Here is a 115,343-nt window from a genome sequence, read left to right on the forward strand (position 1 = left end):
GCGCCCCCCCCCCCCCCCCCCGCCGAAGGTTTCCAATGCGCAATGCGGGTGTTGGCAGTGCGAGTGGCGCGTCTACAGCGACGCTGATCCTGGACCGGCAGGTTCACTGGCGGGCCGGTGGATATCGATGCAAAGCCCGAGGCCCGGGCTCGACTGCTCCAGCCGGGCACCCAGGAAAAGCACCATCGATCGAATGATCTGCGAACCGAGCCCCGTTCCCGAGGGCGTCATGCTCTTGCCCATCCCCACGCCATCATCCTCCACGCGCAACCGATAGCCGTCGGTCCCTTCGGTGTGGAAGGTGATCCGAACCTGGCCGGGTTCGTCCCTTTCGTAGGCATACTTGCAGGCGTTGCTCACCAGTTCGTTGATCAGCACGCCGAGCGTCACGGCAGTGGCGGCGGGCAGCGTTGCGCTTTCGGCTTCGACAAGGATATCGCGCCGCACGCTGTGGGTCGAATAGGTGCGCGAGAGGTCGCGGGCCATTCCCTCGATGTAGTCCGCCATGTTGACCTCATGAATGCTGGCGCCGGAATAGAGCTGCTGGTGGATGCGGGCGATTGCCTGAATCCGGCTCTGGACATCCTGCAGCATCGCCTTGGCTTCTGCTCCAAGCGCACGGCGGCCCTGGAGATGCACGAGGGTCGCGACCATCTGCAGGCTGTTGGCCACGCGGTGGTTCACTTCGTGGAGCAGGGAGGCGAGCTGCTTGTTGGTCTCGCGCAGTTCCTGTTCGGCGAGGTCCTTCTGCTTTCGCAGGCGCAAGGTATCGAGTGCCTGGTGCAATGTGCTCGTCAGCAGTTCGAAGTAATCTTCGGGAGTCGACTTCACCACATAGTCCACCGCACCTGCCTTGAGCGCGGCAACCGCTATGCTGCTGTCGTCCGACCCGGTGACGTAGATGATTGCAGGCGGCGAGGGCAGGGCCATCAGCTGCTCCAGCGTCTCCATGCCGCCCATGCCGGGCATGACATGATCGAGCACGACAAGATCGAAATGCTGCTGTCGGGCAAGGTGCAGGCCCTCGTGACCGGAGAGCACACAGGTCATCGTGCAGCCCAGGCTTTCGAGATGGCGCTTGGTGAGGCGGCAGAGGCCATCATCATCATCGATGTAGAGAATGCTCGATTCAGAAAGCGGCATCAGCCACCCACGTTCGTCTGGCCCGTTCGTTCATGATGCAACGTCCTCCTGGTCGCCTGTGCGGCGCATGGGAATGGATAGGATGAAAATGGAGCCTGCGCCCGGCTCGGATTCTACGCTGATCGAGCCGTCGGGCCCTGTTCCGCAAGCTGCCGCGGGTCTCGAGCGCAAGCCATTTGCCAGAAACGACCACCTTGCGCCCCGGTTCCGTACGGGTTGGCGGGAATCATACCATGGTCGCCAGAAGGTCTTTCAGCCGCGCCAGGCCGAAGCCGACTGCGATATCGGAAATCCCGTAGGGCAGGAGGAGCTGGTCATCGCCCACCAGCATGCCGCCGCAGCTGTAGACCACATTGGGGACGTAGCCGGCGCGGTCGGCATTCTCCGCCGTGAGGATCGGGCAGGCCGAGCGACCCAGAACGCGGCTGGGATCGTCGCGGTCCAGCAGCGCGCAGCCCAGCGCATACTTGCGCACCGGGCCGACGCCGTGGGTGATCACGAGCCAGCCTTCCGGGATCAGCAGCGGACTGCCGCAGTTGCCGATCTGGATGAACTCCCACGGAAACTTCGGCTCCATCAGCAGAACACCGTCGTCATCCCAGGTATCGAGCCGGTCCGAGCGGAGAAGGTAGAGGTTCTTGCCGTCCTGCCGGCCCAGCATGCAATACTGATCGCCGACCTTGCGGGGGAACAGCGCCATGCCCTTGTTGCGGCCGGCCTTGCCCTTGATCGGAGTGAGATCGAAGCTGCGGAAATCGCGCGTGCGCATCAGTTCGGAGCGGATCGAGCGCCCGGAATAGGCGGTGTAGGTGCCCAGCCACTCGAAATCACCGTCGCCATGATCGAAACGGGTGAGGCGCAGGTCCTCGAGCCCGTTCGCCTGCTGTTCGGTGATCGGGAAGATCACCGTGTTCGAGAGCGAACTTTCGGGATGGCACTGCACCGTGACGGTGGCATCGGGGTCGTTGCGCGGGTTGTTGTCCGTCCGCTGCACGCTGGTGGCAAAGGCGGATTCGGGCCAGAGCATGAAGGAACCGTCGGTCTCCACGATCCCGTCGCGAAAGGCGATCGAGCTGATATGACCTTCGCCCACCGCCCGCAGCGAGAGGACGAAGCGCACCGCGCCGTCGTCCATGCCCTGCTGGTTCGGGGCTGGCACGATGCTGGGGTTCATCAGCGCGGCGGCGGCATAAGTGTATTCGTGGCAGAAATAGGCACCCAGCAGACGGCGGCGCGCATCCGACAAAGTGCTGCCATCGAGGTGAAGGCTTTCGGCCAATTCGAGATAGCGTGCCTCGAACATGTGCTCGGTCTGCCAATGGCGCGCGCCGAAATCGCGCAACACGGCCTGGTACTCGTGCTCGATCTCCTCCTCCGGCAGGTCCATCACCCCTCTCACCAGCGCCAGCACCCGTCCCTCCGGCGCGCTGGTGGCCTGCCAGCCGAGATGGAACGGGCGCAGCACCGTGCGCGAGGGATCGGCGTGCAGGCGCAGGTCAAGAATGCGCAGCGGACTGACCGGCGTGGCGGGCAAGGGCATGTCGGACATGGCGAGCTGCTAGCCGGTTCAGGCCAGCGCCGCCGTGGAATCCAGATGGGCAGGGAGGCACTGATCGGGCGGCAGGCGCTGATCGGCGGACCGCTGGAGCGCCTTCAGGCTGTAGTGCCCGAGATGATAGGCAAGGATCGATTCCGCGCCGCAGTTTTCGTTCCGCCCGCGCGGGGTCACGCCGTCGCAGCAGGAGCCGCTGGCGGGATCGGCAAGCGCGACCCCGCGGTCGTTGCCACCGAGGAACCATTGATAGGCGTGCTCGGCGTGCCGCAACCAGAACGGATCGCGGGTTGCATGCCAGGCGGCGCGCGCGGCTTCGATCGCGGCCTGGGCTTCAAGCGGCTGCTGGTCGAACGGCAGCGCAGTGCCGTTGCTGCCGAAGGTCTCGGAGCCGACCGGGCGGAAATGGCCGGCGGCTGCGGTTTGCACTTCGGCCAGCCAGCGCAGCGTTTCGAGCCCCGTGTCGAGCCAGTCCTGCCGGCCCAGCAGCACGCCGCACTCGATCAAGGCCTGGCTCAGGCGCGGATTGTCGTAAGCGAGCATGGGTTCGAACCATGTCCAGCCCGGACGCTGATGCCGGGACACGAGGCCGGCCAGTGCATCGCAAGTGGCGGCAATGCGGCGTTCGGCAGCCGCGCTGTTTGCTCCGGCGCGCAGCAGGGCGCAGGCGCCCAGGGCTCCGAATGCCATCGAACGCGGCGTGTCCAGCGCCTCCAGCGCCGTGGCCGCGTGGTCGAACAGGTTCTCCGCCCAGCTCCGCAACGCCTTGAACGGGCTGTTCTCGACCGTGTGGCCGAGTGACCAGAACGCGCGGCCGTTGGAATCCTGCGATCCCGTATCTTCGCACCAGCTGCGGTCATAGGCCATGAAGTTGCGAAAGCGGTTCAGATCAGGGTTCCAGGCATACTGGACGAAGGCCGCGTAAGTGACGCTCCAGCGGTGGCGCTCGGCCTCGGTGAGCGCGCCTGCGATGTTCATCAGCATAAGCGCCCGGGCGTTGTCATCGATGCAGTAGCCATGCCTGAAATCGGGAATGGCGCCGATGCCGTGCTGGTGCATGCCGGTCGCTTCGCTCATGTGCCAGACGGCGGTGAGCGCCGGGTCCACCGCGGTGCTGGCAGTCCGGGCGCGGGGGGCCTGGGTCCGGCGGAGCAATTGCATGCTGGCGCGCGCGAAACTCGGCCAGATCGTGCGCCGCCCGCGCTCGTAGGCGCGCTCCTGCATGGCCAGCAGGCGTGATGGGCTGGACAGCAGCGCATTGACCGCCTCGGCGATGGCTTCGGGAGATTCCGGCTCGATCAGGCAGCCGACATCATCGGCGAGCAGTTCGCGGGCATGGACGTAGGGCGTCGAGACGACTGCCTTGCCGAGTGCCACCGCGTAGCTGAGCGTGCCCGATGTGGTCTGGCCGAGGCTGCGATAGGGCGTGAGATAGATGTCGCAGCATTCGAGCTGGCCGAGCAGCTCGTCGATGGCGAGGAAGCGGTTGTCCCACTGGATGCTCTCTGCGACGCCGAGCCGCTGGGCGAGATCCTCCAGCATCGCGCGGTAGCTTTCGCCCTCGCGCGCGGCGGTGACCGGGTGGGTGGCGCCGATGATGCGGTAGATGGCATCGGGGTGCTGCGCGAGGATGGCCGGCATCGCGGCGATGGCCACATCGATGCCCTTGCCGGGGCTAAGCAGGCCGAAGGTGGTGAGCACCTTGCGGCCTTCGAGCCCCATCCGCTGCTTGGCGGCTTCGGCCTTGCCGAAGGGCCGGTCGGGCGCGCCATGCTCGATCACGTCGACGATCTCGCGGCGGGCGCGGTAGACCGAAACGAGGATCTCGCGACTCTGCTGCGACATGACCATGATCCGCGAGCAGCGCTGGACGAGATGCTCCATCACCGCGCGCTGGCCCTCGCTGGGCGAGGCGAGCACGGTGTGGAACGTGACGATCATCGGCGCGGCCACGCGATCGACCAGTTCGGTGATCAGCTGGCCATCCTTGCCGCCGAAAATGCCGAACTCATGCTGGATCCACACGACATCGGTGCCGCTGGCGTTGATGGCCCGCGCGGCCTCTGCGTAACTGCCGGGTGCTTCTGCTGCGATGAGGGCGATGTCATCGGCATAGACGTGCTGACTGCCGGGTGCCTCCAGCGCGTAGACATCAAGGCCAACCTCGGGAAAGTGCGCGGCGAGTTGATCGCACAAGTCGGCGGTGAAAGTGGCGATGCCGCAGCTGCGCGGCGCATAGGTGCCGACCACGGCGACGCGCATCGCGGCGTGGAGCCCGTAGGGCGGGCGCGTGAGGATCGAGTGCAGTTCGGCAGGCCTGTCCGCGCGGGGCACCGACGCGAGCGGCGCGCCGGGCGCCATGGCGGTGTACTGTCTGATGGTCATTGCGGGTCCTTCTTGGGCAAGCGCCTTTACAACGGGCCAGCGCCAATGATGTTCCCCGCCGCCATCACGGCATGGCGCAAGATCGGGCGGTTCAGCGCGTTTGCTTCGAGAAAACGGGCGTTTGCTGAAGACCCCCGGAACCGGGGGCTGCTTGAAGGCTTTCCAGTGCTTGCCTTGGCCAAGGAAAGATAACCATGCCCTTTACTCTGCCGTCACTTCCCTACGCACCGGATGCGCTTGCGCCGCACATGTCTGCTGAGACGCTTGCATACCACCACGGCAAGCACCACCAGGCCTATGTTGACAAGACCAATCAGCTGATGGTGGAGGCCGGGCTGCAGGGCCGCTCCCTCGTCGATGTGATCCGTTCGGCGGAGTCCGATCCCTTGCGCAACAATGCCGGCCAGCTGTGGAACCACAGCTTCTTCTGGCAGTGCCTTTCGCCCGAACCGACCAGCCCGCCGGAGGCGCTGCTGCACCTCATCACGCGTGATTTCGGATCGCTTGAGGCGCTCACCAAGGCGCTCGCCGAGACCGCGATCGCGCATTTCGGCAGCGGCTGGGCCTGGCTGGTGATGGAAGAGGGCGCGCTTCGCATCACCTCGCTGCATGATGGCGATACGCCCATCGCACATGGCGGCATGGCCCCGTTGCTCACGCTCGATCTGTGGGAGCACGCTTACTACATCGATTATCGCAACGCCCGGCCAAAATACGTCGAGGCGCTGCTGAGCGCGCTGATCAACTGGGAGTTCGTCGCGCTCAATCTCGATGGGAACGGCACCTTGCGCGCGAATCAGGACTGACGGGCAAAGACTAACGGGCGCAGCGCCTTCGGCAATGCGGGCCCGTGTAGGCGGGGCGGTCCATCAAGGACCGCCCCGCTCACGCCGTCGTCAGGGATGACGATCACGCAATTTTCCGCCGATCACCGCTGCTACCGAGGCGACGAATGCGCCGGAAAGCATCGCGATTGCGCTGAAGATCGCCCAAGCGGCGGCAGCTTTCTGCAGGAGTTCCGGATCGATCGCCGATCCAGTGTGGGGTTGAACCGTGTGGGGCGCCGCAGCGGTGGCCAGCATGGCGATGCCTGCCACGACCACGGTTGAAGTGGCCCATGTCAGCATTCCGTGCACGGTATCGCGGAAGAACACCTCATCGCCATGCAGGCTTGCCCAACGCACCCGCATCCGCCCGGCAACATAGCCGCCAAGCGCGAAGGACAGCCAATGCGTGGTGATCAGCCAGAGGCCGACAGCGATGCGGAACTCGGTTGTCGCCATCTGCCCGCCCGGCCAGCCGGCGGTCTGCGCCATGCCAAGGCCGGCACCCAATGTGAATAGCGTGAGCCAGGTGGCGATGGCCGTTGCCGCACCGGCGAAGATTGCTGGCCAAGCCACGGCAGAGCTTGCGGATTCCAGCTGCGTTCCAGCGGGATACAGCCCGGGATCGAGCGATGAGCGAGGTTCGGACAGCATGTTCAATGCCAGAACAAGGCGAGGATGATGATGATCGGCAGCGGGATGCCCAGCAGCCAGAGAAGTATGCCCTTGCCCATATTGTTATCCTTGTCGGTTCGAGTGGGAGTGTCCGCACAATCCGCGTGCCTGAGGTTTGTTCCCGTGGCGAAGCATTCCCGGCTTTGGTCCGCTGGACGCTCTGACGGCGTGGAGGGGACCATCTCCATGGTGAGCGCGCCCGACCTTGCGCCCGACTTTTCATCCCAGCCGCAGCTTCCTGATCGGGCTTTGTGCCAGGGCGTGGCGGAACCCTCTGCTTCCCCGCACGTTTGGTGAAGGATCCCGGCCCGCACAGCGTGCCGAACATTTCCGACGACCAAGGACATGAGATGGCCACCTCCGATACTCTTCCACATTCCGCGTTCACGCCCGTCGACGTTCTGCGAGCGCAGGCGCGCCAGCATGTCGAGACGGGCCCGGTCACCGTGTCCTATCCTGAAGACCGCGATGTGATCGTCGAGCATCTTGGCCGCGCGCTGGCCACCGAATGGGTCTGCGTCCTGCGCTATCTGCGCCACGCCTATTGCATCACCGGCGTCGTTGCCGAACCGATCAAGGCGCACTTCCTGCAGCATGCGCGCGAGGAACAGGCCCATGCCCACAAGCTGGCCGAACGCATCGTGCAATTGGGGGCAGAGCCCGACCTCAATCCCGCCACGCTCGCCGCACGTTCCCATGCGGAATATGTCCCCGCCAGCTCGACCGAGCAGATGATCCGCGAAAACCTGATCGCCGAGCGCATCGCGGTGGAGGCCTACCGCGAGTTCATCCAGTTCCTCGGCGATCGTGATCCAACCACCCGCATCATGCTTGAGGCAATCCTCGCGCAGGAGGAGGAGCACGCGGACGATCTGCGCGATCTCCTCACCTGAGCGATCTGCCGCCAAAGCATCACACGCCCATCAGCAATCCCGCATAACCTTCTCAAAGGAAAACAGATTTATGGAACAGACAGCAAATTTCAGCGAAGGCATCCGCAGCGCTCTGGCGACGCCGATTGCGGCGCGGATCACCGAAGCGTTCGAGGACAATCCGCTGCTTGCCTCCGCAGCCGCCTTTGCGACGACGCGCATCGCGCTGCGCTCGCTTACGGGCCTTGTGGCCGTGGGGCTGATCGCCGGCGGATTGATCTATATGCAGCAGAACCGCTCTGCCAGCCTTGACGATGCCCGCAGGCTCGCCCGCAAGACGAAGAAGAAGGCGGCAAAGGAGTTGCGCAAGGTGTCCGAAGCCGTCACGGCCTGAAACGAGGATCGCGCCCGCCCGGCCATAGCAGCCGGCGGGCGCGACCAGCCAGCGGGCGGTATCCGTCGCTCCAGCCACACCTGAAAGATTTATTTGTGATGGCCCGCCCCAAAGCGGAACTTACCGGCTGGCCAAGCATTATGGGATCCGGGAGGCATCGTGAAAAACGATAAGGATAAACGATGGCTGGCGTTCTGGAGTCCGTGTGCGACGTCGTCCCCCCCCGCGGAGTATGTCTTTCGGACAGTGCCTTTCGAGCCGAGTTGACCGGAGCCATCCTGCATTTGCGGGCCTTCGCAAGGTCCCTGTGCGGCAATCGGGATACGGCTGACGATCTCACTCAGGAAACCCTGATGCGCGCGTGGGCTGCGCGCGAGCGATTTGCGGCTGGTACCAGCTTCAAGGCCTGGACCTTCACCATCCTGCGCAACGTCTATTTCGGCCAGATCCGCCGCCTGCGGTTTGTGGGCGAGTACAACGAGATCGAGGCCGAACGGGTGCTCAGCACGCCGGCCAAGCAGGATGTCGGCCTCGAGGCCACCGATGTACTGCGCGCCATGATGCTCCTCCCCGCTGCCCAGCGCGAAGTCCTGATCCTCGCCGCTGTGGGCCATGTCAGCTACCGCGAGATGGCGGAGATCTGCGGCGTGGCCGTCGGCACGATCAAGAGCCGGATCGCCCGTGCCCGGGCCAGCCTTTCCGCAACGATCGAAAGCGGCATCCTGCCCGATCACCGGCACAACTACGTCCTCAAGGGCGAAGTGCTGGACGCATTCGTTGTCGAGCTTGCCAGGATCGCACCGCAGCATGTCATCGATCGGCACCACGCCTGATCTCCGGACGCGGCGTCCCGCGGTGCGGCAATCATCCTTCTGACCAGACCGTGATGGGAGGCGCAGGCCTCCCACCCAGGCTCCATTCTCTATCCCATGCCATCTGTAATTCACCTCATCAGGGTGAATTGCGACAAATATATCACGATCTCACCAATTGCGATCTGAAATAATCCAACGAGGAACCAGATCGTATCTCAAATATTTAAAGCTTCGTTCATCGAGGAAATATTCATGCTCAACAACAACAATGATACGCGCGTCGCCAATGCAGCCAATGCACGGCTGCATTACCGGATCGGCTGCGCCCTTGCCGCCCTGTGCGTGGGCAGCTTCGCCTCGCCGGCCTTCGCTGCCAACGAGTGCGGCGTGCCTTCGGGCGGCACCGTCACCTGCGCCCCGAGCGCGGGCAATTACCCCACCGGCGTTACCTACATCGCGCCGACCGATATCACCGTGAACGCCCCTGCCGCCGTCACGGTCGCCACGACTGCCCCCGCCACCAACGGCTTCACGATCGTCGGTACGCAGGCCGCCACCCTTGACGGCGCTGTGACCGTGTCGACAACCGGAGACGGCAGCAACGGTGTGTACCTCATCACCGGCACGGGCCCCGCAATGGTCAATGTCGGCAATGTCAGCACCTCCGGGGCGCTCGCTGCGGGTGTTATCGCCACCGGCGGGCCGGACCAGTCTGTTTCGGTGCGCACCGGCGACGTCGCGACCACGGGCACGACGCCAAACGCTGTGTTGATGCTGCCTGGCAGCACCGCCGTCACCGCAGCCACGACCGGGGCCGGCAATGTCGCCCTAACCACCGGGATGCTCGGCACGGCAGCCAACGGGGCCTCGGGCGCTGTGGGCTTTACCGATACCGGGAACGTTGCGATCACGACGGACGCCGTCACCACGCTGGGTGACAACACCAATGGTGTGTTTGCGCGCAGCACCACCGGCAATGTCGCTGTCACGGTGAATGGCCCGATTTCCGCCGCCGGTTCCAACGCCTATGGTGTGCAGGCCAATGCGCCCGGCGGCAGTGCCAATGTGCGGGTCCAGGATGTGTCCATGACCGGCGCAGCAGCCACCAACGGCGTGACGGCGATCGCCGGCGCGGGCGGAGCCACTATTGCTGCTCGCGATGTGAGCGTAGCCGGGGCGCTCGGCAACGGCCTTACCGCAACCTCGATCGGGGGACCGGCCACGATTGCGGCTCGCGCAATCCGTGCAACCGGCACCGGCAACACGGCCGCCGCCGCCACTTCGGACACGGGCAATGCCTCGATCGTCACCACCGGTGATGTCGTCTCCTCCGGGCGGGGCAACCTCGGCCTTATCGCCACTTCCCTCACCGGCAACGCTGCAGTCACCGCGACAAACGTCTCGACCGTCGCTGCCGATCCTGCGGATGCGGCGCTGGGCGGCAATGCGGTTTTCGCCAGCGGCGCCAACGCCTCCGCCGTGGTGACTGGAACGGCTGCTACCAGCGGCACCGCCCAACCGGGCGTGCCGATCTATAGCGGCGACGCGGTGAGTGCGATTGCCACCAATGGCAACGCCGTGATCACCGCGCAGAATGCCTCGACCCTTGGTGCCGGCGCCCGCGCGCTGACCGCAACGGCAACTGGCGGCAATGCAACGATCACCGCCAATGGCAATACTGCGACCCAGGGCATCAATGCCGATGGCATCAGCGCGGTCTCCACTACGGGAGCTGCCAGTGTAGCCAATGCCGGCCATGTCACCACCACTGGTGACGGCAGCCGCGGCATCTATGCCAGCGGGGTGACCGGCGCGACCGTAACCGGCGGCGGCACCGTTGATACCACCGGCGCGCTTGCCCACGGCATCTACGTTGTCTCGACCACCGGCCCCGTCAGCGTCACCACCGGCGCGGTCACCACCACCGGCCTTTCGAGCGATGGCATCCGCGCCATGGCCGACACCGGCACCGTGACGGTGAACGGCACCACTGTTCGCACCGCTGGCAACACCGCCAACGGCGTCAACGCCCTCGGCGCCGGGCCGGTCTCCATTACCACGGGTACCGTCACCACGCTGGGCACCGGCTCCAACGGCATCCTCGCCGTCAGCACCGCAGGTCCGGTCACGGTCAATGCCGGTACCACCACGGTCAGCGGCGCAGGCGGCAATGCCATCCAGGCGCGCGGCACCGGTCCTGTCCTCGTCACGAGCGGCAGTGCCAGCGCCACCACCGGAGATGCGATCGTGGCCGCTTCCACCGCCGGTCCGGCAACCGTCACGCTCACCCCGGGTCAGGTCACCTCGACCACCGGCAACGGCGTGATGATCACGAGCGCCACGACCGCCACGCTGAACACGGCAAGTGGCACGACAGTGAACGGCGGGCTTAACGGTGCCGTGCTCGCTGGCGGCACCGGCAGCACGGTGAACAACGCCGGCACGCTGCAGGGCAGGGTCTATGCGGTTTCCGCGAGCGGCGGCCCCGCCACGGTCAACAACTCCGGCATGGTCCGGGGCGCGGTGGCCCTCAATGGCGTAGGCAGCACCTTCAACAACACCGGCACGTTCGATGCTGCAGGGGTCAGCACCTTTGGTGCGGGTTCGGTGCTGAACAACTCAGGCCTACTGCAGGTGCGATCCGCCGGCGCAGTGCCGGGCACTGCCACGCTGACCGGGCTCGGCACCCTTAACAACTCCGGGCTCATCGATCTGCGCAGCGGGGCGATTGGCAACACGCTGACCACCACCGGCAACTACGTCGGCAGTGGGAATGCCCAGCTCGGGGTAAGGATTGCCCCCGGTATGGCCATTCCGGCCGACCAGTTGATCGTCGGCGGTTCGGCCACGGGTTCGACCCGGGTCGCCTTCGATCTCGCTTCGGGTGCGCAGCCGCTGTTCAACATGGGCACGACGATCGTGCAGGCCGGCACCGGCTCGACCGCCGGGGCCTTCGTGATTGATCCGGCCCGGCAGAACGCCGGTCTGGTGCGCTATGATGTGGTCTTCAATCCGACCACCTCCGACTATGCCCTCGTCGCCGGCCCGAGCGATGCGGCCTACCACATGCTCGGCTATCAGAACGCGCTGGGCAGCATGTGGTACAAGTCTGCCGATGCCGTCACCACCGAACTGCGCACCAAGCGTGACACCTTGTGGAACATGGGCGGCACCGCGCCATCGGGTCGCTTCTGGCTCTCGATGGGCGCCTCGGTCGAGAACACGCGCGGCTATCGCAACTTCGGCACGCTCGGCCAGACCAACCTGACCGACACGGCCGCGCATCAGGACTTCTTCGGCGGACAGGTCGGACTTGATCTGACCGGCGGGGTTTCGGATCGCGGCGGGTTCTCGGTCGGGGTTACCGGCGGCTTCATCCACTCGATGACCAGCCTCGGCCACTCCACCGACAACCTCAGGATCAACGGCGCAAACGGCGGCGTCTATGCCAGCTTCACCACCGGCAATGTCTTCGCCACGGTGCTGGGCAAATACGATCACTACTGGGCCCGTGCGGAAAGCCAGACCGCCGGCTTTAGCCAGGACTTCCGCGGCCATGCCTATGGCGCGCGCGGCGAACTGGGCGCCCGCTTCGGCAGCAATAGCTTCTTCATGGAGCCGGTTGCCCAGATCTCGTGGATCCGCAGCACGCTCAATCCCTTCGCTTTTGAAGGCACGCGCGTCGATTTCGACAACCGTGAAGGCGTGCGCGGCAAGCTGGGTGCCCGGATCGGTGGCAACACCGGCATCGGCAACGGTGACAAGATGGCCTTCTACGCTGGCGGAAACTACGTCCATGAATTCAAGGGCCAGGACCGCGTTACCTTCAGCAACCTTGGCGGCACGTTCACCGTCGATGGCCAGAAGCGCCGCGATTACGGCGAAGCTGTCGCCGGCTTCAACATCGCCAATGGCCGCGCGATGACGACCTTCATGGAAGGCACCTACGAGCATTCCTTCGGCAGCAGCGCCAATGGCCAGCTGACACAGGAAGGCTTCGGCGGCCGCGCAGGCATTCGCTTCCGGTTCTGATCCCCGTCCTGCCCCGTAGCACAGAAGCGCCGCGTTCCTTCGGGAGCGCGGCGTCTTTGTTTGGCGCGCCCACGCCACAGGCCAGCGCGGAACAATGCGCGGCGCGCGTCGTTATGGTTCCAGCAGTGATCGGCCGTTTGCGCCCCGGCGTTTCGGCACCGTTTCTGCTGATCAAGGAGCACGCACAATGGATCTCTTCAGCATCATTATCGTTCTGGTCGTGGCCGGGGTACTTCTCTGGCTGATCAACACTTACGTGCCGATGCAGGGCACCATCAAATCGCTGCTCAACGGTGTCGTCGTCATCGTGCTGGTGATCTGGCTGCTGCAGGTCTTCGGCGTACTGAACGGCATCGGATCGCCCCGCATCCACACGTGATCGCATGACACACGGGTGGGCCGCCCCGCGCTGTTGCAATTCGGCAACAATCGGGCGGCCTTACCACAAATCAGACATGCGGCAGCCCGCTCAGGCAACAATCGGCTGATTCAACGCTTTCTTGCACGCGTGAAATACGCCGAAACGAGGAAACCCATATGAGAAAACTGCTCTTAGCTGCTGCCCTTGCGTCAACTGCAATGGCAGGGACGGCCTGGGCTGATGAGTCCGGGCCTTATGTCACCATTGAAGGTGGCGCGGTCAAACAGGAGCGTTCGGATGTCCGTGCGGATGGATCGTCCGTCCGTTCGGACAAGTTCAACACCGGCTGGGAAGCTGGCGGTGCCATCGGCTATGATTTCGGCCATTTCCGGCTCGAGGCGGAAGGGTTCTATGCCCGCTCGAAGCTGAAATCGCAGAGCCGGGATGCGTCTGGCGTGCCGACGTTTCTCACTCGTGATGATGGCACGCTCGGCGGTGATACCTCGACCTGGGCAGCGATGGGCAACGCGCTTATCGGCCTTGGCCATTGGGGCGGCATCAAGGCCTATGTCGGCGGCGGTGCCGGCTATGCACGGACCCGTCTCTACGAAGTGACTGCCTATGGCGATGACGTGCGTGACAGGTCATCGGGCTTTGCCTGGCAGGCGCTTGCTGGAGTCACCGTGCCGCTCGGCCGCAACGTCGATCTTGGCGTGCGCTATCGGTACTTCCGCCCCGACGAGGGCAATTTCCTGACTGTAGCCAACCGCGATGCGCGCGCCTCGCTGCGTTCGCATTCGCTGCTGGCGACGCTGACGTTCAACTTCGGCCGGGCGCAGGAAGCGCCGCCCGAGCCCGCGCCGGCGACCGAACCGCCGCCGCCCCCGCCGCCGCCGCCCCCTCCGCCGCCTCCGCCACCGCCGCCCGCGCCGGTGTGCAACAAGGGCCCCTACATCGTGTTCTTCGATTGGGACCGGGCAGATGTCTCGCCCGAGGCCGCCTCGATCCTCGACAACGCGGTGACCGCCTACGGCAACTGCGCCAACGTGCCGATCCAGCTTGATGGCTATACCGATCTTTCGGGTACGGCCCGGTACAATCTGGATCTCTCGGCCCGCCGCAACAGCGCGGTTCAGGGCTATCTGACCGCGCATGGCGTGCCCGCCACGCAGATCGCGACCAAGGCCTATGGCATGGCCAATCCGCGCGTGCCGACGGCACCGGGCGTGCGCGAACTGCAGAACCGCCGGGTGGAAATCACCTACGGACCGAACGCCGGATTCTGATCCCCCCCCAGGATCCGGAATGGGAAAGGGCTGGAGTTCGCTCCAGCCCTTTTTCTTGCGATGGACGCGGATAACAAAAAGGGGGATTTCCCCCGCCCTGTGCAGGACGGGGGCATTCCCGGGCCTTACTTGCCGAGCGCGGCCTTGCCTTTGCCCACTGCGGTCTGCACCTTGCCCTTGACGTCCTGCGCGGCGCCATCGGCAGCGAGCGAGGCGTCGCCGGTTTCCTTGCCGATGGTTTCCTTGATCTTGCCGGCCACCGAATTGGCCGCGCCGGCGATGCGATCAGATGTCGAACCCATGATGTGTCTCCCAGATGCGCGAAGGCAGGATGACCTTCTGAAGAGAGAACAGCGCAGGATGGCTGTTGTTCCGCGCATCAGCGCTCTCTGGCGGCAACCGGGCGCAGCGGGAACCGATCAGGGCCTCGGCGGTTTCCTCTTTGCCCGGCCACCCCATCACACGCCGGGCAGGAGCAAATCCGATGGCTACTATCCCCGATCCGAACCCCGATCCGCCCGAAGTGCCCCTGCGTGATCCTGATGATCACCCCGAACGGGACGAGCCGATTGAACCGCGGATGGCGTCGCCCGGCGGCGATCCGCTGCCGCCCGAAACCGTGAACCAGTCGCAGGAAGACGAGGACGCGCAAAGCCAGACGCTGGCAGCAGCCTCAAGCGGCCGAGATGCCGCCGATTTCGCGCTGGAAGACAGCGACAAGACGCCTGCGCAAGACGAGGAAGACGATGTTCAGGACCTCGTCGACCACATGCACGACATGGTGCGCTCGGGCCGGATCGACATGGATGCCTATCGCGGCGAGCGCAACGACGACGACGAGGACGGCATGTTCGGACCGGGTGGGGAGGACGATTGAAGCCAGGCGCCGAGCTGGTTCCACACAGCCTGCTTGGCGGCGAGCGGAATCGCGTGCGCTCCGCTGCTTGAGGGCAGGGGGATCAGCGCAACGGGCGGATTTGCGCCCAACTGCCGCTGCCCGATCCTGAAGGCAGTCCCGCCATTGAAGGCCATCGCGCGCAGATGCGGCAGCTGTGCGGCAAGCGTGCGCAGGTCGCGCGCCTCCACTTCGCGCAGCGCCGCATCGAGGCTGCCCTTGCGCCGGGCCGTCTGCGCGACATCCCACAGCCCGATCCCGCGCGCGACAAGGGCCACCAGCCGCTCATCGTATTCGAGCGCAGCCAGATCGACCCCGGCAACCGGCGACATCAGCTTCCAGAACTGGTTGCCCGGGTGCGCATAATAGCGCCGCGCCTGCAGCGAGCGGACACCCGGAAAGCTGCCCAGAACCAGCAGGCGGCAGTTCGCATCGGCAACGAGGTCAAAGGCCTGTTCGCTCATGGTGAGGCATCGAATGATAGCGCAGGGCAGGCGGCCATGGCGAGCGGGAACATTTCCCCGCGCTGCGCGCTTTCTTGTTCTGCAACAGAGGAGAGAGTTGCCATGAAGTTCACCAGTTTGATCCGGGGCACCGCCGCCCTTGCGCTGTGGATGGTTGCGGGGACTGCGGCGGTGGCGCAAGAGCGGCCTGTGGCCAGCGACAGTGCTGCGCCAAATGCTGCGGTCAAGTCGCCCGATACGATCGTCTGGGGCGATCTGGCCAAGGGGCACAACTCCTTCACCGCGAGCCAGGCGAAAGACAGGCTCGAAAAGGCCGGATATCGCAAGATCACGCGCCTGAGGCTCGACGGGGACGGGCTGTGGCAAGCCGACGCGACAATGAACGACCAGCCCGTCCGCGTTGCGCTCGATTTCAAGGGCAACGTCGCGGAACATTAGACCTGCCCACACAAGGACCATGACATGGGAAAGATTGTAACGCGTCTCTACGACAGCTTCGATCACGCCGAAGAAGCCGTGCTCGAACTTGAGCGCGCCGGTGTGGCACATAGCGACATCAGCCTCGTCTCCCATCAATCGGGGGTCAGCAGTGCTCGGGCAGCGGTGCGCGAACCGCAGGACATGACCGCTGCCGAAGCGTCAGGCTCCGGCATGGCGCTCGGCGCAACCTTGGGCGGCCTGCTCGGAGCGGGCGGGGGTGTGCTGGCCGGGCTTGGCCTGATCGCCATTCCGGGTCTTGGGCCGGTCGTGGCGGCCGGCTGGCTGGCAGCGGCTGCGGTCGGTGCCGTAGCCGGGGGTGTCGTCGGTGGAGGCGCGGGCGGCATTGTCGGCGCGCTGACCAATTCGGGGGTCAGTCAGGAGGAAGCGGATGTCTACGCCGAGGGCGTGCGGCGCGGCGGAACGCTGGTGAGCGTCACCGTCGAAGATGAGGAAGCGGCTTCGGTCGAAGCCGTGCTGGACCGTTCAAGACACGTGGAACTGGGCAACCGGCGCGAGGCCTATCGCAGTGCAGGCTGGACGCATTTCGACGACAACGCCCCGGTCTACTCGGACGAGGAAGCTGCGGCAGAGCGCAAGAGCTGGCTGTCTCGGCCCTAATCACGATTGCCTCGGTCGGGTTCAGATCGCCTTTTCCATCGCCGCCCGCGCCAGCGCCGCCAGCCGGGGGAGGGACTCCGCCCGCTCCCGCGCTTGCGCGTTGGAGGCGGTGCCGCGCAGCACCCGCCCCTTGATGCCGTGCATGATCGCTGCCAGCCGGAAGAAGTTGAACGCGAGATAGTAATCCCAATTGGCTATGCCTTCGCGCCCCGTTCGCGCGCAGTAGGCGGCAATGTACTCAGCCTCTGTGGGGAGCCCCAGCGGCACCGGGTCCGCGCCGCCAAGCCCCGCCACGATGTCGCCCGGCATGCGGTACATCATCGCGTGATAGGCGAAGTCGGCAAGGGGATGCCCGAGCGTCGATAGCTCCCAATCGAGCACCGCAACCACTCGCGGTTCGGTGGGGTGGAAGATCATGTTATCGCAGCGGAAATCGCCGTGGACGATGGAGGTCTCGTCGCCCTCGGGGATCGCGGTCGGCAGCCATTCGACCAGCGCGTCCATGTCCGGCAGGCGACCGGCGAGTTCGTCCTCGCGGTATTGCTTGCTCCACCGCCCGATCTGCCGCGCGAAGTAGTTGCCCGGCCGGCCATAATCGCCGAGCCCCACGGCCTCGACGTCAACCGAATGGAGCGCCGCGATCACGCGGTTCATCGCATCGAAGTAGCCCGCGCGTTCGGCCTTGGGCACTGCGGTGAAGGCCGCGTCCCAGAAGATCCGCCCCTCGACCATGTCCATCACATAAAACGCGCTGCCGATCACGCTCTCGTCGTCGCACACGGCGAAGATCCGCGCGACTGGCACGTCGCTCCCCGCCAGCGCCTGCTGCACCCGCGCCTCACGCAGCACATCATGCGCGCCTTTCAGCAGCGGCCCCGGCGGCTTGCGGCGCAGCACATAGCGCTGGCCCGGCGTGGTGAGCTTGTAGGTCGGATTGGACTGCCCGCCATTGAACTGCTCGACTGTCAGCGGCCCGGTGAAGCCCTCGACATGTCCAGCCATCCACGCGGCGAGCGATACCTCGTCAAACGCGGTGCGGACTTTGCCAGCGCCGCTGTTCGCCGCTGCCAGGTCGGTCCCCGAACCGCTCCCCGAACCCGTCATTGCGCGGCCTTCCAGTCACGACGCAGCTTCTTGGCAAGGCTCCACTTGTGGACCTCGGTCGGGCCGTCATAGATGCGGAAGGCGCGCACTTCGCGGAACATCGTCTCGACGATGGTCTTGTCGGTCACGCCCATGCCGCCCATGACCTGCACGCACTTGTCCGCGATGCGCATCAGCGCTTCGGAAACCGCGACCTTGGTCATCGAGCTTTCGACCGTGCCGAGCGAGCCGGTATCGAGGACCGAAGCGCACCAGTCGATCATCAGTTCGCACTGCTTGATGTCGATCATGTTCTCGGCGAGCATGAAGCCGACGCCTTCGTGGTCGATCAGCGTCTTGCCGAAGGCCATGCGGCGGTTGGCATAGTCGGTCGCGATTTCCTGTGCGCGCATGCAGCCGCCCAGCCAGCGCATGCAGTGCGATAGCCGCGCCGGGCTCAGGCGGATCTGCGCATACTTGAAGCCTTCGCCGGCATCGCCCAGCATCTGGTCAGCCGGAATGCGCAAGTTGTCGATGGTGATTTCGGCGTGGCTGCCGGGCATCGAGCTGTCGATGGTGTTGGGCACGCCGGTGATCTGGATGGCGGGGTCGGGCAGATCGACCAGGAACATGCAGGCGCCGCCCTTGCTGTCCGGGTCCTCGGACTTCGCCATGACAATGCCGACTTTCGCGCCTTCCGCCCCGGTGATGAAGCACTTCTTGCCGTTCACCACCCAGTGATTGCCGTCCTTGTGGCAGGTGGTGAGCATCATCGAAGGGTCCGCGCCTGCGCCGTTCAGTTCCGCGGGCTCGGTCATCATGAAGGCCGAACGCGCGCGGCCTTCCACCAGCGGCCTCAGGAACCGTTCCTTCAGTTCCGGGCTGCCGACATGGCCGATGAGGTACATGTTGCCCTCATCCGGCGCCTGCGTGTTGCAGGCCAGCATGCCGAGCGGCGTAAGGCCGGACTTGATGAGGATCACCGCCGTCTCGCGCTGGTTGAAGTGGCTGCCATCCGGGCGGATATGCGGCGTCAGCACGCCCGCCACGCGCGCCAGTTCGCGCATTTCCATGACGAGTTCGTCAGTCGGCGCACCGTGGTGATCGCGGCGCGGATCCTGCTCGTAGGGGAAGATCTTGTCCCGCACGAATGCCTCGACCTTCGCGGCCATTTCCAGCGCTTCGCTGCTGATCGTCATGTCCTCAAACCTTCCTGAAACCTGCGCGTGCTTACTTCGGCGCCATGCGGATCGCGCCATCGAGGCGGATCACTTCGGCGTTGACCATCGGGTTGGTCACGATGGCCTCTACCATCTTCGCGTACTCTTCGGGCCTCCCCAAACGGCTGGGGAAGGGCACCTGCCGCCCCAGCGAATCCTGCGCTTCCTGCGGCAGCGAGCCGAGCAGCGGGGTCCAGAAAATCCCCGGCGCGATGGTGTTCACGCGGATGCCATAGCGGGCAAATTCGCGCGCAATCGGCAGCGCCATGCCGACAACGCCGCCCTTGGATGCGGCATAGGCGGGCTGGCCGATCTGGCCTTCGAACGCGGCGACGCTGGCGGTGTTCACGATCACGCCGCGCTCGCCATCCTCGTTGAGCGGTTCGGCATCGTGGATGCGCGCGGCAAACTTCGAGAGTACGTTGAACGTGCCGATGAGGTTGATCTGGATGATCTTCGCAAAGTCCGCCAGCGGCAGCGGGCTGCCATCGCGGTTCAGCACCTTGGCCGGCGGGCCGATGCCGGCGCAGTTGATCAGGATGCGCGCCTTGCCGTTGACCGCCTCGGCCTCTGCGATGGCATTCGCCACGGCGTCCTCATCGGTCACGTTCACAGCCGCGAAGCGCCCGCCGATTTCCGCCGCCTTGGTCGTGCCGAGGTCTGCATTGAGATCGAACAGCGTCACCTTCGCCCCGCGCGCCGCGAGCAGTTCTGCCGTAGCCGCGCCAAGCCCCGATGCGCCGCCCGTCACGATGGCGGCCAGTCCTGCGATCTCCATGAACCCGATCTCCTTCAGCGCCGCTGCGGCGACTCGCAGTCCGCTCCTACGCGAAAATTTTACGCGTGAGTAGATTGCTTGCTGGCAAGTTTTCAGTCAACGTCGAGCAGACCATGGACGCCGCTCAATCGCCATTCCCCTCCGCGCAGGAGAAGCGCGCCGCGCGCGAGGCAAAGCGCGCCGCAGTGCTGCGCGCGGCGGTCCAGATGTTCAACGAACGCGGCTTTCACCAGACCTCGCTCGATGATGTCGCGGCGCGTCTGGGGATCTCCAAGCCGACGATCTACCACTACCTTGGCAACAAGGATCAGGTCCTGCTCGAATGCGTTTCGATCGGGCTCGGCCAGTTGATCGAGGCGGCCGAGCAATCGCGGGCGCGCGAGGGCACCGGCGCTGACCGGCTGATCGCCTTCCTTGTGCGCTATGCCGAAGTGAACATGGATGATTTCGGTCGATGCGTGATCCGTACCGGTGACGAGGCGCTGGCGCCGGAAAGCCGCAAGCGCTTCCGTGCGCTCAAGCGCCAGATCGATAGCGACATGCGCGGCCTGATTGCCGCCGCAGTCGAGGACGGCTCGATCCCGCCGTGCGACGTGCGCCTGATGGCCTTCACGCTGGCCGGTGCGCTCAATTGGCCCGCGCGCTGGCACGATCATGGCGGTGCGCTTTCGCCTGAGGCTGTCGCCCGCCAGATGGTGGACATTCTCGCACGGGGGTTCCTGCCGCGATGAAGGGCTGCCTGTGCTGGACCAAGGCCAAACCCGCGCCTGTGCAAACGCGCATCGGCACCACTTCGATCGAAAGCCTTCCGCAATGAGCCACAATTCCCTCGGCCCTTCTGCCGAAACAGGCGCAGCGCGGCTGCACCGGATCGCCTCGCACGATGGGCTCGTGCTCGCCGTCGATGATCTGGGGCCGCTCGATGCGCCGGTGGTGATCCTGCTCCACGGCGGCGGGCAGACCCGGCACAGCTGGTCGGGCGCCGCCAAGGCGCTTTCGCAGCGCGGCTACCGGGTGGTCAACGTCGACCTGCGCGGGCATGGCGAGAGCGAATGGTCCGAAGCGGGAGCCTATTCCCTCGATGACCGTGTCGCTGACCTTGAGGCGATTGTCGCGAAGCTCGATCGGCCTTTTGCGCTTGTCGGGGCCTCGCTTGGCGGGGCGACGTCGATCCACGCGGTGGCCCAGGCGATGCGGCCTGCCTCGTTGGTGCTGGTCGATATCGTCCCGCATCCCGAACCGGAGGGGATCAGCCGCATCGTCACTTTCATGCGCGCCCATACGGAGGGGTTTGCCACGCTGGACGAGGCGGTCGATGCCGTTGCGGCCTACAACCCGGAGCGGCCCCGTCCGCGCGATCCGAACGGGCTGATGCGCAATTTGCGCCAGCGCGAGGACGGCAGGCTTTACTGGCACTGGGATCCCCGGATCGTCGCAGCGCGCCCGCAGGACCTTCATGACATGGTGCGCCAATCAGCGGCGAAGCTGCCGCAGATCGGCGTGCCGGTGCTGCTGGTGCGCGGCCTCAAGAGCGATGTGGTGAGCGATGCCGGCGTGGCCGCCTTCCGGGCGCTCGTGCCGGACCTTGAAGTGGCCGATGTCGGGGGCGCCGGGCACATGGTGGCCGGTGATCGCAACGATGCGTTCAATGATGCGGTGACCGCGTTCCTCGAACGGCACCTCCCTGCCGGGTAGCGCCCTGGCTTCAACCGCTCATTGGGCGGTGAAGCCGTTGTCCACCACCAGTTCCGAACCGTTCATGTAGCTTGAATCGTCCGAGAGCAGGAACAGGATCGCGCTGGCGATCTCGTCCGGCTCCGCCAGCCGGCCCGATGGCATCATGTTGCTGAGGGCCTGGCGAACTTCGGCGGCGCCGCCAAGCTGGTCCACGATGGCATCGGCCATGGGGGTGTTGGTGAGCGCGGGGTGGACCGAGTTCACCCGGATGCGGCTGGGGAGCGCAATGGCTTCAAGCGCGGTGGTCTTGGTCAGCAGCCGGACCGCGCCCTTGCTCGCGGTGTAGGCAGCGGCACCGGGCGAGCCGCAGATGCCCGCGGTGGATGAGATGTTGACGATCACACCCGCGCCGCGCGCCTGCATCGCGCGCATGGCGTGCTTGCTGCCAAGGAACGTGCCCTCGACGTTCACGGCCATGACCAGCCGGAAGTCCTCGATCGAGGTTTCGGCGGTGGTGCCCATGCGGATCACCCCGGCAGCATTGACAAGGCCGTCGAGATGGCCGTGCTGCGCCGCGATGCTGCTCATCAGCGCTTCCCAGTCCGCTTCGCTGGTCACGTCGAGCCGGTGTCCGGTCACACCTGCGATGGAGACGGGGGCCAGGTCGGCGCCCTGCACTGCTGCGCCTTCAGCGACGAGCCGCTCCGCCGTGCGGCGCCCGATGCCCGATGCGGCGCCGGTCACCACCATGGTCCTGCCTGCAAATCTGCCGCCCATCTCGCTCTCCCGTGCTGGATTCTTGTGGATTTGGGGAAGGGGCGCTGCGGTCAGCCGCCTTCCTGCTTCTTCTGAATTGCTGCGCGCAGGATCGATTTGGTGTGATCCAGCATGTCGGCGACGACCTCGCTCGAAAGCTGGCCGGCGAGCTGGCCATAGGCCATGCCTTCCAGCAGGTAGTGCGCGATGTTGCCCGCCTTCATCACCTCGCGGTCGCGGTAGCTCCAGCCGAAGGCCCTGCGTGCGGTCTCGTACCATTCGCCGAGGAAATCCTGATAGAGCGGGGCGAAGCCCTCGGTCAGATCGGGATCGCTGCGTGCGAGCAGGACGAGTTCCTGATAGGCGAGGAAGTCCCGCTCGCCGAGGTGCTTCCAGTGGGTATCGACGATCCGCTCGGCGAGGTCTTCGCCGGGGCCGATCTCCGCAAGATCGGCGCGGAACTGCTGGAGGCGGCGGGCGTTGATGTGCGCGATCACGGCGCAGAGCAGCTCGCGCCGCGTCGCGAAATGATACTGCACCGCCCCGCGTGAAATCTGCGCCCGCTCGGCAATCACCGCGATCGAAACCTCGTGCGATTTGCCTTCCTGCAGGCAATCGACGGTGGCTTCGAGCACGCGCAGGCGCATGGCCTCGCTCTTCGCGATCTGGCGCGGGGAGGCCCCGGCGCTGCGCGATGGCCGCCGGCCCCGGGGGATTGCGGTATCGACCGCCGGATCGTCCTGATCCATCGATATCACACGGTCCGAATGCAGGTTCATGGCGCATTGGTCTGGGCATTTGCCGCCCCAAGTCAAGCCTGCAGCAGGTCCCTATCATTAAAACCAGCCAGTCCGCTTGTTTATTGACAGTCCTCGGGTGCTGTGGTGTTTTCAAAAACAAGCTGGTTGGCATGTTTTAAAGCCGCGGCACGTTTGGGAGAGCGCAAGCTAGCGCGTCTGCGGGCTCTGGCCGCAGGATCGCGCTGCGCCGGTCATCACCGGCAATCTCCTCGACGAGCCCGGATGCCGCCAGCGCCGTGAGCGAGGATGGCTGGGTAATGGCAAAGATCGAAGACCGATTGATCGAGGCGCTGGGGCCGGTGCGGAAAGATACGCAGGCACCTGCGTTCGTGCCGCGCAAGCCCATTCCGGCCATCGGCTATCAGCGCATCGACGGGACACGCTTTCATAGCCGCGATTTCATGCAGCGCGAATGGGATCACGTCTGGACCAAGACCTGGAACGTCGGCTGCCATGTTTCCGAACTCGCCGAGCCGGGCGATTTCCGCCTCCATACGCTCGGCAAGGAGTCGCTGCTGTTCGTCCGTTCGAACGATGGCGAGATCCGCGGCTTCTTCAACATCTGCCAGCATCGCGGCAATCTGCTTTGCCAGGTGGATTCCGGCTCGCTCGACACGTTCACCTGCCCCTATCACGGCTGGAAGTGGAACAACGACGGCACGCTGAACCGGATCGCGCGGCCCGAACTCTTCGCACAGTACCGCGATGGCGTGCCAAACGGCGAACTCGATCTCGCGGCGATCCGCACCGAAATCTGGGGCGGCTGGGTCTGGTTCAATCTCGATCGGCACGCAATCGGCCTCAAGGAGTATCTCGGCGAAGCGGGATCGCACCTCGAGACATACGAGCTTGAAGAATTCCAGCTGATCGACAGCGCCACCTTCGAATGGAACGGCAACTGGAAGCACGCGCACGATGCTTTCAACGAAAGCTATCACTTCGAATCGCTGCACGCAGACTTCATGAACATCACCGAGGGCTATGACGTTCCGATCGAACTGATCGGCATGCACAGCCGGATGATCAACTTCAACCTGACGGTGAGCGAACTGCTCGGCAATGCGGAGGAGATGACCCCGCTGCGCGAGAAGTTCCTCGGCATCGGTACGCTCGTCCCTGCGGATTACAAGGGCAGCCTGAAGGACATCCATCTCGAGGTGATCAAGGCCAAGCGGGCGATCGAGAACGATACCTACATGCCCTATCGCCGGATGAACGACGAGCAGCTCGTTCATCAGTATCACTATACGTTCTTCCCGGGCACCACGCTGACCCAGACGCCCGAAGTCTCGATCATGTTCCGCTATCGGCCGCACCCATCCGATCCGGGCATCTGCTATTACGACTTCCTGATCACCGAGCGCCGCGCGCCCGGATCGGAGCCGCCTGTCGTCAATCACCGGACCTATCGCCACGGTGAATTGCAGGACTATGCCGAAGCCTTCGACGGCACGTTCGATCCGTTCCTTGCCAATGTGCTCAAGCAGGATGGTTCGAACATGACCACGATGCAGCATGGAACCGCGTCGCAGGGCTTCAGAGGCATGATCCTGGGCGATCAGGAAGTGCGGATCCGCCATTTCCACCAGCAGATCGATCGCTGCCTGATGGGGGACTACCCGTGGCTTGATCACGGTTGAACCGGCGCCGAACAGCCGCCGGGCACGAACCCTGCGGCAATGAACAAGAAGAGGGGAGAGAACCAATGAAAACGTGCCGATCTGCCGCCTATGCATGGCGCGCCGCCGCCTCGTCCGCCGCACTTGCGGTCCTTCTCGCATCGCAGGCCGCACTGGCCCAGCAAGCGCAGGCCGAAGCCGCCGAGAGCAAGGATGACAGCGAGATCATCGTGACCGCGCAGCGCCGCGAACAGACGCTGACCTCGGTTCCCCAGGCGGTGCAGGGTATCAGCGGGGAAACGCTGCTGCGTTCGGGTGTCACCGATATCGGGCAGGCGATCTCGCTCGTGCCGAGCGCCACGACCGGCGCGACCATCGGTGCGGGCAGCACGACCTACCAGATCCGCGCGATTGCGGCCTCGGAGACCGACGGCGATCCGGCGGTGGGCTATTATCTCGACAACTTTGCCTTCACCATGCCCGGCCGTCCTTATGCGCCGGTCGCCGCGTTCTACGATCTCAAGCGCGTCGAAGTGCTGCGCGGGCCTTCGGGCACGCTCTACGGCCTCGGCTCGATCGGCGGCACGATCAAGGTGCTGACCAACGATCCCGAGCTTGACCGCAACGCCGCCTCGGTGCGCGCTTCGGGCAACCTCGTGACGGGCGGCAAGCCGGGGTATTCGAGCGATGTCATGGTCAACCTGCCACTGGTGACCGACAAGGTCGCGCTGCGCGGGGTGATCACCTACAAGCGGACGGGCGGCTATGCCGATATCATCCCGACCGGCGTGAAGAACGACAACTACGCGACCAGCTTCACCGGCCGCGTCAAGCTGCTGGCCAAGCCCACCGACAACCTCACGATCCGCCTTTCGGCCTGGCGCAACAACACCAAGCAGAACTGGTCCGACCGCATCACCTTTGCCGATCCCGCAAGCATCGACCAGCGCTTCGGCGAGGCGCTCTCGGACTACTGGCTGTTCAGCGGCGATGTTGAATACGATCTGGGCTTTGCCACGCTGCAAAGCTCGACCGGCCACATCAAGAACACCGTCATCTCGAACAATGGCGGCTTTATCCCGGGCATCGGCAATTTCACCTCGCTGTGGCCGCTCACCACGCACAACTTCAACGAGGATGTGCGCCTGACTTCATCGGGCAAGGGGCCGCTGCAGTACATCGTCGGCTTCTTCTACCAGAAGGGCGACACGTTCGGCGGCCAGACCGTGCAGCTGCCGGACTTCGTGGTGGCGCCCGGCGTGCTGGGCTTCAACACCGTCAACGACAGGAACCAGCTCTTCAGCCAGGGCTGGGCGGTCTATGGCGAAGCGACCTATGCGGCGTTCGATCGCAAGCTCGATATCACCGTCGGTGGGCGCTACTACAAGGAAAAGCGCCGGTTTGAGGAGAACAGCCAGCTCGAGATCGCGGGCGGCGTGATCCCCAATCGCAGCACCACCCGTTCCAGCAATAGCACCTTCAACCCGCGCTTCAACCTTGCCTACCATGCACCGGGCGGCGGGCTGCTTTATGTCGAAGCGGCCAAGGGCTTCCGCAGCGGCGCGATTTCCTCGGCCTCGATTGTCGGTGCGTCCAACGCGGTGCTGGGGGTCAACCTCTCCAACATCTCCCCGCCCGATACGCTGTGGAACTACGAAGCAGGGCTCAAGTGGGGCCTCTTCAACAACACGGTGCAAGTTGAACTGGCGGCCTATTACGTCGATTGGCCGCGCGCCCAGATCGAGCTTTCGCCGGCGCTGCAAACCATCGTCGCGCAAGTCGGTGATGTGCGCGGGCACGGCATCGAGCCGTCGATCACCTGGCGCACGCCGGTGCAGGGGCTGACGCTGAACTTCAACGGCAACTTCAACTCGACCACGATCCACAACGTGGCCGCGCCGATCGTCGCCAAGATCCCGCAGCTGCGCGAGGGCAACCAGCTGCCCGGCACCGCCAAGACCACCTTCAACCTTGGCGGAACCTACAGCCGCGAGATCGGGCCCGATGGCCTCGAACTCAAGCTGAACGCGCGCTACAGCTACCGCTCGCGCCAGCAGAGCATCTTCAACGGGGTCTACGCGCCGTTCAACGGGATCGGCTACGTCCGCGCCAGCATCGGCACGGATCGCTGGGAAGCCGGCATCTTCAGCGACAACGTGGGGAATACGGTAGGCCCGCTCAACCGGCCCGGCGGCCAGAACCAGATCGTATATCCGCGCACCATCGGCATCTCGATCGAGGGCAAGTTCTAGCGCGGGGCGCGGCCGAATATCCGGGCGATTTCCACGAACGAGGCGCACATGATCTTCTATGATTTCGACCTGTTTGCACCGAACCCGTGGATCGCCTGGATCTTCGCGCAGGAGAAGGGCATCGCGCTGGAGCGACGCTTCATCGACCTGTTCACCCGCGAGAACCGGCGCGAGCCCTTCATCAGCCGGATCAATCCGATGGGTGAGCTGCCCGCGCTGGAGCTCGACGACGGCACCGCCATCACCGAAGTCACCGCGATCTGCGAATACTTCGAGGATATCCGGCCCGATCCGCCGCTGATCGGCTCCACGCCCGAAGAGCGGGCGGAAACCCGCATGTGGGTACGCCGGATCGACCAGAACATCGCCTGGCCGATGGGCGAGGGCTTCTCCACCGAGGAAGGCCGCGCCTTCTTCGAGGGCGACAAGGACATCGATGGCGCGGTGACCAAGAGCCTTCTGCCGCTGGAAGCCGCCGCCGTCCTCAAGGCCAAGTCGCGCTACCGCATGGTCTGGCTCGACGGCGTGATGCGGGGCCGCGAGTTCATCTGCGGCAGCCGCTACTCGCTGGCGGATATCTACCTCTACTGCTTCCTCCAGTTCGGCGAAAACCATGGCCAGCCGATCCCCGAGGAAGCGACCTGGCTGCAGGACTTCTTCGTCCGGATGAAAGCGCGGCCCTTCGCCTGGCACGGGACGCCATCCTCACTCGATTGAACAGGGAACGCACAATGCACGGCCCGATCATGCAGCTTGGCTACGTTGTCGGGGATCTCGCGACGAGCGTCGACGATTGGGTCCGGCGCACCGGGGCGGGGCCCTTCATCCACATGCCGGGCATGGCCTTCGCGGGCTGGACCTTCCACGGCGAACCGCAGGCGCTGACGCTCGACATCGCCTTCGGTCAGCTGGGCGACAAGATGATCGAACTGATCCAGCCCCATGGGCCCTGGCCCAGCGTTTATGGTGATGGGCCGCTGCCCGCCGGCGCGTGCAAGGCGCACCACCATGCGTTCCTTGTCACCGATCTCGATAGCGCGGGCGCTGCGCTCGACGCGGGACCGCCGGTTTCGACCGGCAAGCTGAACGAGGAGGTCGAGCTGCGCTACTACGATTGCCGCACCGCGCTGGGCCTCCACATCGAACTGATCACCGATTGCGCGGCAACCCGTGCCTTCTTCGATCTCTCCGAGCGCGCCGCCGCGCGGTGGGACGGCGGCGCACCCTTCCTCATTCCCATGGAGAGCGCCGCATGAGCGAGCCCGTCCGCATCCATCTCATTTCGGGGGGCAAGTACCACGATTTCGATCTTGCCCGGCTGGTGCTGCTGAACCTCATGGCCGAGGATGACCGCATCCGGGTCCGCTGCGCTGCGGACTTCCGCGATGTGGGCGATCTTGCGGGCTTTGCCGCCGTGGTGCTCTACACCTGCGATCTCATGCCTTCGGAAAGCGAGGCGCAGGCGCTCGCCGATTTTGTCGCCGCTGGCGGCAGGCTGCTGGCGCTGCACGGAGCAAACGCCGGTCTCGAGTTTACCGACGGGCCGGAAATCGTCGCCAGCGGCGTGCGCATCCCCGGCCTCGTGAAGCCGACCGCGGAAAGTGTGGCACCAGCCTTCATGGAACTCCTCGGGAGCCGCTTCGTCGCGCATCTTTCGGCGCAGACCATGCATATCCATGTCGAAGATCCGGATCACCCGATCACGCGCGGGCTCGATGATTTCACGGTGACCGACGAGCCCTATATCGCGGCGCCCCTGTGCAACTACCGCACCTTGCTGACCGCGCGCTACAAGGGTGAGGCGCCCGGCTACCTGCTGGGGCAGTGGGACGATGATCCGCCGCGCCCGCAGCTCTATGTCCGCAGTTTCGGCAGCGGCGAGGTGGCCTACAGCCCGCTCGGCCATGCCTGCGGCCGCTTTGATGCGCGGCCCCTGATGGACGAAGCGCCGGTCGTGCGCGGCCCTTGGGACGAAGCCGCGTTTCAGGAACTGCTCCGCCGCTGCATCGCCTGGCTGGCGGAAGCGCGCTGATCGCGCCCATCCCCTCCTTCCAAGGAAACCCCGCGATGACCGTGATGACCGCCGAGGCCGGGGACGCCGACACCCTGATGCAGCGCTACCGCGAGGATGGCGTGGTCTACCTGCCCGGGCTGTTCGATGCCGAAATGCTGGAACTGGCGCGCCAGGGCTTCGAATGGAGCCTCGCCAACCCCAGCCCCGCCGCCCAGCAGCTGTTCCCGCAGGACGGCACGGTGTTCTATCAGGACCTGTTCAACACGCTGAGCTGGCCGCACTATGATCCGCTGCTGCGCAAGGCGGGGCTCGGCGAGGTGATGGCGCGGCTCTGGGGCTGCGAGAACGTGTGGTTCTTCTTCGAGCAGGTCTTCCACAAGAAGGGACAGAGCCGCCGCACGCCCTGGCATCAGGATACGTCGTACTTCCCCGTGGATGGGGCGGACATGTCGGTCCTGTGGATCAGCCTCGATCCCGTGCCGCCCTCGCAGGCGCTGGAATTCGTGCGCGGATCGCACCGGGGACGGCTCTACAATGGCTCGGCCTTCACCGGCGATGATGATACCGCCCCGCTCTATGATGTGGGCGAGATGCCCCGGCTGCCGGATATCGAGGCGGACCGGGAGCGGTTCGATATCGTGTCATGGCCGTTCGAACCCGGCGATGCGCTCGTGTTTCACCCCAGCACGCTGCACGGCGGCGGGCATACCGAAGCGCACGGCGAGCGGCGCACGATCTCGCTCCGCTTCTTCGGCGACGATTGCAACTTCGTGGCTCGGCCGGGGGTCAGCAAGGAATCGGCTGTCGGTTTCAACCGGCAGGAAACCGGCTCGCGCGATGTTAGCGAGTTTTACGAGGGGCTGGTTCCGGGCGACCGTTTCCGTCACCCCGATTTCCCCAAGCTCTACCCGCACGGCTGATCCGCCGGTTTCGTGAGATGCCGACTGCCGGCGAAGCGGACCCGGCCCTGTCCATTTGCAGGGCCGGCATCCACGTCGCCGGCAGTTTGAAGCAATGCCTCAGCGGCTGGCCAGCGCCTTGTCCTCGTTGGCCCGCTTGATGATGTACAGGCGGATGGCTTCGGCGTCCGCCGGTTTGAGCGCCGCCTTGAACGAGACCATGCCCATCTGGTGCAGCTGGCCGCCGATGACGATCGCCTTCACCGCTTCAGCCGAACCGATCACGCCGGAATGGCGCAGATCAGGGTTCAGACTGCCCGAAATGGCAGCGTCGCCGTGGCACATGGCGCAATACCGGCCATAGAGTTGCCCGCCATGGGTCGCCTGCGCCTGTGTGCCGGTGAACGGCGGCGGATCGAGCACCATCTGGTTCATCGGCGGCGGCGCGGGCAGCTGGCCCGAAGCGCCGAGCTTGAACACCATCAGGCGGCTGATGTTGCGCCCGGCGCCGCCCTTGTTGGCCAGCACGCCGGTGGCGACATCCCACACGCCGCCCCAGCCGACGAGGATGGCGACATATTGCTCGCCGCCGATGGCATAGGTCATCGGCGCGGCAATGATGCCGCTCTGGGCCGGGAACGACCACAGCTTTTCGCCCTTGTCGGCGGTGTAGGCCACGAATTCGCCGCCCGAAGTGCCCTGGAACACGAGGTTGCCCGCAGTCGAAAGCACGCCGCCGTTCGAAGGACCGGTGAGGTCAACTCGCCATGCGGCCTTCTTGTTCGCCACGTCCCATGCGACCAGCTGGCCTTTGGTTGCTGCCTTGGCGCCTTCCTGCACCTTGAGATCGGCCGGCATCGCCACGGCATAGCCGTCCATTCCGATCGACCACCCGACGGTGCCCGGCTTCCAGTCCTTGGCGGCAAGGTAAGGCCATCCAGCGAGGTTGGTCGGGATGTAGAGATAGCCGGTCTTGGGGCTGTAGCTCTGCGGCTGCCAGCTATGGGCGCCGACCGCGCCGGGCAGGCTGATGAAGGGCTTGCCGGTTTTTTCATATTGCGCATCCGGGTTGATCTTGGGTCGGCCTGTCGCCGGATCGAGGCCGGTTGCCCAGTTTACCGGCACCCACGGCGTCCCAGAGATGAACTTGCCGGTCTTCACATCGAGCACATAGACGTGCCCGTTCTTGGGCGCGTGCATGGCGACATGGCGCTTCTCGCCGCCGATGTTGATATCCGCGATGGTGATCTGCTGATCGGAATCGAAGTCCCAGCGGTCTTCCGGGGTTTCCTGATAGTGCCAGGCATACTGGCCGGTATCCGCATTCACCGCCACGATCGAGGAGGTGTAGAGGCTGTCACCCTCACGCCCGTTCGCTGCCGGGTTCCACGGTTCGGCATTGCCGGTGCCGAAGAGGACGAGGTTGGTTTCCGGATCATAAGTGATCGAATCCCAGACGGTGCCGCCACCGCCCAGCTCCCACCACTTGTTGCCCCAGGTCTTGGCCGCGGCTTCGTGCGCGGCCTTGTTGAGGCCTTCCTTGCCGAAGCCCTTGGCGGGGTTGCCGGGCACGGTGTTGAAGCGCCAGACCTCGCTACCGGTCTCGGTGTCGTAAGCCGCGATATAGCCGCGCGCCTTGTATTCGGAACCCGCAGCACCGATCAGCACACGGCCCTTCACGATGCGCGGCGCGCCGGTGATGGTGTAGTCGGTCTGGTTGGGGACGGTGACCTTCTCCCAAAGCACTTTGCCTGTCTTCTGATCGAGCGCGATCAGCCGGCCATCCAGCGCCGCAACAAACAGCTTGTCGCCATAGAGCGCAACGCCCCGGTTCACCGCATCGCAGCAGGCGCGGTACAGCGTGCTGCGCGGCACCTTGGGATCATAGGCCCACAGCGGCTTGCCGGTCTTCGCGTCGTAAGCTTTCACCATCGACCAGGCGGTGGTCACATAAAGCACGCCATCATGCACCAGCGGCGTCGCTTCCTGCCCGCGTGCGGTGTCCATGTCGGCATACCAGGCAAGGCCCAGTTGATCGACGTTGTATTCGTTGACCAGCTTTAGCGGGGAGAAGCGCTGCTCGGCATAGTCGCCGCCGTAGGTGAGCCATTCGGCGCCCGGCACGGCGCGCAGCATCGCCTCGGTCACCGTGGCCATCGCACCCGGGACCGCGATGGCGCCCACTGCCAGCGCGAGGCTGGATGCCAGGCCAAGCTTTCGCACAAAGGAAATGCGCATATCTTTATCCCTCTCCTCGCGGCCCGGCGTTGCCCGGGTCCATGTTTATCGACTGGTTAGACCGCCATGCCTGATTGCACCATACACAGCGCTTCAGCACGATGATTTATCTGGCCATTTTTCTGGCTTTCCGTGCCATTTTCCGAGGGTGGTCAGGGGCAGTATCAGGCTCCCTTTTGCCGCAGCATGCCGATGAATGCTGCAGCAATGTCACCGGGTGTGTACCGGCCCTTGCGATACCAGGTCTGCGACCAGTTCAGACTGCCGAAAAGCGCGACCTTGAACAGCCAGCGATCCGTCTCGGGAGCAAGCGGCAGTGCGGCGATCAGCTTTTCGAAATGGCGCTCGTAGCGGTCGCGCTCCGCATTCAGCGTTGGAAGCATCGCGGGCGGGAACGAGCGCACGAATTCCGGATTGACGATACGCGCATAGTCGCCGCCATCGAGCAGGATCGAAAGGTGCGCAGCGCAGGCCGCCTCGATCGCCTGCCACGGCTCGCCAACGGTTTTGACCCCAGTTTTGCCTAATGCCTCGTCTATCGCGGCTTCGAAGCGCGCCACGCCCTTGCGGTAGACCGCGATCAGCAAGTCTTCCTTGGACTTGAAGTGATAGTAGAGCGAGCCTGGCAGCATCCCGACCGCGCCGGCGATGTCGCGGATCGACGTGCCGTCATACCCCTTGGCTGCGAACATGGCGGCGGCCGCATCCAGCAGCGCCTCGCGCCGGCTCTCGCCCCCACGCGCTTCGGCCTTGGGCTGGGGGTCCGCCGGGGCCTCGGCGACTCGGTTGGTCACTTGCACAACTCCCCTCGGCATGACCGCCTCAATCCCGCTGCAGGATGGTAACCGAGCAGGCCGCCTCGTCAAAGCCCATGACGCCGCCGCCATTCTCGGCCAGCCCGATGCGCGCACCGCTGACTTGCCGGGGGCCGGCCTCGCCGCGCAGTTGCAGCATGAGTTCGTCGATCATCGAAAGCCCCGTCGCGCCGACGGGGTGCCCCTTGCTGACGAGCCCGCCCGAAAGGTTGATCGGGATCGAGCCGCCGAGCGTGGTCGCACCGCTTTCGACGAGCCGGCCGCCTTCGCCCATGCCGCAGAAGCCGAGCATCTCGGACTGGTAGATCTCGCAGAACGATGTCGCATCATGCACTTCGGCGAGGTCAATGTCGGCCGGTGTCAGCCCCGCTGCCTTGTAGGCCCGTTCGGCGGCGAGCTTGGAAAGCCCCGGCTCGTCCAGCCGGCGATACTTGCCCGCCGTCATCGTGCTCGCCGCAATCCGGACGGCGCGCGCACGAACCGCTGCGGGCTGGCGCGCCAGCCATGCGCCCGAACAGACCAGCGCCGCCGCCGCGCCATCGCCGATCGGCGCACACATCGCGCGGGTGAGCGGCCAACTGACCGGCCTGTCCGCGAGAACATCCTCTGGTGTGAGAGCAAAGCGGTACTGCGCCTTGGGATTGTGCGCGGATGCCGTGTGGTTCTTGGCGCAGGCGATGGCGATCTGGCGCTCGGTCGTGCCGTACGTGCGCATGTGCCACGCGGCCTGCATGGCGTAAGTATCCATGAAGATGGTCCGGCCCGGCCCCGGTTCGAACGGCTTGCCCGATGCCTCTCCGGCCTCGGCATAGTAGGCCATCCACTCTGCGGGATCATACTGGTCGATGCCGCCATCGAACAGCGCCTTGGTCCGCTCCGGCATGGCCGGATTGAAGGTCTTTTCGACCCCGATGGCGATGCTGAGGTCGGTCTGGCCGCTCAGCACATCCTTCCACGCGCCGTGGAGCGCGATGGATGCGGTGGCGCAGCCGCCTTCGACATTGATCACCGGCACGCGTTCGGGAAACAGCCCTTCGCGCACCAGCGGGGTGAGGCAGACCTGCCCTCGAATGCTGCCCTGGCCATCGGTCCACATGCCGCAATTGCCGAACCAGGCCATGCCGATGTCGTTTCCATTGGCCAGCCCCGCATCGGCCAGCACGCCAAGATAGACTTCGCGCGTCAGGTCCTTGAAGCTGCGATCGGGAAACTTGCCGAAGCTGCTCGAATAGCTGCCGACGATGAAGGCGTCCGTCATTTCGCGTTATCCCACCAAGGTGCGCGCAGTTCGCGCTTCAGTACTTTGCCCAGAGCATTGCGCGGAAACTCGGTCCTCAGTTCCAGCCCCGCCAGCCTCTGGTTGCGCGCCAGCCGGGCATTGGCCCATTCCAGCAGCGTCGCCGGATCGGGGTTCCCGCGCGGGATAACCAGCGCGAGCGGCGTTTCCCCCCATTTGGGATGCGGAATGCCGATCACGGTCACGTCCTGAACCTCGGGGTGCTCGCCGATCACGGCTTCGAGGTCTGCCGGGAAAATGTTGAACCCGCCCGAGAGGATCATGTCCTTCTTGCGATCGACGATGTGGAGGAAGCCTTCCTCATCCAAATAACCCAGATCACCGCTGCGCAGGAATGCCTCGCCCGATGGGCTGTGCCAGAGAATCGCTTCGTCGAGGTCCGGGCGATTGTGATATCCGGCCATCACGCCAAGGCCGTGCCCGACGATTTCGCCCACCTCGCCGCGCGCACATTCCCGGTCGTCACCGCCCACGATGCGCATGTCGAAGCCGATCACCGGCCGCCCGACCGCACCGGGCCGCGCGGGCGCGTCGCCGGGCTTGCGCATTGTCGCGAAGCCCTCGCTGAAGCCGTAGAGCTCGTAGACATGCGGGGTCATCCGCTCGATCAACGCCTCGCGCGTATCGGCCCGCAGCGAGGAACCGGCGGAGAGCAGCGCCTTGAGGCTCGAAAGATCATGCGTGCCCAGCGCGGGATCATCGAGCGTGACGATGCACTGGGTGGGCACCATGAACGCGTGGGTCACGCGGTGCCGCCCGATCAGCGCCAGTGCGCCGGCGGGGCTGAACTGCTCCATGATGACCACGGTCGCGCCCAGCAGCAGCGGCGGGAGGACCATGAACATCGTGCCGTTCGAATAGAGCGCGGTGGTGACGAGCGCGATGCTGTCGCGCGACATGCCCAGCTCCAGCGCATTGGACCACGCGAAATGCGTGCGCGCGCCGTGGCTCTGCACGATGCCCTTGGGCAGGCCCGTGGTGCCGGAGCTGTAGATGATGTTGAAGCGGTCTTCCGGGCGGTTGCGCACGCCGGGGTCGGTTTCCGGCGCGGCAGCGAGCAGCGCGTCGCCCGCTTCCCAGCCTTCGCCGGTAAAGCCGATGGCGATCCGCCGCACGCTGGCGGGAAGCTCTGCCGCTTCTACCAGCGCACGGTTTCCGGCAGATACGAACACCGTGCGCGCGCCGCTGTCGGCCATCATCGTCGCGATCTGCGCACCGGTCAGCAGGCCGCTGATCGGCACCATGCAGGCCCCTGCGCGCACGATGCCGAACATCACTTCCAGCATTTCGAGCGAATTGGTCATGACCAGCGCGACCGGCTCGTCATGGCGCACGCCCATCGCCTGCAAGGCATTGGCAACCCGGCAGGTCGCGCGGTCGAATTCGCCCCAGGTCAGCTGCCGTGTGCCGCAGATTGCCGCGATCCGATCAGGCGCGAAGCGGGCGTGGGCGGCCCAGATGCTGGCCATGCCAAAGGCGGGGGCTTCGATCATCGCGCTTTTATCCGGTCACCATCGGCATTTCGCGCACGCCGCGCATCGTTAGCGTGTCCATGTATTCCACCGCATCGCTCGCCATGGCTGCATTGGGGAAGCGCGCGAAGAAGCGGCTTATCGCGATGCGGGCCTCGGCCCGGGCGAGCGGCGCGCCGAGGCAGAAGTGGATGCCGTGGTTGAAGGTGAGATGGCGGTTGGGCGTACGGCCGATATCGAACTGCGCGGCGGCTTCGAACACGGCGGGATCGTGGTTGGCGGCATTGACCATGGCATAGACCCGGTCGCCCTTGTTGAGCGTCTTGCCGCGCATTTCGAAAGGCTCTTTCACCACGCGCACGACGGCGCCGGTCGGCCCTTCGAAGCGCAGCATTTCCTCTACCGCGCTGGCGGCAAGCGATGGGTCGGCCAGCAGCCTTGCCTTCTGATCGGGATTGGCGAGCAGCGCGCGGATGCCATTGCCGATGAGGTTGGTGGTCGTCTCGTGGCCTGCAAACAGGAACAGGATGCACGAGCCGATCACTTCGTCCTCGGTAATCTGGCCCGTCTGCTCCAGCATGACGAAGTGCGAGATCACATCGCCGCGCGGCTTCGCCTGCCGGTCCTTGGCGGCAGCGCGGAAATAGTCAGCCATTGCCACGATGCCCGCGCGTCCGGTCTCATACTTGTCGCCGGTGCCGGTGGCATTGCCAAGGAACGGCTGCAACTGCATCGACCAGTCCCGCAGCAAATCCATGTCCGCGCGCGGCACGCCGAGCAGGTCCATGATCACGCTGGCGGGGAGGGGATTGGCAAATTCGCTGATGCACTCGAACCGCCCATCGCCGCGTGCGGCGATGCGATCCAGCAATCCATCGGCCAGTTCGGTGATCCCGTCTTCCAGATCGCGCATCACCGCAGGCGTCACCACCTTGTTGAGCAGGGTGCGCAGCCGGGTGTGATCGGGCGGATCCTTGAAGACGACCCAGGTGTTGAGATAGCGGATCAGATCGTTCAGCCGCGCGCGCTCTTCGCCCTGCTGGCTTTCGAAAAACGGGGTCAGCCGGTCCGAGGTGATCCCGCTGTTCATCTGCACCGACTTCACGTCGTCGTGCCGTGTCAGCACCCAGCCCTTGAGCAGCGGCGACCAGTGCACCGGATCGTGCGCCTGCAAGCGCAGCAACGTTTCCAGCGGGCGCTGGATGACGTCTGGATCGCGGGGATCGAAGACCAGTTGGCGGGTGGGCATGATGCAGGAAAAGCTCCGGATTTCCGATCTGGCTATCACCCAGCTCTTGCCATAGCAATCGCTTGTTTGGTAGCATCGCGGCAAGATGAGAAGGGGCGGGCCGAACCCGCCGCCATTGTGCGCAAAACGGCGCGGGAGAGAACGTGATGCTGAAGCTTGTTGCTGTGTGGTCCGCGCCGAAGCCTGAAGACCGCGATGCCTTCGAAACCGCCTATGCCAATGTGCATGCGCCGCTCGCCCGCGCCCTGCCGAACCTCACCAGCCTTGAGACCATTCTGGTCGCCGAAGGGCTCGAGGGCGCCCCGGCCGATGCCTACCGCTTCGCGATCATGACCTGGGCGGACAAGGCCGCGATGGAGCGTGATGAGCATACGCCGGAATGGCTCGCGCTGCGCACCGATGCCGGCGGGATGATCGAGCGTTTCGGCGTGACGCTGACGTCGTCCATCGGCAACGTCGGTTAACCGCGCGCCATGGCCATTCTCGTCACCGGCGGTACCAAGGGTATCGGGCTTGCCATCGCGCGGCGCTTTGCGAAGCCCGATACCGATGTGTTCCTGAATTTTCGCGCCGATCAGGATTCCGCAGACAAGGCGAAAGCGGAGATCGAGGCGGCGGGCGCGCGCTGCCATTTGATCCAGGGCGATGTGAGCACGCCGGAAGGGGCGCAGGGGGTGCTTGCAGCAGTTGCTGCGCAGACAGACCGGCTGGACCAACTCGTCCACTGCGCGGTCAAAGTGATTCCCGAGCCGCTGCTCACTGTCGATCCGGTGGCGTTCACCGAGGCGATCAATCTCAACGGCACGGCGCTGGTCTATCTGGCGCAGGCCGCGGTGCCGCTGTTCCGGCGCGGCAGCACGGTGTTTTTCCTCTCTAGCCGGGGCAGCCGAACTGTCATCCCGAACTACGCCGCCGTGGGTGCGGGCAAGTCGCTGGCGGAAAGCCTGATTCGCTACCTTGCGTTCGAGCTTGCCCCGCTGGGCGTGCGGGCCAATTGCGTCGCGCCGAGCGCGGTCGACACCGAAGCGCTGCGGCAGGTTTATGGCGCGCAGACTGAAGAAATCATGCGGCAGTCTGCCGCTGCTAGCCCCAGCGGGCGCAATGTGGTCGATGACGACTATTGCAGTCTGATCGAATACCTCGCGAGCCCCTCCGCTGCGATGATCCAGGGGCAGGTGGTGTTCGTGACCGGCGGCTCGTATCTGGCGGCCTAGAGCAGCGAAAGCCGCAGTTCGCGCTTGAGGATCTTGCCGCTCGCATTGCGCGGCAGGTTCTCTGCGAACACCACCTTCTTGGGGATCTTGAAGGCGGAGAGGTGGATGGCGCAGTGCTCCAGCACCTCGGGCACTTCCAGCGCATGCCCTTCGCGCAGCACGATCACGGCGGTCACGGCCTCGATCCACTTGGGATCGGGCATCCCGATCACCGCCACTTCGCTGATCGCGGAGTGGCGATAGAGCACTTCCTCCACCTCGCGCGAGGCGACGTTTTCGCCGCCGGTCTTGATCATGTCCTTCTTGCGATCGACCACGGTGATGTAGCCTTCGGCATCCGCCACGCCGAGATCGCCGCTGTGGAACCAGCCGCCCGCAAAGGCCTCTGCCGTGCGTGCGGGATCGTTCCAGTAGCCGCTGAGCAATTGCGGCGAGCGGTGGACGATCTCGCCCACTTCGCCGGGCGCCACCGGTTCCATCGCGTCATCGACGATGCGCGTCTCGACATGCAGCGTCGGTCGCCCTGCCGAACCCAGCCGCTCGGCATGTTCCTCGGGAAACAGGATCGTGGCGACCGGGGCGATTTCGGTCTGGCCGTAGAGGTTCCACAGCCGCAGCTGGGGGATCCGCGCGTTCATTTCGCGCAGCACTTCGACCGGCATGATCGAGGCGCCGTAGTAGCCCTTTTCGAGCGCCGAGAGATCGCAGGTCTCCATTAGCGGTGAACGCAAAAGCGAGATCCACACTGTCGGCGGTGCGAAGAACGAGGTGATCCTGTGCTGCGCCAGAAGCTGCAGCACGTTGTCTGCAGCAGGCGATCCGGTGATCACGTTGGTCGCGCCGACATGCAGTGCCGGGCCGATCATGCAATCGAGCTGCGCGCAGTGGAACAGCGGCATGGCGTGGAGCGCGACCGTCCCCGCCGTCCATTCGCAATCGATGATGCAACTCTGATATTCCCACAGCACGCTGTTGTGCGAAAGCATCGCGCCCTTGGGCCGCGATTCCGTGCCGCTGGTATAGACGATCTGCAACAGGTCCTCGCCGCCGCGCTCCTGCGGGGCGAGCGGTTCGTCGCTCAGCAGTTCGGTCCAGGCAGGAAGGCCCGCCGGCGGTGACACAAGCTCACCCGCCATGCCGAACATGTGCTCTACTGCAGCACTGCGCGCGGCAAGGCCCGTCGCCAGCGTGGTCTCATCCACGAACAGCGCCCGTGCGCCCGAATGATCGAGGATGTAGCGCACATCCTCCGCATTGAGCATGAAGTTAATCGGCACCAGCACGGCATCGGCCCGCGCGATGGCAAAGCGCAGCGCGATGAAGGCATGGCTGTTGCGCGCGAGGATCGCGATGCGGTCGCCCGGCTGCAGCCCCAGCCGGCGCAGGCCTGAAGCCAGCCGCTCCACTTCGCGGTGAAAACCTGCATAGCTCCACGTCACATCGCCGCAGATGATCGCGGTCTTTGCGCCATGTCGCTCCGCCGCGCGGGTGAGCATGGCCGAAAGCGATTGCGCCCGCGCGCGGGCGATAACCGGATCAGAATGCGCTTCCGCTGACATGGGAACCCTTTGAAATGGCTGGTGGAGAGGGGATCGATAAGCAGCAAAAAGGGAGCAGCGCCAGCGGCACTGCTCCCCCCTTGAAGCCGGTGCTTACTTGAAGCGCACCTTGAGCGAGACACCATAGGTGGCCGGCATGCCGGTCGCCTGGGTGATGATGTTGTTGTACGAGATCTTGTTCTGCACGTTGAACGTGTTGAACACGTTCTTGCCCCAGGCCGAAACGGTCAGCTTCTCACCCGGGAAGACGTAGCCGATCCGGGCATCGACGAGCGCATAGCCTTCGATCCGGAAGGCGGTGCGGTCGATCCAGCGGTTCACCCCGTTGTCGGGGATCTGCAACTGGCTGCCGGCGATGTAGGCATCCTGATAGGTGCGGTAGTTGATCCCCGCACCCACGAAGACTTCGCCGCCGGCACTGGTCGGCACGCGGTAGTCGATATCACCGACCAGCGACCACGATGGCGCGAAGGGCAGGCGGCTGCCGGCAAAGTTGCGCTGATCGCCGAACACCGTGATGCCCGAGTATTCGTCGACCTTGGTCTTGAGGTAGCTCATCGAACCCGACAGCGTCAGGCCTGCCGTCGGACGAATGGTCACTTCAGCCTCGACGCCGAAGATGTGCGACTTGGGCACGTTGTCGAGCCGCTGGAGCAGGCCGAACAGCGCGGTGTTGACCGTGCCCTGGATCTGCTTGTCGCGGTAATCCTGATAGAACACCGCGCCGCTGAGCGAGATGGCGTTGTTCATCAGGCGGGTCTTCACGCCCGCTTCATACGAAGTCACCGATTCCTGCTTGGCCGGCGTGAACACTTCCTGCGTCGCGCCGGTGATCACCGGGAATGCGCCGGCCTTGTACCCGCGCGAGATGTTCGCATAGAGCAGGGTGGTGGAGTTGGGCTTGAAGTCCAGCCCCGCGCGCCACGAGACGTTGTCTTCCTTCAGCGTGATGTTGATCGGATCGCCCGGCAGGTTCTGCGCGTTGAGCGAGATGCAATCGCCCGGACCGATCGGGATGTCCTTCCCGCCCAGCAGATTGCCGAGCAGCCGGAACAGCGTGGAAAGCTGCTGGTCGCCCGTGGTGTCCGAGCCGCACATGCGGTTCTTGTTCTTCGAGCTGGTGTAGCGGATGCCGGCCTTGAAGGTCAGCTGGTCGGTAAGGTCGTACTCGCCGTTGGCAAAGGCGGCGTAGTTGTCCATCCGGCCGCGGTTCTGCACGTTGGATTCGTGGATGAAGTTGGTGCCGGCATTGCTCAGCGAGTTGGCACCGTAAGTGATGATCTGAAGTTCGTCGACCTTGCTGTGGTTGTAGTTCGCGCCCACGGTCCAGCGGAACTTCGCACCCGGCGCCGAAGCGTTCGAGAGGCGCAGTTCCTGGTTGAAATCGCTGATCGTGCCATCACCGCGCGGGTTGTCGACCAGCTCGTACTGCGAGCCATCGAGGTCGAACGCCATGTTCTGCTTGAGGTGGTTGTAGGTGGTGATCGAGGTCAGCGCGACATCGTCGGTCACGTTGTAGTCGGCGCGCAAGAAAGCCTGGAACAGCTTGCGGTTGCCGCGCGGGCGGGCGGATTCGGTATCCGATTGCGTGCCCACGCCGCGGCGGCCCGAATTGGACCAGTTGGCCGCACGCAGATCGCGCGGGGCGAGCGGCGCATTGAGTTCCTCGGGCGTCGGGGCGGCGGGGTTCGACGGCAGCGAGGCGATGATCTGCAGCGCCTGCGGGTCAGACCGGTCGACCGAACCATTGAGGTTGAGTTCGAACTTCAGCTTGTCGGAGGCCTGCCAGTCGGTGATCAGGCGGGCGGCGATGTAGTTCTGCTCGCCGTTCGAGTCCTTGCGCGTGAAGTTGTACTGCCAGTCATCGCGGTGCATCGCATCGACGGCGAGGCGCATGCCGACGGTCTCGCTGACCGGGCCACTGATATACATCGTGCCGTGGACTTCGTTGAAGCGGCCGTAATCAAGGTTGAAGCCGGCCTGCAGCTCCTTGGTTGGCTTGGCCGCGACGAAGTTGATTGCACCGCCGGTCGAGTTCTGGCCGAACAGGGTGCCCTGCGGACCCTTGAGCACTTCGACGCGCTCCAGATCATAGAGCGAGTGGCCTGCCAGCACCGGGAAGGGCATCGGCGCCTGATCGAGCGAGAGGCTGACTGCCGGATAGACGCCGAGCGAGTCAGAGTTGAAGCCGATGCCGCGCAGGGTGAACACCGGCGTGCCGTGGGTGGAGGGGGCGAGCGCGAGGTTCGGCACGGCCTTGGCGAGTTCGTCCAGCCGCACGATGTTGCGCTTGTCGAGCAAGGTGGTGTCGAACGCGGCGACGCTCGCGCCGACCTTGCTGATGCTTTCACTGCGCTTGTTGGCGGTGACGATGATTTCGCCGACGGGGGCTTCCTCTGCGGCGGCAGCGTTTTCTGCTGCCGGAGCCGCGAAGGCCGGCTGCGCGATGCCGGCCAAGCCGATTGCCGTGGATGCCACCAGAACGGTGCGCCTGATCTTGCTCATTTTCCCTCTCCTTTGGGTTGTCGTTTTTTTGTTGTGGTCAGTAGTTGTTGTGGTCAGCCGTTCACCAGATCTCCGAAAACGCCGATGGCGCGCCGCAGGATGCGATCGGCGGTGGGGAAGGCGGCCCGCATCGTGGCAAGCCCGTGGATCAGGCCCTTCGCTTCCATGAAATGAACTTCCATCCCGGCCTCTGCCATGCGGCCGGCCATGGCCCGGCCTTGATCGCGCAAGGGATCGAGCCCGGCGGTGAGAATGACCGCCGGCGCAAGGTCTGCCGGCAGCGGGTGCAGCAGCGGCGATGCGGCTGCGCTTGCAGCCATGCCCTCGCCGGGGAGGTAATCCGCCGCGAACCGGGCGAGGAGCTTGGCATCGAGGATGAAGCCTTCGCCGAAGGCCTTGTACGATCCGCGATCCGGGGCCGTGCAATCGAGCCAGGGATAGACCAGCAGCTGCGCCTTGACCGCAGCGGAGCCGAGCGCGGCTGCAACGTGAAATGCCAGATTGCCGCCCGCGCTGTCACCCGCCGTGGCAAGCCCGGTCACCGGCGCTTCGAGTTCCGCCGGGCCGGCGAGGACGAAGCGTGCGGCTTCGACGCAGTCGTCATGGCTGGCGGGGAAGGGGCTTTCCGGCGCCATGCGATAATCGACCGCAACCACGCGCAGCCCGGTGATCGCGGCAATCGTCGTGCAGACGGGATGATGGGTCTCGAGGTCTCCGATCACCCAGCCACCGCCGTGCATGTAGAGCACGACCGGCCCCGCTGCCGCTTCACCGGGGAAATAGGCGCGGAGCATGCAGGTGGGCCCCGCAATATCCTTCCATCGCACACCTGCTTCGGGCGGCGTATCGAATAGCGCGCCCATCTGCAGATAGGTCGCGCGCATGTCCGCCGCCGAGAGATCGGCCAGGTGCGGGCCGCCCTGCTCGGCAATTCCCGCCAGCACAGCCGCCGTCTCGGGCAAGACAAAGGGTTCTTCCATCAAGAGGCTCCTGCCATCTGCAAAAACACGTTCGGCCCGCTGCGGAGAGGCGCGCGGGCACCCGGGATCAATTGCCGCATCCCGGCCGGTTTTGGACTGAAGGAGCCCATCAGATCGGGTCTTGCGGCAAACATCTGAAAAATAACAGTAACTCCAAAAGCTACATGCATGTATCGGGAAAGCTAGGCGAATGGGCGGCTGGGCACCATGTCGCTGCGCGCCAAGTTATTGACGGATGTGGCCAGCGCCCGCTACGTTCCTCCAAAAAAGGCAGCACAAGGGTAAAGAGGAGGGGATGGAGCATGGACTCCAATGCACTCTACGCGACGTTGCCGGATCTGAGCGCACGGATCATGCGCAGCGCCCTGGCGAGCGAAACCAGGGTCGATTGGGATGATTTCTGCCGCAACAGCCATGTCCGGCCCGTGCGTTTCGACGCCTACTCGGGGCAGCTCCTCGCGCAGGAGGAACTGCAGTTGCAGAAGTCGTTCGCGGCCTGCACGGCGGGTGCGCGCAACATCTGGTTCGATATCGGCCTGCGCTACCGGGCGATCAAGTATGGCGAGCTTGGCCTTGCGATGATGACGGCGCGCACGCTGGGCGAAGCCATGCAGATCGCCTGCCGCTGCCAGTCGCTCACTTATTCGCTGATCAACTATCGCTATGCCTCTGCGCCCAATGGCGCTCTCGCGCTGATCGGCAGCTGCAGCAAGCTGGCGGGGCCGCTGCACGATTTCACCCACTACCGCGATCTTGGCGCGATCCGCACGCTTGTAGCCGATCTGATGGGGGGCGTTCTGCCGCTCGAGCGCGTCACCCTCACCACGCCGCCCCCGCCGGACTGGGCGCAGCAGCAGCACCATTTCCCCTGCCCGGTGCAGTTCAACGCGGATCAGACGCAGTGGCTGTTCCTGCCGGGCGCGGCGAACCTGGCGCTGCCGATGGCCGACAGCGATCTCGTCACGCTCTACAGCTCGCGGTGCGACACCATGCTGCGCCGCGCGCAGACCGATGCGACGATCAAGGGCCGGCTCGCCGCGCGGCTTAGCCGCAGCGACAGCGATTTCCCGACAGCTGGTGAGGCGGCGCGCATGCTCGCCCTTTCCGAACGCACGCTGCACCGGCGGCTGGCAGAGGAAGGCACCCGTTTTTCGGCAATGATAGACGAAGCGCGCTACTGCCGCGCGCGTGAATTGCTGATGGAAGGGCACATGGCGATCGAGCAGATCGCCGTTGCGGTCGGCTTCGCCGAACCGTCGAGCTTCTCCCGCGCGTTCAAGCGCTGGTCGGGCATGGGCGCCCTGGAATTCCGGCGGCAGTCCCAGACGAGCAACACGCGTCTCGCCTGAGGCCTGCCGCCGAGGGTATCAGCTGTAGGCGAACTCGGCGCCTTCCAGATCGATCGCGGGAATGTCGACCGCCTCGCGCCAGTAATCCTGCGTGTGGCGCCATTCCGGCTGCTCGCCAAGCCGCTTGGGCAGCTTGTCCATGTCGCGCATCAGATAGCTGGGATTGAAGTTGTCATCCTCGATCCACGGCATGAGCGGCTCATTCGCCAGTGCGGGCGGGATCACGATGTTGACTTCGGACGCGCCCTTCTCGTCCATGTGCCGCAGCATCCGGCAGACGAAATCACCGAGCAGATCGACCCGCAGCGTCCACGCCGCGCGGAAATAGCCGAAGACCCAGACCATGTTGGGCACGCCTTCGAACATCATGCCGCGATAGGTCGCCTTCTCGGACCAATCGATGGTCTTGCCGTCCACCTGGAATTCGATTCCGCCCATCATCAGCAGCTTGAAGCCGGTTGCCGCCATGACGATGTCGGCCTTGAGCTCGTCGCCCGAGCCGAGCTTGATCCCGCTGTCGGTGAAATGGTCGATGGTATCGGTGATCGCGGAGACCTTGCCGTCGCGGATGCGCTCGAACATGTCGCCATCGGGGATGAATGCCAGCCGCTGCTGCCAGGGGCGATAGCGCGGGGTGAAGTGCGGCTCGAACTCGAAGTCCGGCCCGGCATACTGGCGGATCAGTTCCTTCAGTTCCTCGAACACCAGATCGGGCTCGGCCCGCGCGCGGTGATCGAGCATCTTGAGGTTGTGGAGATAATCGAGCCGCACAACGCGGTGCACGGTATCCTCATCCACGCCGATCTCGCGCAGCTTGTCAGCCAGATCGCTGCGGTTGGGATAGCAGTAGAAGTAGGTGGGCGAGCGCTGCAGCATCGTCACGTGCTTCGCCTTGTCGGCCAGCACCGGGATCACCGTTGCGGCGGTCGCGCCAGAACCGATGACGACAACGTCCTTGCCGGCATAGTCGATGCTGTCGTCCCACAACTGCGCATGGACAAGCTGCCCCTTGTAGTCCGCCATGCCCGGCCAGTCGGGCAGATAGGGGTTTTGGTGGTCATAGTATCCCTGGCACATCCACAGGAAGTTGGCGCGATAGGTCGGCCCGGCCGAGCCATCGGTCTTGCGCGTTTCCACCGTCCAAAGCTTCTCGGCCGTGGACCACGAACAGCGCGTGATCAGTGTGCCGAAGCGGATGGCCGTGTCCAGATCGTTCTCGGCCAGCACATCGCGCAGATACTTGCGGATTTCCTCGGCGGTGGCGATCGGCGGGCCGATCCAGGGCTTGAAGCGGTAGCCGAAGGTATAGAGATCGGAGTCCGACCGGACGCCTGGGTACTTGTGGGTGTGCCAGGTGCCGCCGATGTCGTCCTTCGCCTCGAGGATCACGAAGCTCTTGCCGGGGTTCTGGGTCTTGAGGTGATAGGCGCTGCCGATGCCGGAAATGCCGGCACCCACGATCAGGACGTCGAAATCCTGCGTTGCCGCGCCCGTATCCAGCTGCGGCTTTTCCATTACATCGGTCACATCACGCTCCCATTCGGCCTGAGTCCGGTCGCGACACGCATCGCTCCGGCTATGGTCACGAATTTCGCCAAGATGACGCGCGATGCAACGTCGCAGCCTGCCAACTAACTGGCCGGTGCTGCCATTCGCCTTGCGGCGTTGCTACACCGGGCCAGTCCCCCTGCGGAGAACCGGCCCGGCGCGGCAGGGGGGAGGGGCTCTACAGCCCTGCGCCCGCGCGCATTTCCTCGATCAGTTCGAAGTGGAACGCGAGCATGCGCTCATCCGGCTGCTGCGGCCCGAAGAAATCCATTTCGGGATCGACGACTTCGGTCTTCACGCCCGTCAGCGCCTCGAGCAGCGAAAGGCCGCAGAACGGCACATAAGCTTCCGAGTAGCCGCCTTCGTGGACCACCGCGAGGCGCCCGCCGCACAGCTCGTCCGCCACTGCGATCATGCGTTCGGTCATTGCCCGGAAGCTTTCCGAATGCAGCATCTGCCGGGCGAGGGGATCGGCGGCATTGGCGTCGAGTCCGCTCGCGATCACGATCAGATCGGGCTGGTAGCGCTGCAGCGCCGGGATCACGACACGGTCCAGCGCCCTGAGGTAGGTTTCGTGGCCGCTACCGGCGGGGAGCGGCACGTTGAGATTGGCCCCCAGGCCCTCGCCTGTCCCGCGATCCTCATGGCCGGTGTAGCCCGGCGGGAAGCAGCGGTCCTGATGGATCGAGATCGTCAGCACATCGCCGCGATCATAGAAAATGCTCTGCGTGCCGTTGCCGTGGTGCACGTCCCAATCGACCACCGCGACCTTGCCGAGGCCGTGGCGCGCCTTGGCCGCATCGATGGCGATGGGAATGTTGGCCAGCAGGCAAAAGCCCATCGGTTGATCGGCAAGGCAATGGTGCCCCGCCGGACGGCACAGTGCATAGGAATTGCGCGCGCGGCCCGTCACGACCGCGTCCACCGCCTCGATGGCAAGCCCGGCGGAGAGCGCCGCAAGTTCGAAGCCGCCCTTGCTGAAGGGGGCAAACAGGCCAAGCTCGCCGCCGCCGGCATCGCTCACCCGCTTGAACTCGTCGATATAGCTGGCGGGATGGATGCGCAGCAGATCCTCGCGCGTGGCCGGAGCGGCGCTGCGCACTTCCATATGCTGATCGAGGCCTGCTGCGCGCACCAGATTGAGGAGGCGGCGCTTCGAGGCCGGCGTATCGGCACCGTAGCTGCCCGAAGGCGGCTCGACCCAGTCGCCGATCGGGAAGAACAGCGCCTGCACCCCGGTGCAGTGCCAGAAGGTGCGCTCGTCGGTCAGGAACAGTGTCGCGTCGCTCATTCGGTTTCCCCTCGCTCGCGGAGCACGCCTTGGTCCCCGCCGTATGTAGTGCCAGCACCTTGGTCCGGTGATTGTGCCCACCGGCATGCTTATCAGCTTTCGGCGCGTGGATGGTCCTGCCGAATCTGTCTGGGCTGGCATTAGGACGGGGCACCCGGCGCTCTGGCTTGGCCGCAGTGGCCAATCTGCGATGCGGCGGGTGAAGCGATTTTGTGGCCTTGTCTGTTCTGACCGCAGGCTGCCGCTCTTGATCTTGTCTGACGATACACCTAAGGTAGCGCTATCAAAGTGAGCCGGGGATGCTTGGAATGGAATTGGGTCTCGCGGCTTGCCTGCCGCACGACTATGCGGACGGCGTGTTCATCGGGCGTGCCGAGGCTGACGATGGGCCGCATGTCATCGTGCTGAGCGAAGGTCGCATCCGCGATATCACAGTTCTGGCGAGCACGGTTTCCGGCGCGATTGCGCGCCGCGCATTCTCCGGCGGTATCGATCTTGGCGCGATCGAGGATGGCCTGCCGGCAGGCTGGCAGCTCTTGTCCCCCATCGATCTGCAATGCGTGAAGGCGAGTGGTGTGACCTTCGCGGTCAGCGCCATCGAGCGTGTGATCGAGGAACGTGCGCGGGGCGATGCGGCGGTGGCCGCCAGCATCCGCAGCGAGCTTGAGGCAAGCATCGGTGCGGGCATCCGGGCGGTCGTGCCGGGCAGCGCGGAGGCCATGGCGCTCAAGGCGGCGCTGATCGAGGCCGGCATGTGGTCGCAGTACCTCGAAGTCGCCATCGGCCCGGATGCCGAGATCTTCTCCAAATCGCCCGTCCTCTCCACCGTCGGCCACGGCGCGCTGATCGGCGTGCGCTCTGATTCGAGCTGGAACAACCCCGAGCCGGAGGTCGTGATCGTGGTCGATCCGGCAGGCGAAGTGGTCGGTGCCGCGCTTGGCAACGACGTCAACCTGCGTGACTTCGAGGGCCGCTCGGCGCTGCTTCTCTCCAAGGCCAAGGACAACACCGCGTCCTGCGCCATCGGGCCGTTCATCCGCCTGTTCGATGCGGCCTTCGGGATCGAGGATGTGCGGCGCGCGGACGTTGAGCTGGTGGTCGAGGGCAAGGACAACTTCCGCATGGAAGGCACCAACCGGATGACCGAGATCAGCCGCGATCCGCTCGAACTCGTGGCGCAGACCCTGAGCGAACACAGCTATCCCGATGGTTTCGTCCTCTTCTGCGGCACACTTTTTGCGCCGACGCAGGACCGCGACGAGCCCGGCGGCGGCTTTACCCACAAGGTGGGCGACCGCGTCACGATCCGCAGCACCCGGCTCGGCAGTCTGGTCAACACCGTGACAACCTCGCGCGATGCGCCCAAGTGGTCGATGGGACTGGGCGCCTTCATGCGCAATCTGGCCGCCCGCGGTCTGGTGGAGATGGCCTGAGCATGTCCCCCCATACGCTTCACAATGTCCCCGAGCCGGGGGTGACTGATCAACGCCGCGATGTTCCTGCCCGTCCATACAGCCAGCCCCCGATGATGTCCGCCCGCTATCCCAGCCTGCGCGACAAGCGCGTGATCGTCACCGGCGGCGCTTCCGGAATTGGCGAGGCGATTGTCGAGGCCTTTGCGTTGCAGGGCGCGCAGGTCGGCTTCATCGATATCCTCGGCGGGCCCGCGCAGGACCTTGTTCGCCGCCTCGCTGATGCGCATCACGTGCCGGTATTCCGCGAGCAGGACGTGGCCGATGCCGCCACGTTCGGCGCCACGCTGGCCGGGCTCGTCGAAACGCTCGGCGGCTGCGATGTCCTGGTCAACAATGCGGCCAGCGATGATCGCCACGCGCTTGATGTGGTGACGCCCGCGTACTGGGACCAGCGGCTTGCGGTGAACCTCAAGCATGCGTTTTTCGCCTCGCAAGGTGTCTGGCCGGACATGAAGGCGAACGGCGGCGGCGTGATCCTCAATCTCGGGTCGATCTCGTGGCACCTCGGGCTCGATGATCTCGCGCTCTACCAGATCGCCAAGGCCGGCATCGAAGGGCTGACCCGCAGCCTTGCGCGCGAGCTCGGTCCCTTCAACATCCGCGTCAACACGATCATTCCGGGCAACGTGCAGACCGAACGCCAGATGCGCTGGTACACGCCCGAAGGCGAGGCCGAGATCGTTACCGCGCAGTGCCTCAAGGGCCGCCTTCAGCCGGTAGACATCGCGGCCATGGCGCTGTTCCTCGCCTCGGACGATGCCCGCTTCTGCACCGCGCACGAATACTGGGTCGACGGGGGCTGGCGTTGACTGTGGGCCATACGGCCGAGCGCGTACTGGCTTCTGGCTGCACGCTCGGCGAGGGGCCGGTGTGGGACGCCGCGCGCGAATGTCTGTGGTTCACCGACATCAAGGAGCACCGCATCCACAACTTCGACCCGGCTACGGGCAAGCACGAAAGCTTTGCCGTGCCCGCGCAGGTTGGCTGGGTGCTCCCGGCCAAAGGCGGCGATCTGCTGGCAGGCCTGCAGGATGGGCTGCACTTCTTCAACGCCGCCACCGGGCGTTGCCGCTATATCACGCCGGTGCCTGGTGAGCCGGCCGGCAACCGGCTCAACGATGCCTGCGTCGACAGTCGCGGAAGGGTCTACTTCGGTTCGATGGACGATGGCGAGACGGCGGACAGCGGCCAGTTCTACCGCGCCTTTCAGGGTGAGATCGGACCTGCAGGTCCCACCGGCATCTGCATCACAAATGGGCCCGCAGTCTCGCCCGGCGATGCCCGCATCTACTTCACCGATACGCTCGCCAGGACCATCCATGTCGCCACCTTCGGGCCGGACGGCACGATCGGCGAGGCGCAACTTTTCGCCGATGTCGCGCGCGATTTCCCCGATGCCTATCCCGATGGGCCGGTCTGCGATGCCGAGGGCTGCGTCTGGACCGGCCTGTGGAACGGCTGGGGCGTCGCTCGCTATTCGCCCAATGGCCAGTTGCTCGAGAAAGTCGAACTGCCGGTCGCCAACGTCACCAAGCTCGCGTTCGGGGGACCGGACCTTACCCGCGCCTTCGTGACGACCGCGCGCAAGGGGCTCGATGCGGCAGCGCTCGCGGCGCAGCCGATGGCGGGCGATCTTTTTGCCTTTGATGTGGCCGTGCCCGGCATGGCCCCGGTACTCGCCGAAGTATGGGGATGATCACTCTGCGCATCAGTCTGTTGGCGGCCGGTCTGGCCTCTGCCAGCCCCGCCTTTGCTGCCCCTGCGTTGCAGCTTGGCGCCGTGTGGAGCGATCACGCCGTGATCCAGCGCGGCCAGCCCATCGTGGTCGAAGGCACCGCCACCCCCGCCGCGCGCGTGACGGGAACGCTCGGCAGCGAACTGGCCGAAGCCATGGCCGATGCGCAAGGCCACTTTGCGCTGCACTTTGCCCCGCACGCTGCCTCCACGATTCCTGCCGAGATTGCGGTTTCTGCCGGGGGCGAGACGGTGCGCGCTGCCGATCTGCTGTTCGGCGATGTCTGGCTCTGTTCGGGCCAATCGAACATGGAATTCCCGCTCTCCCGCGCGCTCAATGGCGAGATGGAAGCGGGGCTCGCCGCCGATCCGCAGCTGCGGCTGCTGCAGGTTCCCAAGGCGATTGCCTACGTGCCGGAGCGCAGGTTCAACAAGGACACCCGCTGGGCCCTGTCCGCTCCTGATACGGCCGCACCGTTCTCCGCCGCCTGCTACTTCATGGCGCGCGAACTTCGCCGCACCCGCGGCGTGCCGGTGGGCGCTATCCACGCCAGTTGGGGCGGCTCGAAAGTCACGCCCTGGCTTGATCCTGAGGCAGGCGCTGCCCTCGCGGGCGCTGCTGACATGGCGCTGCTCTCCCTCTACGCCAAGGACCGTCTTGCCGCCGTCACGCAGTTCGCCCCGCGCTGGCAGGCGTGGTATTCCGGTGCCACTGGCGGTTCGCAGCCCTGGGCCCAGCCTGATGCGCTCGCATGGCAGGCCGTGCCTGCGATCACCGGCTGGCTCGCGTGGAAGGATACCCCGCTCGCGCGGAAGCCCATCGGCACTGTCTGGCTGCGGCGGCAGGTCATGCTGACCGCCGCCGAGGCCAAGGCCGGCGGCACCCTCGCGCTCGGCGTGATGGACGACATGGACACGACTTTCGTCAACGGCCACGCGGTGGGCAACACCTTCGGCTGGGACGAGGAGCGCGCCTACCGTGTGCCAAGTGCGTTCCTGCGCGCCGGGGTGAACGAGATCATGGTCGCGGCGACCAACACTTATGGCAACGGCGGCTTCGGCAGCCCGGCGGACCGGTTGGCACTCAGGCTGGACGGGGGCAGGGCCATCCCGCTTGCCGATGGCTGGCGCTTTGCCATCGCGCCGACCACTGCCGAACCGCCGCGCTCACCGTGGGATGCCAACGCCGGTGTCGGCCTGATGTACAACCGGATGATCGCGCCGCTCGGGGCTTACGCGATGGAAGGCGCGGCCTGGTATCAGGGTGAAAGCGATATCGGCACGGCGGACTACGCGCAGCGGATGAAAGCGCTGATCGCGGGCTGGCGCGCGCGCTTCGGGTCTAGCCTCAAGATCGCGCTGGTTCAGCTCGCGGGCTATGGCTCTCCCGCCAGCGCGCCGGTCGATTCCGGCTGGGGCCATATGCGCGATGTGCAGCGGCGGATCGTCGCGGAAGACCCGCAGGCTTGGCTAGCCACCGCGATCGACCTAGGCGAGCGGACCGATATTCATCCCGCGAACAAGCTGCTGCTCGGCCAGCGCCTCGCCATGGGCGCGCTGGGGCAGGCGCTGCCCATGCCGGTCGCGGCAAGGCACGTCGCAGGCGGCGTGCGCGTGACCTTCAGCGGCATCGAAGGCGGTCTGCACAGCTGGAGCAGCGCCGAAGCAATCGGTTTCGAGCTTTGCGATGCGGCTGGCAGCTGCCGGTTCAGCCCCGCTACGGTCGACGGTGATGCCGTTGTGATCCGCAGCGAGGGCGCGGGCCCTGTCCGCGTCCGCTACGCTTGGGCCGATAGCCCGGTGGTGAACCTGTTCGACGGGCGCGCGCTACCCGTTCCCGGCTTTGAACTGCCCGTCGCGCCGTGATTCAGGCGCGCGGCGGTGCGTCCGAATCGCGCTGCACAAACTCGTAATCGAGCGTCGCAAGCCGCGGCCTTGCCGCATCGGTCGCGCGGTCGCTGCGGATCTCCTGCGCCAGCAGATCGAGTGCGGTTTCCGCCATCTGCCGGATCGGCTGCCGGATCGTGGTCAATTCGGGCCAGATGGTTGAGGCAAGTGCGGTATCGTCGAACCCGCAGATGGTGAGATCGCGCGGCACATCGAGCCCGCGCCGGTGCGCGGCGGCAATGCAGCCCGCCGCCATGTCGTCGTTCGAGGCGAAGATCGCGCTTGGCGGCACCGGCAGCGCCAGCATGTCCATCGCTGCATCGAGGCCGGAGCGATAGGTGAACTGGCCCTGCCGCACCAGCGCTTCGTCAACTTCGGCGCCCGCCTCGGCCATGGCATCGCGGAAACCGGCAAGGCGCAGCGCGCTGGCAGATTGGTGCGGGTTGCCGATGATGAAGCCGATGCGGCGGTGCCCCAGCCCGATGATATGCCGCGTCATGTCGTGCGCGGCTTGATAATCGTCGATCATCACTACGCCGTGGTGCGCCTCGGCCTGCCCCGGCCCGATCAGCACGGCATGGGTGCCGGCGCGGCGCAGGCGGGTGAGCAGCGCGGTGTCGTCGCACAGCGGCGGCGGCAGCAGAAAACCGTCCACCGCGCTTTCGATGAGGCGCTGGATCATCCGCGATTGGTCGCGCTCCGGATCGCAGCGCTCAACTACGAGGTTAGCATCGAGCCGGGTTGCCGCATCCATGCAGCCGATCAGCAGTTCGCTGAGGTAGGCGGCGGAGGGGTTCGAATAAAGCAGCACGATCCGCAGCTGCGAGGCACCGGCAAGGCTGCGCGCAGCCCGGTTGGGTGCGTAGCCCAGTTCCTTGATCGCCGCCTCCACGGCCAGCCGCGTTTCTTCGCGCACCCCCGCGCCGCCGTTGACCACGCGGCTCACCGTCATTTGCGAACACCTCGCAAGGCGCGCCACATCGCTGACAGTGGGGCGGCCAGACTGGCGGCGGCGCGATCGAGGTTCAATCATGTTGCAAGAGCTCCGGCTGGCGATTTCCTGACCGTGCCGCCGCCCCTTGGCAAGCGCGATTGTTGCAGGAATGAGGGGAAAGGGCGGCACGCATCTGCAATTGCCGCTTGCACCGGGCAGATCAGGGGCTACAAAGGTAGCGCTATCATGGATGGCGCGATTGTGATCAGCGGCGGCCTGCAAGGTTTGCGGGTAAGCCGGGGCGACAAGACTAGGGTGGGAGAAGGACATGGCTTCAAAGCCGCAAGATCAGGTCAACATGACACTGGTCAGCGCGATCGTCGCCGTCGCCACGATTGGCGGCCTGCTGTTCGGGTACGACAGCGGCGCGGTCAACGGAACGCAGACCGGCCTCAAGGCAGCCTTTGCGCTGGATGACAACGGCCTCGGCTTCACGGTCGGCTCGCTGCTGATGGGCTGCGCGGCGGGTGCATTCCTCGCTGGCCGTCTGGCAGACCGCTTCGGCCGCAAGCGCATCATGGTGCTGGCCGCCATCCTCTTCCTCACCGGCGCGCTGGTGCAGGGCCTCACCGCCGATCACACTCTCTTCGTCATCGCACGCTTCTTTGGCGGCATGGCGGTCGGCGCGGCGAGCGTGCTCTCGCCCGCCTATATTTCCGAGGTCGCCCCGGCAGCAGTACGCGGGCGGCTGACCAGCGTGCAGCAGGTCATGATCATCACCGGCCTCACGCTCGCCTTCGTGGTCAACTACTTGCTCGCGCAGGCGGCAGGCGATTCGCTCGGCATCCTGGCGGGGTTCCCTGCCTGGCGCTGGATGTATCTGGCCCAGGCCGTTCCGGCGGTCGTCTTCCTCGCCGCGTTGCAGTTCATCCCCGAAAGCCCGCGCTACCTCGTCAACAGCGGGCGCGAGGAAGAAGCGCGCGCCGTGCTCACCCGCCTGTTCGGCGCCGCCGAAGCTGGCCGCAAGGTGGACGAGATCCGCAGCACGTTCGCGGCGGACCATCGCCCCAGCCTGAGCGACGTGCTCGCACCCGGCACCGTGCTGCGCCCGATCGTCTGGGCCGGCCTGATCATCGCGGTGTTCCAGCAATTCGTCGGCATCAACGTGATTTTCTACTACGGCGAGACGCTGTGGAAGCTCGCTGGCGTTTCCGAGAAGGCCGCGCTGGAGCGCAACATCATCTCTGGCCTCGTTTCCATCGGCGCGATCTTCGTCACCATGGCGCTGGTCGACAAGATCGGCCGCAAGCCGCTGCTTCTGATCGGCTCGGCGGGCATGGCGGTCTCGCTTGGCGCGATGAGCTGGGCCTTTTCGCAAGGGACGCTCGATGCCGCCGGCGCGCTGCAGATGAACCAGCAGCTCGGATTCGTCGCGGTGATCGCGGCCAATATCTACGTCGTGTTCTTCAATGCCAGCTGGGGTCCTATCATGTGGATCATGCTGGGCGAGATGTTCCCCAACCAGCTGCGCGGCTCCGCGCTCGCGGTTTGCGGCCTTGCGCAGTGGGGCGCCAACTACGCGGTGGTGCAGAGCTTCCCCGCGATGGCGAGCGGCCTCGGCCTTGCCGAGACTTACGTCCTCTACACGATCAGCGCCTTCGTCAGCTTCTGGCTGGTCAAGGCCTTCCTGCCCGAAACCGCGGGCAAGGAACTGGAGCAGATGGAAGGCTGGGGCGGCCATTGAGTGCGCGCCGCGGAGACGTGACGATGAAGACCCTCAAAAACGCCCTGCTTGCCGCCGCCGCAACCTGTGCAGCCCTTGCCAGTCCGGCTCTGGCAAAACAGGCGGCGACTACCGTAGCGATTGAAGCCGCCAAGCCCGGCCCGGTGATCGACCGCAACATTTTTGGCCAGTTTGCCGAGCATCTCGGCACCGGGATCTACGGCGGCGTGTGGGTTGGCAAAGACTCGTCCATCCCCAACCTGCGCGGTATCCGCAGCGACGTCGTCGGCGCGCTGAAGGCGCTCAAGGTGCCTAACGTGCGCTGGCCGGGCGGCTGCTTTGCCGATGAATACCACTGGCGCGACGGCATTGGCCCCGCCGAGAAGCGCCGCGTCCAGATCAACAGTAACTGGGGCGGCGTGCCCGAGAGCAACGCTTTCGGCACGCACGAGTTCATGGACTTTGCAGAGCAGATCGGCGCCGATCCCTACGTCTCGGTCAACATCGGCTCCGGCACTGCGGCAGAAGCCGCGCAGTGGCTCGAATACATGACCGCCGAGAAGGACACGACCCTGGCGCAGGAACGTGCTGCCAATGGCCACCCCGCGCCGTGGAAGGTCCCGATCCTCGGCCTTGGCAACGAGAACTGGGGCTGCGGCGGTGCCATGTCGGCCACCCACTATGTCGAAGAAATGAAGCGCTTCGCCAACTTTACGCGCAACTACAGTCCCGCCCAGCGCGATGGCGCGGCGCGGATGAAGCGCATCGCGGTGGGCTGGGACAGCGACAAGCTCGATTACACCGAGGAGGTTGCCAAGGCGTGGAGTACCCATGTCTACTCGTGGGATATCGACGGCATCTCGCTCCACAAGTACACGACCGGCGGCTGGCCGCCGCACCTGCCCGGAACCGGCTTCGCCAACGAGGACTACGCCGCCGCGATCGCCGATACGCTGACCATGGATAGTCTCATCACCCGGCAAAGCGCGGTGATGGACAAGTATGATCCCGCGAAGAAGCTGATGATCGCGGTCGATGAATGGGGTGCATGGCTGGCGCCCACGCCGGGCAGCAATCCGGGCTTCCTCCAGCAGCAGAACTCCTTGCGCGATGGCATTCTCGCCGCAATCAACATCAATATCTTCGCGCACCATGCGGACCGGGTGAAGATCGCCAACATCGCGCAGATGATCAACGTGCTGCAGGCGATGATCCTCACCGATGGCGGCAAGATGGTGCTAACGCCCACCTACCACGTCTTCCGGATGTACGTGCCCTTTCAGGATGCGACGTTCCTGCCGGTGCGCTTCAAGGCGGGCGAACTCGTGCTGGCGGGCAAGACACTGCCTGAGGTCGATGCCATGGCCGCGCGCGACAAGGCCGGGCAGGTCTGGGTTGCGCTCGTCAATGTCGATCCAGATGCGGGCACCAGCGTGACCCTGCCGGGCTACCGTAGCGCGGCTGGCGAGGTGCTCACCGCGCCGCGTGTCGACAGCATCAACACCTTCACTGCGCCCGATGTCGTCGCGCCCAAGCCTATCGCGGGCAAGCCGGGCGAGGGCGGTGTCATCATTGCTCTGCCGCCGCGCGCGGTTGCCGTTGTGAAGGTTTCGAACTGATCCGAGTTGCCTTGCAGCGGCCTCTCTTCTTCCTCCTGAGACCACTGCAAAACTTGAAGGCCCGGCCCGCTTCCCGCGCGCCGGGCCCTTTTTTCGGTGCCGCTGCTGGCCGGTCTCGTCTGAGGCTGGAGGACTTCATGCGCCGCGCATCGCGCGCAGCACCATCGCGCGGATCTGGCCATAGCGCGCACCCGTGAGATCACCGAGAATGCCGCGCTGGTCTTCGGGCAAGTGTGCCAGCGGATGACCGCCAGTGCGGAAAACGTAGTGGTCGAAGAAGGCGCGGAAGGCCATGCGCTCGTCTTCGGGCCGCTCGGCCAGCGCGATCATCGCGAAGAGCATCGAGAGCAGCGGCGCGTCCGGGCCGACTGCGGTTGCGTCCCACCAGTGGTTGAGCATCACGTTGATCGGCCCCTTGGCTTCCACCGCATGCCACCACAGCTTGGGCAGGAACAGCGCGTCACCCGGCTCCAGATCGACCGTGATCGCCCGCGCCGCTGCCGCCGCAAAACGCGGGAAGCGTTCAGGATCGGCAGACGCGAGGCTTGCGGGCTGGCCTGCCATCGTGTGATCGATCGGGCCGACATAGAGATCACCGATCGCACCGGGCGGATAGAGGGTGAAGCGCCGCTGGCCCGCGATCACGCAGGCAAGGTTCTCGTAGGCATCGTAGTGGCAGGCGACCCGGCTCGCATTGCCGATCCACAGCCGGGTCTCGACCTCCGGCGGCACGTTTGCCAAGCGGTTCGCCTCCGCAAAGCCCGGAAGATAGGCAGAGGCGACCAGCGAGCCGAGATAGGCGGTCGGCGCTGCCGAGTCCTCGGCATGGCGACGGATATGTGCAAAGGCTTCGGCCAGCGGCATCTGTGAGCGGGTGAAATTGAAGCCCGCCATGTCCTCGCTGTAGAAATAGCGGCCAGCGATGGCGGGATCGGCGAGAAACACTTCGGGGCTACCACCGGTGTCGTAGGCCAGCACGTGATCGAGCCCGGCGTCCGGTGCTTCCCGCGCAGCCTGCACGGCGCGTAGCCCGACCCCAAGCCCGCGGATCACCACAGGCTGCGCGGCGCGGACAACCCGGGCTTGGAAGGCGTCGGGATCGGCCAGCGCCGGATCGTCGGCGGGAAGCTCGGCGAGGGCCGGCACGGCTCAGGCCCAGCCTTTGCCAAGCCCGGAAGCCAGCCGTTCGTTGCGGCGGCGGGCCAGCAGACCCACCTGATGCAGCGAGGCGCGCAGGGCCAATGCGGCTTGCAGCCAGCCGCTGCGGAAAAGACTGACAATATCAGAGTCGCCGAGTCCGGTAAGGGCTTCACCGCTGATGGTGTAGAGCCCGCTCAGGGAGACGTTCCGGCCATCGTCAAACTGCAGCGAAATGTCGACAGGTTCGACCAGCCGATGCTCGACGAGCCACGCAATGAACGCCTCTGTCGGCGCTGCCTGAGCCATCAGCACGCCGATTGCGCGCTGCACCAGCCGCATCTCGTCAGTCGGGTCGCCCATCGCATCGAACAGGGGGATAGTGCCGCCCGGAGCGAAGCGCGGATGCGCAAGATCGATCGCTATTGACTCGTCCGCCGCGAAGAAGCCCTGCCGTTGCAGGTCGAGCGGAGTAAATGCAGCGTTTCCGGCTTCCGCGCCTTCAACCAGCACTTCGCCTGGCTCGAATCCGAACAGCGCAATGATCGCGAATCGACCTGTTTCGGGCGACTTGGCGAGGACTACCGGGCAGCATGCAGCAGCGCTTTCGATCTCCGGCACAACGATCTGCACCATGTGCGGATGGGACCGCGCGAAGGGGTGCATGGTGAGCTGGCGGTGGGTCACGGTGTTCAGGATTTCGAGCTGCTCGGCCATCGGTATCCTCACAGAGATCGTGTCATTTGCGCGGTTTATAGCGGCTTGTGCAAAGCGTTTATGTGCGCGCTACCATGAATTGTCCAATCCCCACAACCAGACCGCACCAACCAGTGCCGATGGAGCGCTGATTACGCAGACAATTTAATATTGATAGCGCTACCTTGGTGCGATACACAATGGCCGCAAGGTGACGTCGAGAGCGCCTGCGAGTGAGAGGTAGGCGGGCAGCCGGGCTGCTGCGCCCAGACTTTTCCATCGCAGCGTTTCCATGTCCGGCAGGCTCCGCAAGCGGGAGGGGCAGCCGGGCCGAGCGTCACCCGCCCGGGCGGGGGGGGCCGCCAGAGAAAAGCAGTGGAGAGGATATGAGGACTTCATTCAACGCGCGGTTCCTGCTCGGAAGCGCCGGCAGCGTCATGGCCATGGCCCTTGCGATGCCTGCCGCCGCACAGCAGGCGCCCGCTTCAGGCGCATCCGGCGATGCGACGCCCGAGATCGTCGTCACCGGCATCCGCGGCTCGCTTCAGCGCAACCTCGATATCAAGCGCGCCGCCTCGGGCGTGGTCGATGCGATCTCGGCGGAAGACATCGGCAAGTTCCCCGATGCCAACGTCGCCGATGCGATCCAGCGCCTGCCGGGCATCTCGATCCAGCGTTCCGGCGCGCGTGGTGAAGCGACCGGTGTGACCGTGCGCGGCTTCGGCGGTGATTTCAACGACACCCAGTTCGATGGCCGCCACCTCTCCACCGCCTCGGGCAACCGCGCGGTCGATTTCACCACGATCGGTTCGGACTTCGTCCACACCATCTCGGTCTACAAGACGCCCGATGTCGAGTACGGCGCCAGCGCCATCGGTGCGACGATCAACGTCGCGCTGCCCAAGCCGTTTGACAGTGGCGGCACCAAGATCGCCCTTAAGGCTTCGGGTTCGGTGCAGGATCGCAGCGGCAAGGTCACGCCTTCGGCTGCGGGCCTGTTCAGCACGACCTTCGCCGACGATACTATGGGCTTCCTTGCCTATGCCGCCTATCGCCGGGTCGATACCGATGCCAATCAGGTGTTCATCCCCGGATGGATCGGCAATTACTTCTACGCCTGCCAGTCCAATCCCGCCTGCCAGACCAGCGATTTCACCCCGGCCAACAAGAACAAGCTAGGCTGGTTCCCGCAGCAAATCGGCGCCAACCAGGTGACCACCAAGGACGAACGCATCGATGGCCGCATCGCCTATCAGTGGCGGCCGAGCGACCGCATTCTGCTGACGATCGACGGCACCTTCACGCGCCAGACGCTCAACACCGCGACTTATGGCTACGGCGCTTGGTTCAACGGCGATGACCTGCGCAACGTCAAGCAGGACAGCAACGGCACGGTCATCGACTTTAACCAGTTCGGCACGCCGATGGACTTCAACGCGAGCCTCGCGCGGACCATCAACCAGACCCACGTGATCGGAGGTAACCTCCAGTGGGAAGCCACCGACAAGCTCAGCTTTGACGTCGACGTCGCGGTTTCGCGTTCGGTGCTCAATCCGGGCAACAACGGTTTCGACAACGCCATGGACATTGGCTACGGTGGCACCAACGGCGATCCCAACGGGCCGTTCCTCTCGACAGGATGCACCTATCCCGCCGGCGCCGGGCCGAACACGCCGCCCACGTCCTGCTCGAACTACTCGACGATTCTCGGTGCCAACACCGGCGTCAAGATCCTCGGGCCGAGCAAGTCCTTCCTGCCCAGCATCCACGATGTGGGTCCGGCGGGCAATGCCGCGAAGTTCACCGATCGTTCGGTCATCGGAAGCCACGTGATCGCCGGCTTCCCCAACTATTTCACCGATCTGGTCCGGCAGGTGAAGATCGGCGGCAAGTTCGTTGGCGGTGACGTCAAGGTCCGCTTCGGCGCCAGCTATCAGGAGAACAAGTTCCATCAGGAAGGGCAGAACCCCTTCGTGAATGGCACGTTCTTCCGCTACGGCGGCTATGGCGCGCCATCGGGCCGCACCGGCGCCGTCGCGCCGCTGCCCGACAGCGTCTATCAAGGCATCATCAACACGGGCGGGTTCATCCCCGGCTATCAGGGCAATCTCGCGCCTGCGATCGTCGTCTACGATCCGGTCGCGGTGTACCGGGTGCTCGAGGCGACCGGTGGCGGCACCACCGCACCGGCCTTCGACCCCTCAAGCGTGCTCAACGTGCGCGAGCGGACCTTCGCGGGCTACCTCAACGTCAGCTTCGACACTCAGCTCGGCGAGATGCCGTTCCACGTCAGCGCCGGTGTGCGCAACGAGTACACCAAGCTCATTTCGGGCGCGATCGGACGCAACCCGGTCACACTGGAAACGGTGGCTACTGATCCCACGCTGATCAACGTCAAGACCTACACACCGCAGCAGGACATCAGTCGCTCGTCCAACTACAACTACCTCCTGCCCTCCATCGACGTGAAGCTCGAAATCACCCCCAAGCTGACCCTGCGCTTCGATGCTTCGCGCACACTGACCCGGCCTGCGCTGGGCGATCTGCGCCCGACGATCAACCTCGGCACGCTGCGCAGGGGCAGCCTTGCAGCCTCCGGTGGCAACGCGAACCTCAAGCCGTACCTGGCTGACAACCTCGATCTCGGGGCCGAGTACTACTACGGTCGCAACTCGCACTTCGCGGTCAACGGCTTCATGAAGTTCATCTCGAACTTCATCGTCGGCGGGGTCAGCACCCAGACGATCAACGGCGTGATCGATCCGTTCACCAACCAGCCCGCGCAGTTCCAGGTCAACGGCAAGGTCAACGGGCCGGACGGTGTGGTGAAGGGCGTGGAAATCGCGTGGCAGCACGTATTTGGCGAAAGCGGCTTCGGCTTCAACGCCAACGGCACGTTCGTGAGCACCAATCGCAACTTCGATCCCAAGGATATCTCGGGCTCGGCCTTCGCGATCACGGGCCTCGCCAACTCGGCCAACTTCGTGGGCTTCTATGACAAGAACGGTCTGGAAGTGCGCGTCGCGGCCAACTGGCGGGACAGCTACCTGCTACAGCTCGGCCAGCGCCAGGGCGGCACCTTTGGGGCCGAACCGGTCAACGTGAACCAGCAGTTCCAGGTCGATGCCAGCGCCAGCTACCGCATCACCAGGCAGTTCTCGGTGTTCGGCGAGGCGACCAACCTCAACAACTCGACCTACAGCACCTATGGCCGCTGGTCGAACATGCCGCTGGATACCTTCTCGTATGGCCGCCGCTTTGTCTTCGGCGCGCGGTTCAACTATTGATAGCGATACCGGCGGCACCGGCTTGCGGGTCGGTGCCGTTGCCCTTTGTGTGCAGGATAGCTGATGGACCGTGCAATACGCGATGTCGTGATTGTCGGCGGCGGCACCGCCGGCTGGCTCACCGCTGCCATCATTGCCGCAAGGCACAAGGCCCGCATCGGCCACGATTTCTCGGTCACGCTCGTCGAAAGCCCCAATGTCCCGATCATCGGTGTGGGGGAGGGGACGTGGCCGACCTTGCGCTCGACGCTCAAGAGCGTGGGCGTTTCCGAAACCGATTTCTTCCGCGAATGCGATGCCGCCTTCAAGCAGGGCGCGCTCTTCGCCAAGTGGACGACCGGCGCCGCAGACGACGACTACTACCACCCGCTTGTCCTCCCGCAGCGCTTTGGCGAACTCAACCTCGCGCCGCACTGGCTGGCGGGCACGATGGCCGAACCGGGCGGCAACGGCGATACCTTCTGCGATGCGGTCTGCCCGCAGGGCCGCCTGTGCGATGCGGGCCTTGCCCCCAAGGCGATGACCAACGCCGAGTTCGAGGGGCAGGCGAACTACGCCTACCATCTCGATGCCGGCAAGTTTGCCCCGTTCATGCAGCGCCACTGCACCGAAAAGCTCGGCGTGCGCCACGTGCTGGCGGACATGCGCCGGGTGATCCAGGACGAGCGCGGCGATATCTGTGCGATCGAGACCGAACAGGCGGGCGAGATCGCGGGCGACCTCTACATCGATTGCACCGGCATGCGCAGCCTGCTGCTGGGCGAGACGCTCGGCGTGGGCTTCAGGGACTGCAATGATGTCCTGTTCTGCGATACCGCGCTGGCGGTGCAGGTGCCCTATCCCGATCCCGAGGCACCGATTGCGACGCACACGATCTCGACCGCGCAGTCCGCCGGCTGGATCTGGGACATCGGCCTCCCTACCCGGCGCGGGGTCGGCCATGTCTATTCGAGCCGCCACATCAGCCGCGAGCAGGCCGAGACCGAGCTGCGCACCTATATCGGCCCCACCGCCGACGGGCTCTCGGTACGCAAGATCGATATCCGCTCGGGCCACCGCGAACTGTTCTGGAAGAACAACTGCGTCGCCGTGGGACTTGCAGCAGGTTTCCTCGAACCGCTCGAAGCCTCGGCCATCGTGCTGATCGAGCTATCCGCGAAGATGATTGCCGAGCAGATGCCCCCGGCGCGTGAAGTGATGGATATCGTCGCGCGGCGCTACAACGAGAAGACGCTCTACCGCTGGGGCCGGATCATCGATTTCCTCAAGCTCCACTATGTGCTGAGCCAGCGGCGCGACACTGCGTTCTGGCGCGATAACATGGACCCGGCGAGCATTCCCGAGCGCCTGCAGGAACTGCTCTCGCTGTGGCGCTTCCAGCCGCCTTACATGCACGAGGAGTTCGACCGGGTGGACGAGGTGTTCCCCTCGGCCTCCTACCAATATGTGCTCTATGGCATGGGCTTCCGCTCGGAAGTATCGCCGCGCGCGCTCGCACCCGAAGTCGCTGCTGCCTGCCGCGCCCGGCGCGAGAATGCCGAGCGCACCGAACGCATGCTGGCGGGTCTCCCGCGCCACCGCGATCTCATCAACCGCATCAAGGCCTACGGGCTCCAGCCCGTCTGACCCAGGAAGGATTCCCTCACGTGACCCAGCGTAACCTGTCCCCGCAGCGCCGGTGCGGGCAGCTTCTTGCAACCGCAGCCATTGGCGTCCTCGCCTTTGCGACTCCCGCCGCCGCGCAAGGCTCGCCCGAGGCGTTGGCCGAAGCCGAAGAGCTGGCTTCCACGCTCGTCGCGAAGATGACGACCGACGAGAAGGTCGAGCAGCTGCTTAATGTCGCGCCCGCGATCCCGCGCCTCGGCGTGCCGGCCTACAACTGGTGGACCGAAAGCCTCCACGGCGCGGGCGGCGCGGTGCCCACCACAAATTTCCCGCAATCCATAGGCCTTGCGGCCACTTTCGATCCGCCGCTGATCCACGAGGTCGCCAAGGTGATCAGCACCGAACTGCAGGGCCTCCACACCCTTGCGCGCCAGACCGGACACCTTGGCAAGATCGGCACCGGGCTCGATACCTGGGCGCCCAATATCAACATCTTCCGCGATCCGCGCTGGGGGCGGGGGCAGGAGACTTATGGCGAGGACCCCTTCCTCACCGCGCGCATGGGCGTCGCCTATGTGACGGGTATGCAGGGGCCGAATCCCGATCTTCCCAACGTGATCGCCAGCCCCAAGCACTTTGCGGTCCACTCGGGCCCCGAACCCTCGCGCCACACCGACAACATCATGGTCCTCCCGCATGATCTGGAGGACACCTATCTCCCCGCCTTCCGCGCCGCGATTGTCGAGGGCAAGGCCGGCTCGATCATGTGCGCCTACAACCGCGTGAACGGCGAGCCGGCCTGCGCGAGCGATCTGCTGCTGAAGGACCGGCTGCGCGGCGCCTGGGGCTTCAAGGGCTATGTCGTTTCGGACTGCGATGCGGTCGTCGATATCTACGACCGCCACAAGTTCGCCCCCGATGCGGCCTCCGGCGTTGCGGTCAGCCTGCGCATGGGCATGGACAACGAATGCAACACCGGCACGATTGGTGAGGCGAAGGGGCTGGCCGACCGCTACCGCGCCGCGCTCAAGGCCGGCTACCTTGCGCCAAGCGACGTTGACCGCGTCCTCGTGCGCCTGTTTTCCGCGCGCTACCGCAATGGCGATCTGCCCGGTATGCGCGCTCGCCAGCCCAATGCCACCCCGGTCAGCGCGGTTGGCGCTCAGAGCGGCTGGGATCTCTCGCTCACCTCGGCGGAAAAGAGCCTCGTCCTGCTCAAGAACGCGGGCGTTTTGCCACTGAAGTCCGATGTCCGCGTCGCGGTGATTGGCCCCCTCGGTGATGCGACGCGGGTGCTGCGCGGCAACTATTCCTCACCCAATTCCGCGCCGCCGATCTCGGTGCTTGATGGCCTTCGCCGGGCGATGCCGGGCGCCACAGTTACACTCGTGCCCTTCGCGCCTTCGATCACCGATGGCGATCTCGTGACTGAAGGAAACTTCCTCACCCCCGATGGCAAGCCCGGCCTACGTGCGGTCTACTACAACGCGCTGGATGCCTCGAAGCCGCGCGGCGAGCGCACTTACGCCGCCAAGCCGGTCGTCACGCGCATCGAAACCACGCTTGGCAGCAGCGCGATGCAGCTGAAAGAGGTGACCGACGCGCACAAGGTCGTGTGGGACGGCTTCTTCGTCGCGCCGACAAGCGGGCTCTACAAGATGGGCGTGACCGGCGTGAAAGGGGCAATCGATATCGGCGGCAAGCCGACGATCATTTCCGATCACTATTCGCTCTGGGGCGAGGCGCCCAAGTACGTCGAGGTCACGCTGACCAAGGGCGAACGCTACCCGCTGCACTTCGATATCGAAGGCGGCGGCGCGGCGGGTCCGGGCCTGTTCTGGAAGCGCATCACGCATGATCCCTGGGGTGAGCTCGCGCGTGGCGCGGCCGATGCCGATGTCCTCGTCGCCGTGGTCGGCCTCACCGCCGATCTCGAGGGCGAGGAAATGCCGCTCAAGATCGAAGGCTTCGACGGCGGCGACCGCACCAGCCTCGAACTCCCGATGGACCAGCGCGAACTCCTCATTCGCGCGCGCACGCTGGGCAAGCCGCTCGTCGTCGTCACCATGAACGGCAGCCCGCTCAATCTCTCGTGGGCGAAGGACAATGCCGACGCATTGATCGAGGCTTGGTATCCGGGGCAAGCGGGCGGCCTCGCTTTGGGCAATGTCCTTTCCGGCAAGACCAACCCGTCGGGCCGCCTGCCGCTCACCTTCTACAAGGATACCGCCGATCTGCCGCCCTTCACCGACTACAGCATGGCCGGGCGGACTTACCGCTACTTCACCGGCAAACCGGTCTATGGCTTCGGCTACGGCCTCAGCTACACCAGTTTCGGCTATGGCCCGGCGCGGGTCGAGCCCGTCGGCGGCAGCGCTGCAAACGGCATCCGCGTGATCGGTGAGGTCACCAACACCGGCAGCCGCGCGGGCGAGGAAGTGGTGCAGGCGTACTTGCGCTTCCCGGATCAGCCCGGCGCGCCCCGCGTCGCGCTGCGCGGCCTCACCCGCGTTGCGCTTCAGCCCGGCGAGCGCAAGACAGTGACGCTGGAACTCTCCCCGCGCGACCTTTCCGCCGTTCGCCCCGATGGCACGCGGCAGGTCTTCGCGGGCAGCTACCGCCTGTTCCTCGGCGGCGGCCAGCCGGATAGCGGTCTGCCCGGCAGCGAGGCTGCGTTCATCGTGGACCGGGTGGTCGATCTGCCGAAATAGGGCTCAACCGGGCAGCAGGCGGATCGCCATAGGCCTCTGCAGAATAAGTACGACAATACTGCTGAAAGCCTGGTCGGAGGCATCTGAGCTAAAGGCGTTCGGGCAAATCGATATCGGCAAGGGCCAGCTCGATCAGCCTGTGCATCGCGGTGCGTGCGCCGGGGCCATCGCCATTGGCCACGGCATCGAACAGCACGCGGTGATCGGGCAGCGGATCGCGCGGGAGCTTGCGCTTGCGCTGCTTGTAGATCGTGGTCCAGCGCACCGCCGCCGAAATCGTGCTGGCGAGCGCGATCAGCGCCGCATTGCCGGTCGCCTTGAGCACCGTGGTGTGGAACGCCTGATCCGCCGCCTGCCCCAGCGGGGAGGCCAGCGTGTGTTTCGCCATTTCTTCCAGCGCATGCCCCATCTGCGCCAATTGCGCGCCATTGCGCCGTTTTGCCGCGAGTTCCGCCGCTGCCGGTTCGATGATCATGCGCAGCTCGAACAGGTCGTGGATCGCCGTCACGCTCGGCTCGCCTGCGAAAGTCCAGGCCAGCACATCGGGATCGAGGATATGCCAGCGCGAAGGATCGGTGATCCGCGTGCCCGCTTTGGGGCGGCTTTCCACCAGACCTTTTGCTGCCAGAATCCGGATCGCCTCGCGGTAGGCGGTGCGTGAGATCTGGTTGCGCTCGGCAAAATCGAGCTCGCTGCTCAGCACGTGGCCGGGCGGGTATTTGCCGGTGACGATGGCAATGCCAAGATCGCGCGCGATGCTGCCGTGCAGGCGCAGCGATTTGTCAGACCTGTCGATCCCGTCTCCGCACTGTTCCTTGCTACGCGACACCCTGTGCTCCTTGCGCTCTCTCCCTATTTGGGCGCAAATTCGGCAAAGTCCAGCGCTTGAAGGGATATCGAGCCTGTTCAAGCCGCCCGCACCGACGAGGCACAACCGGTGCGGGCGGCAGGTCTGGCCGCAGCCAGAATCGTCTGTATCAGAAGCGGCCCAGCAGGTTCTCCAGCCACTCCTGCCGGCCCGAAACCGGCCCCGGCGCCAGATCGCGCGCCACGGCAAGGTCGGCGATTTCGGAAAGGCTCGCGCTCTTGATCGTCTGGCCCAACTCGCCCTGCCAGCCGGCATAGCGCTGGGCGCGGAAGGCATCGAGCTGGCCATCCGCGATCACCGCCTCGGCGCGCAGCAGCGCCCGCGCGATCACGTCCACCCCGCCGATATGGCCGTGGAACAAGTCTTCCGCATCAACCGACTGGCGCCGGACCTTGGCATCGAAGTTGAAGCCGCCGGTGGTGAACCCGCCCGCGCGCTCGATCTCGATGCAGGCGAGCGTCAGTTCCTCGACCGAGTTGGGGAATTGGTCGGTATCCCAGCCGTTCTGCGGATCGCCGCGGTTGGCGTCGATCGAACCAAAGATGCCGAGCGCGCCGGCCATCGCGATCTCGTGCTCGAAGGTATGGCCGGAAAGCGTGGCGTGATTCGCCTCGATATTGACGCGGACCTCGTCTTCCAGCCCATAGCGCTTGAGGAAGCCGTAGACCGTCTGCGTGTCGAAGTCATACTGGTGCTTGGTCGGCTCGTGCGGCTTGGGCTCGATCAGGATCGTCCCGGCAAACCCGATCTTGTGCTTGTGCTCGACGACAAGGCTGAGGAACCGCCCGAAGTTGTCCTGCTCGGTCTTGAGGTCGGTGTTGAGGATCGTATCGTAACCCTCACGCCCGCCCCACAAGACGTAGTTTGCGCCGCCCAGCCGGTGCGTCGCCTCCAGCGCATCGCGCACCTGGCTCGCGCCCCATGCATAGACTTCGGGGCGCGGGCTGGTTGCTGCGCCGGCCAGATAGCGCGGATGGCCGAACAGGTTCGCTGTGCCCCACAGCAGCTTGCGCCCATGCGCGGCCTGCAGTTCTTCCAGATGATCGACCGCGCGGGCAAAGCTGGCGCGGAACTCGCCGATGCTTTCGGCGGGCGCCATCACGTCGACATCGTGGAAGCAGTAGAAGGGCAGGTCGAGCTTCTCGACGAACGCCAGCGCAGCCTCGCGTTTGGCCCGCGCTGCGGCTTCGTCCTGCGGGCCGTTCAGCCACGGCCGGTCGAAGGTCCCCGCGCCGAACACGTCGCTGCCCGGCCAGCAGAAGGTGTGCCACATGCACACGGCGAAGCGCAGGTAATCCTCCATGCGCTTGCCGAAGACCACGCGGTCCTTGTCATACCAGCGGTAGGCCAGATCATTCGTGGAATCAGGGCCTTCGTAGCGAATGGTGGGAAAGGCATCGAAGTAGGCAGCAGACATGGCGAAGTTACTCCTGGATGGCGCGGAGCGCCTGATAGGCAGCGCGAAAGCGGGCACGCTTCGGCGCAAGACGGGCGGCGAGATCGAGATCGGGCTCGATCACGGCGCGAACGGGTGGGCGGGTGCAGACTTCGGCGGCGGCGGCCCCGGTCACGCCCATCTGCGCCAGCCGCGCGCCGCCAAGCGCGGGGCCGACTTCGCCGCCGTGTAGGTAAACCAGCCGCACGCCGAGCACGCTGGCGAGGATGCGGCCCCAATGCGCCGAGCGCGAACCCCCGCCGATGACGCAAAGCTCCTCGATCGCCGTGCCTGCGCTGCGCAGCGCGTCGATGCCATCGGCATGCGCGAAAGCCACGCCTTCGAGCACGGCTGCGGCCATGCGCGGTGTCGTGCTTTCGTTGTCGAGGCTGAGGAACGCCGCGCGGATATGCGGGTCGTTGTGCGGGGTGCGCTCGCCCGAAAGGTAAGGGAGGAAGAGCTCTGGCCCGCACGCCGCGCCTGCCTGCTCGGCCAGCGCGAAGAACTCTGCCGGACCCGGCACGTTGCACGCGCGCGCCGCCCAATCGATGCACGATGCGGCGGAGAGGTGCACGCTCATCTGGTGCCACACGCCGGGCAGCGCATGGCAGAAGGCATGGACGGCCTGCGCCGGATTGGGCCGAAACGCATCGTTCGCCACGAAGATCACGCCCGAAGTACCGAGCGAAAGCATGCCCTGGCCTTCACCCAGCACGCCGACGCCGAGTGCACCCGCCGCATTGTCGCCCGCGCCCGCGACTACCGGTACGCGGTCCATGCCCCATGCGCGCGCCACATCCTCGCGCAGCGCTCCGGTCACGTCCGGACCTTCATGGAGGCGCGGCATGTGGGTCTCATCGAGGCCTGTCGCCGCCAGCATTTCGTCGGACCACGCCCGCGCCGCACCATCGAGCCACAGCGTCCCCGCCGCGTCGGACATATCGCTCGCCTTCTCGCCGGTGAGGGCGAGGCGCACGTAATCCTTGGGCAGCAGCACGGTGCGTGTCGCAGCGAACACATCGGGCTCGTGCGCGCGCACCCACGCCAGCTTGGGCGCGGTGAAGCCGGGCATGGCGATGTTGCCGGTGATCGCACGGCTGCGCGGCTCAACTACTTCCAGCGCCGCGCACTCGGCAAAGCTGCGGCCGTCGTTCCACAGGATCGCCGGACGCAGCGGCTTGTCGTCCGATCCCAGCAAGGTTGCACCATGCATTTGCCCGGCAAGGCCGATCCCGCGCACCCCGGCGCGCAAGGCGGCATCGAGCCCCAGCACGGCCTTGTGCGTGGCGGAAATCCAGTCCGCCGGTGCCTGTTCGGACCACAGCGGATGGGGCCGGAAAACAGTGAGGTCCGCGCTCGATTGCGCGAGGACTTCGCCGCTCTCGGCGGTCACCACCGCCTTTACGCAGCTCGTGCCGATATCGATGCCAAGATACATGCGCGGCCTACTTCGCTTTCAGCGGATCGATCGTCTGGATCGTGCCGTCCGCATTGAAGGTCAGCTCGGTCACCTTGACGTTGCGAAGGTGGTTCTTTCCCGAAAGCTGGTTGTCCGCGTAGAAAAGCCACCACTTGCCGTCCTGCTCGATGATCGAGTGGTGTGTCGTCCAGCCTTGTACCGGCTTCATGATGTGCCCGGTGTAGGTGAAGGGCCCGTAGGGCGAGCTGCCGATGGCGTAGTTCAGGAAGTGCGTGTCGCCGGTCGAGTAGGTGTAGTAATACTTGCCGTCCTTGCGGAACATCCACGAGGCTTCGAAGAACCGCCGCTCGTGATCGCCGCCAAGCACGGGCTTGCCGTTCTCGTCGAGAATCACCGCATCACGAGGGGCTTCGGCGAGGGTCTTCATGTCGGGACCCAGCTTGGCGACTTTGCCTGAAAGCGCCGGCTTGTCGTCCTGCAGCAGATCGGTGTCCGATCCGTTGGGGTCGTACTGGCCGCTTGCCCAGCGTTGCAACTGGCCGCCCCAGATGCCGCCGAAATAGAGAAAGGCGCTGCCGTCTGGGTCGATGAACACCGCCGGGTCCATCGAATAGGCCCCCGCAATCGGCTCCTTCTCGGCCACGAACGGGCCCATCGGGTTCTTGGAGGTGGCGACCCCGATGCGGAACGCGCCGAGCCCGTTCTTGTCCTTCGATCTGTCGCGCGCCGGGAAATAGAGGTAGTAGGTGCCGTCCTTGAAGGCGGCATCGGGCGCCCACATCTGCTGCGAGGCCCAGGGCACGTCCTTCACGTCGAGCGCGACGGGGCCGACCGCCACCTTGCCGCCGATCCTGTCCATCGCCAGCACGCGGTAGTCACGCATGGCATATTCGTTGCCAAGGTCGTCGTCGGGCGTATTCGTGGCGATATCGTGCGAGGGATAGACGTATATCCTGCCGCCGAAGACATGCGCGGAAGGATCGGCGGTGTAGATCTCGCTCACCAGCGGCTGATCGCGGAACGTGGCTCCGGTTGCATTGCCGGGGGCAGGGGTCGCGGCCTGCGTGCACGCAGCAGCGGCCAGAGCGCTGGAAAGGCATAGCGCTGCCAGGGTGAGTCTTGCCTTCATTGTCCCACATCCCTTTTCGTATCCGGCATTTTCCCTCACAGTGGGCCGCCTGTTTGTGAGTTTGTGATAGCGCTAACTATTCCGCTCGGCAAGCGAGTATCCGTCGCTCCCGTCACTCCTCGAACGGCTGGGTCGGCACCTGCAGCCCGCACAGGAACGCATCGGCCACGATACGCAGCGGGACGATATCGACGTCGCTCCGACGCGCCGCAACCAGCGCGGCAAAATGATCGTAAAGCAGCGGATATTCGCGATCCTCGCCGCGCGGTGTATCCCCGGGCAGGCCCAGCACCGCACCACCGCTTGAAAGAGTCAGTACACCGCCATCGGTCTCCACCACGATGTCCCAGCTCTGCGGCCCGGTCTGGCGGAAATCGAGATCGATGTGGACAGGTGCGCCGCCTGCCGTGCGCAGATGGAGATCAGCCGCGATGGGCGCCGCGCAGTTGGCGGGCACATCCAGCTTCGCCTGCGTCAGAAACACCGGCTGCGGCAGGATATGTGTCAGGATCGAGAGCGCATTGATCCCCGGATCGAACACGCCGAGCCCGCCCGGCTGCCAGATCCATCGCTGCCCTGGATGCCACACGCGCACGTCCTCGCGCCACACGACGCGCACGGCATCGATCCGGCGCTCCGCCAGCCACACCCGCGCCGGGGCCACGCCATGGGCGAAGCGCGAATGCCATGCGGCAAACAGGGTGGCCCCCGCCGCATCGGCCGCGCGCTCCAGCACTGCGACTTCGCCCAGCGTGACTCCGGGCGGCTTTTCCAGCAGCACGTGGATCCCGCGCGCCAGCAGCGCCTCCGCCAGATCGCGGCGCACTTGCGGCGGTGTGCAAAGCGCCGCCGCATCGATGGTGATGCCGCTTTCCAGCAGGGCCTCGACGCTGGCAAAATGCGCGGCCCCTGCCGCGCCATCGCCAGCAGGATCAACCGTCGCGGCCAGTTCGAACGTTTCGCTCCCGGCAATTGCCGGCAGATGTTGATCCCGAGCGATCTTGCCCAGCCCGATGACGGCAATCCGCATCATCGCTTCAAAGCACCGTCACACCTTGCACCGCCGCCGCATCACCCACCGCGCGGGTCAACGGATTGCGGCAGGGTAGCGCAAAGGGCGCCGCTGCGATCTCGAACACGTCGCCCGGTTCGGTGCGCACGCCGTCGCTGTAGGAAAGCGTCGCGGTGCCGAAAAAGTGCACGTGGACCTGCCCGGGCCGGCGGAACAGGCCATACTTGAAGTGATGGTGCTCAAGGTTGGCGAGCGTGTGGCTCATGTTCGCCTCGCCGGTGAGGAAGGGCTTCTCCCAGATCACCTCGCCTGCGCGCACGATCCGGCTGGTGCCGCGAATATCGGCGGGCGCCTCGCCGATCAGCAGCTCTGGCCCCAGCGCCGCGCGGCGCAGCTTGGAATGCGCGAGCCACAGGTAGTTGTGCCGCTCGGTCACATGATCCGAAAACTCGTTGGCGAGCGCGAAGCCGAGGCGGAATGGCGTGCCATCCGGCCCGATAACGTACACCCCCGCCAGTTCCGGCTCTTCGCCGCCGTCCTGCGCGAAGCTGGGCATTTCCAGCGCCGCATCAGGCCCGACCAGCTGGCCGCCATCGCCCTTGTAGAACCATTCGGGCTGCTGGCCCACGCCGCCATCAGCGGGCTTCCCGCCTGCCAGCCCTTCGAGAAACATGCGCATGGAATCGGTCTGGTGCGCCGCCGCCGCCTCGCGGTGCATCTTGTCGCGCCCTTCGGCCGAGCCGAGGTGGGTGAGGCCGGTGCCGCTGAGCACAAGATGCGCCGGGTCATCATGGTCAATCGGTGCAAGGAAGCGCCCGGTAGCAAACTCCGCCGCCAGATCGACCGCCGCGCCCGTACCGCAGGCCTGCGCCGCTTCGGTCAAGCTTGTGCCCGCCGCAATCGCGCGCTGCGCAAGCTCGCGCACCGACCCGACCCCGGGCAGCACATGGGCCGCCGAACCCTCGGCGAGAATGACCGACCGCGTGCCGTCCTCGGCGCGGTGCTGGAGAAGGCGAGTGGCCATGGTGTGCAGTCCTTCAGAGCGTGAGCGTGCCATCGATCAGGCGCGGTGCGCCATCGCCCCGCGCGCCATCACGCAGTTCGCTCGGCAGCAGCGCAGTCGCGATGTTCTGATAGCTGACGGGCCGCATGAAGCGGTCGATGGCGAGGCTGCCGACCGAGGTCGTGCGCGGATCGGAGGTAGCGGGGAAGGGGCCGCCGTGCACCATCGCGTGGCACACCTCGACCCCCGTCGGCCAGCCATTGGCAAGGATGCGCCCGGCCTTCATTTCCAGCAGTGGCAGCAGCCTCGCCGCCAGCGCTTCGTCGGCAGCGTCCATCTGCAGCGTCGCGGTCAGCTGGCCTTCGAGCCCGCCGATCACCGCCGCCAGCTCGGCTTCGTCGTTGCAGACCACCACGAGCGAGGACGCGCCGAATACTTCATGACCCATCGCCGCTTCCGCCAGAAACGCCTGCGCGCTGGTGCGGAACAGTGCCGCCTGGCCTTGTCCGGCTTCACCCATCAGACCGGAGGCAACGCGCTCGACCCCCGGCAGCCCCGCCAGCGTGGCGACGCCGCCCGCATAGGCCTTGCAGATGCCATTGGTCAGCATGGTCTGCGCCGCCGCCACGCCGATCGCTTCGCTCGCGGCGGCGATGAACGCATCGAGCCCTTCGCCCGCCATCGCAAGCACCAGGCCCGGATTGGTGCAGAACTGCCCCGCGCCCATCGTCAGCGATCCGGCAAACGCCGCGCCCAGCGCCGCGCCGCGCGCCTTGAGCGCCTCGGGCAGCAGCAGCACCGGGTTGATGCTCGACATTTCGGCATAGACCGGGATCGGAACGCTGCGCGCCTGCGCCAGCCGCACGAGCGCGAGCCCGCCTGCGCGCGATCCGGTGAACCCCACCGCGGCGATGCGCGGATCTTGCACCAGCGCCGCGCCGAGTTCGTTGGACGGGCCGGTCAGATGCCCGAACACGCCCGCCGGCAACCCGCAGGCCGCAACCGCACGCGCGATTGCCCCGGCCACCAGCGCGCCGGTTTCCGGATGGGCAGGATGGCCCTTCACCACCACCGGACAGCCCGCCGCGAGCGCCGAGGCGGTGTCGCCACCGGCGGTCGAGAAGGCGAGCGGGAAGTTCGAGGCGCCAAATACCGCGACCGGGCCGAGCGGGATCATCCTGAGGCGCAGGTCCGGGCGGGGCAGGGGCTGGCGTTCGGGGAGCGCCGGATCGATCCGCAGCTGCTGCCACGCGCCCCCCCGCACCACGCCCGCGAACATCCTGAGCTGGCCCACGGTGCGCCCGCGCTCGCCTTCCAGCCGCGCGCGCGGCAAGCCGCTTTCGCGCATCGCTGCCTCGATCAGCGGATCGCCGATCGCGAGGATTTCCTCGGCAATCGCCTCCAGAAAGCGCGCGCGCTCCTCGCGGCTGGTCGCACGATAGACCGCAAAGGCCTCCGCCGCAGCCGCACAAGCGGCAGCCACATCAGCCGGGCCATGGACGGGAAAGGCCGGGCCGACCGGCTCACCCGTGGCAGCCGAAAGCGCGCGGAACTCGGGCATTGGTATCTCCAGATGAAATGGGGAAGGGGATCAAGCAACTGCCGCTGTGGGGCGCGAACCCCACAGCGCGTAGAACAGGATGTAGAGCTCGCAGGCCGCCGTCAGCAGGAACGAGGCCTGCAGGCCGTAGCTGTCCGCCAGCCAGCCCTGCACGACGACCAGCGCGCCGCCGGCAATCGCCATGATGAGCAGGCCCGAGCCTTCCTCGGTCAGTGGCCCCAGCCCGCGAATGCCGAGCGTGAAGATCGTCGGGAACATGATCGAATGGAACAGCCCGACCAGGATCAGCGACCACATCGCGGCGGGTCCGGTGCTGAACACCGTCACGATCATGACCACGAATGCCCCCACCGAAAACGCGGCGAGCACGAGCGCGGCGTCCACCTTCTGCATGATCGCCGAGCCGGCAAAGCGCCCGACCATCATCCCGCCCCACAGGAAGGTCAGGTATTGTCCGGCCTTCTCGTGCGTCAGGTTGGCGATATCGGGCTGGCTGACGAAGTTGACGAAGAGGTTCGCCACGCCGATTTCCGCGATCAGATAGATGAAGATCGCCGGCACGCCGAACACCAGATTGCGATGCTTCCACAAGGACAGCGCTTTGCGTTCCTCGGTGTTTGCGCGCTGCGTTGCATTGCCCATCGCGGGCAGGGGAAAGCGCGCGATCACCATCGCGAGGACCACCAGCACGCCCGCCACCAGCGCATAAGGCAGGATCACCGATTGCGCATCGGCTAGCCGCTCGGCAGGGGTGAGCACCACATCCGCCGGCGAAGTGCCGCCCTTTGACCGGCCAAGGATCAGATAGGCACCGAACATCGGGGCGAGCATTGTGCCCGCTGAATTCATCGCCTGCACCAGATTGAGGCGCGAGGATGCCGTCTCGGGCTTGCCCACCACCGCGACGTAAGGGTTGGCCGCGACCTGCAACAGCGTGATTCCGCTCGCAATCACGAAGAGCATGGCGAGCGTGACGCCGTAGGAGGGGATCGAGGCCGCCACCATCATGCCCAACGCGCCCGCCGCCATGATTACGAGGCCAATGACCAGCGACTTCTGGTAACCCACCCGCTCGATCAGTCGGGCCGAAGGGATGGAAGCGACGAAGTAGGCGATGAACCACACGGACTCGATCAATGTTGTCTGTGTATAGTTCAGATCGAACACACTGCGCAGATGCGGCAGCAGTGTGTTGTTGATCACAGTGATGAAGCCCCACATGAAGAACAGGCTCGCCAGCAAGGTCAGTGCCGGGCCGTAGCTTTGGGGGGATTCCTCGGTTGTCCGGGCATTTGTCTGGGCTGGGGCCGCAGGCGGCATGGTCGGTCGCATCCTCTCGCTCGGTCCTTGCGCGGGGCGAAACGCATCGGTCTTGCGCGCATTCTATTTGTCGGACTATATCCGGGATATGCAAGCGTCAATGGCGCTTTGCGCGGGTGGCGCTTTGCGGCGCGGGTTGAAGAGGGACACAGCGATGGAATCCAGCGGCCGGCTGCGCAGCGGCGCATGGCTCTTCGTATCCGCCAGCGCGCTGGCGTTTGCAGCGCAAAGCGCGGTGGCGGCAGAGGCGCGGCAGGAGAGCGCCGGGAAGCTCGCCGATGGCAGCGAAGCGCGGGCGATCACGCTCAAGGCGGCGAATGGCGTTTCGGCCCGCGTGCTGAGTTACGGCGCCACACTGCAGTCGTTCATGGTCCCCGGCCGCACCGGCAAGCCCGCCGACATCCTCCTCGGCTACGATGACGTGCAGAGCTACGAAGCGCGTCCCAACTATTTCGGCGTCACCGTCGGCCGCTATGCCAACCGCATTGCAGGCGGCACCTTCAAGCTCGAAGGCAAGGCCTACCAGCTCCCGCTGAATGACAAGACCAACAGCCTCCACGGCGGCTTCAAGGGCTTCGACAAGCAGAACTGGAAGGTCGTCTCGGTCAAGAGCGGCCCGGTGGCGAGCGTCACGTTCTCCCATGTCAGCCCCGATGGCGATCAGGGCTACCCCGGCACGCTGACCACGCGCGTCACCTATTCGCTCGACGAGAAAGGCAACCTCGGCATCACGTTCGAGGCTGAGACCGACAAGCCGACGATCGTCAACATGACCAACCACGCGCTGTTCAACATGGCGGGGGAGGGCTCGCCGCTGGGCGCGATGGGACAGAAGCTCACCATCCCTGCCAGCGCCTACACGCCGGTCGACGCAAGGCTCATCCCCACCGGTGAGCTGCGCAAGGTTGCCGGCACCGCGTTCGATTTCCGCAAGGGCCGCCGCATCGCCGATGGCCTGCGCGATGGCACCGACGAGCAGATCCGCTTCGGCCGGGGCTATGATCACAACTTCGCGCTCGACAAGGGGCTCACCGCCGCGCCGCAACTCGCTGCGCGGCTGGTCGATCCCGTCTCCGGCCGCATGCTTGAAGTGTTCACCACCGAACCCGGCGTGCAGTTCTACACCGGCAATTTCCTTGATGGCACGCTCGCGGGGAAGGGCGGCCACCTTTACCGCATGGGTGACGGCATCGCGCTGGAGCCGCAGAAGTTCCCCGATGCGCCCAACCAGCCGGGCTTCCTTTCCGCCCGCGTCGATCCCGGCAAGCCCTATCGCCACGTGATGATCTTCCGCGTCGGCAAGGTACCCAAGGCCCGCTGATACCTGCTGCACCAAGACCCTGGAAAGCTGCCATGACCCATACGCCTGACACCCCGCCTGCCCGGAAACTGCGCTCGCAGGCCTGGTTCAACAATCCGCAAAACATCGATATGACCGCGCTCTACCTCGAGCGCTATCTCAACTTCGGCCTCAGCCTAGAGGAACTGCGCTCCGGCAAGCCGGTCATCGGCATCGCGCAGACGGGCAGCGACCTTTCTCCCTGCAACCGCCACCATATCGTGCTGGCCGAACGCGTGCGCGAAGGCATCCGCGAGGCGGGCGGCATCGCGCTCGAAATCCCGGTCCATCCGATCCAGGAAACCGGCAAGCGGCCCACCGCCGCGCTTGACCGGAATCTCGCCTACCTCGGCCTTGTCGAGGCGCTCTATGGCTATCCCATCGATGGCGTCGTCCTCACCACCGGCTGTGACAAGACCACGCCTGCGCTGCTCATGGCCGCCGCGACGGTCAACATTCCCGCCATCGCGCTCTCGGTTGGCCCCATGCTCAACGGCTGGTTCAAGGGCGAGCGCACCGGCTCGGGCACGATCGTGTGGAAGGCGCGCGAGCTGCTGGCCAAGGGTGAGCTCGACGAGATGGGCTTCATCAAGCTCGTCGCCAGCTCCGCGCCCTCGACCGGCTATTGCAACACCATGGGCACGGCGACCACAATGAACAGCCTCGCCGAAGCGCTGGGCATGATGCTCCCCGGTTCCGCCGCGATCCCCGCGCCTTATCGCGACCGGCAGGAATGCGCCTGGCGCACCGGCAAGCGTGCGGTCGAAATGGTACGCGAGGACCTCAAGCCGTCTGATATCATGACGCTGGAGGCCTTCCACAACGCCATTGTCGTCAATTCGGCCATCGGCGGCTCGACCAACGCGCCGGTCCATCTGGCCGCGATTGCCCGCCACGTTGGCGTCGATCTCCCGCTCACCGAATGGCAGCGGCTCGGCCACAAGGTGCCGCTACTGGTCAATCTCCAGCCAGCGGGCGAATACCTCGGTGAGGACTATTACCGCGCCGGCGGTGTCCCTGCCGTCGTTGCGCAGTTGATGGCGCAGGGCTTGATTGCCGAAGGTGCGATGACCGTGAATGGCCGGACCATCGGCGAAAACTGCCGCGACGCGGAGATCGAGGACGAGCGCGTCATCCGTCCGTTCGATCAGCCGCTGGTCCACGATGCCGGATTCATCGTGCTTTCGGGCAACCTGTTCAACGCGGCGATCATGAAGACTTGCGTGATCAGCCCGGAATTCCGCGCGCGCTATCTCTCCAACCCCGATGATCCCGAAGCCTTCGAAGGCCCCGCCGTGGTATTTGATGGGCCGGAGGACTACCACGCACGCATCGATGATCCGGCGACCGGGATTACCCCGGAATCGGTGCTGTTCATGCGCGGCACCGGCCCCATCGGCTATCCGGGCTCGGCCGAAGTCGTGAACATGCGCGCACCGGTCTATCTGATTCAGGCCGGGGTCAATGCGCTCCCATGCATCGGTGATGGGCGTCAGTCGGGCACGTCGGGCAGCCCCTCGATTCTCAACGCCAGCCCCGAAGCCGCCGCGATGGGCGGCCTTGCCCTGCTGCGCACCGGGGACCGCGTCCGCATCGACTTGCGCAAGGGCACCGCGGACATGCTGCTGCCCGAGGAAGAACTCGTCTCCCGCCGCGCCGCACTCGAAGCAGCCGGGGGCTATCCCTATCCCCCTTCGCAGACGCCATGGCAGGAAATCTACCGCGAGCGCGTTGGCCAGCTCGAAACCGGCGGCATCCTCGAAGGCGCGGAAAAGTACCAGCGCATCGCGCAGACCATGGGCCTACCGCGGGACAATCACTAAGCGGCGCAGTGCTGCGCGATGAAGGCGCGGTGGTCTGGCATATGGTCCAATGATGTCGCCACAACGCGCCTGATCTCGTCGAGCCGCGCGCGGGTCGTATCGAGATCGAGGAGGTTCGCAACCGGATCGTAGGTGCGCGGCTTCAGCCCTTGCCCTGCCATCACCGCGAACCAGCTGGTGTCGTTGAACAGCTCCTCGTTCTCGCGGAAGGTGCGGCCCGAGTTCTCGAACACGCGGATCTTTTCCGCCAGCCTGTCTGGCACCGCCATCGTCCGGCAATGGTTCCAGAAGGGCGAATCATCGCGTTCCGTCGCCTTGTAGTGGAGCACGAGGAAATCGCGGATGTCCTCGCTTTCCTGCCGGATCACCCGGTTATACCGCGCTGCGTCCACGGGATCGAACGACATGTCCGGGAAGTTTGCCAGCAGATTGGCGATGCCGCTCTGGATCATGTGGATACTGGTCGATTCCAGCGGCTCCATGAAGCCGGAGGATAGCCCGATCGCCACCACGTTCTTCTCCCAGTACGTGTTGCGGTGGCCGGTGGTGAACCTGATGAAGCGCGGCTCTGCCAGCGGCTCGCCGCCGAGGTTCGCCAGCAAAGTCGCCGCAGCCTCGTCGTCCGAGATAAACTCGCTGCAATAGACATGGCCGTTGCCGACCCGATGTTGCAGCGGAATGCGCCACTGCCACCCGGCCTTGCGCGCGGTCGAGCGGGTGAAGGGCGGCAGGTCCGCCCCTCCGGCGCAAGGCACCGCCACCGCGCGGTTGCATGGCAGCCAGTTCGACCAGTCGGTATAGCCCGCATGCAGCGTCTCCTCGATCAGCAACCCGCGAAAGCCGGTGCAATCGATGAAGAGGTCCGCTTCCACGCGGGTGCCGTCCTCCAGCAGCACGCTGGTCACGAAGCCGTCCTCGCCGCGCTGATCCACTTTCACGATGCGCCCCTCGTGCCGTTTTACCCCGCGCTTCTCGGCATGATCGCGCAGAAACAGCGCATAGAGCCCGGCATCGAAGTGGAAGGCGTAAGCAATCGAGGATAGCGGCGAATTGCCCGCATTGACGGGGCGCATGAACTTGCCCGTCTCAGCCGCCTTGGCCATCAGCGAATAGTCCTCGATGGGCCCCGCCAGCCCCAGCGCATGCAGCCGCAGCCAGAAGGCGTGGAACGAGACGCCTTCCATATCGAGCCCGAACTTGCCGAACGGGTGGAAATAGCTGTGCCCCAGGCGCCGCCAATCGACGAATTCGATGCCCAGCTTGAAGCTGCCCTTGGTGCGGCGGACGAAATCGTTCTCGTCGATGCCGAGCATGCGGTTGAAGATGTTGATCTGCGGGATCGTCGCCTCGCCGACGCCGACCGTTCCGATCGCATCGGACTCGACCAGCGTGATCGCGGCATAATGCGGCCCCAGCACTTTCGCGAGCGCGGCGGCCGTCATCCAGCCCGCGGTGCCGCCGCCGATGATGGCGATGCGGCGAATCCTGTTATCGCACGTCGAAGCTTCGGCGGTCACATGGTCCTCCCGGCGCAGTGGCGCGCGATGTAGTCGGCATGGGTGGGCATGGCGCGCGCAGTGCGGCGAAAGGCATCGGCCATCCGCGCCGCCAGATCGCGCACTTCGGCTTGGTTCAGCGTATCGGCGAGGGGATCATGGCGCTCCGGCACCAGTCCCTGGCCGATCATCACTGCAGCCCAGTTCGCATCGTTAAAGAGCTCGTCCTCATAGCGAAACAGGCGCCCCGCCGCGCCGAACAGCGCCAACTTGCGCGCCAATGTCTCGGGCACTGCCATCGCGGCGCATTCCTCCCAGAACGGCTGCCCGGCGCGCTGGTTCTGCTTGTAGTGCAGGATTAGGAAATCGCGGATCTGTACCCACTGCAGCGCGGTCAGCCGGTTGTATTCGTCGCGCTCGTGCGCTTGAAAACTGCGGTCCGGGAAGAGCGCGAGCAGCTTCGAAATGCCGATCTGGATCAGATGAATGCTGGTCGATTCCAAGGGCTCCATGAACCCGCTCGCCAGCCCCAGAGCCACGCAGTTCTTGCGCCACGGCTCCGCGCGAATGCCGGTGGTGAAACGCAGCAGGCGCGGATCGGCGGTCGCCTCGCCGTCGAGGTTCGCGAGCAGGGTCGCTGCCGCCTCGTCGTCCGAGATGTGCCGGCTGCAATAGACCATGCCGTTGCCGGTGCGGTGCTGCAGCGGAATGCGCCATTGCCACCCGGCTTTCCGCGCCGTGGAGCGGGTATAGGGCAGCAGCGGTGCGGTACGCGTGCTGGGCACCGCCACCGCGCGGTCGCAGGGCAGCCAGTGGCTCCAGTCCTCATAGGGCGAGCCCAGCGCCTCACCGATCAGCAGCGCGCGAAAGCCGGTGCAATCGATGAACAGGTCGCCCTCGATCACCCGCCCGTCATCAAGCGACAGCGCGGTGATGAAGCCGCTTGTCCCGTCGAGCTGCACCGCGGCAATCTTGCCCTCGTGCCGCACCACGCCGCGCGCCTCGGCATGGCGGCGCAGGAACGCGGCATAAAGCCCGGCATCGAAGTGAAAGGCATAGGAGATCTGCGAAAGCGGCGAGGCGGGATTGCCGTCCGGCCGCTGAAACCGATTGAGCCGCGCCGCAGTGGCGCAGAGGCTGAAATCATCGAGGGGGAGAGGCAGCCCGCCCGCGCGCAGCGCCAGCCACACCTGGTGGAACTTCACCCCGTCGATATCCGCGCCGTATGCGCCGAACGGGTGGATGTAAGACTGGCCCTCGCGGCTCCACCCGGCAAATTCGATGCCCAGCTTGAAGCTGCCCTGCGTGGCGGCGACAAATTCGTCCTCGTCGATGCCGAGCATGGCGTTGAAGGTGCGGATCGGCGGTATCGTTGCCTCTCCCACTCCAACGGTGCCGATCTCCTCGGATTCCACGAGCACCACTTCGGTCACGCCATTGCCCGTCAGCCGCGATAGCGCTGCCGCCGCCATCCAGCCTGCGGTCCCGCCGCCCGCGATCACCACCCTGCGGATCGGTCCCGCCATCATTGCGCCGCCACCTGCGCCATCAGTGCCTGATAGGGCGGCATGCGGCCCACGGCGGCGATCATCGCCTGCCGGATCGCGGCAAAGTGTGCGGCGATCTGCTCTGGGGGGAGCGCGTCGGCCAGCGCATACCCCTTGCGCGGCTGCAGGCCCAGCGCATCGAACAGCGCGGTCCAGCCCGCCTCGTCGAGAACTTCGCCATCGTGCAGCACAACGCGCCCGTTCGCGGCATAGAGATCGCGCCGATAGGCCGCGCGTTCTGGCAAGGCGCTAGCGCGCAGCCGGTCCCATATCGCACCTTTCGCGCCGCTGCAGGCCAGCCGCAGCAGTGCCGTATCGAACGCGCAGTCAGTCTGCTCGCGCCACTGCCGGTTGTATTCCGCCGCTTCCGCCGCGTGGTCGACGCTGGCCGGAAACAGCCCGATCAGCCGCAGCACATCGGCCAGCGCGAGATGAAGCTGCAGGCCCGCCACCGGATCATGCTGCGCCGCCGCCCCGCCGATCCGCACGCAATTGCCGGTCCACGCCGCGACCTCGCAGCCCGGCGCAAACGGTTCGGCCGCCGGCGCACCCGGCGTATCGGCGGCAGAAAACACGAAGAGTTCGCCCACCCCGTCCGTCAGCGGGGCAAAGCTCTGCCAGCCCGAACCATGCGCATCGCAGTGGATATAGGGCGGGGGAGGGGCCTCGCTCGCTCGCCTGGCCGATGCCGCGCGGTCGAAGGGAAACCACGCAGTCCAATCCTCGCGCGCCCCGCAGAGCGGGCTATCCGGTCCCGAAGCATCGATCACAAGGTCTGCCGCAAGGCTCGTGCCGTCCGCGAGCACCAGCCGCTCCAAACCGCCATCACCGCGCCGCTCGGCTTCACCGTTCCATTTCCCGGCGAGCGTGACGCCCCGCTCCAGCGCGTCGCCGCGCAGCATCGCGGTCATTCGCGCTGTATCCACGCACAGCCCAAAGCCGAGCGCGGCATGCACCGTCTCGTCACCGGGCGGCGGCGGGGCAAACCGCCCAGCCTGTGCCGCCAGCGCGCCCAGCGCGTAGTTCGCCATGTTCACCGCCTGCCCGCGCCGCCGCATGGTGCTGACAAGCTGGTGAAACGACACCGGCCCGAGCGGCGCGCCGATCTCGCCGAAGGGCATGAAGGCCGCAGCGCCGTCCGCACGCCAGCCGCTGAGCGCGCTGCCCAGCACGAAGCCCGCACGGGCGCCGCGCAGCAGATCCGCGCCGTTCCATCCCGCTTCGCCCAGCAGCGGAAGATCATCGGGCAGCAGCAGTTCCGCCGCCGTCGCAACACCCAGGCTGCGATCCGGCCCCGGCACTTCGACCAGACTGATCGCCAGATCGGGCAGCGCGCGCGCAATCAGGCTCGCGGCCAGCCATCCGGCCAGGCCCGCGCCCGCAATCGCCACGTTCGTCAGCGGCAATTCAGCTGGCATTCGCGCCGATCCGCTCGAGGAACGCCGCCTGAGTCGGCAACTGCGCGGCCATCCGCGCATAGTCGTCACGCATCGCCGCCAGCCGCAGCATGAGCCCGGCATCGCTCAGAACCTCGCCCCGCGGATCACCTGCCTCGGGGATCACCCGTTGGCCGAGATAGACCGCGATCCAGCTCGCATCGAGGAACATGCCGTCGCGGTAGTTCACCACCACCCCGCGCTTGCGGAAGGTTTCCAGCCGGTGCGCAAGGCTTTCCGGCACCGCCATCGTGCGCACCTGGTTCCAGAACGGCGTGTCGTCACGCTCGGTCGCATGGTAGTGCAGGATCAGGAAATCGCGCACGCGCTCGTATTCCATATCCATCAGCCGGTTGTACTCGCGCGCCAGGAACTGATCCCAATCTCGGTCCGGCCAGAGATCGAGCAACCGCCCGATGGCGAGCTGGATCAGATGGATGCTGGTCGATTCGAGCGGCTCCAGAAACCCTGCCGCAAGGCCGATCGCGACCACGTTCCGGTCCCACTGCTTGCGCCGCCGCCCGGTGGTGAAGCTCAGGAAGCGCGGCTCGGCAATCGGCTCGCCCTCGATCTGCGCCAGTAGCGCATCGCGCGCGGCCTCGTCCGAAATGTAGCTGCTGCAATAGACATGGCCGTTGCCGACCCGGTGCTGCAGCGGAATGCGCCAGGCCCACCCGGCATCGAGCGCCGTCGCGCGGGTATAGGGCGAAAGCGCCGCCCCGCTGCGGCAGGGGACCGCCACAGCGCGGTCGCAGGGCAACCAGTGGCTCCAGTCCTCGTAGCCCGCATGCAGCGTCTGCTCTATCAACAGGCCGCGAAAGCCCGAGCAATCGACGAAAAGCTCTCCGGCCACCGTCTGCCCGCTTTCCAGCACCACGCTCTCGACAAAACCTGTCTCGCCATGCTGCTGCGCTGCCGTGATCTTGCCCTCCACCCGCCGCACCCCGCGCGCCTCGGCATAGGCGCGCAGATAGGCTGCATAGAGCCCCGCGTCGAACTGGTAGGCATAGGAATAGGTCGAAAGCAGGCTGCATGGATCGGAATCCGGATGCGCAAACCGGTCCATCCGCGCGGCCAGCACCGGCAGCGAAAAGGCCTCCACCGCATCGCGCCCGCCGGCCCGGGCAAAGCGCGCCCACACGTGGTGGAAAGGCACGCCCTCGATCTCTTCGCCGAACACGCCGAAAGGGTGGATGTAGCTGTCGCCTTTGCGGCCCCAGCTCCGGAATTCGATGCCGAGCTTGAACGTCGCGTTCGTGCGCCGCATGAAATCGGCCTCGTCGATGCCGAGCCGCGCGTTGAAGAAGCGGATGTGCGGGACGGTCGCCTCGCCCACGCCGACAGTGCCGATTTCCTCCGATTCGACGAGTGTGATCGAGACCGGCAGGCCCTGCAGGCGATGGGCCAGCGCAGCCGCCGTCATCCAGCCCGCCGTGCCGCCGCCCACAATCACGATGCGCTCGATCATGCGAGCGTCCATGCCTCTGCCCCTCACACAGGTTCTCTCACCAAGCTGTTTTCAGCGTGCACCATTGTGCAAGAAACAGTGCAGCATAGCTATTGCGCTTGTGGTCGCGTTGACGTAGCCCTTGTGAAATGTTAGCGCAATCAAAAGCGTCATCAGCAAATCTGATAGCGCTAACGCAAGAGGCGGAACCGTCTCAGGGGCGAACAGGGAGAGAGGGATGACATTTACCACAGCAGAGTTGCGTCTGGCGGCGAAGTCACGCCGACGTGGTGCGCAGATCGCCGGGGCATCGCTGCTCGCGATCGCGATGATGGGCGTCGCAGGGCCGGCTATCGCGCAAGACGCGGCACAGGCCGGCGACACCAATTCTGCGGCTTCGGCTGACAACGCTGACAGACAGATCATCGTCACCGGTTATCGCGGCAGCCTCGAGAGCGCACAGAAGAAAAAGAAGAACTCCGACACCATTGTCGATTCGGTTTCCGCCAACGACATCGGTGCCCTGCCGGATCGTTCGGTGACCGAGACGCTGCAGCGCATTCCGGGCATTTCGATCAACCGTTTCGCGGCGGGCGTGGACCCGGATCACTTCACCGCCGAAGGTTCGGGCGTGGTCGTGCGCGGCCTCACTTATGTCCGTTCGGAGTTCAACGGCCGCGATGCCTTTACCGCCAACAACGGCCGCGGCCTCGGCTTTGCCGACGTGCCCGCCGAACTTCTCGGCGGTGTGGATGTCTACAAGTCGCTGCCCGCCGATCACATCGAAGGCGGCATCGCCGGCACGGTCGATCTGCGCACGCGCAAGCCCTTCGACCGCGCCAAGAACTTCTTCGCCGGCTCGATCGAGAACAACTACGGCGATTTCGTGCGCAAGAGCGCGCCCACCGTCGCGGCGGTCGGCTCGGTCCGCTTTGAAACGCCGATCGGCGATATCGGCGTCCTCGGCAGCTTCAATTATTCACAGCTCTTCACCCGCGCCGATCGCGTCGCCATCTCGCGCTTCCGCCCGATCGGGCTCGATGCCGGTGGCCAGGCGATCACGTCGGCAAACCCCGGCACCATCGCCAGCTACGGCCTGTTCCCGGCGGGTGCCGTGGTCGGCTCGCAGGATTTCAACCGCGAACGCATCGGCGGCTCGGGCGTGCTGCAATGGCGCAGCACCGATGGCGCGCTTGAGGCGACTTTTGAATTCCTGCGCTCCGAAGCCAAGCAGAACTGGGGCGAATACACCGTCGAAGTCGCCACCGACAATGTCGATAACAACGGCGGACCGTTTGCAGCGCCCGGCACCGAATATACCTTCGACCAGAGCGGTGTTTTCACCAACGGCGTGATCACCGGCAACACCGGCTGGCGCGCGGACACCGATTTCTCGACCGACCCGGCCAGCTCGCGCACGCCCGCCTATGGCCTGCAAAGCAACAACATCCGCCGCGGCCATGTCGAGAAGAATGTCGTCACCGACTATTCGGCCAACCTCAAGTGGAAGGTCACCGACCGGCTGACTGCGGTGTTCGATTACCAGCATGTCGATTCGACCGTGGATGTGATCGACAACGGCATCTGGGCGAGCACCTACCAGAACGCCAGCATCACCAACAACGGCTTCAACCTGCCCACCATCGCGCTGCAGGCGCCGCAGAACTGCAGTCCCAACTGCATCAACGGCGGCGGGGTGCAGACCTACTTCACCGGCACGCACCAGAGCTACCTCGATCCCTATAACAGCTTCTGGCGCTCCTCGATGGATCACATCGAAAAGAGCGACGGCAAGTCTGATGCTGCCAAGATCGACCTCAAATACGATTTCCCCGAAGGCGGTTTCCTGAATGCGATCAAGGCGGGCTATCGCTATGCCAAGCGCGATCAAACGGCTCGCTTCTCGACCTACAACTGGGGCGTGCTTTCGGAACAGTGGGGCAGCGGCGGTCCGCGCTGGCTCGATAATCCGGTAGCGGCGCAGGCTCCGGGCTTCCGGGCCTACACGTTCCCCGATTTCTTCGGCGGCAAGATCGCCAGCCCGCTCGGTGAAGGGCGCCTGTTTTACAACGGCAACCCTGCGCAGGACGTGCAGGCCTACGAGAACTACGCGATTGCGATCAACAACGCCTGGGACGGGCAGGGATGGCGGCCGCTCGCCCAGCGCGCGGGCGTGGTTGCCGGAACGCCGTTCCTGCCGGGTGAAATCAACTCGGCACGAGAAGAGACCCAGTCCGGCTATGTCATGGCGATGTTCGGCAAGGATCTGAGCGGGGGCAAGCGCTTCTCGGGCAATATCGGCCTGCGCTACACCCGCACCGATCGCACTTCGTTCGGCGGCACCTTCATCGGCAATGCCAACAACACCTTCGGCCAGCAGCTTGCCGCCTGCGCGGTGGTCCAGCCCGGCGGACAGCCCTCGCCGTTCTGCCGCCTGCCTGCCGATGTGCAGCAGGCCCTTGTTGCTTCCGATACGGGCGGCGCAGCGGCTTATGTCCCCTCGGTCGCCAATCTGCGGTATGAATACTGGCTGCCCAGCGTGAACCTCAAGTTCGAGGCAGGCGGCGGGCTGCAGTTCCGCGCGGCCTACTTCAAGGGCATCGCGCCGCCGGACTTCGGCCTCACCCGCAACTACCAGCGGATCGACGCCATCGCCGTGCGAGCGGATGCGGCAGTCAATGGCGGCCAGCCCTACCTCGCGGGCTCGATTACCGCTGGAAATCCCTACCTGAAGCCGATCGAGGCCGATAACTTCGACATCACCGCCGAATACTACTTCGGCAATGGCGGCCAGTTCACCGTCTCGGCCTTCTACAAGGAGCTGAAGGGGGTTCTCACCAACGACAACGTCTCGCTCACGATCCCGGTCGCTTCGGCCACCGCCTTCGTCAACGCAACGCAGCCGGTGAACTCGAAGCAGAAGGGCAAGATCAAGGGCTTCGAAGTCGCCTATCAGCAGAACTATTCGTTCCTGCCGGGCTTCCTCAGCGGCCTTGGGCTCCAGGCCAACTACACCTTCGTCGATTCCTCGGGCGTCCCGCAATCAACGCTGTCGGCCACCGACCCCGATGTCGCCGCCGGCCGCGTCTCGACCGTGCCGGGTGACAACTTCCCTCTGCAGGGCCTCTCGAAGCACACCTTCAACATCGTGCCCTATTACGAGAAGGGCAAGCTGACCCTGCGCGCGGCCTACAGCTGGCGCTCGCAATATCTGCTCACCCTGCGCGACGTGATCACGCCGTTCGATCCGATCTTTCAGAAGGCCTATGGTCAGCTCGATGCTTCGGTCAGCCTCAAGGTGAATGACCACTTCACCATCGGTGTCCAGGGCGTCAACCTGCTGGACTCGCTGGTGAAGACGGCGGCGGCAGTCTACAACAAACCCGCTTCCGAAGCGGATAAGCAGGTCGTTCTCGTCCCGCGCCAGTGGTACAAGACCGACCGACGCTTCACGATATCCGCGAAGGTCAATTTCTAACTCCCCTTCGCGTGTGGCAACTGGGCGTCGGAGCAATCCGGCGCCCATTTTTTGCGCCTATGCTCCACGCGCCGGTCGGTGCGGGACCGGCGCGGCGGCTGTGGTGGACCCGATCTGTCTAGGCGCGGGCAGGGGCCTGCGCGAATGTCGCCGCCAGCGTCTCGCGCAGCAGCTTGGGCTTGTAGGCGGAATCATAGGGGCACCCGCGCGCCTCGATCCCGTCGCTGCGCGGCTCGAAGCCCTGCAGCCACGAAAAGGCATCGACCATGCCCCAGGCGAGTACGTCCTTCAGCTGCGGATAGCTGAACATCATCTCGCAATAGGCCTTGGCGGTATCGGCCACCACGCGGTCCCGCGCCGCAACATCGGGTGGCAGATCCTTGTCGCGCACATCGAATTCGGTGATCAGCAAGCGGTAGCCCATTGCCACCACCGCATCGATGAAGCGCTGCCATTCGCGCCGCTCCGCCGCAACCGGCACCGGCGCCACAAGGTGCGACTGGATCCCCAGCGCATCGACCGGCGTGCCCCGCTTGCGGAACCCTTCCAGCAGTTGCAGCACGCCCTTGCGATGCGCGGCATTGCCCGGCTCCCAGCTCATGTAATCGTTATAGACGAGCTCTGCCCCCGGTGCCGCCTCCCGCGCGGTGCGAAAGGCAAGGTCCACCAGCGCTTCGGTGCCGCCCATCGCCTTGGACAATGCCGTCTGCGCCAGCATGCCGTCTTCGGGCAGCACTGTCTCGTTGACCACGTCGTACGAAAGGATGCGCCCCTTGTAACGGGCGCAGACGGTCTCGACGTGCGTGGTCATCATCGCCGCCGCCGCACTTGCCGGCCGTGCGCCGAAATCGTGTGTCTCCAGCCAGCGGGGCATCCACCTTGGTCGGTGCCAGAGCAGGTTGTGCCCGCGCATGGCGAGGCCTTTTTGCTCGGCAAAGCCCAGCATCGCGTCGAAGGCGGCAAAGTCGAACGTCGTCGCCGTCGGGCGGATCGCCTGCCACTTCATCTCGTTCTCGGCGACGAGTACCGCGCATTCGCGCTCGATCAGCGCAGCATAGCGCGGATTGCGCCATGAACCACCGCCACCGCCCGCCACCGCACTGCCAAAGCGCATGCCCTTGGCCCGTGCCAGCGCCGCGAGTGACGGCGGCGTCTCCTCGGCCAGCGCGCGCACCGGCGCGGCCAGCAGCGCACCCCCGGCGGCCATCAGGCCCAGCCCCTCGCGTCGGGTCAGCTTCATCGCATCGGTCTCCGTGGTGAAAGGACAGGGGAGGGAAGCCCGCTCAAAGCGCGGGTTCTTCCTTGAGGACAAAGACGTTCTCGATCTCAAGCACTTGCCTGGCATGTCCCAGATGCAGCGCCACCGTGCCCTGGCCCTTGGCGATGTCGAGCCGCGCCTGCGTGCGCAGCTGGATCAGCTTCCACGTCGGCCCCACGGTCACGACATTCTCGCCAAATCCCGGATAGCCATCGGCGTTTTTCTGCACGCGCAGGGTGATGCGCCCCAGCCCATCGGGGCTCTCGGTGCTCACCGTGCGGGCCAGCACCGCCACGTTGAGTATGTCGCCTTCCTCCAGCGCCTCATTGATCGGCACATTGATACCCAGATCGTAGGGATGCGCCGCCTTGCCCGGCACGTTCACCTGCAGCGCGCTCAGCCCCGGCGTGCCGCGCGCTTCGACCGCCTTGCTGGTGAGACCCGGCCCGTAAAGCGCCCAGCTTTCCGGCGCGTTGACCGTGTTGATCAGCCGGCCCTTGCCGACCAGCAGCGGCGGCATTTCGGGTGCCTTGGCGCTCGGCACGATGCTATCGGCGCCTTCGACCACGATGGTCTGGCCGATCTCGATCGTCTGCTTCGCGCCCGCCAGCTGGAAGCCGACGACAGCCTGCCCGGCCGGAATATCCCGCTCGGCAAGCCCCGTCGCCTCATAGAGCTTCCACTGCGGCCCGATGCTCAGCCTGCTATCGGCAAAGCCCGCGTAGGGCGCGACGTTCTGCTGCACCCGCACCGCAATCACGCCGTTCCCGTCCGCGGTTTCAGCCTTCAGAGTGCGCGCGTAGAACGCCACTGTCACGCGCTGCCCGGCGCTGATCGGCGCATCGATGGGGGCATTCGCGCCCACATCGTAGATGTTGGCCCCGGCGCGCGGCACGTTGACCTGCAGCGCGCCGCCGCCCGGCGCATCGGGGGATTTCACCGCCTTCGCCGCCGCGCCGCCGAACACCGGCCAATCGAGCTTGGTGGGATCGTTGATCAACGTGCCCGGCAGCGCATCATCGAGCGCCTGCAACGCAGGCGCACGCGGCGGCGGAGCCGACAGCAGCGGCGCCGCCGAGCCCAGTAGCGCGGCAGCAAGGATCGCGTGCTTCATCCGCATCACCGGCCCGCCCCCACAGCCTCTAGCATTCCCGGCAGCCACTGCTTCGCCTTGCTGTCATAAAGCGGGAACGTGTTGGTATAGGCCCAGGAGCAGGTGGCGACGCCGATCGCATCGAACGCCGTGCGCACCGCCCTGGCATAGGCTACGCGCTGCTCCAGCGGCGCCTTGTCGATCGCGCCGAACTCGCCCAGCAGCGGCGTCTTGCCGGTCCGCGCGATATAGGCGCGCACCTTGGCAACGTCGCCCGCGAGCATCGCCTTGTCCGCCTCGCCGCCATAGACGCGGCCCAGCGGCCGCACCGGCTCGACCCAGGTCGCGCCCTGATGCGTGAAATCGAAGGGTTCGTAGTAGTGGAAGGTCGGCACCAGGTGCGGATCGTCCGGCAGCTGCAAGGTCGCGAGCGAACTCACCCCGCTCCAGAACTCCCCGCCCACGATCACCGGCCGGTCCGGATTGCTTTCGCGGATCGCGGCCAGCGCTGCGCCGAGCGTGGCGACAAGGTTGGCGTTGCCGAGCTTGTCATGCGGCTCGTTCTCGATCTCGAACCACACGTGATCGCGCGGGGTATCAGCGAAAGCGCGCGCCACTTGCCGCCAGATCACCGCAAGCCGCTCCCGGTTCGCCTCGGGTGCGCTCATCAGCGCATCGAAGTTGTGATCATCGATGATCACGTTGAGCCCCGCCGCCCGCGCGAGGGCAACAACGCGCTGCACCCGCTGCAGAAATGCCGGATCGATCTGCCCTGCCGTGTCAGTATGGCCCGACCAGCGCACCGGCAGGCGAATGGTGGCAAATCCCGCCTTGGCAATGACGCTGAAGTCATCGTCCGCGATCGCGCGGCCCCACGCGCCTTCCTGCGGTGGCTCCAGATGGTTGCCCATGTTGATGCAACGCCCGAAGGGCAGGGAATTGGTCGCTTGCGGTGTGGCTGCGCTGGCTGAACTCGTGGCCATCAGCAAGGCGGTGGCCATTCCCAGCGCACGGAACATGCGATTCATCAGGTTGATTTCCTTCCCCAAACTCCGGCGCTTGAGGGCCGGATGTTTCATCCTGCTTCGTTACAAGACGTCAAGATAGCGCTATCATTCACGCCTGCAAGCACCTTTTGCAGCCTTGCCCCGCCGGGCTATCGGACGGGGCTTGCACGCAATTTAATCAGCGATTAGATAAGCCGCCGACGGCACCTTGCCGTCCACACATCGCGCCTTCGTGCGCGCAGGGGTTTTGCGGACAATGGGATCTCTCCAATACGGCGTCTCGGTCTACAGTTACGTCAACGACTACGGTTCGGTGATGACGCTGGAAGACGCGTTCGATCACATCGCCGATACCGGCGCAACCGGCATCGAGATCCTCGGCGAGGGGCAAGTCGAAGGCTATCCCGAGCCGTCATCCGCGTGGCTCGATACGTGGTTTGCGCTCGTCGATCGCTACAAGCTCGAACCCACCAACTTCTGCGCCTGGGTCGATACCCGCATCACGCTCACCCGCAATCTCACCATCGCGGAAGGCGCGGCCGAGCTGGCGCGGGACTTGCGGCTCGCCCACCGCCTTGGGTTCAAGTTCCTGCGCCCCAAGTTCGGCGTCACTTCGCACGAGCTTGATCCCGATCCGCAATGGCAGGCCTATGTCGAGCGCAATCTCGATCTCGCGCACCAGCTCGGCATCGTCATCTGCCCGGAAATCCACGCGCCCACGCCGATCAAGCACCGCGTCACCCAAGGCTATATCGATTTCATCGAGCGCACGGGCACCAGGAACTTCGGCCTGATGATCGATACCGGCATCTTTCAGGACCGTCCGCTCACCCACTGGGGCTCGCATCAGATCAACGACGAAATGCGCGAGCACATGGCTTTCCTGAACGGCATCAAGGTGCCGCCCGAACAGTTCCTCGAAATCGCGCAGTACGTCGTGTTCATCCAGGCCAAGTTCCACGATATCGACGACACTCTGGAAGACCTCAACATCCCGTGGCGCCCGGTCATCGCGGCGATCAAGCGCTCGGGCTACTCCGGCTACCTCTCGAGCGAATACGAAGGCCTGCGCAGCCCCTGGCGCGCCATCGATCAGGTCCGCCGCCAGCAGGTCCTGCTCCGCGAGCTGGAGCGCGAATACGATCTGGGCCTGCTCGCCTGAGCGCCCACTGCGTCACAATTCATAGGAACACCAAGATGCTCGAACACCAGCTCATCCAGAGCACCGGCTTCCGCAACATCGGCCCCGTGGGCGCGCGCACCGGCTTTGCGGTTCGCATCCGCATCCCCAACTATCACGGCACCCGCCTTTCGCAGCTCGATGGCTTCACCGTCACCGTCGATGGCGAGGTCTACGGCTTCGAGCAGAATAGCCTCGGCATCCGCGATGAAGTCTACACCCTCGCCGAAATGCGCGAGGAAACCACTGCGCGCTGGGGTCTGCTCGAATGGGGCGAAATCCTTGTCGACAAGCCCGGCGGCCTCGCACCCGGCATTCACAAGGTCGAAGTGCTCGCCCGCATCCGCTATTCCTATTTTCCGCCCGACGTGCACGTGTTCCCGATGCACGAAGCCCGCCTCGCGACGCTCTGCGTGGCCTGACTGGCGCCTCGCTGCAAACATGGTACGGATGCGTCACGACCGGGAAGGCGCATGTCGACGAAGAAGCCGTACCACAAGGAAGACCTGAGGGGCGATCTGCTGAGGGCCGGCCGCGCCTGGGTGGAAGCGCACGGCCATCTCGGCCTCTCGATGCGCATCCTTGCGCAGCAGGTCGGTGTCTCGCCCGGCGCGCCCTATCACCACTTCCCGGATCGGCGTGCGTTCCTCCTCGCGCTCGCGCTCGATGGCTTTCGCGAAATGCTCGCCCGGTCGGACGCGGTTGCGGCCACTGCCGATCATCCTGCGGACAAGCTGCGCGCGCTCGGCACACAATTCATCCGCTTTGCCGAAGAGAACCCGCATCTCGTTGATCTGATGTATGAAAGCGAGCTGACGTCCCCCGCGCTCGATCCAGAGCTTCTTGCGTTCCAGCAGATCGGTCACGCCGCCGTGCGCGCGGCAGTCGCTGCCAGCATGCCCGGCCTTGATGGCAAAGCGGCAGACCTGCGCACCCTCGCATTCTGGTCCGCGATCTACGGTTTCGCCTCGATGCGCCGCAAAGGTGTGATCCGCCCCATGCCCGGCGCCATGACCACTGCCGATCTGGCCGGTGCGATTGTCGAGCGCGCCATTGTCGCCGCGCTGGCCGGCTAGGAAGGACCCTGCGCATGGACAAACTTGATCGCCAGTTGCTCGCCTTGCTTCAGGTCGATGCTTCGCGCGCGCACGCCGACATTGCCAAGCTGGTCAATCTCTCCCCTAGCCAGGTCTCCCGCCGCATCGCCCGGCTTGAAGCGGAAGGCTATATCCGCGCCACCGTCGCGCTGCTCAGCGAAGCGGCGCTGGGCCTGCAGGTCGAAGCCTTTGTCGCCGTCGCGATGGCCAGCTACGCGCCCGATGTCGTGCGCGGTTTTCACAGCCGCATCTCCGCGCTCGACGAAGTGCTCGATTGCCGCGCCACCACTGGCGATTCCGACTATCTCCTGCGCATCGTCGCGCGCGATCTCGCCAGCTATTCCAAGCTGATGAACGAACAGCTGCTCGGCCACGGCGATGTCGCCAGCGTTCGCTCCAGCGTGGTGCTCGATCGGGTCAAGCACACCACCAGCCTGCCGCTTCCCCCAGTCTGAGAGAGAACCATGATCAAGCTCACCTTCTGCCTCCACCGCCTGCCGCACCTCAGCCGCGCCGAATTTCAGGACTACTGGCTCAATACGCATGGGCCGCTCGTCGCCAGCGTCCGTGACGCGCTCAAGATCAGGCGCTACGTCCAGCTCCACTCGCTCGCCGATACCGAAAACGCCCCCTTCGCCGTGGCCCGCGGTGCGCCCGAGCCCTATGACGGCGTGGCGCAATTGTGGTGGGACAGCCTCGAAGACCTCGCCAGCAGCAGCCCCGAAGCGATTGCCGCCGGTGCGCTCCTGCTCGAAGACGAACGCAAGTTCATCGATCTCCCGCGCTCCCCCCTCTGGCTGGGGCAGGAACACGTGATCTTCTAGCTCCGAGCAGGGGTTCCCAACCCCGCTCATGCTGAGCTTGTCGAAGCATAAGGCGCAACAGTCGCGCCAACACCCTTCGACAAGCTCAGGGTGAGCGGGTTGTGGTGGAGGGTTCCGGCAGGACTATTGGGGCACGTAAGTCAGCGTCACCGAGCTTTCCCGGCCTGCCGCAATCGCTTCGGGTGCCAGATCGATCCGTTTGAACCGGTTCTGCGCATGCATCTGCACCTGATCGGTCAGGTGCACCGTGCCGCGCTTGTCGGGATCGATGAACTGGTTCTGCCCGCCCACTTCGGTGATCGTGTAGATCGCGGGCACGCCCGGGGTCAGCTCCATCATCCCCACCCAGCCTTCGCCGCCGTTCAGGGGGATCATCTTCGGCCCCAGACCAAGCTCGCCCCACAGCGCCTTGCCGCGTTCGTCGTCATCGGGCAGCGGCGGGCGGGCCGGGTCCTCGGCATCGTCGGTGAAGTATTTCCAGAAGATCGGCCGCTTCCACTCGGCCATCGCGGCAGAGCCGAACTGCGGCCGCACTGCCGCAATCGTGCGCCTGATCGTCTCGGCCACCACAGCCTCGCGCGGCCGCCCCGCAAGATAGTCGAACTCCACCGGCAGCCCTGCCGCCGGGCCCTGCAGAACGCGGTACAGCAGCGCGGTGCGGTATTTCTGATAGCGCTTGGCGTCGATGTCCTTCCACCACGTGCCCATCACCGGGCCGCACAACACCTCGGGCGCCGTCTCGAGCCAGGCGCGGAACAGCGTCAGCCCCGCCTTGTCATAGCGTTCGTCACCATCGCGGTCTTCATAGCGTCCGTTCCACGCGATCATCAGGTCGACCGCTTCCCGCACCTCGGGATCATCCGCGCTCGCCGCGGCCGCGCGCAAGAATGGCGCAAACATGGCAGGGGGCGCATTGGCCCGGTCGCGTGCGCCAAAAGCGTTCCAGATCTGGCGGTTGTAGCCCACCATATCGAGGAGCGTCGCGCCCTTTGATCCCGCCGCCAGCTTGGCTCCCAGCCAGGTGCGGAACGTCGCCCCCATCCGTGCGTCATCGCCCTCGCGGCTCCACGTGGTCGCCTTGCTGTTCCACGCATGGATCCAGCCCTGTTTAGGGTTCACCATGTGCGGCCGCTCGGCGGGCGAGAGGAAGCCCTGCCACTCGTACTCGCCGGTGCCGGGTGTGGGCAGGCGCGGATCGGTCCCGGGCGCGCGCCTGGGCATCATCCCCGTCTCCCAGAACCCGATTTCGCCGCCTTCATTGCCATAGCAAATGCCGAAATTGGTCGAGACCCGGCCCATCGCCGCGCCAAACTCGGCCAGGGAACGCGCCCGCTGCATATCAACGAACGCGGCCCAGTTCTCCAGCTCATGCCCGCGCATCGCAAAGCGCTGGGCATAGGCAACGCCGCCGGCCCGGTCCTCGCTCACCACCGGGCCATGCACCGTCCAGCGCAGAACGCGCACCACCGGTGCTGCGCCTTTGACGGCAATGGTCTGTGTCTGCCGCTCCATCTGCCGCCACTGGCCCTTGAACCAGTAGCGATCCGGGTTCTTAGGATCGAGCTTCTCGGCGAAAGTGTCGGTCGTGTCGCCATGGCCCGATGTCACCAGCCAGCCATGATGCGGCCCGCGCCCCATGATCGGCACGCCAAAGGCCGGGATCGTGAACCCCGCGCTGTCAAACCCGCCGCCGTGCAGATGGATTTCCGGCCCGTCCGCCGTCGCTTCCATCATGATCACCTTGCCGCTCGCGGTGCGCTGCGGTCCGAGCACGAGGCAGCGGCTGTGATCCTTGCCCGGTGCCGGGATCGGCTCGGCAGGCTTGGCACGCGGTGCCAGCGTCAGGAAGGTCGCCTGCGGCAGGGGCTGGGCAGGGGCCAGATCCTCGCCCGGCGGGATCACTGTCGGCGTCTCGGGATCGCGCACCGGCACCAGATCGTTGAACAGCTGCCGCCCCTTGGCCTCGCCATGCTGCAGGGTCATCGCCTGCAGATAGGCGAGGTTGGTCACTTCCGATCCGCCGCGCCCGCGTGGAAAGCTCGCAATCATGGCGAGGAAATCAGTCAGCACCCAGCGTTCGGGCTTCACGCCCCACTCAGTGAATTCATACGGTGTCCGATGCGCCGGGTCGGCCTCGATCTCGGCAATCGCGCGGTTCACCCCCGCCACATAGGCCGCGATCATCCGCTGATACTCGCCCCCAAGCGCACCATACATGCGCAGAAGCTCGGCCTTGTCTGGCAACCGCTGGCGCGAAACCACGTCGGAAGCCACCGCCGAAGGTCCGAGCACTTCGGCCAGCCGCCCCAAGGCCCGCCGCCGCGATTGCTCCATATCGGCCAGCCGGTCCTGCGCCTCGGCATAGCCCGCGCCAAAGAGCACGCTTTCCGATGTCTCGCCAAACACATGCGGCACGCCAAACCCGTCGCGGTCGATCCGCACGGACAGGGCAGGGGAGGGCGCCTCTTGCGCCGGCACTCCCGTCGGCAGCCCCGCCAGTGCGAGCGCCAGCATCCAGCGCCGCCGCGTCATGCCACCTCCTCCAGCGCGCGCGCATGCCGCACCAGCGCATCCCCGCCGATCCCGCGCATCCCCTGCGCGGCGAGCGAGGCAACCACCCGCGCCGGATCAAGCGCCTGCACCGCGATGCCCTCCGCCAGCGCGAGCGCCGCCGCCGTCCCAGCTGCCTGCCCCATCGCCATGCACTGCGGCATCCCCCGCACCGAGGCGAAGGCCGCCGGGTCTGCGCAGACCAGCCGTCCGGCAAACAGCAGGTTGGCGGGCGTATCCGGCACCATCGCGCGGAAGGGGATCGTGTAGTAATCGCCATCGGCCACGATCGCATCGTGGGTCATGTCCGCATCCCCGCGCATCACGTCGTCGATCGGGTTGTCGCAGGCCACGATGCCGTCCGCGGGCTTGGCCCCTGCGCGCAGATCGCGCGCCAGTATGCGGTGAACGGCCTCCAGCTTGCGCGTCTCGCGCACGCCCACCGTCGGCCCCAGTTCGCTCATCCGCGCAGCCTCGAAGCCCGGAACATGGCCCACCAGGAACTGTGCCAGCTGGTGGCACCTGCGCCGCCCCTCCTGCGTCGCGCGCGCCACGCCTTGCGGGTCGGTCCCGTCCACCCCCCGGATATGCACCGAATTGCAGAACACCGTGTCGCGGTGAAAACCCTTCATCAGATAGAGCTTGGCGAGATCGGGATGGAGCAGCCCCGCCGCGATCCCGGCGGCCGCCTCTTCCTCGAAATAGGGATCGCCCTTGGCAAACACGCGCGCCCAGTCCGCGCCCACCATCGAAAACGAGAGCGTCACCCCCATCATGTTGCCGCGCCCGTCGCCCACCATGAAAGGCACGCCCACGCGCGCCGAGGTATCGCCGTCGCCCGAACAGTCGATCACCATCCCCGCCTCGATCATCATCGGCCCGGTGCGGTCGGTGCATTCCACGCGGGCAATCCGCCCCTGTTCCAGCACCGGCGCGCCCGCAAAGGTGCCCAGATGCACCTCGACGCCGGCATCCTCCAGCATCTGGAACATCGCGAAAACAGCCGCTTCGTGGTCGTAGATCACTTCGGCTCCGAAGTTTTCCAGCGTGGAAGGCCGCACTTCGGCCATTGGCGGGTTCATCGCCAGCAACTGGTCGGTCAGCTCGCCAAACACGCCGCCGATGCTCCGCCCGGTCGGATAGCCTCCGCCCCAGGGCATGCCCGGGCAGAACGCCATCACGCCGCCGATCTTGCTGGTCCCCTCGATCAGCCGTACGGTTGCGCCCTGCCGCGCCGCGCCCAGCGCCGCGCCAAAGCCCGCCGTGCCCCCGCCGATCACCAGCACATCGGCCCGCAACTGCCGCACCATCATTCCCCCGAAACCTGTTCATGCACAGCAAACGCGATTTGTCGGTCTGGCGCAACCGCGCTTAAAGAGTGCGCGCAAGGTCTCCGCGAGTGAGGCCTATCCGGAGAGCCCAGACATGCCGTCCATCGCCGATCCCCTCGTTCTCCCCTGCGGCGCGGTCCTGCCCAATCGCCTCGCCAAGGCCGCGATGACCGAGGGGCTGGCCGATCCGCAAGGCCGCGCCACGCCCGAACTCGCGCGGCTCTATGGCCTGTGGGCCGATGGCGGCTCAGGCCTGCTCATCACCGGCAACGTCCAGATCGACCGCGACCACCTTGAACGCCCCGGCAACGTGATCATCCACGGCCCGCAGGATGAAGCCGCGCATGCGGGCCTGCGTGCCATGGCCAGCGCCGGAAGGCGCGCGGGCGGCCAAATCTGGATGCAGATCAGCCACGCCGGCCGCCAGACGCAGGTCACCGTCAACCCGCACCCCAAGGCGCCTTCCGCCGTCGCCGTCGGCCTCCCCGGCAAGCAGTTCGGCCTGCCCGAAGCGCTGACCGAGCCGGAGATCCTTGATCTGGTCGAACGCTTCGGCGTGGCGGCAGAAATCGCCAAGGCCACCGGCTACACCGGCGTCCAGATCCATGGCGCACACGGCTATCTGCTCTCGCAGTTCCTCAGCCCGCGTTCCAACTTGCGCAGCGATCAATGGGGTGGCAGCCTCGAAAACCGCGCGCGGATGCTCCTGGCCGTCGTCGCGCGCGTCCGTGCCGTGGTTGGTCCGGAATTCCCCATCGGCGTGAAACTCAATTCCGCCGATTTCCAGAAAGGCGGCTTCGCCTTCGAGGAAAGCGTGATCGTGGCCCGCTGGCTTCAGGATGCGGGCGTCGATCTCCTCGAAATCTCGGGCGGCTCCTACGAACAACCCGCGATGATGGACATTCAGGGCATGGAAGCCCCTGATGCGCCCCCACAAAAGGCGTCAACCGCCGCGCGCGAGGCCTATTTCGTCGATTTCGCCAAGACCATGCGCGCCTCGCTCACCATGCCGCTCATGGTCACCGGCGGCTTCCGCACCCGCCGCGCCATGAACACCGCGCTGGAGCAGGGCGGGGCAGACGTAATCGGCCTCGGCCGCCCGCTCTGCGTCGATACCGCAGGCCCCGCCAAGCTGCTGGCGGGCGCGGACGAACTCGACCGCTGGGAAATCAAGCTCAAGTTGCTCCCGCCGTGGCTCTCGTTCCTCGGCGGCCTGAAGATGATGCGCGCGGTCGAAGGCTTCGCCGTCACCTACTGGTACTACGCCCAGATCGACGCCATCGCCCGCACCGGCCGCGCCAATATCGGCATTTCGCCCTTCAAGGCGCTGCTTTCCATCCAGAATGCCGGCAAAGCCTGGCTCAAGGCGCGAAGGTGAGGGGGCTCACTTCCTGACGAACACGACCTTCCCGCCAAACAGCGTCATCATGCAGGTCATGTCCTTGAGGCTTGCGGTCGGCACCGCATAAGGATTGCGGTCCCACACAGCCACGTCCGCCAGCTTGCCCACCTCGAGCGAGCCCGTCTGCTTCTCGAGAAACAGCTGCCGCGCCGCCCAGATCGTGTGGCTCTTCATCGCGGTGTGGATATCCACCGCTTCCGCCGTGCCGAACGGTGCCTTGCCGAAGCGGTCGCCATCGGGCTCACGCGCCACGGATGACCACAGGCCATAGCGCGGCGCATAAGGCGTCACCGGATAGTCCGATCCGTCGCTGTAGAGGATGCCGCGCTTCACATAGGTCGCGTAGGGCATCATTCGAACGCTGCGTTCGGGGCCCCAGCCCGCCGCCAGCGCATCGCCGAGGAACCAAAGGAATTCTGCCTGCGCTTCGGGATAGCCGGAATCGTATGTCTTCTGCAGGTCCGCCATCACATCGATGGCATGGTCCGTTGGCAGATTGGCGTGGATCAGGCTGTGGCGCAGGCCCTGCTTCGGCCACTTCTTCAGCGCATCGGCATAGGCATCGACCACCGTATCGATCGCCCGGTCGCCGATGGCATGCGTGCCGATCGGCATGCCTTCCTTCGTGAACAGGTCCACCATCTGGCGGTAGACGTCGGCCCCCATCATCGGAAAGCCCGTGCCCGGATTGGCATGCGAAGCATCCGTCTCGAATGGCTTGTAGACCCACGCCGTGCGCCCCGCGCCCGACCCATCGAGGAAGATCTTCACCCCGCACACATCAAGGTTGCGGCCCTTGAGCGCGAGCAATTCCCGCTTGCGCTGGCGATAGTCGTCCACCGCCGCGCGCGCCGCCGTCATGTCGGTCTGCGCGAACGTCAGCGTGCAGACATGGACGTTCAGCGGCGCCTGCTTCGCGGCCGCGGCATAGACGTCCCACTGCAAACGGCCGGTGCGCGGGTCCTTGAAGCCTGTCAGCCCTTCGGACAGCGCGCCTTCGATCACATGGGTCAGCCCCTTGGCCCGCGTCGCTGCATCCACCGGCGGCACCAGCTTGTCGAGCACGTCCTGCGCGCTGTCATAGAGCACACCCGTCAGCGCGCCGCTGGCGTCCTTGTCAAAGCGCCCGCCCGCAGGATCGGGCGTCTTGGCGTCAACCCCCGCCAGCTTGAGCACCGCGCTGTTGACCAGCGTATAGTGCCCCGTCGTGTTCCCCAGCGCGACCGGATGCCCGCCCGAAACTGCGTCCAGTTCGGCCAGGCTCGGCGGGTGGTGCTCGGCAATGCGGCTCTCGTTCCAGCCCGATCCTGTCACCCAAGCGCCCGCCGACAATTCCGCCGCGCGTGCTTTCACCCGCGCGAGGAAATCGGCGACGGAGGAAGCCTCGCCCAGCTGCAAGTTGGCCACTTCATCGATCCCGCCTTCCAGCGCATGGGCATGGGCATCGATCATCCCCGGCGTCGCGGTCTTGCCCGCCAGATCGATCACTTTGGTGCGCTTGCCGATATAGGCGCGGATGGCCTTGTCGCTCCCCAGCGCGACAATCCGCCCGCCCCGGATCGCCATGGCCTGAACCACGCGGTCCTTGGCATCCACGGTCAGGATCGTCCCGCCGCGCAGCACGGTATCAGCCGGCGCGGTCTTCGCCCCCGCTGGTGACACCGCCAAAACCAGCGCCAGCGCGCCCGAAACCGCAATCTTCCGCATCACAATCCCCCCCGTCAGTCGCCCCACTCGGCAATCCGCACCGCCTCACGGCATCATGCGCTGCAATTCCTTCTCGCCGTCGAGGAACTGGTGCTTCAGCGCGCCGATCACGTGCAGCGCAAACAGCGCCCACAGCGCATAGCCCAGGATCTCGTGCGCTTCGCCAAAGCTGTCGTGCACGCTCTTCTTGGTCACTTCGTCCAGCCCCATCACCATGCTGATGCGCGGCCATTCGAACAGGCCGAACCACTGCATCGGATGGGTCGCGGCGTCCTTCCATGCCGAATCCATGATCCAGCCCGTCAGCGGCATCGCGAAGATGAAGGCATAGAGCGCCCAGTGCGCCGCATGGCTCGCCTTTACTTCCCACGGCTTGTAGCTGGCGGGGAGCGCAGGCGGGGTATGCGTCAGCCGCCACAAGAGCCGCATCACGGCAAGGCCCAGCACCGTCACCCCGATGGACTTGTGCGCATCGATCAGCGGCCGCACGTTCTCGTCGCCCACCGCTTCCCAGATGTTGGGCAGCAGCAGGTTCACCAGAATGCCCAGCGCGACGATCCAATGAAGAGCAATGGCTACGCCGCTGTATTTCTTGATCATGATAGTCTCAGCTCCGATCGGACCATTGCCGATTGTTCACGTACTTGCCCTTCAAACGCAATAGCCGGTTCAGGTTGCCAAGGCTATGGCCCGCCCCCATGCCGTCACTCAACGCCGTTCTACTCGCCGAGTCCCCGCGCTTCACACCGCGCCCGATCCCGCTGGTCAGCCGGCTGATCGGAATCGCCGCCCCGCTGCTGTTCATCCTGCTCACCGCGCAGGCGTTCTATCGGCAGGGCCTCGGCATGTGGTCTGTCGGCGTGGTCTATATCCTCTACGATACCGCGCTGCTGCTGTTCACGGCCTGGCAGATCCGCAAGCTGGTGGCCGATTCCAGCCGTCCGGTGCCCCACACGGCTGACGCGCCCTCCCTCGGCGTCATCGTCGCCGCGCATAACGAAGCCGGCGTCATCCACCTCACGATCAATCGCCTCCTCGCGCAGGCCCAGCCGCCCGAGGCGATCCTGATCGCGGACGATGGCTCCACCGACGCAACTCCGGCGGTCATGCTCGATACCTATGGCCTCGCCGCCCCCTGCATCGGCGGCATGGCCGAGACGGTGATCGGCGCGACCCGCCTGCAGTGGCTGCGCCTGCCCCATGGCGGCAAGGCCCGCGCGCTCAATCAGGCGCTGCAGCACGCGCGCACCGATGTCGTGCTCACCGTCGATGCCGATACCCTGCTGGAGCCGGGCGCGATTGCCGCCATGCGCACCGCCTTCCTGCGCGATCCCGCGTTGGTGGCCGCCACCGGCGTGCTCCAGCCGATCTGCGGTCCGTCGCTTTCGGGCCGCCTGTTCGAATGGTTCCAATCCTACGAATACGTGCGCAATTTCCTCTCGCGCCACGCATGGATGCAGCTCAACGGCCTGCTGCTGATCTCGGGCGCCTTCGCCGCCTTCCGGCGCGAGGCGGTGCTCGCCGTCGGCGGGTTCGATCCCGATTGCATGGTCGAGGATTACGAACTGATCCACCGCCTCCACCGCCATTCCAACGATCACGGCCTTGGCTGGCAGGTCAGCGTCGTCGGCGGCGCACTCGCCCGCACCGATGCCCCCGCCACTATCCGCGGCTTCCTCAAGCAGCGCCAGCGCTGGTTCGGCGGCTTCCTCCAGACGCAGTACTGGAACCGGGACATGGTGGGCAACAGCCGCTACGGCCTCGTCGGCACGCGCATGCTGCCGGTGAAAGCGCTCGATACGCTCCAGCCGATCTACGGCCTCGCCGCCTTCGCGATCCTCATCTTCCTTGTCGCGACGGGCCGTTTCTATCTCGCCTTCCCGATCCTCCTCGTGATGGTGGCCAAGATCGTGATCGACCTCACCTTCCACCTCTGGTCGCTCGGCATCTACAAGCGCTGGACCGGCCGACGCGAGGGCCTGCGCTTCGGCCCCGCACTCATCGCCGCGCTGCTTGAGCCCTTCAGCTTCCAGCTCCTGCGCCACGCCGGCGCCGCGCTCGGCTGGTACGCCTTCCTCACCGGCAGCCAGACCTGGACCCGCGCCACCCGCAGCGCGCTGGAGCATCAGGCCTGAAGAGCGGGCGCACCGCGGGCTTGCGCTGACCCCCGCCCTTGGGCAAGTCCTTCCTGATGCGGGGACAGGGGCACGCGCGCGGAATGATCGTCGGAATTGATCTTGGAACCACCAACAGCGCCATTTCCGTCTGGCAGGACGATGCACCGCAGCTGATCCCCAATGCGCTGGGCGAAATGCTCACGCCCTCGGCGGTCTCGGTCGGCCGCGACGGCACGACTTATGTCGGGGCGGCTGCGCTCGACCGGCTGGCGACTCAGCCAGAAAGCACCGCGACCAGCTTCAAGCGCTACATGGGGACGGAGCGCAAGTTGCGGCTCGGCAAGAAGGACTGGCGGCCGGAGGACCTCTCCGCGCTGGTCCTGCGCGCGCTGTGCGACGATGCTGAGGCCTACCTCGGCACCCGCCCGACTGAAGCGGTGATTACCGTCCCTGCCTATTTCAACGACCGCCAGCGCAAGGCAACGCGCCATGCGGGCGAGCTTGCCGGCCTCACCGTGCGCCGCCTGATCAATGAGCCGACCGCCGCCGCGCTCGCCTTCGGCCTGCAGGATCAGGAAGACCGCGAGCCCTTCCTCGTGTTCGATCTTGGCGGCGGCACGTTCGACGTCTCGATTGTCGAAAAGTTTGAAGGCGTTGTCGAAGTGCGGGCCTCGGCGGGTGACAACAGGCTCGGCGGCGATGATTTCAACACCGCGCTCGCGGCCCGCATGCGCCCGCTGGTCGATCCCGAAGGCCGGCTGGAAAAGCTCGACGCCCGCCAGCGCGAGGCGATGCTCCACCGCGCTGCCGAAACCGCCCGGCGCCAGCTCTCGGTCGAGGACAAGGCCACCTTCGCTGTCGTGATCGGCGAAGACCGCCTGACCGCGGAAGTCTCTGCCGACATGTTCGAGGCTGCCTGTGAAGACCTGCTGCGCCGCCTGCGCGAGCCCGTCGCGCGGGCCTTGCGCGATTGTGCGTTCGATGTGGCGGAACTGGGCGATATCGTCCTCGTCGGCGGGTCCACCCGCATGCCCATCGTGCGCAAGGCGATCACGCGCATGTTCGGCCGCTTCCCGAACAGCAATGTCCACCCGGATCACGCGGTGGCGCTGGGTGCCGCGATCCAGGCGGGCCTGCTCAGCCGCGATGCCGCGCTTGATGAGATCCGCATCGCCGATGTCTGCCCCTTCACGCTCGGCGTCGATTCGGTCGAACGCGATTCGCGCGGCGGCATGCAGCACGGCGTGTTCTCGCCGATCATCGATCGCAACACGCCCGTCCCCGTCAGCCGGGTCAGCAACTACCGCACCGTGCAGGACAACCAGAAGGAAATCCTGTTCAACATCTATCAGGGCGAGGCGCGCGAGGTTTCGGGCAATATCCACCTTGGCGCGATCAAGGTACCGGTCCCGGCGCGCCCGGCGGGCGAAGCGGGGGCAGACGTGCGCTTCAGCTACGATAGCAGCGGCCTGCTCGAAGTGGACGTGACTGTCCACGAAACCGGCGTCACCCGCACTCTGGTGATCGCGGGCGAGGCAGAGACGCTGACCGACCGCGAAGTTGCCGCGCGGCGCGATGCGCTGGCCAAACTCAAGTTCCATCCGCGCGAGGATGCCGAGAACGTTGCGCTGATGGCCCGCGCCGAACGCATCTACGAGGATTTCGTGGGCGAGGAGCGCCGGATGATCGGCCAGTGGATCACCGATTTCGCCGGCGCGCTCGATAGCCAGGATCCCCGCCGGATCGCCGAGGCGCGCGGCCTGCTTCAGCAGCAGCTGGAGGCGGCCAGCGGAAATTCGCTGCTGTGACGCCCTCCGCCGCGCTCCGGCACCTTGGGCTGCGCGCCGGCGCGGATGTCCCCGCCATCCGCAAGGCCTATGCCGCGCTCTACAAGGCAATGGACCCGGATGCCGATCCGGAAGGCTACGCGCGTCTGCGGCAGGCCCGCGACATTGCCCTGCGCGCCGCCAAGGTCGCCGCTGCCCCGCCGCCGCAGCAGCCGGTCGAAGCGGCGGACGTGCCCGAAGAAACCGCCGCGCACCCGGCCGAGCCGTGGCTCTATGGAGCGCCCACGCTGGCGCACCCGCAGGCGGCGGACCTGCCGCTCCTCAATGCAGGGGCGGTGCCCCATGCCGAACCCGCTGTGCTCACGCCGCAGCCGATCCACGCCCCCGCGACCCCCGCAGCCGCCCTGCGCGCGCTCGCCGGTCCGCCGCTCATCGAAAGCGCCCAGCCGCTGCGCGCCGATGTCGGCTATCTCGCCCACCCCGATGGCGATCTGGCGCGGCTGCTCCACGATCCTGAGGCGGAGCTTGGCCCGCTGACCGACGAGCAGGATGCCTTCGCCCAGCGCTGCTTGCGAGTGCTGCTCGCCGAAGCGGCCACCGCCGATCTTACCCGCCATGCGCGGATCGAGGAGTGGCTCGCTGATCTCCTCGCTGAAACCTGGCCCCGCAGCGCGCCGCTTCTGCGCCCCAGTGCCGAAGCGTTCGGCTGGGAGAACGAACGCGGCCAGATCACCGAGCGACCCTCGATCGCCTGGCTCAACGCGCGCCTGCGCGGGCTGCGCTTCCAGGACAAGGTGACCGAGCCCGATCACCAGCTTCACAAGGCCTGGACCGAACTGACGCGCCCGGGCAGCGCCACCGTGATCGACAGGTTCCGGGTCAAACGCGCCGAAATCAACCAGCTTCTGGAGGGCGTGCGCAAGCACTTCCCCGAACTCGAAAACCACTTCCCACGCGAACGCGTGGTTTCGTGGGGCGACGGCGCGGCGGCGCGTGGGCAGGGCTTCGGCGTGTTCCGAATCTTCGGCACCGGCTTCACCTTCAACTCTGGCTACGCGATCTCGGTGGTCGTCGGCTTGCAGATCCTGATGGCCGTGCTGCGCGGCATCGCGCCCGATCCCGTTGCGCCGCCCGCCAACGTGTTCGGCCCGCCAGCTGCCCTCGCATCGCCCGATCCGCAGTTCATCATGATCCGCGACAGGGCGCTTGCAGAAGTGTTCGGTCAGGGCACCACGATCGAGCGGCTGCGCGAACAGCAGGCCAGCCTCGCCTCGGATTTCGAAGACCGCATCCGCGCCTCGCGCCGGGAAGGCCGCAGCGAAGTTGGTGTGATGGCCGATGTGCTCGAATATGTCCGGCTGCGCGCCCAGCTCGATGGCCGCAATGCGCAAGGCCCGATCCTGCGCAAGACAGTCGCCCTTCGCCTCGCGATGCTCGACGCCGCGAGCAAGCAGGGCCCCGATCTGTGCATGCGCGTGCTCAAGATGGAGAAGATGCAAGACCTCGTCGTGCCGGATGAAATCCGCACCAGGGAACGCGCCCTGGCAGCCGAAATGGTCGAGAAGGGCCTGCTCGCGGCGCCAAAGCCGCCCTCGGTCACCAGCGCGCGGATTCCGGGGGCGCTCATCGGCAAGGTCATCACTGTAACCGGCCTGCCGGAAAAGCGCGTGCGCGATGCGATCAGCAACAGCGGCAGCCCCTCGGATCAATGCAAGGTCACCCGAGCCCTGCTGCGCGCCGCGCTCGATGGGCAAGGCGGCGCAGAAGGAACTGCACTGCTGCGCGTGCTCTAGCGGCGGCCACCATCCCCCTTGCCAGTAGCGCCTCAACCCCGCACGATGTGGAGGCTTATTGGGGGAGGGCAGTCCATGGCATCACTGGCAATCACGCGGCGCGGTTTCATCGGCTCCGGCGGTGCGCTCACGCTGGCCGGCATCTCGCCCCGCGCCATGGCCGCGGTGCTCGATCCAGCGCCCACCCGTATCTACAAGGGTGCGCGCATCCACACGCTCGATCCTGCGATCCAGTCCGCCGATGCCATCGCCATTGCAGGCAGCCGCATCGTCGGCGTCGGCACCTGGGACGATCTCAAGTCGCTTGCCACCTCTCGCACCGAAGTGATCGATCTGGGCGGGCAGACCATCGTCCCCGGCTTCAACGATGCGCACCTCCATGCGGTGGGCGAAAGCCTCCTCGGCGATGTGCTTGTCGGCAATCCGTTCGAGGTCGAGTTTTTCACCATCGACCGGATCGTCACGCTGCTGCGCGATCGCGCGGCGCAAACCCCGCCGGGTCGCCTCGTGCGCGGCGAGTTTTACGACGATACCAAGATCAAGGATGGCCGCCCCCTCGTCATGGCCGATCTCGACCGCGTTTCCACCACGCACCCGGTGATCGTCACCCACCGTGGCGGGCACACCGGCGTGGTCAATGGCTATGCGCTGAAGAACGCCGGGATCACCCGCGATACGCCCAATCCCTTCGGCGGCACCTATGACCGTGATGCCAATGGCAATCTCACCGGCCGCCTCACCGATGCCGCGCTCAATTTCGTGCGCGATGCGGCGAAGGAGCCCGATCTCACCCCCGAACAGCTGCGCGCCCGCGCCATTGCCGGCCAAGCCAAGATCAGTTCCGAATTCGTCCGCTACGGCCTCACCAGCGTGTGCCACACCGCGCCGGGACTCGTCGGCGGGAGTACCGGCCTCGCCGACGATTTCGCCGCGATCCAGCAGATCCGGCGCGAAGGCAAACTGCTCCACCGCGTGACGTACGAAACCTCGGGTGCCATGCTCGATGCCATGATCGCCAATGGCGTGCGCACCGGCTTCGGCGATGAATGGATCCGCTTCGGCGCCACTGCCGAGCAGTTCTCCGACGGCTCCTTCTCCGAACGCACGATGTCGCGCGCCACGCCCTATCCGGGCCGCACGCCGGCTTATTACGGCAATATCATGCAGACGCAGGAGGGCCTCGATGCCCTTGTCGAAAAGCAGATGCGCGCAGGGATACAGCCCAATTTCCACGCCAACGGCGATGTCGCCATCGGCATGGTGCTCACCGCCTACGAACGCGGCATGAAGCTCCTCGGCCCCGCCGACCGCCGCCCCAAGATCACCCACTGCACCAATGTCTCGCCGCAACTTGTCGGCCGGATCAAGGCCTTGGGCGCGGTCCCGGCGCTGTTCACCAGCTACGCCTACTACAATGCCGACAAGTTCCATTTCTACGGCGCGGAGATGATGGAACACATGATGGCCTACCGCATGATGATCGACGCGGGCGTCCCCGTCTGCGCCGGCTCCGATTTCCCGCCAGGGCCGTTCGCGCCGCTCATGGGCCTCCAGGGCATGGTCACGCGCAAGGGCTGGAACGGGGAGATCTGGGGCGCCAGCCAGAAGATCTCCGTGATGGAAGGCTTGCATGTCCTCAGCGCCAACGGCGCGCACGCCTCGTTCGAGGAAGACCTCAAAGGCACCCTCAGCCCCGGCAAGCTGGCCGACATGGTGATCCTCGACGGCGATCCTGCCAGCGTGGACCCCGAAAAGATCAAGGATATCCGCGTCCAGCAAACGCTTGTCGGCGGCGACGTGAAGTACAAGGCATAAGGACCCGCACATGACCTACCGCGTCGAATTCGTCGAACGCACCGGCCTCCAGCTTCTCGAAAGCAGCCGAGGCCACGCGCGCTACCGCATGCCGCTCGCCGGGAATGAGAACCACGTCGGCGTGATGTACATGGGCGCCTTCACCGTGCTGGCCGAGGCGACTGCCGCGATCCCCGGCATCTCGATCCTCGATACCGCGCGGTTCTACCCGATCATCAAGGACATAGCGGTCGCCTTTCACAAGATGGCTGCAACCGACGTCTTCGCTGAATTCAGCCTCGATGAACCCGCGCTCGAAGGCCTTCTCGCCGATCTCGAACGCAAGGGCAGCGCGGGCTATTTTGCCGAGTTTCCGATGCTCGACGCGAATGGCATCGTGGTCGCCACCGGCAAGGTCACCGTGAAATTGCTCTCCCACGATTGGAAGAAAGCCTGATGCGCCGTTTTCGCCTGCTCGCCGCCGCTGCGCTTGCCGCTCTCGCCGCACCGGCCCTCGCCGCCGATCCCGCACCCTTCGATGCCGTTCGCGGCGACAGGGCAGGGGGCTGGACTGCGCAGAGCCGCTCCGAAGTCATGGCTATGAACGGCATGGTCGCGACCAGCCAGCCGCTTGCCGCCGAAGCCGGACTTGAAGTGCTCCACGCCGGCGGCAATGCCTTCGATGCCGCGGTTGCCACAGCCGCCGCGATCAACGTGGTGGAGCCCGAAGCGACCGGCATCGGCGGCGATATGTTCGTCATCGCGTGGGTCGCCAAGGAAAAGCGCCTCGTCGCGCTCGATGCCGCGGGCCGTGCGCCCAGCGGTGCCAGCCTTGAACGCTACCGCAAGATGTTCGGCGCGGCGATGCCGGAGGAAGGCATCCACACCGCGCTTGTCCCCGGCGCGGTCGATGGGTGGTCTGTGCTGCTCGCGCGCTACGGCAAGCTCGGCATGGCGCAAGCGCTCCAGCCCGCTATCCGGATTGCCGAGCAGGGTTTCCCGCTCACCGAACGGATCGGCGGCGAATGGCAGGTCAGCGCCAAGCTGCTGGCGAAGGATCCGGACTCGGCCAAGACCTATATGCCCGGCGGCAAATCGCTCGGTTGGGGAGATATCTTCCGCAATCCCGATCTCGCCAAGGCCTTCCGCCTCATCGCCAGCGGCGGGCGCGATGCCTTCTACAAAGGGCCGATTGCCGAGGCGATTGTCGCCAAATCCCAAAGCCTTGGCGGCGGTTTTGCATTGAAGGACTTCGATACGATCCACGCTCGCTGGGTCGAACCGATCAGCACAACGTATCTGGGCTACACCATCCACGAAATGCCGCCGAGCACGCAGGGTTTCGCCGTGCTCCAGATCATGAACATGCTCGAAGTCTGCCCGGCCAAACTCGGGCTCGATCCCGCCAAACTCGGCCCGCGCTCCGCCGATTACTGGCACCTGATGGTCGAGGCCAAGAAGCTCGCCTACGCCGATCTCAAGCGCTTCAATGGCGATCCGGACTATTCCGCGATCCCCGTCGCCCGCCTCGTTTCGAAGGAATACGCCGCGCAGCAATGCAGCCGGATCGACATGAAAGAGGCCGCCGCCATCGGCCCCGATGCGCCTGCGCTGGGCGGCACCGCCTATATCACGACGGCAGACAAGGACGGCAACGTCGTCTCGCTGATCTACTCGGTCTATGATTTCTTCGGCTCCGGCATCACCGTGCCCGGCTACGGCTTCACGCTGAGCAACCGCGGCAATGCTTTCTCGCTCGATCCCGCCAGCCCCAACGCCTTGGCCCCGGGGAAGCGCCCGTTCTACACGATCATCCCCGGCTTCGTGACGCAGGACGGCAAGCCTTACTATTCGTTCGGCGTGATGCAGGGCGGCCAGCAGGCGCAGGGGCAGGCACAGGTCCTCGCCAACCTCCTCGCCTTCGGGGCCAATGTGCAGAGCGCCAGCGACGCCGCGCGCTTCAACCACAGCCAGCAGTCGAACGTGCTGCGCCTCGAAAGCGGCCTCTATGATCTCGTCGGCACCGATCTCGCCGCGCGCGGCCACAAGGTGATGCGCGACGATGGTTCGGAAATGGGCGGCTATCAGGGCATCATGATCGATCCGAAAACCGGCGCCTACCGCGCCGGTTCGGACCACCGCAAGGACGGCATGGCGGTGGGGTACTAGGAGCGCGGACCCCAAACCCACCTCCAAACCTCGTCATTGCGAGGAGCGAAGCGACGAAGCAATCCAGAGCGGTCGTGCCTGACGCTCTGGATTGCTTCGCTACGCTCGCAATGACGATAGTGGGGGCAGGCAGCCCTTACGCCGCGTCCAGCGCTGTGCCCAGATCGGCGAGGATATCGTCGATATGCTCGATCCCGATCGAAAGCCGCACATAGCCCGGCGTCACGCCGCTCGCGGCCTGCTCTTCCACGGAAAGCTGCGAATGCGTGGTCGAGGCCGGATGGATCGCAAGGCTGCGCGCATCGCCAATATTCGCCACGTGGTAGAACAGCCCCAGCGCATCGATGAAGCGCTTGCCCGCTTCGGCCCCGTCCTTGAGTTCGAAGCCGACCAGCCCGCCCTGGCCGCGCGTCAGGTACTTGGCGGCAAGGTCCGCCGCCCGGCCTGTCGCAACCGAAGGATGGATCACCGAAGCCACCTTGGGATGCGCCGCAAGGAACGCCGCCACCTTCACCGCGTTCTCACAGTGCCGCTCGATGCGCAGCGGCATCGTTTCCAGCCCCTGGATCAGCTGGAACGCGCTCATCGGCGAGAGCGCGTTGCCCAGATCGCGCAGCAGCACCACGCGCGCGCGGATGATGTAGGCAATCGGCCCCAGCGGCTTGATGTCGCGCGCCCAGACGGCGCCGTGATAGCTGGCGTCCGGCGTGTTGAGGTGCGGCTGGCGTTCGGGGAAGGCTTCCCAGTCGAAGTTGCCGCCATCGATGATCAACCCGCCGATCGAGGTGCCGTGCCCGCCGATGTACTTGGTCGCCGAATAGACCACAATCGCCGCGCCATGCTCGAACGGCTTGATCAGCAGCGGCGCTGCGGTGTTGTCCATGATCAGCGGGATGCCGTATTCACGTCCGATCGCGGCCACCTCGGCAATCGGAAAGACCTCCAGCTTCGGATTGGGCAGCGATTCGGCATAGTAGGCGCGCGTCTTGTCATCGGTCGCGCGGCGGAAGCCTTCCACGTCCGCCGGATCGACGAACCGCGTCTCGATGCCCAGATCGCGCAGCGTGTTCGCCAGCAGGTTCCAGGTCCCGCCGTAGAGGTTGGTCGAGGCGACGATATTGTCGCCCGCCTTGGCAAGGTTGAGGATGGCGAGCGTCGTCGCCGACTGGCCGGACGAGACTGCCAGCGCCGCCACGCCGCCCTCGATCGCGGCCATGCGCTGTTCCAGCACATCGGTCGTCGGGTTCATCAGCCGGGTGTAGATGTTGCCCAGTTCCTTGAGCGCGAAGAGGTTCGCGGCGTGCTCGGTCGAATGGAACTGGTACGAGGTCGTCTGGTGGATCGGCACCGCGACCGAGCCGGTCGTCGGATCGGCGCGCCAGCCGGCGTGGAGGGCGAGGGTTTCGGGCTTGGCTTTGCTGAGGTCGGTCATCGGGGCATCCTGCTCTGGAAGGTTATGGTTATAGTCAATCAATTTGGTGGAGTTTTCAAGCGACGATAGAGCACGCTGTCCGCCGTCTTGCGCAGCGGTTCCCAGCCGGGCAGGCGCGTCGCCGGATCGATCCGGATCACCCACAGGAAGCGCGCCGCGCGCGGGATCGCGGCGACCACTGCGGGCAGGGCGGGCGAATCGCCGCAGGGCTCCATGAACGTGATCGTTGAAGGGTCCCGGTCAAACGGGGCAAGGCGCGGATTGTGGATGCTGATCAGCTGTCCGCTCGGCAGCTGCCACTGCCCGTTGTCAAACAAGTGCCGCCGCGCCAGGCCATAACCCATGATGTGCCGCCGCCGGTCGGTGTTCCAGCCGTTGCACTCGTCGATATAGAGCGAGACGAGGTTCACCCCGCGCGGTGCCGCTTCGATCGCGGTCAGCGTCTCGGCAAACTGGTTGCCGGCCAGCGCCATGCTCGCAGTGTTGGTGGCCAGCCGCGCCCCGGAGAATACGAGACCGCCGATCAGCAGCCAGCGCGTCAGCCGCGGATCGACGTGTTCGCCCGGAGCGCTGGCCAGCACCAGCAGCGCCAGAATCACCGGGCCCAGCCGCATATCGGCAAAGCGCGATCCCATGATCGTATCGGGCATCAGCAGATAGAGCCCCAGCAGCGCAAGCGCCGCGGCCATCAGCCCCCAGTTCACCGCGAAGCCGCGCGTGCGCAGGCTGATATAGAGCACCAGCGCGATCACCCCCGCGCAGGCTGCATCCCATCCCAGCCAGCGATCCGCCATCGCCATGATCAGCCAGACGATCTTGCGCGGTGCGTCGTTATTGGCCAGCAGCGCGATGGCTTCCTTGCCCGGCCGCTGCGTCAGCACGCCGATGATCGGGCCAAGCAGCAGCGGCGCGGTCATCAGGCCCGTCGCGATCACCGTGGTTGCGAAACCCTTGCCGCCCCCCGGACCGCTGCGCCAGTTCGCCACCAGTGCGGTCATCCCCGCCACCAGGCTGAACACCGCCCAGCCGACGAGATGGCACACCCACAGCAGGAACCCGATCGGCACGAACAGCGCCGTGCGCAGCACCGGCCGCCGCTCCAGCGCAATCCACAGCGCCATGGCGTGGAAGGCCAGCGCGATCGAAAGTGCGAAATTGGCGAAACCGTAGAGATAGGGCAGCGAGATCGCGAGCGGCAGCGCATAGAGCGCGTTCACTCCGATCCGCCCGTGTGCTGCGCGCGAAAGCAGCAGCATGCCCGAAACCGTCAGCGGCGGAATCGATCCGACGATGAGGTGCACCGCCGGCTCCAGCCCCATGACCGGCGCAAGCAGCTGCACCAGCAGATCGACGCCGAGGTTGGGCAGCAGCCCCCATTCGAAGCTGTACCAATTGCGGAGTACTTCGGATCGGCCGGCATCGAGCTGCACCGCATAGCGCGCGATGTGTCCGCCAAGATCGATCAGCGGCAGCACCGGCGCCGCAATCGCGGGCAGGGCGGCCAGCGCGCTGAGCAGGAGAATAAGTGCCAGCTCGCCCAATGGCCTTTCGCGCGCCGCTGCGCTGCGCGTATCAACCAGTACCGAGAACGGCCATACCCTCATCCCATCCGCCTTTACGGTCGCTCCGGCGCTGCTGTCAAAGGGTGCTGGGCACCGCGCAAAACTGCGGCGCGATGGCAGATCAGGCGGCCCCGCGCGACATGCCCTTGAGGACAATTGCAGGGGCGCTGATCCGGGTGAAGATTAAATGTGTGTAAGGAAGCCTGTCCATGGCCGCCAAGCCGCGTTTGTCGGTTGCCGGTCCGGATTTTTCGTCATAATCGTTCGGCAGTTTTGAACTGTCCCAGTTTCGTAGAGGAGTGGCCATGAGCAATTTGAGAGGATACCTCGGTCTGATCGCCCTGTCTGCCGCCCTGGCGGCTTGCGGCGGCAAGAAGGAAGAAGCTGCGGCGCCTGCCGAAGCTCCTGCTGCGGCCGCACCGGCTGCTGATGCTGCGGCGCCTGCTGCGGCTACCAAGGTTGCCGCCGACGCGACCGACACCCTCGACGGCACCAAGTTCGCCGACATGAAGGGCGATGCGGCTGCGGGTGAGAAGGTGTTCACCCAGTGCAAGACCTGCCACGTGATCGATCCGGGCGTGAACCGCATCGGTCCGTCGCTGCACGGCATCATTGGCCGCAAGGCTGGTCAGATCGCCGGCTTCTCCTATTCGAGCGCGAACAAGGAAAGCGGCATCACCTGGACGCCCGAGAAGCTTTACCAGTAT

General features: G+C 65.6%; 93 protein-coding genes (1 of these 93 running past the window's edge). 46 read left to right on the forward strand and 47 right to left on the reverse strand.

Annotated elements, in window-relative coordinates; genetic code table 11:
- Positions 1 to 72: 72 nt before the first annotated feature.
- From ACODS2_RS09630 to ACODS2_RS09640, 3 genes are all read right to left on the reverse strand, one after another.
- Positions 73 to 1,143: a histidine kinase dimerization/phosphoacceptor domain -containing protein gene (locus ACODS2_RS09630; protein ID WP_488998616.1), complete on the reverse strand. Its 1,071-nt coding sequence runs from the start codon at positions 1,141 to 1,143 to the stop codon at positions 73 to 75.
- A 226-nt stretch (positions 1,144 to 1,369) separates the two neighbouring features.
- The gene (locus tag ACODS2_RS09635; RefSeq protein WP_488998617.1) at positions 1,370 to 2,683 is read right to left on the reverse strand and encodes a glycoside hydrolase family 130 protein; all 1,314 of its coding nucleotides are present in this window, start codon (positions 2,681 to 2,683) and stop codon (positions 1,370 to 1,372) included.
- 27 nt (positions 2,684 to 2,710) lie between these two features.
- The gene (locus ACODS2_RS09640; protein ID WP_488998618.1) at positions 2,711 to 5,080 is read right to left on the reverse strand and encodes a glycosyltransferase family 4 protein; all 2,370 of its coding nucleotides are present in this window, start codon (positions 5,078 to 5,080) and stop codon (positions 2,711 to 2,713) included.
- A gap of 194 nt (positions 5,081 to 5,274) precedes the next feature.
- Here ACODS2_RS09640 and ACODS2_RS09645 point away from each other — a divergent pair, with 194 nt between their 5' ends.
- On the forward strand, positions 5,275 to 5,886 hold the full coding sequence (locus tag ACODS2_RS09645; RefSeq protein ID WP_488998619.1) for a superoxide dismutase: 612 nt from the start codon (positions 5,275 to 5,277) through the stop codon (positions 5,884 to 5,886).
- 90 nt (positions 5,887 to 5,976) lie between these two features.
- Here ACODS2_RS09645 and ACODS2_RS09650 read toward each other — a convergent pair whose 3' ends face one another.
- Together ACODS2_RS09650 and ACODS2_RS09655 are read right to left on the reverse strand one after the other, a co-directional pair.
- Positions 5,977 to 6,558 carry a hypothetical protein gene (locus ACODS2_RS09650; protein ID WP_488998620.1) on the reverse strand — a complete coding sequence of 194 codons (582 nt, stop codon included), beginning with the start codon at positions 6,556 to 6,558 and terminating at the stop codon, positions 5,977 to 5,979.
- A 2-nt stretch (positions 6,559 to 6,560) separates the two neighbouring features.
- Entirely contained in the window at positions 6,561 to 6,767 is a 207-nt protein-coding gene (locus ACODS2_RS09655; protein WP_488998621.1) for a hypothetical protein, read from the reverse strand.
- 162 nt (positions 6,768 to 6,929) lie between these two features.
- Here ACODS2_RS09655 and ACODS2_RS09660 point away from each other — a divergent pair, with 162 nt between their 5' ends.
- From ACODS2_RS09660 to ACODS2_RS09685, 6 genes are all read left to right on the forward strand, one after another.
- Positions 6,930 to 7,472, forward strand: coding sequence for a ferritin-like domain-containing protein (locus ACODS2_RS09660; protein WP_488998622.1), 543 nt, complete (start codon positions 6,930 to 6,932; stop codon positions 7,470 to 7,472).
- A gap of 70 nt (positions 7,473 to 7,542) precedes the next feature.
- Positions 7,543 to 7,845: a hypothetical protein gene (locus tag ACODS2_RS09665; RefSeq protein WP_488998623.1), complete on the forward strand. Its 303-nt coding sequence runs from the start codon at positions 7,543 to 7,545 to the stop codon at positions 7,843 to 7,845.
- 182 nt (positions 7,846 to 8,027) lie between these two features.
- The gene (locus ACODS2_RS09670) at positions 8,028 to 8,678 is read left to right on the forward strand and encodes a sigma-70 family RNA polymerase sigma factor (RefSeq protein WP_488998624.1); all 651 of its coding nucleotides are present in this window, start codon (positions 8,028 to 8,030) and stop codon (positions 8,676 to 8,678) included.
- A 234-nt stretch (positions 8,679 to 8,912) separates the two neighbouring features.
- Positions 8,913 to 12,692 carry an autotransporter outer membrane beta-barrel domain-containing protein gene (locus tag ACODS2_RS09675; RefSeq protein ID WP_488998625.1) on the forward strand — a complete coding sequence of 1,260 codons (3,780 nt, stop codon included), beginning with the start codon at positions 8,913 to 8,915 and terminating at the stop codon, positions 12,690 to 12,692.
- A gap of 187 nt (positions 12,693 to 12,879) precedes the next feature.
- Positions 12,880 to 13,071: a Thivi_2564 family membrane protein gene (locus tag ACODS2_RS09680; RefSeq protein WP_488998626.1), complete on the forward strand. Its 192-nt coding sequence runs from the start codon at positions 12,880 to 12,882 to the stop codon at positions 13,069 to 13,071.
- 158 nt (positions 13,072 to 13,229) lie between these two features.
- Complete coding sequence (locus ACODS2_RS09685; protein WP_488998627.1) at positions 13,230 to 14,339, forward strand: OmpA family protein; 1,110 nt, start codon at positions 13,230 to 13,232, stop codon at positions 14,337 to 14,339.
- A 125-nt stretch (positions 14,340 to 14,464) separates the two neighbouring features.
- On the opposite strand, the gene ACODS2_RS09690 is transcribed toward ACODS2_RS09685, so the two are convergent.
- Both ACODS2_RS09690 and ACODS2_RS09695 read right to left on the reverse strand, forming a co-directional pair.
- Positions 14,465 to 14,641, reverse strand: coding sequence for a CsbD family protein (locus ACODS2_RS09690; RefSeq protein ID WP_488998628.1), 177 nt, complete (start codon positions 14,639 to 14,641; stop codon positions 14,465 to 14,467).
- Positions 14,625 to 14,798, reverse strand: a complete 174-nt coding sequence (locus ACODS2_RS09695) for a hypothetical protein (RefSeq protein ID WP_488998629.1) — start codon at positions 14,796 to 14,798, stop codon at positions 14,625 to 14,627. The genes ACODS2_RS09690 and ACODS2_RS09695 overlap by 17 nt, the downstream gene beginning before the upstream one ends.
- Before the next feature lie 25 nt (positions 14,799 to 14,823).
- Here ACODS2_RS09695 and ACODS2_RS09700 point away from each other — a divergent pair, with 25 nt between their 5' ends.
- On the forward strand, positions 14,824 to 15,216 hold the full coding sequence (locus tag ACODS2_RS09700) for a hypothetical protein (RefSeq protein ID WP_488998630.1): 393 nt from the start codon (positions 14,824 to 14,826) through the stop codon (positions 15,214 to 15,216).
- Here ACODS2_RS09700 and ACODS2_RS09705 read toward each other — a convergent pair.
- Complete coding sequence (locus tag ACODS2_RS09705) at positions 15,150 to 15,698, reverse strand: DNA-deoxyinosine glycosylase (protein ID WP_488998631.1); 549 nt, start codon at positions 15,696 to 15,698, stop codon at positions 15,150 to 15,152. The two genes, ACODS2_RS09700 and ACODS2_RS09705, sit on opposite strands and share 67 nt — an antisense overlap.
- A 102-nt stretch (positions 15,699 to 15,800) precedes the next feature.
- Here ACODS2_RS09705 and ACODS2_RS09710 point away from each other — a divergent pair, with 102 nt between their 5' ends.
- Together ACODS2_RS09710 and ACODS2_RS09715 are read left to right on the forward strand one after the other, a co-directional pair.
- Positions 15,801 to 16,136 carry a hypothetical protein gene (locus ACODS2_RS09710; protein WP_488998632.1) on the forward strand — a complete coding sequence of 112 codons (336 nt, stop codon included), beginning with the start codon at positions 15,801 to 15,803 and terminating at the stop codon, positions 16,134 to 16,136.
- Positions 16,137 to 16,160: 24 nt separating this feature from the next.
- Positions 16,161 to 16,796 (forward strand): hypothetical protein, encoded by a 636-nt coding sequence (locus ACODS2_RS09715; RefSeq protein ID WP_488998633.1) that lies wholly within the window; start codon positions 16,161 to 16,163, stop codon positions 16,794 to 16,796.
- A 21-nt stretch (positions 16,797 to 16,817) separates the two neighbouring features.
- Here the strand turns inward: ACODS2_RS09715 and ACODS2_RS09720 are convergent, their stop codons facing one another.
- Genes ACODS2_RS09720 through ACODS2_RS09730 form a run of 3 tightly spaced genes read right to left on the reverse strand, consistent with a single transcriptional unit; the run spans position 16,818 to position 19,877 of the window.
- Positions 16,818 to 17,900 (reverse strand): phosphotransferase family protein, encoded by a 1,083-nt coding sequence (locus ACODS2_RS09720; RefSeq protein WP_488998634.1) that lies wholly within the window; start codon positions 17,898 to 17,900, stop codon positions 16,818 to 16,820.
- Entirely contained in the window at positions 17,897 to 19,078 is a 1,182-nt protein-coding gene (locus tag ACODS2_RS09725) for an acyl-CoA dehydrogenase family protein (RefSeq protein ID WP_488998635.1), read from the reverse strand. Before ACODS2_RS09725 ends, ACODS2_RS09720 begins: the two co-directional genes overlap by 4 nt.
- A gap of 31 nt (positions 19,079 to 19,109) precedes the next feature.
- A complete protein-coding gene (locus ACODS2_RS09730; RefSeq protein WP_488998636.1) occupies positions 19,110 to 19,877 on the reverse strand; it encodes an SDR family NAD(P)-dependent oxidoreductase in 768 nt (255 codons plus the stop codon).
- A 113-nt stretch (positions 19,878 to 19,990) separates the two neighbouring features.
- Here ACODS2_RS09730 and ACODS2_RS09735 point away from each other — a divergent pair, with 113 nt between their 5' ends.
- Entirely contained in the window at positions 19,991 to 20,608 is a 618-nt protein-coding gene (locus ACODS2_RS09735; protein WP_488999024.1) for a TetR/AcrR family transcriptional regulator, read from the forward strand.
- A gap of 82 nt (positions 20,609 to 20,690) precedes the next feature.
- The gene (locus ACODS2_RS09740) at positions 20,691 to 21,572 is read left to right on the forward strand and encodes an alpha/beta fold hydrolase (protein WP_488998637.1); all 882 of its coding nucleotides are present in this window, start codon (positions 20,691 to 20,693) and stop codon (positions 21,570 to 21,572) included.
- A gap of 18 nt (positions 21,573 to 21,590) precedes the next feature.
- Here ACODS2_RS09740 and ACODS2_RS09745 read toward each other — a convergent pair whose 3' ends face one another.
- Positions 21,591 to 22,331 carry an SDR family NAD(P)-dependent oxidoreductase gene (locus tag ACODS2_RS09745; protein WP_488998638.1) on the reverse strand — a complete coding sequence of 247 codons (741 nt, stop codon included), beginning with the start codon at positions 22,329 to 22,331 and terminating at the stop codon, positions 21,591 to 21,593.
- Between the two features lie 50 nt (positions 22,332 to 22,381).
- Positions 22,382 to 23,089 carry a TetR/AcrR family transcriptional regulator gene (locus tag ACODS2_RS09750; RefSeq protein WP_488998639.1) on the reverse strand — a complete coding sequence of 236 codons (708 nt, stop codon included), beginning with the start codon at positions 23,087 to 23,089 and terminating at the stop codon, positions 22,382 to 22,384.
- A 278-nt stretch (positions 23,090 to 23,367) separates the two neighbouring features.
- On the opposite strand from ACODS2_RS09750, the gene ACODS2_RS09755 reads away from it, so the two are divergent.
- The 6 genes from ACODS2_RS09755 (at position 23,368) to ACODS2_RS09780 (ending at position 29,915) form a co-directional block, all read left to right on the forward strand.
- On the forward strand, positions 23,368 to 24,750 hold the full coding sequence (locus ACODS2_RS09755; RefSeq protein WP_488998640.1) for an aromatic ring-hydroxylating oxygenase subunit alpha: 1,383 nt from the start codon (positions 23,368 to 23,370) through the stop codon (positions 24,748 to 24,750).
- A 65-nt stretch (positions 24,751 to 24,815) separates the two neighbouring features.
- A complete protein-coding gene (locus ACODS2_RS09760; RefSeq protein ID WP_488998641.1) occupies positions 24,816 to 26,981 on the forward strand; it encodes a TonB-dependent receptor in 2,166 nt (721 codons plus the stop codon).
- A 48-nt stretch (positions 26,982 to 27,029) separates the two neighbouring features.
- On the forward strand, positions 27,030 to 27,698 hold the full coding sequence (locus ACODS2_RS09765) for a glutathione S-transferase family protein (protein WP_488998642.1): 669 nt from the start codon (positions 27,030 to 27,032) through the stop codon (positions 27,696 to 27,698).
- Positions 27,699 to 27,712: 14 nt separating this feature from the next.
- Positions 27,713 to 28,237: a VOC family protein gene (locus tag ACODS2_RS09770; protein WP_488998643.1), complete on the forward strand. Its 525-nt coding sequence runs from the start codon at positions 27,713 to 27,715 to the stop codon at positions 28,235 to 28,237.
- Complete coding sequence (locus ACODS2_RS09775) at positions 28,234 to 29,013, forward strand: ThuA domain-containing protein (RefSeq protein ID WP_488998644.1); 780 nt, start codon at positions 28,234 to 28,236, stop codon at positions 29,011 to 29,013. Before ACODS2_RS09770 ends, ACODS2_RS09775 begins: the two co-directional genes overlap by 4 nt.
- Before the next feature lie 35 nt (positions 29,014 to 29,048).
- The gene (locus ACODS2_RS09780; protein ID WP_488998645.1) at positions 29,049 to 29,915 is read left to right on the forward strand and encodes a phytanoyl-CoA dioxygenase family protein; all 867 of its coding nucleotides are present in this window, start codon (positions 29,049 to 29,051) and stop codon (positions 29,913 to 29,915) included.
- 99 nt (positions 29,916 to 30,014) lie between these two features.
- On the opposite strand, the gene ACODS2_RS09785 is transcribed toward ACODS2_RS09780, so the two are convergent.
- The 5 genes from ACODS2_RS09785 to ACODS2_RS09805 all read right to left on the reverse strand — a co-directional run bounded on the left by ACODS2_RS09785 (position 30,015) and on the right by ACODS2_RS09805 (position 36,965).
- Positions 30,015 to 32,132: a PQQ-dependent dehydrogenase, methanol/ethanol family gene (locus ACODS2_RS09785; protein WP_488998646.1), complete on the reverse strand. Its 2,118-nt coding sequence runs from the start codon at positions 32,130 to 32,132 to the stop codon at positions 30,015 to 30,017.
- Positions 32,133 to 32,296: 164 nt separating this feature from the next.
- Positions 32,297 to 32,926, reverse strand: coding sequence for a TetR/AcrR family transcriptional regulator (locus tag ACODS2_RS09790; RefSeq protein ID WP_421839065.1), 630 nt, complete (start codon positions 32,924 to 32,926; stop codon positions 32,297 to 32,299).
- Positions 32,927 to 32,954: 28 nt separating this feature from the next.
- The gene (locus ACODS2_RS09795; RefSeq protein WP_488998647.1) at positions 32,955 to 34,205 is read right to left on the reverse strand and encodes a thiolase family protein; all 1,251 of its coding nucleotides are present in this window, start codon (positions 34,203 to 34,205) and stop codon (positions 32,955 to 32,957) included.
- On the reverse strand, positions 34,202 to 35,737 hold the full coding sequence (locus tag ACODS2_RS09800) for a class I adenylate-forming enzyme family protein (protein WP_488998648.1): 1,536 nt from the start codon (positions 35,735 to 35,737) through the stop codon (positions 34,202 to 34,204). Before ACODS2_RS09800 ends, ACODS2_RS09795 begins: the two co-directional genes overlap by 4 nt.
- 7 nt (positions 35,738 to 35,744) lie before the next feature.
- Positions 35,745 to 36,965 carry a cytochrome P450 gene (locus tag ACODS2_RS09805; protein ID WP_488998649.1) on the reverse strand — a complete coding sequence of 407 codons (1,221 nt, stop codon included), beginning with the start codon at positions 36,963 to 36,965 and terminating at the stop codon, positions 35,745 to 35,747.
- 146 nt (positions 36,966 to 37,111) lie between these two features.
- Between ACODS2_RS09805 and ACODS2_RS09810 the strand changes: the two genes are divergently transcribed.
- Complete coding sequence (locus ACODS2_RS09810) at positions 37,112 to 37,429, forward strand: EthD family reductase (RefSeq protein WP_421839061.1); 318 nt, start codon at positions 37,112 to 37,114, stop codon at positions 37,427 to 37,429.
- Positions 37,430 to 37,438: 9 nt separating this feature from the next.
- Positions 37,439 to 38,179: an SDR family oxidoreductase gene (locus ACODS2_RS09815; RefSeq protein ID WP_488998650.1), complete on the forward strand. Its 741-nt coding sequence runs from the start codon at positions 37,439 to 37,441 to the stop codon at positions 38,177 to 38,179.
- Here ACODS2_RS09815 and ACODS2_RS09820 read toward each other — a convergent pair.
- The 3 genes from ACODS2_RS09820 to ACODS2_RS09830 all read right to left on the reverse strand — a co-directional run bounded on the left by ACODS2_RS09820 (position 38,176) and on the right by ACODS2_RS09830 (position 43,223).
- Positions 38,176 to 39,738 (reverse strand): fatty acyl-CoA synthetase, encoded by a 1,563-nt coding sequence (locus ACODS2_RS09820; protein WP_488998651.1) that lies wholly within the window; start codon positions 39,736 to 39,738, stop codon positions 38,176 to 38,178. The two genes, ACODS2_RS09815 and ACODS2_RS09820, sit on opposite strands and share 4 nt — an antisense overlap.
- A 93-nt stretch (positions 39,739 to 39,831) precedes the next feature.
- A complete protein-coding gene (locus ACODS2_RS09825) occupies positions 39,832 to 42,243 on the reverse strand; it encodes a TonB-dependent receptor (RefSeq protein ID WP_488998652.1) in 2,412 nt (803 codons plus the stop codon).
- Positions 42,244 to 42,296: 53 nt separating this feature from the next.
- On the reverse strand, positions 42,297 to 43,223 hold the full coding sequence (locus tag ACODS2_RS09830) for an alpha/beta hydrolase (protein WP_488998653.1): 927 nt from the start codon (positions 43,221 to 43,223) through the stop codon (positions 42,297 to 42,299).
- A 302-nt stretch (positions 43,224 to 43,525) separates the two neighbouring features.
- Here ACODS2_RS09830 and ACODS2_RS09835 point away from each other — a divergent pair, with 302 nt between their 5' ends.
- A complete protein-coding gene (locus tag ACODS2_RS09835; protein ID WP_298163963.1) occupies positions 43,526 to 44,572 on the forward strand; it encodes a helix-turn-helix domain-containing protein in 1,047 nt (348 codons plus the stop codon).
- 18 nt (positions 44,573 to 44,590) lie between these two features.
- On the opposite strand, the gene ACODS2_RS09840 is transcribed toward ACODS2_RS09835, so the two are convergent.
- Positions 44,591 to 46,099 carry a flavin-containing monooxygenase gene (locus tag ACODS2_RS09840; protein ID WP_488998654.1) on the reverse strand — a complete coding sequence of 503 codons (1,509 nt, stop codon included), beginning with the start codon at positions 46,097 to 46,099 and terminating at the stop codon, positions 44,591 to 44,593.
- Positions 46,100 to 46,298: 199 nt separating this feature from the next.
- Positions 46,299 to 47,411 carry a class II histone deacetylase gene (locus ACODS2_RS09845; RefSeq protein WP_421839054.1) on the reverse strand — a complete coding sequence of 371 codons (1,113 nt, stop codon included), beginning with the start codon at positions 47,409 to 47,411 and terminating at the stop codon, positions 46,299 to 46,301.
- Between the two features lie 299 nt (positions 47,412 to 47,710).
- Between ACODS2_RS09845 and ACODS2_RS09850 the strand changes: the two genes are divergently transcribed.
- The 4 genes from ACODS2_RS09850 (at position 47,711) to ACODS2_RS09865 (ending at position 52,486) form a co-directional block, all read left to right on the forward strand.
- Positions 47,711 to 48,844, forward strand: coding sequence for a fumarylacetoacetate hydrolase family protein (locus ACODS2_RS09850; RefSeq protein WP_488998655.1), 1,134 nt, complete (start codon positions 47,711 to 47,713; stop codon positions 48,842 to 48,844).
- A 92-nt stretch (positions 48,845 to 48,936) separates the two neighbouring features.
- Positions 48,937 to 49,695: a D-xylose 1-dehydrogenase gene (gene xylB / locus ACODS2_RS09855; RefSeq protein WP_488999025.1), complete on the forward strand. Its 759-nt coding sequence runs from the start codon at positions 48,937 to 48,939 to the stop codon at positions 49,693 to 49,695.
- Between the two features lie 2 nt (positions 49,696 to 49,697).
- On the forward strand, positions 49,698 to 50,582 hold the full coding sequence (locus ACODS2_RS09860; RefSeq protein WP_488999026.1) for an SMP-30/gluconolactonase/LRE family protein: 885 nt from the start codon (positions 49,698 to 49,700) through the stop codon (positions 50,580 to 50,582).
- Positions 50,573 to 52,486 (forward strand): sialate O-acetylesterase, encoded by a 1,914-nt coding sequence (locus ACODS2_RS09865; protein WP_488998656.1) that lies wholly within the window; start codon positions 50,573 to 50,575, stop codon positions 52,484 to 52,486. Before ACODS2_RS09860 ends, ACODS2_RS09865 begins: the two co-directional genes overlap by 10 nt.
- A 1-nt stretch (position 52,487) precedes the next feature.
- Here the strand turns inward: ACODS2_RS09865 and ACODS2_RS09870 are convergent, their stop codons facing one another.
- A complete protein-coding gene (locus ACODS2_RS09870) occupies positions 52,488 to 53,540 on the reverse strand; it encodes a LacI family DNA-binding transcriptional regulator (protein WP_488998657.1) in 1,053 nt (350 codons plus the stop codon).
- A gap of 229 nt (positions 53,541 to 53,769) precedes the next feature.
- Here ACODS2_RS09870 and ACODS2_RS09875 point away from each other — a divergent pair, with 229 nt between their 5' ends.
- Together ACODS2_RS09875 and ACODS2_RS09880 are read left to right on the forward strand one after the other, a co-directional pair.
- Entirely contained in the window at positions 53,770 to 55,185 is a 1,416-nt protein-coding gene (locus ACODS2_RS09875; protein ID WP_488998658.1) for a sugar porter family MFS transporter, read from the forward strand.
- Positions 55,186 to 55,208: 23 nt separating this feature from the next.
- Entirely contained in the window at positions 55,209 to 56,783 is a 1,575-nt protein-coding gene (locus ACODS2_RS09880) for an alpha-N-arabinofuranosidase (RefSeq protein ID WP_488998659.1), read from the forward strand.
- A 135-nt stretch (positions 56,784 to 56,918) separates the two neighbouring features.
- Here ACODS2_RS09880 and ACODS2_RS09885 read toward each other — a convergent pair whose 3' ends face one another.
- A complete protein-coding gene (locus ACODS2_RS09885) occupies positions 56,919 to 57,929 on the reverse strand; it encodes a cupin-like domain-containing protein (protein ID WP_488998660.1) in 1,011 nt (336 codons plus the stop codon).
- Between the two features lie 3 nt (positions 57,930 to 57,932).
- Positions 57,933 to 58,637 carry a SapC family protein gene (locus tag ACODS2_RS09890; protein WP_488998661.1) on the reverse strand — a complete coding sequence of 235 codons (705 nt, stop codon included), beginning with the start codon at positions 58,635 to 58,637 and terminating at the stop codon, positions 57,933 to 57,935.
- Positions 58,638 to 59,002: 365 nt separating this feature from the next.
- Here ACODS2_RS09890 and ACODS2_RS09895 point away from each other — a divergent pair, with 365 nt between their 5' ends.
- From ACODS2_RS09895 to ACODS2_RS09905, 3 genes are all read left to right on the forward strand, one after another.
- Positions 59,003 to 61,903, forward strand: a complete 2,901-nt coding sequence (locus ACODS2_RS09895) for a TonB-dependent receptor (protein WP_488998662.1) — start codon at positions 59,003 to 59,005, stop codon at positions 61,901 to 61,903.
- A 63-nt stretch (positions 61,904 to 61,966) separates the two neighbouring features.
- A complete protein-coding gene (locus ACODS2_RS09900) occupies positions 61,967 to 63,529 on the forward strand; it encodes a tryptophan halogenase family protein (RefSeq protein ID WP_488998663.1) in 1,563 nt (520 codons plus the stop codon).
- Positions 63,530 to 63,549: 20 nt separating this feature from the next.
- Entirely contained in the window at positions 63,550 to 66,219 is a 2,670-nt protein-coding gene (locus ACODS2_RS09905; RefSeq protein ID WP_488998664.1) for a glycoside hydrolase family 3 C-terminal domain-containing protein, read from the forward strand.
- A gap of 88 nt (positions 66,220 to 66,307) precedes the next feature.
- Here ACODS2_RS09905 and ACODS2_RS09910 read toward each other — a convergent pair whose 3' ends face one another.
- The 8 genes from ACODS2_RS09910 to ACODS2_RS09945 form a co-directional block, all read right to left on the reverse strand.
- A complete protein-coding gene (locus ACODS2_RS09910; RefSeq protein WP_488998665.1) occupies positions 66,308 to 67,048 on the reverse strand; it encodes a FadR/GntR family transcriptional regulator in 741 nt (246 codons plus the stop codon).
- A gap of 148 nt (positions 67,049 to 67,196) precedes the next feature.
- Positions 67,197 to 68,504 (reverse strand): xylose isomerase, encoded by a 1,308-nt coding sequence (gene xylA / locus ACODS2_RS09915; protein ID WP_488998666.1) that lies wholly within the window; start codon positions 68,502 to 68,504, stop codon positions 67,197 to 67,199.
- A gap of 7 nt (positions 68,505 to 68,511) precedes the next feature.
- Positions 68,512 to 69,960, reverse strand: a complete 1,449-nt coding sequence (gene xylB, locus ACODS2_RS09920; protein ID WP_488998667.1) for a xylulokinase — start codon at positions 69,958 to 69,960, stop codon at positions 68,512 to 68,514.
- Between the two features lie 7 nt (positions 69,961 to 69,967).
- Entirely contained in the window at positions 69,968 to 71,071 is a 1,104-nt protein-coding gene (locus ACODS2_RS09925) for a glycoside hydrolase family 43 protein (RefSeq protein WP_488998668.1), read from the reverse strand.
- 112 nt (positions 71,072 to 71,183) lie between these two features.
- Positions 71,184 to 72,104: a Gfo/Idh/MocA family protein gene (locus ACODS2_RS09930; protein ID WP_488998669.1), complete on the reverse strand. Its 921-nt coding sequence runs from the start codon at positions 72,102 to 72,104 to the stop codon at positions 71,184 to 71,186.
- A 4-nt stretch (positions 72,105 to 72,108) separates the two neighbouring features.
- Entirely contained in the window at positions 72,109 to 73,107 is a 999-nt protein-coding gene (gene araD1, locus ACODS2_RS09935; RefSeq protein ID WP_488998670.1) for an AraD1 family protein, read from the reverse strand.
- Positions 73,108 to 73,120: 13 nt separating this feature from the next.
- Positions 73,121 to 74,647 (reverse strand): aldehyde dehydrogenase (NADP(+)), encoded by a 1,527-nt coding sequence (locus tag ACODS2_RS09940; protein ID WP_488998671.1) that lies wholly within the window; start codon positions 74,645 to 74,647, stop codon positions 73,121 to 73,123.
- 30 nt (positions 74,648 to 74,677) lie between these two features.
- Positions 74,678 to 75,967, reverse strand: a complete 1,290-nt coding sequence (locus ACODS2_RS09945) for a sugar MFS transporter (protein WP_488998672.1) — start codon at positions 75,965 to 75,967, stop codon at positions 74,678 to 74,680.
- A gap of 154 nt (positions 75,968 to 76,121) precedes the next feature.
- On the opposite strand from ACODS2_RS09945, the gene ACODS2_RS09950 reads away from it, so the two are divergent.
- Together ACODS2_RS09950 and ACODS2_RS09955 are read left to right on the forward strand one after the other, a co-directional pair.
- On the forward strand, positions 76,122 to 77,288 hold the full coding sequence (locus tag ACODS2_RS09950) for an aldose epimerase family protein (protein WP_488998673.1): 1,167 nt from the start codon (positions 76,122 to 76,124) through the stop codon (positions 77,286 to 77,288).
- A gap of 32 nt (positions 77,289 to 77,320) precedes the next feature.
- Positions 77,321 to 79,129 carry an IlvD/Edd family dehydratase gene (locus tag ACODS2_RS09955; RefSeq protein WP_488998674.1) on the forward strand — a complete coding sequence of 603 codons (1,809 nt, stop codon included), beginning with the start codon at positions 77,321 to 77,323 and terminating at the stop codon, positions 79,127 to 79,129.
- Here ACODS2_RS09955 and ACODS2_RS09960 read toward each other — a convergent pair.
- The 4 genes from ACODS2_RS09960 to ACODS2_RS09975 are packed head-to-tail and all read right to left on the reverse strand — an operon-like array spanning position 79,126 to position 85,088.
- Complete coding sequence (locus tag ACODS2_RS09960; RefSeq protein WP_488998675.1) at positions 79,126 to 80,646, reverse strand: tryptophan halogenase family protein; 1,521 nt, start codon at positions 80,644 to 80,646, stop codon at positions 79,126 to 79,128. The genes ACODS2_RS09955 and ACODS2_RS09960 overlap by 4 nt on opposite strands.
- The gene (locus ACODS2_RS09965) at positions 80,643 to 82,151 is read right to left on the reverse strand and encodes a tryptophan halogenase family protein (protein ID WP_488999027.1); all 1,509 of its coding nucleotides are present in this window, start codon (positions 82,149 to 82,151) and stop codon (positions 80,643 to 80,645) included. Before ACODS2_RS09965 ends, ACODS2_RS09960 begins: the two co-directional genes overlap by 4 nt.
- Complete coding sequence (locus ACODS2_RS09970) at positions 82,151 to 83,590, reverse strand: tryptophan 7-halogenase (RefSeq protein WP_488998676.1); 1,440 nt, start codon at positions 83,588 to 83,590, stop codon at positions 82,151 to 82,153. The genes ACODS2_RS09965 and ACODS2_RS09970 overlap by 1 nt, the downstream gene beginning before the upstream one ends.
- Positions 83,580 to 85,088: a tryptophan halogenase family protein gene (locus ACODS2_RS09975; protein WP_488998677.1), complete on the reverse strand. Its 1,509-nt coding sequence runs from the start codon at positions 85,086 to 85,088 to the stop codon at positions 83,580 to 83,582. The genes ACODS2_RS09970 and ACODS2_RS09975 overlap by 11 nt, the downstream gene beginning before the upstream one ends.
- 205 nt (positions 85,089 to 85,293) lie before the next feature.
- Between ACODS2_RS09975 and ACODS2_RS09980 the strand changes: the two genes are divergently transcribed.
- Entirely contained in the window at positions 85,294 to 88,533 is a 3,240-nt protein-coding gene (locus tag ACODS2_RS09980) for a TonB-dependent receptor (RefSeq protein WP_488998678.1), read from the forward strand.
- A 118-nt stretch (positions 88,534 to 88,651) separates the two neighbouring features.
- On the opposite strand, the gene ACODS2_RS09985 is transcribed toward ACODS2_RS09980, so the two are convergent.
- The 3 genes from ACODS2_RS09985 to ACODS2_RS09995 are packed head-to-tail and all read right to left on the reverse strand — an operon-like array spanning position 88,652 to position 91,912.
- The gene (locus tag ACODS2_RS09985; RefSeq protein ID WP_488998679.1) at positions 88,652 to 89,773 is read right to left on the reverse strand and encodes an endo-1,4-beta-xylanase; all 1,122 of its coding nucleotides are present in this window, start codon (positions 89,771 to 89,773) and stop codon (positions 88,652 to 88,654) included.
- A 43-nt stretch (positions 89,774 to 89,816) separates the two neighbouring features.
- Positions 89,817 to 90,905 (reverse strand): hypothetical protein, encoded by a 1,089-nt coding sequence (locus ACODS2_RS09990; protein WP_488998680.1) that lies wholly within the window; start codon positions 90,903 to 90,905, stop codon positions 89,817 to 89,819.
- Positions 90,906 to 90,910: 5 nt separating this feature from the next.
- Entirely contained in the window at positions 90,911 to 91,912 is a 1,002-nt protein-coding gene (locus ACODS2_RS09995; protein WP_488998681.1) for a glycoside hydrolase family 5 protein, read from the reverse strand.
- A gap of 235 nt (positions 91,913 to 92,147) precedes the next feature.
- Here ACODS2_RS09995 and ACODS2_RS10000 point away from each other — a divergent pair, with 235 nt between their 5' ends.
- The 5 genes from ACODS2_RS10000 to ACODS2_RS10020 are packed head-to-tail and all read left to right on the forward strand — an operon-like array spanning position 92,148 to position 94,992.
- Positions 92,148 to 93,053 carry a sugar phosphate isomerase/epimerase family protein gene (locus ACODS2_RS10000; RefSeq protein WP_488998682.1) on the forward strand — a complete coding sequence of 302 codons (906 nt, stop codon included), beginning with the start codon at positions 92,148 to 92,150 and terminating at the stop codon, positions 93,051 to 93,053.
- 35 nt (positions 93,054 to 93,088) lie between these two features.
- Positions 93,089 to 93,493 carry a C-glycoside deglycosidase beta subunit domain-containing protein gene (locus ACODS2_RS10005; protein ID WP_488998683.1) on the forward strand — a complete coding sequence of 135 codons (405 nt, stop codon included), beginning with the start codon at positions 93,089 to 93,091 and terminating at the stop codon, positions 93,491 to 93,493.
- Between the two features lie 51 nt (positions 93,494 to 93,544).
- The gene (locus ACODS2_RS10010) at positions 93,545 to 94,147 is read left to right on the forward strand and encodes a TetR/AcrR family transcriptional regulator (RefSeq protein ID WP_488998684.1); all 603 of its coding nucleotides are present in this window, start codon (positions 93,545 to 93,547) and stop codon (positions 94,145 to 94,147) included.
- A gap of 14 nt (positions 94,148 to 94,161) precedes the next feature.
- Positions 94,162 to 94,623 (forward strand): Lrp/AsnC family transcriptional regulator, encoded by a 462-nt coding sequence (locus ACODS2_RS10015; RefSeq protein WP_488998685.1) that lies wholly within the window; start codon positions 94,162 to 94,164, stop codon positions 94,621 to 94,623.
- 9 nt (positions 94,624 to 94,632) lie between these two features.
- Positions 94,633 to 94,992 (forward strand): EthD domain-containing protein, encoded by a 360-nt coding sequence (locus tag ACODS2_RS10020; protein WP_488998686.1) that lies wholly within the window; start codon positions 94,633 to 94,635, stop codon positions 94,990 to 94,992.
- A gap of 123 nt (positions 94,993 to 95,115) precedes the next feature.
- Here ACODS2_RS10020 and ACODS2_RS10025 read toward each other — a convergent pair whose 3' ends face one another.
- Positions 95,116 to 97,524 (reverse strand): penicillin acylase family protein, encoded by a 2,409-nt coding sequence (locus ACODS2_RS10025; protein ID WP_488998687.1) that lies wholly within the window; start codon positions 97,522 to 97,524, stop codon positions 95,116 to 95,118.
- Positions 97,521 to 98,855: an FAD-dependent oxidoreductase gene (locus tag ACODS2_RS10030; RefSeq protein ID WP_488998688.1), complete on the reverse strand. Its 1,335-nt coding sequence runs from the start codon at positions 98,853 to 98,855 to the stop codon at positions 97,521 to 97,523. The genes ACODS2_RS10025 and ACODS2_RS10030 overlap by 4 nt, the downstream gene beginning before the upstream one ends.
- A 112-nt stretch (positions 98,856 to 98,967) precedes the next feature.
- On the opposite strand from ACODS2_RS10030, the gene ACODS2_RS10035 reads away from it, so the two are divergent.
- A complete protein-coding gene (locus ACODS2_RS10035) occupies positions 98,968 to 100,251 on the forward strand; it encodes an NADH:flavin oxidoreductase/NADH oxidase family protein (RefSeq protein ID WP_488998689.1) in 1,284 nt (427 codons plus the stop codon).
- 6 nt (positions 100,252 to 100,257) lie between these two features.
- Here the strand turns inward: ACODS2_RS10035 and ACODS2_RS10040 are convergent, their stop codons facing one another.
- Together ACODS2_RS10040 and ACODS2_RS10045 are read right to left on the reverse strand one after the other, a co-directional pair.
- Complete coding sequence (locus ACODS2_RS10040; protein ID WP_488998690.1) at positions 100,258 to 101,982, reverse strand: amidohydrolase; 1,725 nt, start codon at positions 101,980 to 101,982, stop codon at positions 100,258 to 100,260.
- 45 nt (positions 101,983 to 102,027) lie between these two features.
- Positions 102,028 to 102,582, reverse strand: coding sequence for a cytochrome b (locus ACODS2_RS10045; protein WP_488998691.1), 555 nt, complete (start codon positions 102,580 to 102,582; stop codon positions 102,028 to 102,030).
- Between the two features lie 98 nt (positions 102,583 to 102,680).
- On the opposite strand from ACODS2_RS10045, the gene ACODS2_RS10050 reads away from it, so the two are divergent.
- The 6 genes from ACODS2_RS10050 (at position 102,681) to ggt (ending at position 111,642) form a co-directional block, all read left to right on the forward strand.
- Positions 102,681 to 104,117, forward strand: a complete 1,437-nt coding sequence (locus tag ACODS2_RS10050) for a glycosyltransferase family 2 protein (protein ID WP_488998692.1) — start codon at positions 102,681 to 102,683, stop codon at positions 104,115 to 104,117.
- A gap of 56 nt (positions 104,118 to 104,173) precedes the next feature.
- Positions 104,174 to 105,907 (forward strand): Hsp70 family protein, encoded by a 1,734-nt coding sequence (locus ACODS2_RS10055; RefSeq protein WP_488998693.1) that lies wholly within the window; start codon positions 104,174 to 104,176, stop codon positions 105,905 to 105,907.
- Complete coding sequence (locus tag ACODS2_RS10060; protein ID WP_488998694.1) at positions 105,904 to 107,679, forward strand: hypothetical protein; 1,776 nt, start codon at positions 105,904 to 105,906, stop codon at positions 107,677 to 107,679. The genes ACODS2_RS10055 and ACODS2_RS10060 overlap by 4 nt, the downstream gene beginning before the upstream one ends.
- 75 nt (positions 107,680 to 107,754) lie before the next feature.
- Positions 107,755 to 109,494 (forward strand): amidohydrolase, encoded by a 1,740-nt coding sequence (locus tag ACODS2_RS10065; protein ID WP_488998695.1) that lies wholly within the window; start codon positions 107,755 to 107,757, stop codon positions 109,492 to 109,494.
- Positions 109,495 to 109,504: 10 nt separating this feature from the next.
- Complete coding sequence (locus ACODS2_RS10070) at positions 109,505 to 109,930, forward strand: PaaI family thioesterase (protein WP_488998696.1); 426 nt, start codon at positions 109,505 to 109,507, stop codon at positions 109,928 to 109,930.
- Positions 109,930 to 111,642 carry a gamma-glutamyltransferase gene (gene ggt, locus ACODS2_RS10075; RefSeq protein WP_488998697.1) on the forward strand — a complete coding sequence of 571 codons (1,713 nt, stop codon included), beginning with the start codon at positions 109,930 to 109,932 and terminating at the stop codon, positions 111,640 to 111,642. The genes ACODS2_RS10070 and ggt overlap by 1 nt, the downstream gene beginning before the upstream one ends.
- Before the next feature lie 136 nt (positions 111,643 to 111,778).
- Here the strand turns inward: ggt and ACODS2_RS10080 are convergent, their stop codons facing one another.
- Both ACODS2_RS10080 and ACODS2_RS10085 read right to left on the reverse strand, forming a co-directional pair.
- Positions 111,779 to 113,074 (reverse strand): O-acetylhomoserine aminocarboxypropyltransferase/cysteine synthase family protein, encoded by a 1,296-nt coding sequence (locus ACODS2_RS10080; protein WP_488998698.1) that lies wholly within the window; start codon positions 113,072 to 113,074, stop codon positions 111,779 to 111,781.
- Positions 113,075 to 113,112: 38 nt separating this feature from the next.
- Entirely contained in the window at positions 113,113 to 114,678 is a 1,566-nt protein-coding gene (locus tag ACODS2_RS10085) for a GtrA family protein (RefSeq protein ID WP_488998699.1), read from the reverse strand.
- Between the two features lie 263 nt (positions 114,679 to 114,941).
- On the opposite strand from ACODS2_RS10085, the gene ACODS2_RS10090 reads away from it, so the two are divergent.
- Positions 114,942 to 115,343, forward strand: partial view of a c-type cytochrome gene (locus ACODS2_RS10090; RefSeq protein WP_298163908.1) — the 5' portion only. 111 nt of this gene lie beyond the right edge of the window; 402 of the gene's 513 nt are visible here — the first part of the coding sequence; it begins with the start codon at positions 114,942 to 114,944; its stop codon lies off the right edge, out of view.

The sequence above is a fragment of the Novosphingobium sp. FG137 genome (genome assembly GCF_057809735.1).

Coding starts and splice junctions, on each gene's coding strand:
- ACODS2_RS09630 (WP_488998616.1), bottom strand. CDS start 1,143: ATGCCGCTTTCTGAATCGAGCATTCTCTACATCGATGATGATGATGGC.
- ACODS2_RS09635 (WP_488998617.1), bottom strand. CDS start 2,683: ATGCCCTTGCCCGCCACGCCGGTCAGTCCGCTGCGCATTCTTGACCTG.
- ACODS2_RS09640 (WP_488998618.1), bottom strand. CDS start 5,080: ATGACCATCAGACAGTACACCGCCATGGCGCCCGGCGCGCCGCTCGCG.
- ACODS2_RS09645 (WP_488998619.1), top strand. CDS start 5,275: ATGCCCTTTACTCTGCCGTCACTTCCCTACGCACCGGATGCGCTTGCG.
- ACODS2_RS09650 (WP_488998620.1), bottom strand. CDS start 6,558: ATGCTGTCCGAACCTCGCTCATCGCTCGATCCCGGGCTGTATCCCGCT.
- ACODS2_RS09655 (WP_488998621.1), bottom strand. CDS start 6,767: ATGGAGATGGTCCCCTCCACGCCGTCAGAGCGTCCAGCGGACCAAAGC.
- ACODS2_RS09660 (WP_488998622.1), top strand. CDS start 6,930: ATGGCCACCTCCGATACTCTTCCACATTCCGCGTTCACGCCCGTCGAC.
- ACODS2_RS09665 (WP_488998623.1), top strand. CDS start 7,543: ATGGAACAGACAGCAAATTTCAGCGAAGGCATCCGCAGCGCTCTGGCG.
- ACODS2_RS09670 (WP_488998624.1), top strand. CDS start 8,028: ATGGCTGGCGTTCTGGAGTCCGTGTGCGACGTCGTCCCCCCCCGCGGA.
- ACODS2_RS09675 (WP_488998625.1), top strand. CDS start 8,913: ATGCTCAACAACAACAATGATACGCGCGTCGCCAATGCAGCCAATGCA.
- ACODS2_RS09680 (WP_488998626.1), top strand. CDS start 12,880: ATGGATCTCTTCAGCATCATTATCGTTCTGGTCGTGGCCGGGGTACTT.
- ACODS2_RS09685 (WP_488998627.1), top strand. CDS start 13,230: ATGAGAAAACTGCTCTTAGCTGCTGCCCTTGCGTCAACTGCAATGGCA.
- ACODS2_RS09690 (WP_488998628.1), bottom strand. CDS start 14,641: ATGGGTTCGACATCTGATCGCATCGCCGGCGCGGCCAATTCGGTGGCC.
- ACODS2_RS09695 (WP_488998629.1), bottom strand. CDS start 14,798: ATGGGGTGGCCGGGCAAAGAGGAAACCGCCGAGGCCCTGATCGGTTCC.
- ACODS2_RS09700 (WP_488998630.1), top strand. CDS start 14,824: ATGGCTACTATCCCCGATCCGAACCCCGATCCGCCCGAAGTGCCCCTG.
- ACODS2_RS09705 (WP_488998631.1), bottom strand. CDS start 15,698: ATGAGCGAACAGGCCTTTGACCTCGTTGCCGATGCGAACTGCCGCCTG.
- ACODS2_RS09710 (WP_488998632.1), top strand. CDS start 15,801: ATGAAGTTCACCAGTTTGATCCGGGGCACCGCCGCCCTTGCGCTGTGG.
- ACODS2_RS09715 (WP_488998633.1), top strand. CDS start 16,161: ATGGGAAAGATTGTAACGCGTCTCTACGACAGCTTCGATCACGCCGAA.
- ACODS2_RS09720 (WP_488998634.1), bottom strand. CDS start 17,900: ATGACGGGTTCGGGGAGCGGTTCGGGGACCGACCTGGCAGCGGCGAAC.
- ACODS2_RS09725 (WP_488998635.1), bottom strand. CDS start 19,078: ATGACGATCAGCAGCGAAGCGCTGGAAATGGCCGCGAAGGTCGAGGCA.
- ACODS2_RS09730 (WP_488998636.1), bottom strand. CDS start 19,877: ATGGAGATCGCAGGACTGGCCGCCATCGTGACGGGCGGCGCATCGGGG.
- ACODS2_RS09735 (WP_488999024.1), top strand. CDS start 19,991: ATGGACGCCGCTCAATCGCCATTCCCCTCCGCGCAGGAGAAGCGCGCC.
- ACODS2_RS09740 (WP_488998637.1), top strand. CDS start 20,691: ATGAGCCACAATTCCCTCGGCCCTTCTGCCGAAACAGGCGCAGCGCGG.
- ACODS2_RS09745 (WP_488998638.1), bottom strand. CDS start 22,331: ATGGGCGGCAGATTTGCAGGCAGGACCATGGTGGTGACCGGCGCCGCA.
- ACODS2_RS09750 (WP_488998639.1), bottom strand. CDS start 23,089: ATGAACCTGCATTCGGACCGTGTGATATCGATGGATCAGGACGATCCG.
- ACODS2_RS09755 (WP_488998640.1), top strand. CDS start 23,368: ATGGCAAAGATCGAAGACCGATTGATCGAGGCGCTGGGGCCGGTGCGG.
- ACODS2_RS09760 (WP_488998641.1), top strand. CDS start 24,816: ATGAAAACGTGCCGATCTGCCGCCTATGCATGGCGCGCCGCCGCCTCG.
- ACODS2_RS09765 (WP_488998642.1), top strand. CDS start 27,030: ATGATCTTCTATGATTTCGACCTGTTTGCACCGAACCCGTGGATCGCC.
- ACODS2_RS09770 (WP_488998643.1), top strand. CDS start 27,713: ATGCACGGCCCGATCATGCAGCTTGGCTACGTTGTCGGGGATCTCGCG.
- ACODS2_RS09775 (WP_488998644.1), top strand. CDS start 28,234: ATGAGCGAGCCCGTCCGCATCCATCTCATTTCGGGGGGCAAGTACCAC.
- ACODS2_RS09780 (WP_488998645.1), top strand. CDS start 29,049: ATGACCGTGATGACCGCCGAGGCCGGGGACGCCGACACCCTGATGCAG.
- ACODS2_RS09785 (WP_488998646.1), bottom strand. CDS start 32,132: ATGCGCATTTCCTTTGTGCGAAAGCTTGGCCTGGCATCCAGCCTCGCG.
- ACODS2_RS09795 (WP_488998647.1), bottom strand. CDS start 34,205: ATGACGGACGCCTTCATCGTCGGCAGCTATTCGAGCAGCTTCGGCAAG.
- ACODS2_RS09800 (WP_488998648.1), bottom strand. CDS start 35,737: ATGATCGAAGCCCCCGCCTTTGGCATGGCCAGCATCTGGGCCGCCCAC.
- ACODS2_RS09805 (WP_488998649.1), bottom strand. CDS start 36,965: ATGCCCACCCGCCAACTGGTCTTCGATCCCCGCGATCCAGACGTCATC.
- ACODS2_RS09810 (WP_421839061.1), top strand. CDS start 37,112: ATGCTGAAGCTTGTTGCTGTGTGGTCCGCGCCGAAGCCTGAAGACCGC.
- ACODS2_RS09815 (WP_488998650.1), top strand. CDS start 37,439: ATGGCCATTCTCGTCACCGGCGGTACCAAGGGTATCGGGCTTGCCATC.
- ACODS2_RS09820 (WP_488998651.1), bottom strand. CDS start 39,738: ATGTCAGCGGAAGCGCATTCTGATCCGGTTATCGCCCGCGCGCGGGCG.
- ACODS2_RS09825 (WP_488998652.1), bottom strand. CDS start 42,243: ATGAGCAAGATCAGGCGCACCGTTCTGGTGGCATCCACGGCAATCGGC.
- ACODS2_RS09830 (WP_488998653.1), bottom strand. CDS start 43,223: ATGGAAGAACCCTTTGTCTTGCCCGAGACGGCGGCTGTGCTGGCGGGA.
- ACODS2_RS09835 (WP_298163963.1), top strand. CDS start 43,526: ATGGACTCCAATGCACTCTACGCGACGTTGCCGGATCTGAGCGCACGG.
- ACODS2_RS09845 (WP_421839054.1), bottom strand. CDS start 47,411: ATGAGCGACGCGACACTGTTCCTGACCGACGAGCGCACCTTCTGGCAC.
- ACODS2_RS09850 (WP_488998655.1), top strand. CDS start 47,711: ATGCTTGGAATGGAATTGGGTCTCGCGGCTTGCCTGCCGCACGACTAT.
- xylB (WP_488999025.1), top strand. CDS start 48,937: ATGATGTCCGCCCGCTATCCCAGCCTGCGCGACAAGCGCGTGATCGTC.
- ACODS2_RS09865 (WP_488998656.1), top strand. CDS start 50,573: ATGGGGATGATCACTCTGCGCATCAGTCTGTTGGCGGCCGGTCTGGCC.
- ACODS2_RS09870 (WP_488998657.1), bottom strand. CDS start 53,540: ATGATTGAACCTCGATCGCGCCGCCGCCAGTCTGGCCGCCCCACTGTC.
- ACODS2_RS09875 (WP_488998658.1), top strand. CDS start 53,770: ATGGCTTCAAAGCCGCAAGATCAGGTCAACATGACACTGGTCAGCGCG.
- ACODS2_RS09880 (WP_488998659.1), top strand. CDS start 55,209: ATGAAGACCCTCAAAAACGCCCTGCTTGCCGCCGCCGCAACCTGTGCA.
- ACODS2_RS09890 (WP_488998661.1), bottom strand. CDS start 58,637: ATGGCCGAGCAGCTCGAAATCCTGAACACCGTGACCCACCGCCAGCTC.
- ACODS2_RS09895 (WP_488998662.1), top strand. CDS start 59,003: ATGAGGACTTCATTCAACGCGCGGTTCCTGCTCGGAAGCGCCGGCAGC.
- ACODS2_RS09900 (WP_488998663.1), top strand. CDS start 61,967: ATGGACCGTGCAATACGCGATGTCGTGATTGTCGGCGGCGGCACCGCC.
- xylA (WP_488998666.1), bottom strand. CDS start 68,504: ATGTCTGCTGCCTACTTCGATGCCTTTCCCACCATTCGCTACGAAGGC.
- xylB (WP_488998667.1), bottom strand. CDS start 69,960: ATGTATCTTGGCATCGATATCGGCACGAGCTGCGTAAAGGCGGTGGTG.
- ACODS2_RS09925 (WP_488998668.1), bottom strand. CDS start 71,071: ATGAAGGCAAGACTCACCCTGGCAGCGCTATGCCTTTCCAGCGCTCTG.
- ACODS2_RS09930 (WP_488998669.1), bottom strand. CDS start 72,104: ATGATGCGGATTGCCGTCATCGGGCTGGGCAAGATCGCTCGGGATCAA.
- araD1 (WP_488998670.1), bottom strand. CDS start 73,107: ATGGCCACTCGCCTTCTCCAGCACCGCGCCGAGGACGGCACGCGGTCG.
- ACODS2_RS09940 (WP_488998671.1), bottom strand. CDS start 74,647: ATGCCCGAGTTCCGCGCGCTTTCGGCTGCCACGGGTGAGCCGGTCGGC.
- ACODS2_RS09945 (WP_488998672.1), bottom strand. CDS start 75,967: ATGCCGCCTGCGGCCCCAGCCCAGACAAATGCCCGGACAACCGAGGAA.
- ACODS2_RS09950 (WP_488998673.1), top strand. CDS start 76,122: ATGGAATCCAGCGGCCGGCTGCGCAGCGGCGCATGGCTCTTCGTATCC.
- ACODS2_RS09955 (WP_488998674.1), top strand. CDS start 77,321: ATGACCCATACGCCTGACACCCCGCCTGCCCGGAAACTGCGCTCGCAG.
- ACODS2_RS09965 (WP_488999027.1), bottom strand. CDS start 82,151: ATGGCGGGACCGATCCGCAGGGTGGTGATCGCGGGCGGCGGGACCGCA.
- ACODS2_RS09970 (WP_488998676.1), bottom strand. CDS start 83,590: ATGCCAGCTGAATTGCCGCTGACGAACGTGGCGATTGCGGGCGCGGGC.
- ACODS2_RS09975 (WP_488998677.1), bottom strand. CDS start 85,088: ATGGACGCTCGCATGATCGAGCGCATCGTGATTGTGGGCGGCGGCACG.
- ACODS2_RS09980 (WP_488998678.1), top strand. CDS start 85,294: ATGACATTTACCACAGCAGAGTTGCGTCTGGCGGCGAAGTCACGCCGA.
- ACODS2_RS09985 (WP_488998679.1), bottom strand. CDS start 89,773: ATGAAGCTGACCCGACGCGAGGGGCTGGGCCTGATGGCCGCCGGGGGT.
- ACODS2_RS09990 (WP_488998680.1), bottom strand. CDS start 90,905: ATGAAGCACGCGATCCTTGCTGCCGCGCTACTGGGCTCGGCGGCGCCG.
- ACODS2_RS09995 (WP_488998681.1), bottom strand. CDS start 91,912: ATGAATCGCATGTTCCGTGCGCTGGGAATGGCCACCGCCTTGCTGATG.
- ACODS2_RS10000 (WP_488998682.1), top strand. CDS start 92,148: ATGGGATCTCTCCAATACGGCGTCTCGGTCTACAGTTACGTCAACGAC.
- ACODS2_RS10005 (WP_488998683.1), top strand. CDS start 93,089: ATGCTCGAACACCAGCTCATCCAGAGCACCGGCTTCCGCAACATCGGC.
- ACODS2_RS10010 (WP_488998684.1), top strand. CDS start 93,545: ATGTCGACGAAGAAGCCGTACCACAAGGAAGACCTGAGGGGCGATCTG.
- ACODS2_RS10015 (WP_488998685.1), top strand. CDS start 94,162: ATGGACAAACTTGATCGCCAGTTGCTCGCCTTGCTTCAGGTCGATGCT.
- ACODS2_RS10020 (WP_488998686.1), top strand. CDS start 94,633: ATGATCAAGCTCACCTTCTGCCTCCACCGCCTGCCGCACCTCAGCCGC.
- ACODS2_RS10025 (WP_488998687.1), bottom strand. CDS start 97,524: ATGACGCGGCGGCGCTGGATGCTGGCGCTCGCACTGGCGGGGCTGCCG.
- ACODS2_RS10030 (WP_488998688.1), bottom strand. CDS start 98,855: ATGATGGTGCGGCAGTTGCGGGCCGATGTGCTGGTGATCGGCGGGGGC.
- ACODS2_RS10035 (WP_488998689.1), top strand. CDS start 98,968: ATGCCGTCCATCGCCGATCCCCTCGTTCTCCCCTGCGGCGCGGTCCTG.
- ACODS2_RS10040 (WP_488998690.1), bottom strand. CDS start 101,982: ATGCGGAAGATTGCGGTTTCGGGCGCGCTGGCGCTGGTTTTGGCGGTG.
- ACODS2_RS10045 (WP_488998691.1), bottom strand. CDS start 102,582: ATGATCAAGAAATACAGCGGCGTAGCCATTGCTCTTCATTGGATCGTC.
- ACODS2_RS10050 (WP_488998692.1), top strand. CDS start 102,681: ATGCCGTCACTCAACGCCGTTCTACTCGCCGAGTCCCCGCGCTTCACA.
- ACODS2_RS10055 (WP_488998693.1), top strand. CDS start 104,174: ATGCGGGGACAGGGGCACGCGCGCGGAATGATCGTCGGAATTGATCTT.
- ACODS2_RS10065 (WP_488998695.1), top strand. CDS start 107,755: ATGGCATCACTGGCAATCACGCGGCGCGGTTTCATCGGCTCCGGCGGT.
- ACODS2_RS10070 (WP_488998696.1), top strand. CDS start 109,505: ATGACCTACCGCGTCGAATTCGTCGAACGCACCGGCCTCCAGCTTCTC.
- ggt (WP_488998697.1), top strand. CDS start 109,930: ATGCGCCGTTTTCGCCTGCTCGCCGCCGCTGCGCTTGCCGCTCTCGCC.
- ACODS2_RS10080 (WP_488998698.1), bottom strand. CDS start 113,074: ATGACCGACCTCAGCAAAGCCAAGCCCGAAACCCTCGCCCTCCACGCC.
- ACODS2_RS10085 (WP_488998699.1), bottom strand. CDS start 114,678: ATGAGGGTATGGCCGTTCTCGGTACTGGTTGATACGCGCAGCGCAGCG.